This window comes from Mycolicibacter sinensis (assembly GCF_001667375.1).
In the GTDB taxonomy this organism is placed as follows: domain Bacteria; phylum Actinomycetota; class Actinomycetes; order Mycobacteriales; family Mycobacteriaceae; genus Mycobacterium; species Mycobacterium sinense_A.
Map to the genome: position 1 here is coordinate 1 of NZ_LZIN01000073.1, position 114835 is coordinate 114835.

Genomic DNA, 114835 nt, shown 5'->3' on the forward strand with positions numbered 1-114835 from the left:
GGGCGCCAAGGATGTGGCAAAAACAACAACAAACAAAAACCACCAAACACACTATTGAGTTCTCAAACAACACGCCCACTCGGACGCGCAGTCAACCCGCGGCTAAAAGCCGCGCATTGGCAGTGCGGACAAGTGAAACGCCCCCGGAATCGCTATGCGATCTTTGCGGTTCCCGCGGGCTTGTCGCGCTGACCGGGTCTGGCCTGGTCGCTGCGACGTGGACTAAGTTACGCGAGGTGAAACTGGGAGTCAAATCCGCTGCTAGAAGCGGTATCTCGGCCGCTTCAAGATCAGCTTCCCGCGCGCAGAGCGCCCCGCAAAGCCCCCGCTAGACCCGCTGAACGCCGGCCACGTTGCGCTTGCCGCGGCGCAGCACCAGCCAGCGGCCGTGCAGGAAGTCGTCGGGCTGCGGCGCCCATTCCTCGGTGTCGACCCGGACGTTGTTCACCGAGACGCCTCCCTCGCCGATCGTGCGGCGAGCCGCGCCCCGACTCGTCGACAGTCCGGTGGCGACCAGCAGGTCCACGATCCCGTCGGCGGCACCGGGCTCCAGCTGGGCCACCGAGGTCTCCTGCAGGGCTGCGGTCAGGGTCGATTCGTCCAGCCGGGTCAGCTCACCCCGGCCGAACAGCGCCTGGCTGGCCAGCTCGACGGCCTCGGTGGCCGCCTCACCGTGCACCAGGGTGGTGAACTCGCGGGCCAGCCGGCGCTGGGCGGCCCGCTCGTGCGGGCGCTCGGCCGTCGCCTGCTCCAACTCGCCCAGCTCGTCGACCGATAAAAAGGTGAACCAGCGCAGGTAGCGGATCACGTCCGCATCGGCGGTGTTGAAGAAGTACTGGTACCAGGCATACGGGCTGGTCATCTCCGGATCCAGCCACAGGCTGCCGCCCCCGGTGGACTTGCCGAATTTGGTGCCGTCGGCGGCGGTCACCAACGGGACGGTCAGCGCGTGCACCGTCGCGCCCAACTTCTGGCGCACCAGACGGACGCCGGCGATGATGTTGCCCCACTGGTCGGAGCCGCCGATCTGCAGCGCGCAGCCGTGCCGCTGATGCAGCTGCACGTAGTCGTTGGCCTGCAGCAGCATGTAGCTGAACTCGGTGTAGGAGATGCCCTCGGAATCGAGCCGGCGCCGGATGGTGTCGCGGTCCAGCATCACGTTGACCGAGAAGTGCTTGCCGACATCACGCAGGAACTCCAGCGCGGACAACGAGGCGGTCCAGTCCAGGTTGTTGACCACGATCGCACCGGTGGGACTGTCGTCGAAATCGACGAACCGCTCCAACTGCCCGCGGATCCGCTCGGACCACTCGGCCACCGTGTCGGCGGTGCTGAGGGTGCGTTCGCCCGTTTCGCGCGGATCGCCGATCAGACCGGTGGCCCCGCCGGCCAGCACGATCGGCCGGTGCCCGGCGCGCTGGAAGCGGCGCAACGCCAGCAACGGCACCAGGTTTCCGGCGTGCAGGCTGGGCGCGGTCGGGTCGAATCCGGCGTAGACGGTGATCGGCCCGGCCGTCACCTCGGCGCTCAGCGCGCCCAGGTCGGTGGATTGGGCGATCAGCCCGCGCCAGCTCAGCTCGTCGAGAATCGTCGTCGGCATGGGTCGATTTTCCCGGATCAGTCGCTGGCGCCGGGCGCCGGTGCCCGCGGGCTGCGTCGGTAGGCCGATACTTCGGGGCGGCCGGGCACCCAAAACCGCCACGGCCGGTCTGCGGCCTGGCTGACTCCGACTCGGGGTCCGGTCTGGGCGGCCGGCTGCGCACTGAGCATCAGCCGCACCGGACTGCGCGCGTCGAACAGGTCGATTCCGTTGTCTTCCATGGTGATTCCCAGAGCCGAGCACAGGTTTCCCGGGCCGCGGGCCATGCCGGTGCTCGGCACCGCTTCACCGCGACGGGACCGCGCCACCGCACATCCTTGCTCGATGACCGCGGCCCGCAGCAACACCGCGGCGGCCGTCCCGTCCGGGCCGCAGGCCACGTTGGCGCAGACGTGCATGCCGTAGCTGCGGTAGGTGTACAGCCGGCCGGGCGGGCCGAACATCACCGTGTTGCGCCCGGTGGGCCCGCGATAGGAATGCGCCGCCGGGTCCGGCCAGGGCCCGTCCGGCACGCCACCGTAGGCCTCTACCTCGACGATCGTCGCGCGCACCCCGCGGGCGTCGAGGGTGGCGCCGAGCAGCAGGCGGGCGGCCGCGAGCGGATCCACCGCAAGCCGGTCAGCACTCACGCCGGAGATTGTGCCGGATGCTTGACAACACGTCGCGACCGGCAGAATATTCATCACATGATGATTTCATCGCGTGATGAATTATCCGGCCCCCACACCGCCCCGGCCGTCGACATCGAACACCTGCGGGTGGTCCGCGGCAAGCGGCCGGTGCTGCGCGATGTGTCGTTGCGGCTCGCTCCCGGCGCGATCACCGGCCTGCTCGGGCCGTCGGGCTGCGGAAAAACAACCCTGATGCGCTGCATCGTGGGGACCCAGGTCATCACCGGCGGGCGCGTCGAGGTGCTGGGCAGCCCGGCCGGCTCGGCCCCGCTGCGGCACCGGGTCGGCTACATGCCCCAGCAGCCGACCATCTACGACGACCTGCGGGTGATCGACAACGTGCGGTACTTCGCGGCGTTGGCCGGGGCCGACACCCGGGCCGCCGACGAGGCGGTCGACTCGGTCGATCTGCGATCCCACCGCGGTGACTACTGCGGCAACCTGTCCGGCGGTCAGCGCGCCCGGGTCTCGTTGGCCTGCGCGCTGGTGGGCCGGCCGGACCTGCTGGTGCTCGACGAGCCGACGATCGGCCTGGACCCGGTGCTGCGCGCGGAGCTCTGGCAGCAGTTCGCGGCGCTGGCCCAGGGCGGCACCACGCTGCTGGTGTCCAGCCACGTGATGGACGAGGCCGACCACTGCGGCGATCTGCTGCTCATGCGCGAAGGCGCGCTGCTGGCGCGCACCTCACCGAGACGACTGCGAGAGGAGACCGGATGTACGTCGATGGAGGAAGCGTTCCTGTCCGTCATCCGCCGCACCACCGCGCCCCGAACCGGGTGACCGGCACGCTGCAGCTGCGGCCTTTCCTGGCGACCACCCAGCGGATCCTGCGCCAGCTGGCCGGCGATCACCGCAGTGTCGCGATGGTGCTGCTGCTACCCGGCCTGGTGATCACGCTGATGTATTTCATGTTCGCCGAGGTGGCGCACCCGCCGGGAACACCCTCGCCGTTCAACACCGCCTGCCTGATCCTGCTGGGACTGTTCCCGCTGTTCCTGATGTTCGTCATCACCGCGATCACCATGCAGCGCGAACGCGCGTCGGGAACGTTGGAACGCATCTTGACCACACCGCTGCGCCGGCTCGACCTGCTGGCCGCCTACGGGACGGCATTCTCGATCGCGGCGGCCGCCCAAGCCAGCCTGGCGTGCGTGGTCGCGTTCTGGTTGCTGGGCTTCGAGACCCTGGGCAGCCCGGCATGGGTGTTCGTCATCGCGATCGTCAACGCGGTGCTCGGCGTCGGGCTGGGCCTGTTGTGCAGTGCCTTCGCCCGCACCGAATTCCAAGCCGTGCAGTTCATTCCGCTGGTCATGGTGCCGCAGCTGCTGCTGGCCGGGATCATCGTGCCCCGGGCGGCGATGCCCGAGTGGCTGCAGTGGATCAGCAACGCACTGCCGGCCAGCTATGCACTAGAGGCACTTCAGCAGGTGGGCACGCATCCGGAGTTGACCGGGATCGCGGTGCGCGACATCGTCATCGTGCTGGCGTTCGCGATCGCCGCGCTGTGTTTGGCAGCCGTGACGCTGCGGCGGCGGACGGGGTAATGTCCGCCGAGATGAGCAACCGAAAGCCGGGGCGCCCCGCCGGCGCCTCCGGTACCCGGGACCGGATTCTGGCGTCGGCACGGGAGCTGTTCGCCCGCAACGGGTTCGCGAACACCTCGATTCGCTCGGTAGCCGCCGATGCAGGTGTCGACGCCGCGCTGGTGCACCACTACTTCGGCACCAAACAGCAGCTGTTCGCCGCCGCCACCGAGCTGCCCATCGATCCGATGGTCGTGCTGGGGCCGCTGCGGGAAACTCCCGTCGAGCGGCTCGGCCGCACTATGCCGGAGCTGCTGCTGCCACTGTGGGATTCGCAGACCGGCACCGGGCTGATCGCGGCGTTGCGCTCGATGCTGACCGGAACCGAAGTGCCGCTGGCCCGTTCGTTCTTCCGCGACATCGTGGTCGCAGAACTGGCCCACCGCGTCGACGAACCGACCGGGACCGGTGTGCTGCGCGCCGAATTCGCCGCGAGCCAACTGATGGGCATCGTGGTCGCCCGCTACATCATCGGTCTGGAACCGCTGGCCTCACTGCCCGCCGAGCAGATCGTGGCGATCATCGCCCCGACCCTGCAGCGTTATCTCACCGGGGATCTGCCGGCGGAGCCTGGGCGATGAGACGGGCATGCTCGTCGTCGTCGACCGTGGTCGCCTCGTCAGCCAGCAACACCGGGATGTCGTCCTCGATGCGGTAGGCGCGGCGCAGCCGCGGGTTGTACAGCGCCCGGTCACCGGAGCCGCCGGAACGCTGGACCAGCAGCAGCGGGCCGCGGTCGGCCGGGCAGACCAGGATGGCCAACAGGGCGGCGTCGATCACGAGGGGCTCCCGGCCAGTTCGGCGCGCACCGCGGCGGTCAGCCGCTTGAACTGCTGGCTGGCGGCATCGAAGTACCAGGCGTTACGTCCGGCCTTGGGCAGCCCGGCCTCACGCAGCGCGCCCGGCGTCGGGCGGTAGACAGCGCTCAGCGGCAGATCCGGCACGACGTGGATGATGTCGGGCCCGGCCCCGACCGGGATCTCGGCCACCGCCTCACTGAGGTCCGCGGCGGTGATCGTCGCTCCCGGCCGTACCGTCACCGCCGACACGACGAGTTCCGCCGCGCCCGGCGAGCCGGGCGACACCCGGTAGGTCACCGCCAGATCGATGCCGTTGACGGTGCCCAGCGCGTCGGTGATGACCACCGGATAGGCGATCCCGCGAGCGGTATGGATGCTCGAACCGCGCCCGCCGGCCAGCCAGTAGTCGCCGTCGGCGTCGCGGCGGAACAGGTATTCGGTGGAGATCCAGGTGTCGGCCGGCGCGAACACCCCGCGCTTGACCGAGGCCGACGGGTCGATCGGGCCGCGCGGTTTGGCCAGCAGCACTCCGACTTCGTCGGTCTCAGCGACGCGCACGAAACCCCGGTCGTCTTCCAGGATTAAATCGTGTTCGGAGTCGTAGGCGGCCAACTCGACTTCCACCGCGCCGGGCAACGGTCGGCCCTTGCTGCCGACCTTGGCGCCGGAGACGTTGGCCAGCACCGCCTGGCCGTCGGTGGTGGCGAAGAACTCGACCACGTGGGCCGGCGCGAACGCCTCGGTGACCCGGTTCCACAGACCGACCGGCATACCGGAGCCGATGAACAGCCGCACCGGGTGGTTGCCCTGCAGCACGAAGTTGGGGTCGTCGATTACTTCGCGCAGCATCGCCCAGGTGTAGGACACCACGCTGACCCCGTACTGGCGGACCTCGGCGACGAACCGGTCGGGCTTCAGGCCGCGTGACAGCGCGATGCGCGCCCCGCCCACCACCGCGCCGCCGAGGCTGACCAGCAGCCCGGACTCGTGGTGCAGCGGGGTCAGGCAGTACAGCGTGTCGTTCGGGCCCAGCGCGGCCGTCGAGGCGGTGCCGAACGCCGAGAGCGCCCAGCGGTAGTTGGTGATCTGCTTGGCCACCAGCTCGCCGGCCACCGTGCCGATGGCGACGAACGCCAGATCGCGGGCGAATCCCGGGTTGGGCCGGTACCAGCCGGGCAGCTCGACGGCGTCGGGATCGATCTGTTCCATGTCGATGACGCCTTCAGCGTCAGCGGGCAGATCCAGGTCGCGCGTCTCGCCGCCACCGAGCACCAGGAGTTGGCAGTCCAATTCGCGGGCCGCCGCCAACGCCAGGTCGAGATTGCCCGGGTCGGTGATGATCTCGGAGGTGCCGCCCAGGCCTGCGGCCGCGGCCAGGTCCCCGTCCGGTGGCATCAGCACCGCGACCGCACCCAATCGGGACAACGCCGCGATCGCGACCATGGCGCTGGGCCGGGTGTCCATCAGCACGCCGACGTGGACGCCTTGGCGCACACCGACGTCGATCAGCCCGCGAACGACGTTGTCGATACGTTTGTTGACCGCCTCATAGGTGTGCACCCGCCCGTCGAACAGCAGGAACTCGCCGTCCGGGGACTCGGCCGCCTGCTCATCGATGATGCGGCCCAACGAGATTCGGGTGTGGTCATTGATCTGTCCGAGCCGGGCCAACCGGGGCAGGGTGCGCGCGGTCTCGACCGCCATGGTGCGCATCGATTTCTGCGCCGCCACCATGGCGTCGGCGGCACCGCGCGCCAGGGTGAGCGCGACACCGCCGGCCTCCCCCAGCCCGTGCGCGATCCGCGACGTCATCGCGACGCCGCCCTTGGTGTGCTCGGAGGTCTGGTCGGCCATCAGCGCCACGCCGGCGGGCTGTGGACCCTGACCTTCTTGCCACAGCACCCAGTCGGCGACGGTCGGCCAAGTCAGTTCGGCAGCCTTGGATCCCACCACCAGACCGAAATGCCCGGCCCGCAACAGGTATTCGAAGACCTTCGCGTTGGGAGCAGCGCGGCGGATACCGCGGACCGCGACCGGCTGGCCGATGTCGTCGACCTCGCCGACGAACGCCAGTACCGGGCAGGTGATGTCGGTCAGCGTCACCAGTTGCCCGTTGATCGCGAAGCCGCCGGTCATCATCCGGTTGTGCGCGATGAACTGCTTGAGCAGCTCCGAGATGGCCGGACCCGACCAGGCGATCCAGCCCTCGGACTCCAGGAACCGCCGCTGCGCCTCGCGCGGCAGCAGGGCCTCCCGGTCGTGCAGCTGGCGCAGAAAGTCCATCCGGGCCTTGGCGGTCTTGAGCGGGTCCATCATCTGGAAACCGATCCGCGCCTGCCAGCCGGCGATGTCCAGCCGATTGAAGACGTGGTCGGCCATGAAGGCCGCCACCACCGAGGCGATATTCGGCGGCACACCCATCGGCAGCGCGGCCAGGGTGTCCACCGGGGAGCCGAACGCGATGATGCTGGCGATGCTCTTCGAATGCCGGTAGGCGGCGGCCTGGTAGGCGAACATGCCGCCCTGGGAGTAGCCGGCCAGGTGCACGTCACGTCCGGACGTCTCGGCGACGGTGTCGATCGCCTGGCTCAGGCCGACGATATGGTCAGCCAGATTGCGCCGCATGCCGCCCTCGACCTCGTCGGGCGAGCCGAAGTCGATCACCCACGGATCAACCCCGGCCGCGTGCAGAATGCCGACCGCTCCGTCCTCACGGGTGACGTCCCACATGTTCGCCGACATCATCATCGGGTGCACCAGCAGCACCGGCGGGCCCGGCCGCGGCTGTCCGGGCCGATTGTCGGGGGGGAAGTAGCGCCGCAGCTTGTACATCGGTGTGCTCTCGACGATCTGGAACGGCGACGGCACGGTGCCGGTCTCCAGGCCGCCCCAGCGCAGCACCTCCAGGCCGTTTTGCGCGGTGGCCATCAGCCACTCGACCGGCCGGGTGATGGCCGACAGGTTCAGATCCACGCTGCTCCCCTACTTCGCGCCTGATCGTCAATGACGTGCACATTCTGGCACATCAGCGCGGTCGACCCGGCTCGTTCAGCCGCAGGCAGTAGCGTTCTGGCAGTGGCACACCTGCTCGGAGCCGAGGCCCTTCACCTGCAGTACCCCACCGGTGTGGTGCTCGACTCAGTCACCCTCGGGGTGAACGACGGCGCTCGCATCGGCATCGTGGGCCGCAACGGCGACGGCAAGTCCTCTCTGCTGCGGCTGCTTGCCGGTGCCATGACGCCGGACTCCGGCCGGGTCACCCGCCGCACCGGCCTGCGGGTCGGTTTGCTGGACCAGGCCGACACCCTCGACCCCAACCGGACCCTCGGGGTGAGTTTGGTCGGCGATCAGGCCGACCACGAGTGGGCGTCCAACCCGCGGATTCGTGATGTGGTCGACGGCCTGGTCTCCGACATCGCGTGGGACGCACTTGTTGCCGGGCTCTCCGGCGGGCAACGCCGGCGGGTGCAACTGGCCGCGCTGCTGATCGGCGAATGGGATGTGATCGCCCTCGACGAGCCCACCAACCACCTCGATGTGGAGGGCATCACCTGGCTGGCCGGCCACCTGCAGCAGCGCTGGGCCCGCAACACCGGCGGCCTGCTGGTGGTCACTCACGACCGCTGGTTCCTCGACGAGGTGGCCACCACCACGTGGGAGGTGCACGACCGCGTCGTCGAGCCCTTCCAGGGCGGCTACGCGGCCTACGTCCTGCAGCGGGTGGAGCGCGACCGGATGGCCGCGGCCAGCGAAGCCAAGCGGCAGAACGTGTTACGCAAGGAGCTGGCCTGGCTGCGCCGAGGCGCGCCGGCCCGTACCTCCAAGCCCAAGTTCCGCATCGAGGCGGCCAACGCGCTGATCGCCGACGTGCCCCCGCTGCGCGACGATGTCGAGCTGATGAAGCTGGCCACAGCGCGGCTGGGCAAGGACGTCATCGACCTGCTCGACGTTTCGGTCTCATTCGACGGCCAGGAGGTGCTGCGCGACATCGAGTGGCGGATCGGTCCTGGTGAGCGCACCGGGATCGTCGGGGCCAACGGCGCCGGGAAGTCCACGCTGCTCGGGTTGATCGCCGGCACTGTGACGCCCGACTCCGGCCGGGTCAAGCGCGGCAAGACGGTGCGGTTGGGCATGCTCGATCAGCAGTCCGGGGAGTTGGCGTCGCTCAGCGAGGACCGGGTGGCCGACGTGCTGGGCCGGCTGCGTAACGACTATCAGGTCGACGGCCGCGAGATGACGCCGGCGCAGCTGCTGGAGCGGCTCGGGTTCGGCAGCGCGCAGTTGTCGGCGCGGGTGGGTGAGCTCTCCGGCGGGCAGCGTCGCCGGTTGCAGTTGATGCTCACGCTGCTGGCCGAGCCGAATGTGCTGGTGCTCGACGAGCCGACCAACGACGTCGACACCGACATGCTGACCGCCACCGAGGATCTGCTGGACTCCTGGCCGGGCACGCTGATCGTCGTCTCCCACGACCGATACCTGCTGGAGCGGGTCACCGATCAGCAGTACGCGATCCTGGACGGCCGGCTGCGGCATCTGCCCGGTGGTGTCGACGAGTACCTACGGCTGGTCGCCTCGACGCGGCGTCGCGCACCGGTCTCACGGTCCGCGCCCGCCGCCGCTGATTCGGGGGCGTTGTCGGGAGCGGAATTGCGTGCCGCACAGAAGGATCTGACCGCCGTGGAGCGCCGGCTGGCCCGGCTGGCCGAACAGATTGAGGCCAAGCACCACGAATTGGCCGCTTTCGACCAGTCCGATCACGTGGGCTTGGCCGAGCTCACCCGGCAGCTGCGGGCGTTGGAGGATGAGGTGGCCTCCCAGGAGGGCCGGTGGCTGGAGCTCTCGGAGATCATCGAATAGCACTGGCGTCACAGCAGTCCCGGCAGCACCGTGGGGGAAGCAGGTGGATGTTGCCGAATCGGATAGCGCCTGCGCTATCACACGGCACACCGGCGGCCGTGATATCGCCGGCGCCATCGTTTTTCCAACGTCGCACCACCCCGAGGTGACGGTGCTGATGTGGCAGCCGTGACTACCGTCTGGTCAGCGTCGCTCGAAATGCTGGTAGTCCACCGGTGATTTCCAGTTGCCGCCCCAGCGCCAGCCGGCGTCGGTGAAGACGCGCACCGCCGGGTCCCCGGGGTGCAGCAGGCCCGGCTCGATCCGGTGGCGGTCCAAATAGACCTTGGCGTTCTTGGGCTCGAATCCGTGGCGGTCGACCGACGGGTTCAGCAGCGGGTTGATGTCGATGGCGCGGCCGTAGGCGTGCTGCGCCCAGTTCCCCGAGCCCCGAATACGCCGGCAGTTGAACGCCGAGGTGTTGTTGTCCTCCATCGACAATTCATCGTCGCCGCCACGGTAGTTCGCGACCGCCCGCATCTTCTCAATCGGGAAGTCCAGCCGGTACAGCCGCTCGAATATGGCGATAACCTGCGGAACCAATTCCTGGTGCACGATCAACTCGCCGCGGTGCGCCTTCGCGTCGAAGCCGAGGTGGGTCACGGTGACCCGCCGCAGTTGCGCCGGGGTAACCGGGCAGCCGGGGCGCCAGGTGGCGCCGAGCTCGGCGGCCGTGACGGCGGTGACGGTAGCGGGTGCCGGTGACGCTGTGCTGGACGGCGGAGGCGGCGCGGGCGGGCCGGCCGACTCGGCCGGCAACGGCGCACCGGTGCACTGCGGCAACAACCCGCACACCGCGATCGCCGACAGCAGCCGGATGCCTCGGCGGCCGGTGCTCCGCCCGGCCGGAGCGCTCAGCCGTCGAGCCATTTCCGCTGCCGCGCAGTGCGTTCGGTGAGACCGGCCAGCTGGTCGGCGACCCGCGCCGGTGCGGTGCCGCCGCGGGCGTCGCGGGAGGCCACCGAACCTTCGATGGTGAGCACCTCGCGCACCTGCGGGGTCAGGTCGGAACTGATGGCGGCCAGTTCGGCATCGGTCAGTTCGTCGAGGCCGACGCCGCGCTGCTCGGCGGCCTTCACCGCCGCGCCTGCCGCCTCGTGCGCGACCCGGAACGGAACCCCTTGCCGCACCAGCCATTCGGCGATGTCGGTGGCCAGGGTGTAGCCGGCCGGCGCCAGCTCGGCCATCCGCTCGGTGTCGAAGCGCAGGGTGCCGACCAGTCCGGCCATCGCCGGTAGCAGCAGTTCCAGCTGGGCCGCCGAGTCGAACACCGGCTCCTTGTCCTCTTGCAGGTCCCGGTTGTAGGCCAACGGCTGGGCTTTCAGCGTCGCCAACAGGCCGGTGAGGTTGCCGATCAGCCGCCCGGACTTGCCGCGGGCCAGCTCGGCGATGTCGGGATTCTTCTTCTGCGGCATGATCGAGCTGCCGGTCGACCAGGAGTCGTGCAGTACTGCGTAGCCGAATTCCGTTGAGCTCCAGAGGATGATGTCCTCGGCCAGCCGGGACAGGTCGACGGCGATCATCGCGAACACGAACGCGCCCTCGGCGGCGAAGTCGCGTGCGGCGGTGGCGTCGATCGAGTTATCGGCGGCGGCGGTGAAGCCGAGCTCGGCGGCGATAGCGTCCGGGTTCAAACCCAGCGACGAACCGGCCAGCGCCCCCGATCCGTACGGCGAGACCGCGGCGCGGGCATCGAAGTCGATGATGCGGTCCACGTCGCGCAGCAGCGGGTGGGCGTGGGCGAGCAGGTGGTGCGCCAGCAGCACCGGTTGGGCGGACTGCAGGTGCGTCTTGCCCGGCATGATCGCGCTCGGGTGGGCGGCGGCCTGATGCGCCAGCGCGTCGACCACGTCGAGCACCCCGGCGGCCACCCGCCGGACCGCGTCGCGCAGCCACATCCGAAACAGCGTGGCCACCTGGTCGTTTCGTGAGCGCCCGGCGCGCAGCCGGCCGCCCAGCTCGGCGCCGACCCGGTCGATCAGGCCGCGTTCCAGCGCGCCGTGCACGTCCTCGTCGGTGACCAGCGCGCCGAAGCTGCCGTCGGCGACGTCTGCGCCGAGGCTGTCCAGGCCGGCCAGCAGACCGTCGCGTTGCTCGTCGGTGAGCAGCCCGGCCTCGTGCAGCACCTTCGCGTGCGCCTTGGACGCGGCGACGTCGTAGGGGGCCAGCACCCAGTCGAAGTGGGTGGATTTGCTCAGCGCGGCCAGTGCGTCCGACGGCCCTTCGGCGAACCGCCCGCCCCACAGCGATCCCTCGTTGGTGCTCATGCGGTCACCTTTCTCCGGCGAGCGGTCAAAATGTCAGCCCAGGTCGCGGCGGGCGGAGATCTTCGAGCTCAGCCCGTGGATCTCGACGAACCCACGCGCGGCGGTCTGGTCGAAGGTGTCGCCCTCGTCGTAGGTGGCCAGGTTGAAGTCGTACAACGACTCCGCGCTGCGCCGGCCGTTCACCGCGATGTGCCCGCCGTGCAGCACCAGCCGCACCTCACCGGACACGTGCTGCTGGGTATGCGCCACAAACGACTCCAGGGCCGACTTCAGCGGCGAGTACCACAGCCCGTCGTACACCAGCTCGGCCCACTTCTGGTCGGTGTGCCGCTTGAACCGGCCCAGCTCGCGCTCCAAGGTGACGTGCTCGAGCTCGGTGTGCGCCGTGATCAGCACCATGGCACCGGGCGCCTCGTAGATCTCGCGGCTCTTGATGCCCACCAGCCGGTCCTCGACCACGTCCAGGCGTCCCACGCCCTGGGCGCCGGCGCGCCGGTTGAGCTCGACGATGGCCTCCAGCACCGACACCGGCTTGCCGTCGATCGAGACCGGGACCCCGCGCTCGAATCCGACGATCACCTCGTCGGGGGTGTTCCAGTTGACCGTCGGGTCCTCGGTGTAGTCGTAGACGTCCTTGGTCGGGGCGTTCCACAGATGCTCGAGGAACCCGGTCTCTACCGCCCGGCCCCACACGTTCTGGTCGATGGAGAACGGCGAGCGCTTGGTGACGTTGATCGGGATGTCGTTCTCCTCGGCGAACGCGATCGCCTTCTCCCGGGTCCAGGCGTAGTCGCGGACCGGAGCCAGCACCTTGAGATCCGGTGCCAGCGAGGCGAATCCGACCTCGAAACGCACCTGGTCGTTGCCCTTGCCGGTGCAGCCGTGCGCGACGGTGCCGCCGCCGTGTTCACGGGCCGCGGCCACCAGGTGCTTGACGATCAGCGGGCGGCTGATTGCCGAGACCAGCGGGTAGCGGTCCATGTAGAGCGCGTTGGACTGAATGGTGGGCAGGCAGTAGCCCTCGGCGAACTCGTCGCGGGCGTCGACCACGACGGCTTCCACCGCACCGCAGTCCAGCGCCCGCTGGCGCACCAGTTCCATGTCCTCGCCGCCCTGGCCGAGGTCGATGGCGACGGCGACGACCTCGCGGCCGGTCTCCTTGCCGATCCAGCTGATCGCCACCGAGGTGTCCAGGCCGCCGGAATACGCCAGGATGACGCGTTCGGACATCGAGATTCTCCTTGCTTCGTGCTGTATCTACTGCAGGTCTTTGAGTGCCGCGGCGAGCTCGGCGCCGGTCATCGGCTCGCGCGCTGCCACGAAGATGGTGTCATCCCCGGCGATGGTGCCGACGACGTACGGTAGCGCGGCCCGGTCCAGGGCACTGGCCAGGTAGTCCGCCGCGCCGGGCGGGGTGCGCAGCACCGCGAGGTTTCCGGTCGCGTCGGTGGACACCAGCAGCTCCCCCAGCAGCCGGCACAGCCGGTCGGTGCCGCCGGACAGGCGCATCGGGTTGCCGTCCTCGGGGATAACGTACCCGCCGACTCCTCCATCGGGACCGCGCAGCTTCACCGCGCCGAGTTCCTCCAGGTCCCGCGACAGCGTGGCCTGGGTGACCTCGATGCCGTCGGCGGCCAGCAGCGCGGCCAGCTCGGTCTGGCTGCGCACCGCTTCGGCGGACAGCAGCTCCCGGATGCGGGCTTGGCGGCCCACCCGGGTGACGGAGCTGTCCGACCGGCTCATCGTGACCGTTCCAGCAACCACACCAGCAGCGCCTTCTGTGCGTGCAGCCGGTTCTCGGCCTCGTCCCACACCGCGCTGCGCGGCCCGTCGATCACCGCGTCGGTGATCTCGTCGCCGCGATGCGCCGGAAGGCAGTGCAGCACAGTGACTTCCGAATCAGCGAGCGTGACAAGTTCATCGTTGATCTGGTAGGGCCGAAACGGCGCCACCCGGTCCAGCCCATCGTCTTCTTGGCCCATCGAGGTCCAGGTGTCGGTGACCAGCACATCGGCGCCGCGAGCCGCCTGGGCCGCATCGGTGGTGACGGTGACCGAAGCGCCGGTGTCGGCGGCGCGCTGCTCCGCGGCGGCGACGACGGCGGGGTCGGGTGTGAAGCCGTCCGGTGCGGCGACGGTGACGTGCAGTCCGGCGGTGACGCCGCCGAGCATCAGCGAGTGCGCCATGTTGTTGGCCCCGTCACCGAGGTAGGCCAGGTTCAGGCCTTTGAGTGCACCCTTGCGTTCGGCGACGGTCTGGAGGTCGGCCAGCACCTGGCAGGGGTGGAATTCGTCGGAGAGCGCGTTGACGATCGGCACCGTGGCGCTGGTGGCCATTGCGGTCAGGCGGTCCTGGGCGAAGGTGCGCCACACGATGGCGTCGACGTAGCGCGACAACACCCGCCCGGTGTCCTCGAGGGTTTCGTCGCGGCCCAGCTGGGTGGACCGGCCGTCGACGACGACGGCGTGCCCGCCCAGTTGAGCGATGCCGATCTCGAAGGAGAACCGGGTGCGGGTGGAGTTCTTGTCGAAGATCACCGCGACCCCGCGCGGCCCCTCCAGCGGCCGGCGGCTGAACGGCTGCGCTTTCAGTTCGGCTGCCAAAGACAGGATTTCGGCTTGCTCGGCCGGGCTGACGTCGTCGTCGCGCAGGAAGTGCCGGATCATTGCGCGGCCACCTGCGCGGTGTCCAGCACCTGTGGCAGCGCGGTCAGGAAACCGTCGACCTGCTCTTCGGTGACGATCAGCGGCGGGGCCAGCCGCACCACGCCCGGCGCGGCGGCGTTGACCAGGAACCCGGCGTCCCGTGCCGCGGCCTCAACGGCTTTGGCCGCCGGCGCGGTCAGCACCACGCCCTGCAGCAGGCCCTTGCCGCGGACGTGGTCGACCAGCGGATGGTGCAGTTCCTCGATGCCGTGGCTCAGTGACTTGCCGAGCATTCCGGCCCGGGCGATCAGATCCCCGTCGGCCAGCGCCCGCAGCACTCCCAGCGCGGCCGCGGTGCAAATCGGGTTGCCACCGAAGGTGCTGCCGTGGGCGCCCGGGGTCAGCAGGTCGCCGGCCGCGCCGACGGCCAGGCAGGAGCCGATCGGCAGGCCACCGCCGAGGCCCTTGGCCAGCGTGACGATGTCGGGGGTGATGCCGTCGTGCTGGTGGGCGTAGAACGCCCCGGTGCGCCCGACGCCGGTCTGCACCTCATCGAACACCAGCAGTGCCCCGTGGGCGGCGGTGATACCACGGGCCTCGGCCAGGTAACCGGCGGGCGGGACGACGACGCCGCCCTCGCCCATGATCGGTTCCAGGAAGACCGCCGCGGTGGCCGAATCGACGGCGTCGGCAAGCGCTTTGGTGTCCCCGTACGGCACGAAGGTGATCTCGCCGGGCAGCGGCTCGAACGGGGCCCGCTTGTCGGGCTGGCCGGTCAACGCCAGCGATCCCATGGTCCGGCCGTGGAATGCTCCTTGGGCGGCAACGATCTTCGTCTTCCCGGTGAGCCGGGTGATCTTGAAGGCCGCCTCGTTGGCCTCGGCGCCGGAGTTGCAGAAGAAGACGCGAGCGGGCGCCCCCAGGTGGTCGATCAGCGCTTCGGCCAGCGCAATACCCGGTTCGGTGGCATACAGATTCGAGGTGTGCCCCAGGGTGTTCAGCTGGCTGGTGACGGCCTCGATCACCGCCGGGTGCCGGTGGCCGAGCACGTTGACCGCGATGCCGCCGAGCAGGTCGAGGTAGCTCTTACCGGACTCGTCGGTGACCATCGCGCCCTCACCGCTGACCAGCGCCAGCGGCGGCGTGCCGTAGTTGTTCATCATCACCGCGGACCAGCGGTCCTGGAGGGTCATGCGTTCACCACCTTGGTTCCGGTGCCGGCGTGGGTGAACAACTCGACCAGCACGCAGTGTTCGACCCGGCCGTCGATGATGTGGGCGCTGGGCACCCCGCCCCGAACGGCACGCAGGCAGGCTTCGACTTTGGGAATCATCCCGGATTCCAGTTTCGGCAGCAGCTGCTCCAAGGTCGTGGTGTCGATCTCGCTGATCAGCGAATCGGTGTCGGGCCACGCGGTGTAGAGCCCTTCGACGTCGGTGAGCATCAGCAGCTTCTCGGCCCGTAGAGCTTCGGCGAGCGCGGCCGCGGCGGTGTCGGCGTTGATGTTGTGCACTACGCCGTCGGCGTCCGGCGCCAGCGTGGAGACCACCGGAATCCGGCCCGCGGCAATCAGATCCCGTACCGCGGCGGTGTTGACCTGGTCGACGTCGCCGACCAGCCCGATGTCGGTGGCGACCCCGTCGACGGTGACGCTGCGCCGCACCGCGGTGAACAGCGCGGCGTCCTCACCGGTGATGCCGACGGCGTAAGGCCCGTGGGCGTTGATCAGCCCGACGAGTTCCCGGCCCACCTGGCCGAACAGCACCATGCGCGCCACGTCGAGCACTTCCGGTGTGGTGACCCGGAATCCGCCTTTGAAGTCGCCTTCGATGCCGAGCCGCTTGAGCATGGCACTGATCTGCGGGCCGCCGCCGTGCACCACCACCGGCTGGATACCGCAGTTGAGCAGGAAGGCCATGTCGGCCGCGAAGGCGTACTTGAGGGTGTCGTCGGTCATCGCGTTACCGCCGTATTTGATGACGACGATCTTGCCGTGCAGCTGCTGGAGCCAGGGCAGCGCTTCGGCCAGCACCTGGGCCTTGTCGTGTGTGGTCAGTTCGATCATGAGGAATACGCGGAGTTCTCTTCGACGTAGGCGTGCGAAAGGTCGGTGGTGCGCACGCTGGCGTGTGCGGTGCCCTGGTTCAGCTCGACGGTGACGTGGATGTCCGCGCCGGACAGGTCGACGTCACGCGCACCCGGCATCGGCATGCCCTCGCTGAACACCGGGGAACCGTTGAAGGACACCGTGACCCGGTCCGGGTCGATGGTGAACGGCACCATTCCCACCGCGGCCAGCACCCGGCCCCAGTTCGGGTCGGAACCGAACAGCGCGGTCTTGACCAGGCTGTCGCGGGCGATGCACCGGGCGGCCAGCAGCGCCTCGTCGTCGCTGCCGGCCCCGGTGACGGTGATCGTCACCCGCTTGGTGACGCCTTCGGCGTCCGCCTGCATCTGAGCGCACAGGTCGTCGCAGGCGGCCAGCACCGCGGCGTCGAGATCGTCCTGGCTGGGGGTGATCTCGCTGGCGCCCGATGCCAGCAGCAGCACCGTGTCGTTGGTGGAGCAGCTGCCGTCGATGTCGAGGCGGTCGAAGGTCAGGGCGGCGGCCCGGCGCAGCGCGGTGTCGAGTGCGGTCGCGTCGGCCTTGGCGTCGGTGGTGAGCACCACCAGCATGGTGGCCAGCGAGGGGGCCAGCATGCCGGCGCCTTTCGCCATCCCGCCCAGGGTCCAGTTGTTCTTGTGGTGCACCGCAACCTGTTTGATCACCGTGTCGGTGGTCATGATCGCCCGGGCGGCTTCGTCGCCGCCGACCAGTCCCCCGGCCATCTCGTGCACCACCTCGGTGACCCCGGCCAGCAGCTTGTCCATCGGCAGCCGATCGCCGATCAGCCCGGTGGAGCAGACCGCCACCTCGGCGGCCCCGGTGTCGGTGCCCCACTCGCTCAGCGCGGCGGCGACGGCTTCGGCGGTGGTGTGGGTGTCTTGGAAACCACCGGGCCCGGTGCAGGCATTGGCGCCCCCGGAGTTGAGGATCACCGCCCGCAGCCGGCCGCTCTTGAGCGCCTGTTGGCTCCACAGCACCGGCGCCGCCTTGACCTGGTTGCTGGTGAACAGCCCGGCGGCGGTGTAGTCCGGCCCCTCGTTGAACACCAGCGCCAGGTCCGGCGCGCCGGAAGCCTTGATACCGGCGGCGATTCCGGCCGCCCGGAAACCCGCGGGTGCGGTGACACCCTGCTCGCGAAGCAGCCGCGTCTCGGTCACGGCGCCACCCCGACCACGGACAGTCCCTCGGCCTCCGGCCAGCCCAGCGCCAGGTTCATCGCCTGTACCGCGGCGCCGCCGGTGCCCTTGACCAGGTTGTCGATCGCGGAGATCGCGATGAACGTCGAGGCGTCTTCGTCCACGGCGATCGCCAGGTGGGCGGCGTTGCTGCCGATCACCGAGCCGGTCTTGGGCAGCTGGCCCTCCGGGAGCAGATGCACGAACGGCTCGGCCTGGTAGGCCTTTTCGTAGGCGGCGCGCAGCTTCGGCAGCGGGGTGGTGGTTTTGGCCGTGCAGGTGGCCAGGATCCCCCGGGAGGCCGGGATCAGCACCGGGATGAAGGAGACGGTGACGTCGCGGTGGGTGACCGCTCGCAGGCCCTGGCCGATCTCCGGGGTGTGCCGGTGGGCGCCGCCGATGTTGTAGGCGCGCGCCGACCCGATCACCTCCGAGCCGAGCAGATCGACCTTGGCGGCCTTGCCGGCGCCGGAGGTGCCGCTGACCGCGACCACCGTGACGTCGGATTCGACCAGGCCGGCGGCGACGGCCGGGAACAGCGCCAGCAGCGCCGCGGTCGGGTAGCAGCCCGGCACCGCGATGCGCCGGGCGTCCTTGAGCTGCTCGCGTACCCCGGGCAGCTCCGGCAGCCCGTAGGGCCAGGTGCCGGCGTGCGCGGAGCCGTAGAAGCGTTCCCAATCGGTCGGGTCGCCCAGCCGGAAGTCCGCGCCGCAGTCCACCACCAGGGTGTCGTCGTCGAGCTGTTCGGCCAGCATGGCCGAATGTCCGTGCGGCAGGCCGAGAAACACCACGTCGTGGCCGGCCAGGACATCGACCTCGGTCGGCTGGAGCACCCGGTTGGCCAGCGGCATCAGGTTGGGGTGCTGCTCGCCCATGGTGCTGCCGGCGTTGCCGGCGGCGGTCAGCGCCCCGATGGTCATCCGGCCGTCGGCATAGGCGGGGTGCCCCAGCAGCAGTCGCAGGATCTCACCGCCGGCGTACCCGCTGGCACCGGCTACCGCTACCTTGATCGCTTTGGTCACCGCGTGATTCTGCATGATTATGCGCGCAGACGCAAATTCATTACACGGGCTGCGGGAGCGGACGTGGCGCAGGGTTACTGCGAAACGGCTGACTCCGTGGACTGGGAGCCTCGCTGCCCCGCATCGCGGTAGGCCTCCAGTAGCCGCAACCACACTTCGCTGATCGTCGGGAAGCACGGTACGGCATGCCAGAGCCGGCTGATCGGCACCCGGCCGGCGACGGCGATGGTGGCGGAGTGCAGCAATTCGGCGACGCCGGGGCCGACGAATGTGACACCGAGCAGATGTTCGTGATCGGCGTCGACCACCATCCGCGCCCGCCCGGTGTAGCCGTCGGCGTGCAGCTTAGCGCCCATCACCGCCTCGCCGATCTCGACGTCGACAACCCGCACCCGGTGCCCGGACTGCTGCGCCTGCTCGGCGGAGAGCCCGACCGCGGCGGCTTCGGGGTCGGTGAAGAACACCTGCGGGACGGCGTGCTGGTCGGCGGTGGCGGCATGTGCGCCCCAGGGGGCGGTGTCCAATGGCTTTCCGGCCGCCCGGGCGCCGATGGCGTCACCGGCGATGCGTGCCTGGTATTTGCCTTCGTGGGTCAGCAGAGCCCGGTGATTGGCATCGCCGCACGCGTACAGCCAGCCGTCGCTCACCGCGTTCACCCGGCAGGTGTCGTCGACGTCGAGCCAGTCGCCGGGCGTCAGGCCGACGGTCTCCAATCCGATGTCGTCGGTCAGGGGCGCGCGGCCCGTGGCAAACAGCACCTCGTCGACTTCGAACTCGCTGCCGTCGGTCAACTCCAGCCGTACCGGGCCGTCCGCGACCGGGCGACACAGCCGGACGACCGAAACGCCGGTGCGCAGCTCCACTCCCGCGTGGGTGAGCCCGCGAGCCACGTATTCGCCGACGAAGGACTCCATCCGCGGCAGCAGTCCCGAACCGCGAACCAACATCGTCACCGCGGCACCCAAACCCTGCCAGGCGGTGGCCATTTCGGCGCCCACTCCCCCGCCTCCGACGACGGCTAGGCGGCCCGGTACCGAACTGGAGTCGGTGGCTTCACGGTTGGTCCACGGCCGGGCCTCGGCCATGCCGGGCAGATCCGGGAGCGCTGCGCGGGTGCCGGTGCAGATCACCACGGCATGCCGGGCGGTGAACGTTATGACGTTGCCGCCGGGTGTGGTGACCGCCACCCGTCGTGGCCCGGCCAGGCGCCCGTGGCCCCGCACCAGCCTCGCGCCGATTCCGTTGATCCAGTCCGCCTGGCCGGCGTCGTCCCAGTCCCCCACATAGCGATTGCGGCGGCCGAAGACCTCGGTGGCATCGATCGAGGAGCTGACGGCCTGTCGTGCGCCGGCCACCTGGCGGGCATCGCTGAGTGCGAGCACCGGGCGCAGCAGGGCCTTGCTGGGAACGCAGGCCCAATAGGAACATTCGCCGCCGACGAGTTCGCGTTCGACGATGGCCACGGTCAATCCGGCGGCTCGGGCGCGGTCGGCGACGTTCTCGCCGACCGGTCCGGCCCCGAGTACGACGACGCCATAGGTTTCGGATTCGTGCATCGAGTCGACCCCCTCGAGGTTCCCGCTTGGTGGCGGTTGGCGCCTCTCAGCATGCCGGAGCACCGGGGTCCGCGATAGCCCGGCGAGTGTGCGCAGTTGCACGCTACGGCCCGGCGTGTCTTGTGCAAACACGCCCGCTCGTGGAAAAACGCGAGATGGCCTACCGCAGCGTGGCGCCGACGCGCTCGGCCGCGCACGCCACCGCCGCATCGCGAGCCGCACTGGCCTCGTCTTCGGTCAGGGTGCGATCGCTGGCCCGGAAGCGCAGCGCGAACGCCAGCGACTTGCGGCCGTCGGCGACCTGCGGGCCGGTGTAGACGTCGAAGAGGGCGATGTTCTCCAGCAGCTCGCCGGCGCCGTCGCGCACCGCGTCGGCCACCGACTGAGCGGGCACCTTCTCATCGACCACCAGCGCGACGTCCTGGAACACGGCCGGGAACGGCGAGACCCGCGGCGCCGGCAGCGACTGCGCGATCGGAATGGCGTCCAGATTCAGCTCGACCGCGCAGGTGCCCTTGGGCAGTCCGGCGCGTTCGACGACCGCCGGATGCAACTGGCCTGCGTGGCCGATCAGGGTCTCACCGATCAGCACCTCGGCGCAGCGGCCCGGATGCCATGGCAGGTACGCCCCAGACCGCAGGGTGACCTCGACACCGCTGGCGCGGGCGATGATGCGGGCCGCCTCGATGGCGTCGGCGGCCTCGACGGCCCGGCCCGGCCCCCAGGGGCCGCGGGGTTCGGCCAGGCCGGTCAGCGCGACGGCGATGTGTTGCGGCTGGCGAGGGAGGGCGCCGTCGATGCCGGCGATCTCGGCGTCGGTGGGACGACGATCCACCGCGACGACGCCGATGCTGCCGTCCGGGCCCCCCGACTGCACTACTTGAGCGATCGAGAACAGCGCGACGTCGTTGATGCCGCGGGACACGTTGCGCCCCAATGCTTCCAGTAGGCCAGGCAGCAGCGTGCTGGCCAGTTGCGGACGGTCGGCCTCCAGCGGGTTGAGCACCGAGACGGTGGCGCGGCGCGGGTCGTCGTCGGCGAGCCCCCAGGCGTCGAAGACCCCGGCGGGCAGAAACGGAGTGGTGAGCACCTCGACGTAGCCGGCCAGCGCCAGCGACTTGCCGATCGCGCGACGCCGCCGCTGGGTGTCGGTCAGGCCCCGCCCGGCCGGTGCGGCCGGCAGCACCGACGGGATGGACTCCAGCCCTTCCAGGCGCAGCACCTCCTCGACCAGGTCGGCGGGCTGACGCAGATCCGGGCGCCAACTGGGCGGGGTGACCGTCATGACGGCGCCGTCATCCCTTACCGCGCAGCCGATCTGGGTCAGCCGCCGCGCCGTGGTGCCGGCGGGATAGTCCACTCCGGCGGTGCGATCCGGCAGGTCGGCGGCGATCTCGATCGGCGCGGGGTTCCAGTGCTCGACGGGCGGGTCGCCGCGCCAGTCGGTCAAGGTGGGTTCGACGACTCCCCCGGCGATCTCGGCCAGCAACGCCGCGCAGCGATCCAGTACGGCCACCGAGATGGCCGGGTCGACGGAGCGTTCGTAGCGTCGGGCCGCCTCGCTGGGCAGATGCAGACGCCGCGCGGTCCGCGACACCGCAGCGGGATCCCAGATCGCGGCCTCCAGCAGCACGTCGGTGGAGTCGTCGCGCATTTCGGTGCTGCCCGAGCCCATCACGCCGCCGATGGCGGCGGTCGCGACGTCGTCGACGATCAGCACGTCGGCCGGGTCCAGCTTGCGTTCGATGTCGTCGAGGGTGGTGACGGTCTCGCCGGGGCGTGCGAACCGCACGCCGAATCCGCCGGTGATCCGCGCCCGGTCGTGGGCGTGCATCGGGTGGCCGAGTTCGAGCATCACGTAGTTGGTGGCGTCGACGGCCGGGGAGATCGCCCGGATGCCGCAGAGCAACAGCCGGCGCTGCAGCCACCACGGCGACACCGCCGCCGGGTCGATCCCGGTGACCGGACGCAGCGCGAAGCGGCGCACCCCGGTCTCCGGCTGCACGCTCAGCGGCCAGGCCTCGCCTTCGTTGGGCAGCGCCGGAACTGCGGCGGGGTCGGCGAAGTCGAGGTCCAGCGCGCACGCCAGATCGCGCGCCAGGCCCCGCACCGACATGCAGTAGCCGCGGTCCGGCGTGATGGCCAACTCGTACACCACATCGTCGAGGCCGAGCACCTCGGCGGCGTCGGCACCCGGTTCAGCGGTGCCCGCGGGGAGCACCAGGATGCCGGAATGATCAGTGCTCAGCCGTATTTCAGACGCCGAGCAGATCATCCCGTCGGAGGTGCGACCGTAGGTCTTGCGGGTGGCGATGGCGAAGTCACCGGGCAGCACCGCGCCGGGCAGCGCTACGGCCACCAGATCGCCGACCACGAAATTGGTGGCGCCGCAGACGATCTCCCGGGGCTTGCCTTCACCGACGTCGACACGGCAAGCCCGGATCGGCTTCTTGAACTCGGTGAGTTCCTCGATCTCGACAACCCGGCCGATCTTGAACGGCCCGGTGACCGGCCCCAGGGTGTGCACGCCTTCGACCTCGTGACCGACCCGCAGCAGGGCCTGCTCCAGGGCGTCGGCGGACAGATCGAATTCCGGTGCGCCCGCGGTCAGCGCCGCACGTAGCCAGCTGTAGGGAATGCGCATCAGGCGCCCGCCCCGAATGGCAGCGAGAACCGGACGTCGCCCTCGACCATGTCGCGCATGTCGGGAATGCCGTTGCGGAACTGCAGGGTTCGCTCCAGACCCATGCCGAACGCGAAGCCGGAGTACTCGGCCGGGTCGATACCGACGGCGCGCAACACGTTGGGATGCACCATCCCGCAGCCGCCCCATTCGACCCAGCCGGCGCCGCCCTTGCGGCCCTCGAACCAGATGTCGACCTCGGCGGACGGCTCGGTGAACGGGAAGAAGTGCGGCCGGATGCGGGTCTTGGCGGCCGGCCCGAACTCCGATTGCGCGAAGGCGTCCAGGGTGCCGCGCAGGTGCGCCATGGTCAGCCCACGGTCCACCGCCAGCCCCTCGACCTGGTGGAACACCGGGGTGTGGGTGGCGTCAAGCTCGTCGGTGCGGAAGGTGCGCCCGATCGAGACGACGTAGACCGGCAACTCCCGGGCCAGCAGGGCGCGGATCTGCACCGGGGAGGTGTGGGTACGCAGGAGTTGGCGCGAGCCGGCCGGGGCGATGTGGAAGGTGTCCTGGTCACTGCGCGCCGGATGGTCGACGGGAAAGTTCAGCGCGTCGAAGTTGAAATGCTCGGCTTCGACCTCGGGGCCCTCGACCATTTCCCAGCCCATCGCGATGAAGGTGTCGGCGACGTGTTCGGCCAGCATGGTGATGGGGTGGCGGGCGCCGACGGGCCGGCGCGCCGAGGGCAGCGTGACGTCGATGCTCTCGGCGGCCAACACGGCGGCGTCGCGTTCGGCGCGCAGGGCCGCCAGCCGCTCGTCGTAGGCGCGCTGGGCGTCGGTGCGGGCGGCGTTGACGCGCTTGCCGGCGTCGGCGCGGTCGGCCTTGTCCAGTTTGGCCAACGCCTGGCGGGCCAGGGCCAGCGGCGCCCGGTCACCGAGATGCTCGGTTTTGGCGTGCGCCAGTGCGTCCAGGTCGGCCGCCGCGCTGAAGGCGTCCTGCGCTGCCTGCAGCGCCGAATTCAGGGTCGCGTCGGAGACGACGGACGGGCCGACCGGTTGTTCGCCCACGCGACGAGACTCCCCTTACTGGCTGTGACTTGGGTTGAGACGCAAGCGTCGATCTTATCGACACGACGGCGAAAGCCCCGCACGTGGTGTGCGGGGCTTTCGGCCGGTGGTGTTAGCTACCCGTCTTGGGCTCGGCTCCCGCGCCGCCGGCGACGCCCTCGCCGCCGACCGTGGTGGTGGGCGCAGTCGGCTTGGGCGGCGTCACACCCTTCTCGGAACCGGATGAACCGCCGGTGCCGCCGCTTCCGCCCGATCCGCCCTTGATGCTGCCCACACCTTCGCCGCCATGGCCGCCGTCACCGCCGTCTCCGCCGTGGCCGGTGGTGCCGGTAGCGGTGCTGCTGCCACCGTTGCCGCCGTTTCCGCCGGCGCCGACGATGACGCCCTGGCCGTTGGTGGGTGCGGTGCCGCCACCCGCCAGGAGGTCGCCGGCGTCGCCGCCGGCACCGCCGGTGCCGCCGTTGCCCTTTTCGGTGTTGCCGCCGGCGCCGCCGACGCCACCGTTGTGAGCACGCCAGGTCGCGTCGCCGCTGTCACCGCCGGCGCCGCCGTTGCCACCGTCGCCCGTGGTGCCGGTGCCGCCCGCCCCGCCGTTGCCGCCGGTGCCACCGGAGCTGAACACGTTGCCGCCGCCGGTGCCATCAGCGCCGCTGCCGCCGGCACCGCCGTCACCACCGGTCTTTCCGCTGCCACCGGCACCGCCGTTCCCGCCGCTACCGCCGAAGTTCAGGATCTGGCCCTTGCCGGCCAGGTTGCCGTTGACGTCGTTCCAGCCGGCGGCGCCTTGTCCTTCGCCGCCGTTACCGCCGTTGCCGCCCACGCCGCTGGTGCTGGCACCACCGGCGCCGCCATTGCCGCCGCTGCCGCCGGTGATGGTGCCGTTCTCGCCGCCATTGCCGCCGTTGCCGCCTGCGCCGCCGTCGCCGCTGTCGCCGGCATCCTTGGCGCTGTCGGTGGCGGCGCCACCGGCCCCGCCGGCGCCACCGGTACCGGCCCAGATGACCCGGGAGCCGGCGTCCTCCGCGCCAGAGCCACCGGTGCCACCGTCGCCGCCCTTGCCGCCGTCGTAGTCGCCGCCAATGGACGCTCCACCGGCACCGCCGGCGCCACCGGCGCCGGAGACGCCCAGGATGGTGCCGGAGCCGAACTTGCCGGTGAATCCGTCGATGCCCCAGGTGCCGTCGGACTTCCAGCCGGTCGCGGTGCCGCCATTACCACCGGCCCCACCGTCGCCACCTTGGCCCATGCCGCTGACCGCTCCGCCCTTGCCGCCCGCGCCTCCGGCGCCGCCGTATTGGCTGCCGGCCTGGCCGTTGCCGCCGTCACCGCCGTTACCGCCATTGCCCGCCGTCGCGGCGCCGCCATTGCCGCCGGCACCGCCATTGCCGCCCTTGGTCAGGACGTTGGGATCGTTTCCGGCGGGCTTGTAAGCATCGCCGCCGTCACCACCGTTGCCGCCGCTGCCCTCGACGCTGCCACCGGCCCCGCCGTTACCACCGGCCCCGCCATTCCCGCCGAATGCCGGGTTATCGATGGTGGGACCGCCGCTGCCCGGCGCCGGCGGCTCGACGAAGCCGCCGCCGTTTCCACCATTGCCACCGTTGCCATTGGTGCCGCCCGTGCCGCCGTCACCGCCGGCGGCGCCGCTCGGGTGCAGGTGATCAGTGGCGTTGGCGCCGTCACCGCCGTTGCCGCCACGCACACCGCTGGAGTCGGCGACGCCTACGCCCTTCTCCCCCGCAGCCCCCTTTTCGCCGCCTGTGCCGCCGGTGCCTGCTGCGCCCCCGTCGCCGCCCTTGCCCACGGCGCCGGCGTTACCGGCGTTACCGCCCTTACCGCCCGAGCCGAAGCCGTACTGGCCCTTGTTGTCCCAGTTGCCGTTGGCGCCGTTACCACCGTTGCCGCCCGCGCCGCCGGCGCCGCCCTGGCCGCCGTCGCCGCCGGAACCGTTCACGCCCTTGGTGCCGGACGTCGAGGCGCCGCCGTTACCGCCCGCGCCGCCCTTGCCACCGTCGAAGCCGGCCCCGCCGTTACCGCCATTGCCGCCGGCACCGGTGCCACCGTTGTCAAAAGTACCGTCGGCGCCGTTGCTGCCGGTCAGGCCGTGATCGCCCTTGCCGCCCTCGCCGCCCTTGCCGCCGTTGCCGCCGTTGCCCGACTCGGAGGCACCACCGGCGCCACCGGCACCACCTGCGCCACCTGCGCTCTTGGAACCGTCGCCGCCGTCACCGCCGGCGCCGCCATTGCCGCCGTTGCCGGTCGTTCCAGTGCCACCGTCGCCACCGACGCCGCCCTCACCACCGTTGGCGCCGTCGCCGCCGTCGCCGCCGTTACCGCCGTGCGTGTGGGTGGCATCGGCGTCGGCCCCGTTACCACCGGCGCCACCAACGCTGGGGTCGACGGGCTTGCCGCCCTGAGCGCCTTGGGCGCCGTCGGTGGCGTCGGCGCCGCCGGCGGCGCCGCCCTTTCCACCGTTGCCGCCCGCGCCGTCGTTGCCGGCCTGGCCGCCATCACCGCCGGAGCCCAATTGGCCGTCTGCACCTTCATGGCTCCAGTCGCCGTCGGCGCCCTTACCGCCATCGCCGCCCGCGCCGCCAGCACCGCCGGCGCCGCCAGCCCCGCCGTTGCCGCTCTTTCCTGCGACGCTGGCCGTACCGCCACCCTTGGCTCCGGCTAGGCCACCAGCGCCGCCCTTGCCGCCGTCGTAGCCGTGGTTACCGGCCGTTCCGTCGCCGCCGTTGCCGGTTCCGCCGTTCTCGAAGCTGCCGGCTGCACCGTCGCCGCCCCTGGTCCCCTCGCTCCCGGCGCCGCCCGCGCCACCGACACCGCCGTTGCCGCCGTTGCCCGCCTCGGTGCCACCGACTCCACCGGTACCGCCCACACCACCGGTGCCGCCTTCGGCTCCCTCGTAGGCACCGCTGAGCCCACCAGCACCACCAGTGCCGCCCGTGCCGCCGTTGCCGACCTTGCCGCCGTCACCACCGGCACCACCGTTACCGCCGGTTCCGGCCCCGTGGTCCTCGTCGAACCCGGTACCACCGGCACCGCCGGTACCGCCGGTACCGCCATTGCCGGTGTCGCCGGCGTCGGCACCGGTGCCGCCGGCACCGCCGTTGCCGGCTGCGTAGTCGGCGGTGGCATCTGCCCCAGCGCCGCCGGTGCCACCCTGGCCGCCATTTCCAAGGGTTTCGCTGTTATCGACACCGGCCGCACCCTTGCTGCCGAACATCCCGCCGGTGCCGGCCGCGCCGCCCTTGCCTCCGAACCCGGCCTCGCCACCGTTACCGCCGGTGCCGCCGTTGAGGTGGGCCGCATCGCCCGCTGCGCCAGTACCGCCCTGGCCGCCCGCTCCGCCGATACCACCTGCACCGCCGGCACCGGCACCGCCGAGCATGGAGCTGGCGCTACCGCCCTTTCCGCCGTTGCCCCCGACGCCGCCCTTGTCGCCGACACCACCAATGCCGGTACCGCCATCGGCCCACGTGCCGGTGTCACCGGTCGCGCCAGTCACGCCCGCGCCACCGGCGCCGCCCGCACCGCCGATCCCGAACAGCCAGCCCATCGCGTCGCCGCCGTTGCCGCCGTTTGCGCCGATGCCACCGGCACCACCGGCGCCGCCGATGCCCATGATGGTGCCGCCGGCACCGCCGTCGCCGCCGTTTTGGCCGTCCCACCCGGCACCACCGGCGCCGCCGTTACCGAACAACCCGGCGGCACCGCCGTCACCAGGATCGACACCGTCCTCACCGGCGTAGCCGGCCCCGCCGGAACCGAACCAGATGCCGCCGGCATAGCCGTCGGCGTGCTCTGCGGTGCCGTCCGCACCGTCGCCGAGATAGATCTGACCCTCGGGCGCCCAGTCGTTGACCATGTTGACGAGCCAGGAGTTGGCCGGGTTCTCGATCCAGGCGTCGACGGCCGAGTACATCGGCTGATAGAACAGCGTGTTCCACATCGAGGTCAGGTCGAACGCGGCCGTCGTGTCGGCCATCCCCGGGTCGGCCGGGCTGAACCAGGAGCTGATATCCCAAGCGCTGGAGTCCCAGGCACTGCTGTCCCAGCCCACAGTGGAATCTGAGACCGGGTTGAACAGGTCGGTCAGCCAGTCAAAGTCGAGGTCGGCGTGCGCCGTGGGAGCCGCGGCCAGCGGGGCCATGCCGAACGCCAGGAAGGCCGCGACCGTGCTACCTGCACCGATCAGCCGATTGTTGGCCCTGCGCCCGCTGTTCCGACGCTGCTCCCGACCTGACATGATTCCCCGCTTCTGCACTGAAGACGACCTGTGTAGAACGCAACAAATTGTCGCGTGGTTCACGCAGACTATTCCAAGGAACGGAGTTCCTCCACTCGACTGAGTGAATCCAGCCGGGCCACAACGAAGTTAACGCGCGATTACTCAGCGGCCGGAGGCTCGCCGCGGACCGCCTTGAGCCGATACATCACCAGATCAGGCGGGACACCGCTGGACTTGGCCGCCAACACCTGCCGGCGAGCTCGCTTGACGACGACACCCAATCCGTCCAAGTCAGCCGGGTCGATGCGCTCGATCGTCGTCCCGGACACCACGATTCCGCCCTTGACAGCCCGCTCCATGACCCGGGCGGCGATGTTGACATCCACGCCGAGCCAGTCGTCGGCCAGCCGCTGCGGGCGGCCGGTGTGGATTCCGGCCCGCATCCGCGGGGTGAAGCCGTTGACCTCGACGGTTTCGATGGCTTCCTGAGCTTTTAGGACCGCGCTCACCGCGACCAGCGGATCACGGAACACGGCCATGAGCCCGTCGCCCATCCGTTTGACGATGCGGCCGCCGGCGTCCAGCAGCGGCGGTTCCACCGCCTGCGATACCCGCCGCAGCAGGGTAAGGGTTGCGTCGTCCCCGGACCGCAGCGACCACGTCGAGAAACCCACCAGGTCGGTGAAGACCAGCGTGGCCTCGGAGTTGGACGGCGCACGTGATATCCGCTCGTTCAGCGCCTGCCAGACCTGCAGGGCACCCAGGCTGACTTCGCGGGACGCCGCGGAGCGATCGCCCATCAGCCGGTCCGCGGCACGCGCGGCCGCCTGCGGTCCCCCGTCACCCGCGGTGGATAGCGGGTCGCCGAACTCGGGATCACCGGGCAGCGCCCGCCGCACCCGCCGCACCAGATCGATCACCCGGACGTCGTTGGTGGTGCGGTTCAACCAGGCCGCGGCCTCTTCAAGGGAGAAGGAACGGCGGCGACTCGGGGCGGGTTGTTCTTCTATCTCCACCACCTCCTCGAGCTCGTCAGCCTGCCGACCGACCGGCTCGAGGTCCATGCGCCTCAGCGTAGGTGGCGGTTGTGGCCACCGGCAACGGTAGCGGCACGTGGCACACGCCACGCTCGTCGACCAAGTCCGCGACGCGCCCTCGATACCGTAGACAACGCATGTTGTCACAATTATGGTTGTGTCAGGTTCGCCAGACAGGAGACGTGATGACCGTTACTCCGACCACGTCAGCCGAGCGGGTGTCCGAGCCCGCGGAGCAGAGTGCCCCCTTGCCGACCCCGCCCAAACCCGCAGCGGCCGTCGAACCCTTGACCTCCGATTCGCTGACCTGGAAGTACTTCGGGGACATCCGCACCGGCGTGATGGGCATGTGGATCGGTGCCATCGAGAACATGTACCCCGGCTTGGGCGCCGGGGTGCAGGAGCACTCCAGCCTGTGGCGTGAGCCGCTGCAGCGGGTCACCCGGTCGGTGTATCCGATCATGGGCGTGGTCTACGACGGGGCCCGCTCGCAGCACACCGGCGCGGCGATCCGCGACTACCACCGCGACATCAAGGGCACCGACGAGCAGGGCCGGCGCTATCACGCGCTGGACCCCGAGACCTTCTATTGGGCGCACGCGACGTTCTTCATGCTGATCATCAAGCTGGCCGAGTACTTCTGCGGCGGGCTGACCGAGGCCGAGAAGCACCAGCTCTTCGACGAGCACGTGCAGTGGTACCGGATGTACGGCATGAGCATGCGCCCGGTGCCCAAGACCTGGGAGGAGTTCTGCGAGTACTGGGACCGGGTCTGCGAAGAAGAGCTGGAGATGACGCCGGCCGCGCAGGGCATTTTGGACATGCGCATCCCCAAGCCGTGGTTCGTCATGATGCCCACCGGCGTGTGGGACCAGATGTTCAAGCCGATGCTGGGCGCCCAGCGCTGGATCGCCGCCGGGCTGTTCGAGCCGGTGGTGCGGGAGAAGGCCGGTCTGCGCTGGTCGGAGGGCGACGAGGTGCTGTTCCGGCTGATCGGCAAATTCAGCCAGCTCGCGTTCACCTTCGTCCCCGAAGAGATCCGGCTGCACCCGCGCGCCCTGGCCGGCTATCGCCGCGAGCAGGGCAAGATCGCCGCCGACGCCCCGCTGGAAGAGGCACCGTGGCACACCGCGCCGCCCAAGGACCGTCGCGCCAACGGGATGCACTACGTCCCGCCGCGGCGGATGAGCCTTATCGAGCGGGCCGGTTCGCTGGTGCACAGCACCTTCTCACTGGCCGGGGTACGTCCGCCGCGGCCGCGACCACGGCCGAAAGCCGCCTAGGATCTGCGCTGCGCTCGCGCGCTCTGATATAGGCAGATCGCTGCTGCCGCAGCGACATTCAGGCTCTCCGCGCCGCCGGCCATCGGGATCCGTATCCGATGGTCCGCAGCGGCTGCGGCGGCGGCCGGCAAGCCTTGGGCTTCCGGGCCGAACAGCCAGGCGGTGGGCCCCACCAGTACCGGATCGGCGTCGTCGAGGCACAGCTCGCCGTCCAGCGCCGTCGCCAGCACCTGCAGCCCCGCCTCCCCCAACGCCGCCATCACCGCGTCGGTGTCGGCGGCAACCACTACCGGGATGTTGAAGATGCTGCCCGCCGAGGAACGCAGGCACTTGCCGTTGTAGGGGTCGACGCTGTTGCCGGTCAAGACCACCAGCCCGGCTCCGGTGGCGTCGGCGATGCGGATCAGGGTGCCGGCGTTACCCGGCTCGCCGATTCCGACCGCCACGGCCACCAGCTGCGGCCCGTCGGCCAGTACGGCATGCAGGTCCGGCTCCGGAAGCGCACACACCGCAACCAGACCGGCCGGGGTTACGGTGTCGGACAACGCTTTTGCTGCCCGATCGCTCACCAGGTGCACCGGGGCCGACGCAGCGCCCAGCAGCTCGCCATGACGCTGCGCCGCCGACTCGGTGGCGAAGACTTCAACGAGCAGACCGCGACGGCTCGCAGCCTCGATCAGATTGGGACCCTCCGCCAGGAAGCGCTGCTCGCGCTTCCTGGCGACGTGCCGGTGCAGCTTGACCGCCGCGACCACGCGGGCCGAGCGCTCGGTCAGCATCGGCGCAGGGGTCAGGCGGCCTCGCCGGAGGGCGCGTTGACATCCTCGGGCAGCGCGGCTTTGGCGACCTCGACCAGCGCGGTGAACGCGGCCGCGTCGCTGACGGCGATCTCGGCGAGATTCTTGCGGTCCACCTCGACACCGGCGGCCTTGAGGCCCTGGATCAGGCGGTTGTAGGTGACGCCGTTGGCGCGGGCCGCCGCGTTGATCCGGGTGATCCACAGCTTGCGGAAGTCACCTTTGCGGGCACGACGGTCGCGGTAGGCGTAGGTCAGCGAGTGCAGCTGCTGCTCTTTGGCCTTGCGGTACAGGCGCGACCGCTGGCCGCGGTAGCCTTTCGAGGCCTTCAGGATGGTGCGACGCTTCTTCTGGGCATTGACTGCCCGCTTCACGCGTGCCATGGGGTGTTCCTACTCTCGTTGGGGCGTAAGGGATTTGCGTTGCGTAAAGCGGCTGTCAGCCGTTCAGCATCTTGTTGACGCGCTTGGCGTCGGCAGCGGCCACCTCGGTGCGCCCGGCCAGGCGGCGGGTGCGGGTGCTCGACTTGTGCTCGAGCAGGTGGCGACGGTTGGCCTTCTGCCGCACGATCTTGCCGGTGCCGGTGCGACGGAACCGCTTTGCAGCGCCACTGTGGGTTTTCGCCTTGGGCATGTTTCCTCAGTTCTGGTGTGGGGTCGTTATTCGGGTTTGGGCTCGGCCGCGTCCGCCGGGGCTTCCGGGGCGGGGGCGGGGGGCTTTGCGCCCGCGCCCGCATCTTCTGCGGCCTTGGCCCGGGTCTTCGCGCCGCGGTGCGGTGCCAGCACCATCGTCATGTTGCGCCCGTCCTGCTTGGCGGAGGTCTCGACGAAACCGTGCTCGGCCACGTCGGCGCCCAGTCGCTGCAGCAGGCGGTAGCCGAGCTCCGGCCGGGACTGTTCACGGCCGCGGAACATGATCGTCACCTTGACCTTCGCCCCGGCGTCGAGGAAGCGGACCACATGGCCCTTCTTCGTCTCGTAGTCGTGGGGGTCGATCTTGGGACGCAGCTTTTGTTCCTTGACGACGGTCTGCTGCTGGTTCTTGCGAGACTCGCGCTCCTTCTGGGCCGCCTCGTACTTGTACTTGCCGTAGTCCATGATCTTGCAAACCGGCGGTTTGGCGGTCGGGGCTACTTCGACGAGGTCGAGATCGGCATCCGCGGCGACGCGAAGCGCATCTTCGATGCGCACGATGCCTACCTGCTCCCCTCCCGGGCCGATCAATCGAACCTCAGGTACGCGAATGCGCTCGTTGACGCGGATCTCAGTGCTGATGGGACCTCCCTGGGTAGTCTTTCGGTCGCGGCCGCCGCAGTGCTCGTCCGGACGCAGCGGCGGAAGAAACCACCCACCAGCAAAAAAGCCCTGCACGAAGCAGGGCCCGATACCGACCGATCGCGACCCGATAGCATCAGGCCGCCTGCGCGGTGCGCAGAGCAGGCGGTTCGCACCGCCTGCGACCGGACCACTGCGCCTACGGATTGCTCCTCGGCGAGTGGTGGGAGGGAACTCCACTTGCAGTCCTGGCGTACACCGGGACGGTCGCGGCACACAGTCTAGCAGCAGTTCCGCATTCCACTAGCCGCGGTGTTTCGGCCGCGGATCGGCCTCACATCGTTTTCCCGGTTTGACTGCATATTCTCCCGGGCTATGACGCTGACTGGGCCATCCAAGCCGGGCTTGCGCCGGCGCTCGACCTCGCGGTTCCGCTGGGTGCCCGCGACCGCCGCCTGGGCCGTCGGCACCGCCGCCACGCTGTCGCTGCTGGCGAGCATGTCCCCGGTGATCCGCTGGGTTATCCGGGTGCCGCGCGAATTCATCGACAAGTACCTGTTCAACTTCCCCGACACGAGTCTGGCCTGGGCTTTCGTGCTGGGACTGCTGGCCGCGGCGCTCAGCGCACGCAAGCGCATCGCCTGGTGGCTGCTGATCGCCAACCTGCTGGTCGCCGGCGGCTGGAACGTCAGTCGCCTGGTGTCGGGAAGCGCCGACCGACTGCAGGCCGTCAGCGGCGTCGCGGGCCTGGCCCTGCACGCCGCCGCGCTGGTGGTGCTGGTGTTGGCCCGCGGCGAGTTCTGGGCCAAGGTGCGGCGCGGCGCCCTGCTCAAGTCCTCCGCGACGCTGCTGGCCGGCTGGGCGGTGGCGATCCTGCTGTGCTGGGGGCTTATCGAGATGTTCCCCGGGACCGTCGAGCGGCCGTGGCGACTGCCCTACGTGGTGAACCGGGTGGTCGGCTTCGCGCTGCTGGAACCGGATTTCTTCCCCGGCAAGCCCGACTTCGGGCTCAAAGCGCTGTGCGGGCTGCTCGGGGCGCTGGCTCTGATCATCGCGGCCATCGTGCTGTTTCTGTCCCAGCGCGCCGACAACGCGCTGACCGGCCAGGACGAGTCGGCGATCCGCGGCCTGCTCGAGCAGTACGGCCAGAACGACTCGCTGGGCTACTTCGCAACCCGCCGGGACAAGTCGGTGGTGTTCGCCCCCAACGGGCGCGCCGCCATCACCTACCGGGTCGAGGTGGGCGTCTGCCTGGCCAGCGGCGACCCGGTCGGCGACCCGCGGGCGTGGCCGCAGGCCATCACCGCCTGGCTGCACATCTGCCAGGACTACGGCTGGGCGCCCGGCGTGATGGGCGCCAGCTTCGCCGGTGCGCAGGCCTTCCGCGACGCCGGCCTGAGCGCCCTCGAGCTGGGCGACGAGGCGATCCTGCGGACCTCGGAGTTCAAGCTGTCCGGCCCGGACATGCGGGGAGTGCGCCAGGCGGTGACCCGGGCCCGCCGGTCGGGGCTGGCGGTGCGGATGCGCCGGCACGGCGACATCGACGCCGACGAGATGGCCCGGGTGATAGAGCGCGCCGACGCCTGGCGCGACACCGAATCCGAGCGCGGCTTCTCGATGGCGCTGGGCCGCCTCGGCGACCCGGCCGACCTCGACTGCCTGCTGGTCGAGGCGGTGCGCGTCGACCCCCGAGCCGGCTCACAAAGCGGCGAGGTGGTGGCGATGCTGTCGCTGGTGCCGTGGGGGCGCACCGGGGTGTCGCTGGATCTGATGCGCCGCTCACCGCAGTCACCCAACGGCACCATCGAGCTGATGGTCAGCGAACTGGCGCTGCAGGCCGCCACCATCGGCGTCAGCCGTATCTCGCTGAACTTCGCGATGTTCCGCGCCGCCTTCGAGCAAGGCGCGCAGCTGGGCGCCGGTCCGGTGTTGCGGGCGTGGCGGCGGCTGTTGATGTTCTTCTCCCGCTGGTGGCAATTGGAGACGCTCTACCGCTCGAACATGAAGTATCAGCCGGAGTGGGTGCCGCGGTACGCCTGCTACGAGGATGCCCGGCTGATCCCCCGCGTCGGTGTGGCGTCGGTGATCGCCGAAGGGTTTCTGGTGCTGCCGTTCTCCCGGCGCAACGAGCAGCACACCGGACACCACCCGTCGGTGCCCGCAGCGGTGGCCGCCACCGGGCGCCTACACGCCGACGGCAGCGCCCCCGATGCCGATATCACCGCGGGGGCCGAGTCCGCCGCAGCGTTCGCCCGGCTTCCCGAGCAGGTCCGGGTACGAATGGCTAAGTTGAAATCGTTGCAGGACAACGGCGTTGATGCCTACCCGGTGGGCGTACCGCCCAGTCACACCGCCGCCCACGCGTTGCAGTGCGGCACCGACGAGACCGTCTCGGTGGCCGGGCGGGTGCTGCGGATGCGCGACTACGGCGGCGTGCTGTTCGCCCAGTTGCGCGACTGGTCGGGCGAAGTCCAGCTGCTGCTGGACAACTCGGTTCTGGCCGCAGTCGGCGAGGCACGGGCCGCGGACTTCGGCTCGACGGTCGATCTGGGCGACCTGATCGAGGCGACCGGCCGGATGGGCCACAGCCGCACCGGGACGCCTTCACTGCTGGTGTCGCACTGGCGGCTGGTCGGCAAGTGCCTGCGCCCTTTGCCCGACAAGTGGAAGGGACTGACCGACCCCGAGGCCCGGGTGCGGACCCGTTATGTGGACCTGGCGATCAACGCCGAGGCGCGGGAGCTCATCACCGCCCGCAGCAACGTGCTGCGCTCCATCCGGGACACCTTGTTCGCCAAGGGATTCCTGGAGGTCGAAACCCCGATCCTGCAGCCGCTGCACGGCGGAGCCAATGCCCGCCCGTTCGTCACCCACATCAACGCCTACGACCTCGACCTGTACCTGCGGATCGCCCCGGAGCTCTACCTCAAACGGCTCTGTGTGGGCGGGGTGGAGCGAGTGTTCGAGCTGGGCCGGGCGTTTCGCAACGAAGGCGTGGACTTCAGCCACAATCCGGAGTTCACCCTGCTGGAGGCTTATCAGGCCCATGCCGACTACCTCGGCTGGATCGACGGGGCGCGCGAGCTGATCCAGAACGCCGCGGTGGCGGCCAACGGTGCGCCGGTGGTGCTGCGGCCGGGACCCGGCGGCGGGCTGGAAGCGGTCGACATCGCCGGGCAGTGGCCGGTACGTACCGTGCACGACGCGGTCTCAGAGGCGCTCGGCGTGCAGATCGATGCCGCCACCGACCTGGGCACCCTGCGCCGGTTGTGCGACGGCGCCGGCGTCCACTATCTGCGGCAGTGGGATGCCGGCGCGGTGGTGCTCGAACTCTACGAACACCTGGTCGAGGCCCGCACCGAACGGCCCACCTTCTACACCGACTTCCCCACCTCGGTGTCGCCGCTGACCCGGCCGCACCGCAGCAAGCCCGGGGTGGCCGAGCGGTGGGACCTGGTGGCCTGGGGTGTCGAGCTGGGCACCGCCTACAGCGAGCTCACCGACCCGGTGGAACAACGCCGCCGGCTGCACCAGCAGTCGCTGTTGGCCGCCGGCGGCGACGTCGAAGCCATGGAACTCGACGAGGACTTCCTGGAGGCCATGGAGTACGCGATGCCCCCGACCGGCGGGCTGGGGATGGGCGTCGACCGGGTCGTCATGCTCATCACCGGCCACAGCATCCGCGCCACGCTGCCGTTCCCGTTGGCCAAGCCGCGCTGAGCGGGCGCGAGGTCCATCATGGTGGGGTGATCCTGTCCTCCGGTCAGCACATCTCGCTGATGTACGGCTGGGTTCCGGTGACGGTGCAGGCATTGGCCGCCGTGGTGTTGATGCTGGCCCTCGGCCGGAGCGGCCGCCGCTGGCTGCTGCGGCTGGCGCTGAGCGGCGCCCTGGGGTTGGCGACGGCGCTCTGCGCCTACTGGTATGTCAACGCCGAGGGCCTCTCCGGCGACCCGGCACCGGCGACGCTGTGGATCTGGGCGGCACTGGCGGGAGCCGCGGCGGCGGTTCTGATCCTGGGTTGGCGCACTGCGGGCTGGTGGCGCCGCAGCGCGTCCGTCCTTGCGGTGCCGCTGTGCCTGCTCAGCGCCGGCTTGGCGCTCAACGGCTGGGTCGGCTACTTCCCGACCGTGCAGAGCGCGTGGGGACAGCTGACGTCCGGCCCGCTGCCCGACCAGAGCGATCTGGCCGCGGTGAACGCGATGGCTACCGCGGGAAGAACGCCCGAACGGGGTCGTGTGGTGCCGGTGACGATTCCGGCCGACGCCTCGCACTTCAAGCACCGCGGCGAGCTGGTGTACCTGCCGCCGGTGTGGTTCACTCGGACCCCGCCGCCCGCACTTCCCGCGGTGATGATGATCGGCGGCGAATTCAACACACCCGCCGATTGGCTGCGGGCCGGCAATGCGATCAAGTCCGTCGACGACTTCGCGGCAGCGCACGGCGGCAGCGCCCCGGTGCTGGTGTTCGTCGACTCCGGCGGATCGTTCAACACCGACACCGAATGCGTCAACGGACCACGCGGCAACGCCGCCGACCACCTGACCGACGACGTGGTGCCCTACCTGATTTCGCATTTCGGGGTCAGCGCCGATCCGTCGAATTGGGGGGTTGCCGGCTGGTCCATGGGCGGTACCTGCGCAGTCGACCTGACCGCGATGCACCCCGAGAAGTTCCGCACGTTCGTCGACATCGCCGGGGACTTGGGACCGAACTCGGGAACCCGGGCCCAGACCATCGCGCGACTATTCGGCGGCAGCCGCGAGGCGTGGGCGGCGTTCGATCCGACCACGGTGATCGCCAAACACGGCCGTTATGCCGGGGTTTCGGGTTGGTTCGCGGTCAACGGTAGTGCCGGGACGTCGGATGCCGGCGGTCAGCTAGCGGCAGCGCAGTCACTGTGCGCACTGGGGCGGCGCAACGGCATCGACTGCGCAGTCGTGACCGAACCGGGCCGGCATGACTGGCCGTTCGCCGGGCAAGCCTTCGCAACCGCCCTCCCGTGGCTGGCCGGCCGGCTGAACACGCCGGGAGTGCACCCCGTTCCGCTTCCCGCGGAGCCGGTCCACGCCACCGCGGTGGGCCCTACCATGACCTCCGACGTCCACCCTGCGGGAAGGTGATTCTCTGGTGATGCCGGCTATCGCCCGTCTGCGCCGCGCAATCTTCGCCCGGCACGCCAACCCGTGGAGCGCCTGGAGTCGCTGGGCCACCACGCCGCTGATCCTGCTTCCGGTCTGGCGGCGCTCCTGGCGCGATGCGGCCTGGGTGTCGGCCTGGTTCGCGCTGAACCCGGTGATCTTCGGTGAACCGGCCGGCCGATCGGCCTGGTCGACGCGCGCCATGCTCGGCGAAGAAAAGTGGATCACCGACCGGCCCCGAGACGCCGCACTGCTGGTGAACCTGGCCGGTGCCGCCGCGACCGCCACCGCGCTGGTCACCGCCCGACGCCGGCGGCTGCTGCCCACCGTGATCGCGACGGCAGTGGCGATGACGCTGACCATGGGTTACTGGGCCTTGATGGTCCGCTACTTCGACCGCCGCCGGTAACGTGTCGAGCATGGGTGACGATCCAACCGACCCCGGCTTCGATGAGGCCGGCGTGCCGACGTTCGACTCGGTGCGCGAGAAGATCGAGCGGCGCTTTGAGACCTCGATCGGCGCGCAGGAACTGGATTCGGAGAGTCCCGAGGGCCGCAGCGTCGAAAAGCAGTACCAGGACCGGCAGCGCGCGGCCGCCGATCGACTAGAGCAGATCCGCCAGTCAATGCACGAGGGTGAGCACTGACCGGTGCGCAGCTTCACCATCGCCGAACGGCGAAACCGTTTGACGCGCAGACATTTTTTGGCCCCCGAAGCCGCGACCGAGCCGATAACTCAGGTGGCGGCCGCGCTGATCGGCCTGCACGCCACCGACCCGGCCACTCCCTATCTGTCCCTGTGGGCGCGATCGTCGCCGTTCGCCGTCACCGACCTGGACAGTGCGTTGTATGAAAAACGTTCGCTGGTCAAGCATCTGGCGATGCGCCGCACGCTGTGGGTGATCGATCCCGCCGATCTGCCCGCGGTGCAGGCCGCAGCCAGTGACCGGGTGGCCGCCACCGAGCGGCGCCGGCTCATCGCCGATGTCGCCAAAGCCGGTGTGGCGGCCGACGGGGAGCCCTGGCTCAACCGGGCCGGTGCGGCGGTGCTGCGGCACCTCGGAGAACACGGCGCGGCCAGCAGCACCGAGCTGCGCGCGGCCCTGCCGGAACTGGCCGGGACCTACGATCCGGCTCCCGGCAAGTCCTACGGCGGCCAGACGCACCTGGCTCCGCGGGCGCTGACCGTGCTCGCGGTGCAGGGCGACATCGTGCGCGGCCCCAACGACGGAACGTGGACGTCCTCGCGGCCGCGGTGGGTGACCGCGGCGGATTGGCTCGCCGAACCGGGCGCGCCGATGGCCGCCGAGGCGGCGCAGGCGCAACTGATCAGCACCTGGCTGCGGGCGTTCGGTCCGGCCACCGCCGACGACATCAAGTGGTGGTTCGGCACCACCAAGACCGCGGTCCGAAAAGCGTTGAGCGACATCGGCGCCGTCGACGTCGACCTGCACGGCACCCCCGGCTGTGCGCTGCCCGATGACTTGGAGCCCGAACCGGAACCGGCGCCGTGGGGCGCGCTGCTGCCCGGTCTCGACGTCACCACCATGGGCTGGTACCACCGCGACTGGTATCTCGGCGAGCACCGCGGTCAGCTCTTCGACAATAACGGCAACGCCGGCCCCACGGTGTGGTGGAACGGGCGGATCGTGGGCGGCTGGTATCAGAACGCCGCCGCCGAGGTCCAGTTGCAGCTGCTGGAGGACCCCGGCCGCCCGGCGCGCCAGGCCCTGGAAAAACGGGCGCGGGAGCTCACCGAGTGGCTGGACGGCGTGCGGGTACCGCCGCGATTCCCGTCACCGCTGGTGAAAGCCGCCCCGCGCTGATCTGCGCTGTCGAGTGTGCCGGTTGTGTGCGCGATTTCGCCGTTTGAGGGGCCATAACGTGCACAGTCGCCGGCCGTCAGGCACTCGCCTTGCGGCGCCGCTTGGCCGGTTTGGCCGGTGCGCCCAGGATCTCGGCGAGGAACTTGCCGGTGTAGCTCTCCGGGACCGCCACCACGTCCTCGGGTGTGCCGGTGGCCACCACCGTGCCGCCGCCGGCCCCGCCTTCCGGTCCCATGTCGATGATCCAGTCCGCAGTCTTGATCACGTCCAGGTTGTGCTCGATGACGATCACCGTGTTGCCCTTGTCGACCAGGCCGTTGATGACGCCCAGTAGTTTGGCGATGTCCTCGAAGTGCAGGCCGGTGGTGGGCTCGTCGAGGATGTAGACCGTGCGCCCGGTGGAACGCTTCTGCAGCTCCGAGGCCAGCTTCACCCGCTGCGCCTCCCCGCCGGACAGCGTCGGCGCGGGCTGACCGAGCCGCACGTAGCCGAGGCCGACGTCGACCAAGGTGCGCAGGTAGCGGTGGATGCCGGTGATCGGCTCGAAGAACTCCGCCGCCTCCTCGATCGACATGTCGAGCACCTCGGCGATGGTCTTGCCCTTGTAGTGCACCTCGAGGGTCTCCCGGTTGTAACGGGCGCCGTGGCAGACCTCGCAGGGCACATAGACGTCGGGCAGGAAGTTCATCTCGATCTTGATGGTGCCGTCGCCGGTACACGCCTCACAGCGGCCGCCTTTGACGTTGAACGAGAATCGGCCCGGCAGGTAGCCACGCACCTTGGCCTCGGTGGTGGCGGCGAACAGAGTGCGGATCTTGTCGAACACCCCGGTGTAGGTGGCCGGGTTGGACCGCGGGGTGCGCCCGATCGGTGACTGGTCGACCCGCACCAGCTTGTCCAGCTGGTCCAGGCCGGTGATCCGGGTGTGCCGGCCGGGCACCAGTCGGGCGCCGTTGAGCTTGTTGGCCAGTACCGACGCCAAGATATCGTTGACCAGCGTCGACTTGCCGGACCCGGACACCCCGGTCACGGCGGTGAGCACCCCGAGCGGGAACGCCACGTCGACGCCGGTCAGGTTGTGCTCGCGGGCACCGACCACCCCGAGCTGACGTTTGGTATCGACTTTCCGCCGAACCTCCGGTACCGCAATGTTTTTCGCGCCGGACAGGTAGGCGCCGGTGATCGAGTCGGGGTTGGCCAGCAGTTCGGCGTACGGCCCGCTGTGCACGATCCGGCCGCCGTGCTCGCCGGCCGCCGGGCCGATGTCGACGATCCAGTCGGCGTGGGCGATGGTGTCCAGGTCGTGCTCGACCACGATCAGGGTGTTGCCCAGGTCGCGCAACCGCACCAGGGTTTCGATCAGCCGGCGGTTGTCACGCTGGTGCAGCCCGATCGACGGCTCATCGAGCACGTAGAGCACCCCCACCAGACCCGAGCCGATCTGGGTGGCCAGCCGAATGCGTTGCGCCTCACCGCCGGACAGCGTTCCGGCCGCCCGCGACAGGGTCAGGTACTCCAGACCGACGTCGAGCAGAAAGCTCAGCCGCGACTGGATCTCCTTGAGCACCTGGCCGGCGATGGCCTGCTCGCGCGGGCCCAGCGTCAGCGCATTGAGGAAGTCGGAGCACTCCGCGATCGACAGATCGCTCACCTGCGCAATGGATTTGCTGCCGTAGTCTCCGGCGGCCAGTGTCACCGCCAGGATCTCCGGCTTGAGCCGGGTGCCGGCACATTCCGGGCACGGCACGTCGCGCATGAAGCCGGCGTAGCGTTCCTTCATCTGCTCGGACTCGGTCTGCTCCATCTTGCGCTGCAGGAACGCCATCACACCTTCGAAATCGGTGTAGTAGGAGCGGGTCCGGCCGTAGCGATTGCGGTAACGCACGTGGACCTGTTCGTCGGAGCCCTCCAGGATCGCCCGCCGCGCCTTGGCCGGCAGCTTGCGCCACGGGGTGTCGACGTCGAAGCCCATCGCCGCACCCAGGCTGGCCATCATCCGGGTGAAGTACTCGCTGGTGGGCCCCATCGACCACGGCGCCACCGCGCCCTCGGCCAGGGTGCGGTCCGGATCGGGCACTACCAGGTCGGCGTCGACCTCCTTGCGGATGCCCAGCCCGGCGCATTCCGGGCAGGCCCCGTAGGGCGAGTTGAACGAGAACGACCGCGGCTCCAGGTCGTCGACCGCCAGGGGGTGGGCGTTGGGGCAAGCCAGCTTCTCGGAGAACCGCTGCTCCCGGTGCGGGTGGTCGTCGTCGCGGTCGACGAACTCCAGCACCACGATGCCGTCGGCCAGGCCCAGGGCGGTCTCGATCGAATCGGTGAGCCGCTGCTTGGCCGACTCCTTGACCGTCAACCGGTCCACCACGACGTCGACGTCGTGCTTCTCCTGCTTCTTGAGCTTGGGCGGATCGGTCAGCGAATGCACCACACCGTCGACCCGCACCCGGCTGTAGCCCTGGGTGTTGAGCTTCTCGAACAGGTCGGCGAACTCACCCTTGCGGGTGCGCACCACCGGGGCCAGCACCTGAAACCGCAGGCCCTCGTCCATGGCCAGCACCTGGTCGACGATCTGCTGCGGGGTCTGGCGGGCGATGCGCTCAGCACAGACCGGGCAGTGCGGGGTACCGGCCCGCGCATACAGCAGCCGCAGGTAGTCGTAGACCTCGGTGATGGTGCCGACCGTCGAACGCGGGTTGCGGTTGGTGGACTTCTGGTCGATGGACACCGCCGGCGACAGGCCCTCGATGAAGTCGACGTCGGGCTTGTCCATCTGGCCGAGGAACTGCCGGGCGTAGGCCGACAGCGATTCGACGTAACGGCGCTGGCCCTCGGCGAAGATCGTGTCGAAGGCCAGCGAGGACTTACCCGAGCCGGACAGCCCGGTGAAGACGATCAGCGCATCGCGCGGCAGGTCCAGGTCCACACTGCGCAGGTTGTGTTCACGCGCGCCTTTGATGATCAGCCGGTCAGCCACCCGTCCATGCTAGGTGGCGCTACCGACACCCAGTTCAAGGCCAGTACGGTGGCGGTTATGACGCCTTCGATCTCGGTTGACGACAGCTACACCGGGCACGTCGAGCCCGGCACTGCGGCCCGCCGCACCCTGCCCGGAGCCTCGATCATCAAGACGTCGGTGGGCCCGATGGACAACAACGCCTACCTGGTGACCTGCAGCAACACCGGTAAGACGTTGCTGATCGACGCGGCCAACGACGCCGACACCCTGCTGGCGCTGGTGCGCGAGCACGCCCCGCAGGTGGCGCTGATCGTGACCAGCCACCAGCACTTCGACCACTGGCAGGCCCTCGAGGCACTCGCCGAGGCCACCGGGGCGCCCACCGCGGCGCACGCCCTGGACGCCGAGCCGCTGCCGGTGACCCCGGACCGGCTACTGGCCGACGGCGACACCGTGACCGTCGGTGACCTGACCTTCGACGTGATCCACCTGCAGGGCCACACCGAGGGCTCGGTGGCGCTGGCGCTCGACGGCGAGGCCACCGGCGGTGTGACGCACTTGTTCACCGGCGACTGCCTGTTCCCGGGCGGTGTCGGAAAGACTTGGCAGCCCGGGGACTTCGAGCGGCTGCTCGGCGATGTGAGCCGCAAGGTGTTCGACCGGTTCGGCGACGACACCGTCGTCTACCCCGGCCATGGGGACGACACCACGCTGGGCAGCGAGCGGCCGCATCTGGCCGAGTGGCGCGAACGGGGCTGGTGAGCGCCTAAACCCCTTGTCCGCAGGTCAACGGCGCTTATACTGAGGTCTTTCTGGGGGCCGGAGGCTGCGGGAGGGCGGATGGCGGCCACACGGGCGTGCGCGACATGCGGGACCGAGCCGCGGGACGGCGCGCGGTTCTGCGACGGGTGCGGTGCCCCGATTGCGCCGGCCGCCGAGCACGCCGAGTACAAGCAGGTCACGGTGCTGTTCGCCGACGTGGTGCAGTCGATGCAGCTCGCGGCGACGGTCGGCACCGAGCGGCTGCGCGAAATCATGACCGAGCTGGTGACTCGGGCGGCGGCGGTGGTGCAGCGGTTCGGCGGCACCGTCGACAAGTTCACCGGTGACGGCCTCATGGCGATCTTCGGGGCGCCGGTGGCGTTGGAGGACCACGCAGTGCGGGCCTGTCGCGCCGCCCTGGTAATGCAAGAGCAGGCAGGCGGGCTCGCCGAGCAGCTACGCCGCCGCGACGGCGTCGACCTGCAGGTGCGCATCGGGATCAACTCCGGCGAGGTGATCGTCGGCGACATCGGCTCGGGGACACTGGGTTACACCGCGATCGGTGAGCAGGTGGGGATGGCCCAGCGGATGGAGTCCGTGGCGCCGCCGGGCGGGGTGATGCTCAGCGCGGCCACCGCCCAACTGGTGGCCGCGGTGTCGGTGCTGGGCGAACCGGAGCTGGCGCGCATCAAGGGCGTCGAGGACGCCGTGCCGGCACGGCAGCTGCTGAGCATGATCCCGCGCCGCCAGCAGGACAGGTCCGCGGAGTCGGTGCTGGTGGGCCGCGAGTCGCAGGTGGCCACGCTCGAGGCGATGCTGGCCCGGGCCATCACCGGGCACGGGGCGGCGATGTGCGTGGTCGGCTCTGCGGGGATCGGCAAGACACGTCTGGTCGAAGAGATCGTGCGGTGCGCGAAAGACCATGGCGTCGAAGTGTTTTCCGCGTTCTGCGAGGCGCACACCGCCGATGTTGCGTTCCATGTGGTCGCCGGCCTGCTGGGCGCCGCGGCCCGGGTCGGTGGTCTCGATGACGCGAATATGCGGGCAACGGTGCGGGCCCGGGTACCCGACGCCGACCCCGAAGACATGCTGCTGCTGGACGACCTGCTCGGCATCGTCGAACCCGGGGTGGAACTGCCGAAAATCGATCCGGACGCGCGGCGCCGGCGGCTGACGGCGCTGGTCAATACCGCCCAGGTGGCCCGCACCCATCCCGCGGTCTTCGTCATCGAGGACGTGCACTGGATCGACGAGGTCAGTGAATCCATGCTCGCGGACTTCCTGACGGTGATCGCCGACACCTGCTCGCTGGTGCTGATCACCTGCCGCCCCGAGTATCAGGGGACGTTGCAGCAGATACCCGGGGTCGAGACCATGCTCCTGGAGCCGCTGAGCACCCGGGAGACCTACGTGCTGGTGACCGATTTGGTGGGCACCCACCCCTCGGCGTCCGAGGTCGCCGGGATCATAGCCGATCACTCGGCGGGGAACCCGCTGTTCGCCGAGGAGATCACCCGCGAACTCGCCCAGCGCGGCGTGCTGATCGGTGAACGCGGCAGCTATGTGTGCCGCACCGCCGCAGCCCAGATCCATGTGCCGGCCACCCTGCAGGCGACCCTGGCCGCGCGCATCGACCGGCTCAGCGCAACGGCCAAACATGCCCTGGCAGCGGCCGCGGTCATCGGCTCCCGCTTCAGCGGCGAACTGCTGGCCGCGCTGGGGGTCGAGCCGTGCATCGAGGAACTGATCGGCGCCGAACTGATCGAGCCGCTGTCGCCGCCGAACCCGGACGCCGACTACGCGTTTCAGCATCCGCTGATCCGGATGGTCGCCTATGAGGCACAACTGAAGTCCGGTCGCGCCGACGTGCACCGCAGGCTTGCCGCCGCCATCGAATCGCGCGATCCGGCATCGGCTGACGCTAATGCCACCCTGATCGCCGGACATTGGGAAGCCGCCGGGGAGCGACACGTCGCTTACCGATGGCATCTGCGCGCTGCGGCTTGGGCATTGAACCGCGACATCACCGCGGCTCGAATGAGTTGGGAGCGCGCCCAGAAGATCGCCGACACGCTGCCCGCCGATGACCCCGACCGGACCGCCATGCGGATCGCCCCGCGCACGATGTTGTGCGGGATCGCTTGGCGCGCAGGCTTGGACGACATATCGTCCCGGTTCGAGGAGTTGCGCGAACTGTGCGATGCCGCCGGAGACAAGCCGTCATTGGCGATCGCTATGGCAGGTCTGGTGATCGGCTATGTGTATCAGGACCGGATACACGAGGCCTCCGAGCTGGCCTCCGAAACGATGGCGCTGCTGGATTCCATCGACGATCCGTCCCTGACCGTGGGACTGTCGTTTGCGCCCATCTTCGCCAAGACCGAACTGGACGGTTGGGATGACGTGGCGGAGTGGTCACAACGCGTCATCGACCTGGCCGACGGCGATCCCACGATGGGCAATTTCCTCGTCGGCTCTCCGCTGGCGGTCGTGTTGGCCGAGCGCTCCATCGCCCGCTGGCGCCTGGGGCATCCCGGGTGGCGTGACGACCAGGAGCGCGCCCTCGCCATGGCCCGCGACACCGACCCGTTGTCCCTTGTCGTTGCGGTGGCATTCGCTTACCAGGCCGCGATCGCCTACGGCGTCTTGCGCGCCGACGACGCGGCCGTACGCACCATCGAAGAAGCCGTTGGGCACGCCGAACGCTTGGGTGACGACTACACCCTGTCCAAGGCGCGACAGAACTTGGGATTTGTGCTCCTACACCGCCCCACGGCCGCCGAGCGCGATCACGGACAGCAGATCTTGACTCAGGTCGGCCAGGTGGGCGAGTTCCCGATCACCCTGGTTTTCCTGGCCCGCGAACGGGCGCTGCGCGGAGACCGCGAGCACGCCCTGGCGCTCATCCGAACCATCGCCGACCAGCTGGTCCGCGGGGGCCAGCTGCTGGGGTGGGGCTTTCACGCGACCAACGTCTTGGTAGAAACCCTGCTGGACGAGCCCAGCCAAGCCGATCTGGCCGAAGCCGAAGCCGCGATCGAGTTTTTGGCGACCGCCCCTGCCGAAGAGAATCTGGTGATCCGGGATATCTGGCTGCTGCGGCTGCGTGCCCTGCTGGCCAGGGCGCGCGACGACGCAACCGGGTATGCCTGCTACCGCGATCGCTGCCGCGACATGGCCGAAACTCTGGGCTTCGGCGGGCATCTCGCCTGGGCTGAGGCGATGCCGTAAGGGTTAGCCGGTGGTGTGCACGATCAGCACGTCGACCTTGGCGCGCCGCGACACGTTGGCCGGCACCGACCCGAGCAGCCGCCCGGCGATCGTGCTCAACCCGACGTTGCCGACCACCAGCAGGTCGGCCTCGACCGACTCCGCCAACTCCACCAGCGCATCGACCGGAGCGCCGACCACCGCACGCTCCTCCACCTCGTAGGCCCCGGCGGCGATAGCGCGCTCCTTGGCCTCCTTGAGGATGGCGTAGATCGGCGCGTTGCCCGACGCGATGTAGCCCTCGTCCTTGAGGACGTCGGCGGCCCGCGGGTCGTCGGCGTGCGGCAGGTAAGCAGTGGCGATGACGACCTTCGCGCCCTCCCCAGACGCCAGGTGACCGGCGCGGTCGACGGCACGCAGCGAAGAGTCCGAGCCGTCCGTGCCGACCACCACGGTCTTGTAGCCGCTCATCCGTTAGCCCTCTCGGTCAAAAGTTGCCATGTTCTAAGCCATGGCGACATTAACGCGTCAGCGGCCCCGATGGGGGCGATTGGCGTCACATGTCACCTGCGTGCCTGCACACACATCCGCTTTGAGCGGGCCCGAAACCGGTTCCCGCGACTGTCGTGACGTAGCTGACACCGAGTACTGAGCGGTAGCGTGAGAAGTCATTCTCCTCATCCCCGGCGATAGGGCACGCCGTTGAGCCAGGTACTGACCCGAGTCCCGGTGAGCACGACAGCGGCACCGCTCCGCCGGCGGCGCCGGCCCTCCGATGCGGTACTGATCGCGGTGCTGGCCGCGGTCATCAGCGGCATCGGGGCGAGCCGGCCGTCGCTGTGGTTCGACGAGGCGGCCACGATCTCCGCGTCGACGCATCGCTCGCTGCCCGAACTGTGGCACCTGCTGAGCCACATCGATGCGGTGCACGGTCTGTACTACCTGTTCATGCACGGCTGGTTCGCCGTCTTCCCCGCCACCGAATTCTGGGCGCGGGTGCCCAGCTGCCTGGCGGTCGGGGCCGGCGCCGCCGGAGTGGTCGTCTTGGCGCGCCGATTCGCCGACCGGCGGCTGTCGGTGTGCGCAGGCGTGCTGTATGCGGTGCTGCCGCGGGTGACGTGGGCCGGCGTCGAAGCCCGCCCGTACGCGTTCGCGGCGATGGCCGCGGTCTGGCTCACCGTGCTGTGGGTGAGCGCGGCTCGCCGCAACACGGGCGCCCGGTGGGCGGCTTACGGCATGGCGGTGGTGGCGTCGACGCTGTTGAACACCTTCACCGTCCTCCTGGTGGCGGTGCACGCGGTGTTGGTGTGGGCACCCGGATGCGGACGCTCGGCGAGATGGCGCTTTGCCGCCGCGGCCGGGATCGCGATGGCGGTGCTGGCCCCGTTTCTCTGGTTCAGTCAGCGGCAGATCTGGCAGGTCGCGTGGATCGACCCGCTGAGCGGGCACACCGTCATCGAAATCGCGCAGCAGCAGTTCTTCGACAAAAGCGTGCCGTTCGCAATCCTGGCCTGGCTGCTGCTCGCCGGCGCGGCCATCGCAGTGCGGGCCGGGGCCCGCCCGGCACCCGCCGATGAGGTACGCCAGCTGCTGATCCTCTGCGCCGCTTGGCTGATCATCCCCACCGCGGCCACCGTGGTCTATTCGGCGATGGTCGAACCCGTCTACTACCCGCGCTATCTGATCAGCGCGGCACCCGCGATGGCGATTGCGTTGGCCTTGGCGGTCACCACGATCACCGAGTCGCGGCGTGCCGTCATCGCTGTCGTCATCACGCTGGCGGTCGCCGCAGTACCCAATTACGTTGCCAACCAGCGTGATCGGTACACCAAGGAGGGCTGGGACTACAGCGCGGTGGCCGACGTGATCGACGCACATGGCCGGCCCGGGGACTGCCTGCTCATCGACAACACCACCCGCTGGGCGCCCGGCCCGATCCGGGCGCTGCCGGCCGGGCGGCCCGAGACGTTCGCGAAGCTGCAGGACCCGGGCCGGGGGCCGCGCCGGCAGGCCCTGGGCCGGCTCTGGGACGGTCACCTGGGGGTCTGGGCACTGACCGATCAGCTGGCCGACTGCCCGACGATCTGGACGATCACCGATCACGACCGCGCCCTGCCGGCCCACCAGGTCGCCGCGATGCTGCCGATGGGGTCGCGATTCGCCCGCACCCCCGACGGCCGGGTGTTGCACCAGCTGGGCTTCCGCGTCGTCGAACGCTGGCAGTTCACCTACTCCCAGGTCATCAAGTCGACCGGCGGTTCAGCGAGGCTCGACGAAGGAGAGCCGAAGCTGGAACCGCCGCATGAATCGAACGGTTCAGCGAGGCTCGACGAAGGAGAGCCGAAGCGGGAACCGCCGCATCAACCCCGGTAAGCCCCTCAGACGTGGGCGCCGACCAGCGGGTCGGCGCCGCGGGCTGCCCGATAGGCCACCACGCACCCCAGGGCGGCCATCACCGCGAAGACCGCGAACAGCCAGCGGGCCGCCGGAAGGCCGGAGCTCATCGCGGTGTTGACCACCAGGCCGGCGATACCCGCGCCGAACGCCCCGCCGATCAGCGCGACGGTGTTGATCGCCGCCGCGGCGGTGCCGCCCTCAGCGGGGTCGTCGACGCAGCTCATCGCCCACGCCGACAGGTGCGGCCAGCCGGCACCGACCCCGATCCCGACGACCAGCAGCGCCAGCGCCCAGATCGCGCCGACGGCGGTCGGGTTGTAGCTGCTCATCCGGGCGAACGCGACCACCGCCAGGCCACCCGACATCACCAGGGGCCCACTGATCACCAGCCCGATGACGACCCGCACCTTGCTGACCGAGGCGCTGGCGATCTCGCTGATCGTCCAGCCGGTCGACAGGGCGGCCCCCAGGAATCCGGCCATCACCGGCGGCAGGTGCGCCAACCGCTGCCCGAGCAGCGGGATGTACAGGTTGGCCTTGGTGGTGGCCATCAGCAGGCCCAGCGTCAGGTAGATCCACTTCTCCCGGCCCGGGTGGAACGCGCTGGGGGGCAGCACCGCCGCCGACGAGCGCCGGTCCACCACCAGGAACACCCCCAACAGGACAGCGCCGGCGATCAGCAGACTGGCGGCACCGATGAGACTGCGCGGCAGTTGGGCGGTGCTCACCACCAGCGCGGCGCCTCCCAGCAACAGCAGCGAGCGCACCGGGACCTTCATCGCGTCATCCTGCTGGCCGCCGCGGCTGGCCCGCAGCACCACGCTCACCGCCGCGGCCATCACCCCGGACAGCCCTGCCATGATGGCGAACGCCCACCGCCAGATGCCGAACTGGGCGAACAGGCCGCCGGCCGCCGGGCCCACCAGGGTGCCGACACCCCACATCGCCGACACCAGCCCCGACGCGCGGGTCCACAGCCAGCTGGGCAGGACCGCATTGATCAGCGCATACCCGAGTCCGGCCAAGAGACCGCCGCCCATGCCCTGCAGGGTGCGGCCGACCAGGAGGATCTCCATGTGCGGCGCCATGGCGCACACCGTGCCGCCGACGCCGAACGCCAGCAGGCCCAGTAGGTAGGCGAAGCGGGAACCGATGCGAACCAGCACCGGGTTGGCCGCGGCGGCGGCGATCACCGATCCGACCAGATACAGCGTGGTGGCCCAGGCGTAATACCGCTCGCCGCCGATCTCTTTGATCGTGCTCGGCAGCAGGCTGATGGTCAGGAATTCGTTGGTGGCGTAGAGGGCCACGCCCCCGGCCAGCACGGCCGAGGTACCTAAGTAGCGCCTTCCGAGCAGCTCATGCCAGCTGCCAGTGTTTACAGCGGCGTCGGTCGGCACCGCTTCAGTCAGATCCACCACCGGTTGCAGTCAATCACGGATCGCCACAACACGCGAAACCCCGCTTGCTGGCGCGTCACTTGATTCCGGCCGCATCCATACCCCGCAATTCCTTCTTCAGGTCGGCGATCTCATCGCGAATCCGCGCGGCCAGCTCGAATTGCAGGTCGCGGGCGGCGTTCATCATCTGCTCGGTGAGGTCTTTGACCAGGTCAGCCAGCTCGGCGCGAGGCATGTTCTTGGTGTCGCGGCCCTCGAACACACCGGCGCTAACGGCCCGGCCGGGCTCGCCCTGCGCGCGGCGGCCACGCGAGGCGTTGCGCCCCGAACCGGCGACCTCGACGCTCTCGCTGTCGGCCGCCTCCCGATACACCTGGTCGAGGATGTCGGCGATCTTCTTGCGCAGGGGCTGCGGGTCGATGCCGTTGGCCTCGTTGTAGGCGATCTGCTTGGCCCGGCGGCGTTCGGTCTCGTCGATGGCCTCTTTCATCGAGTCGGTGATCTTGTCGGCGTACATGTGCACTTCGCCGGAGACGTTGCGGGCGGCGCGGCCGATGGTTTGGATCAGGCTGCGGGTGGATCGCAGGAAGCCCTCTTTGTCGGCGTCGAGGATCGAGACCAGCGACACCTCCGGCAGGTCCAGACCCTCCCGCAGCAGATTGATACCGATCAGCACGTCGTAGTCGCCGAGCCTCAGCTGGCGCAGCAGTTCCACCCGACGCAGCGTGTCGACCTCGGAGTGCAGGTAGCGCACCCGGATCCCCATCTCCAGGAGATAGTCGGTGAGGTCCTCGGCCATCTTCTTGGTCAGCGTGGTGACCAGCACCCGCTCGTCGGCCTCGGCGCGCTGCCGGATCTCGGCGATCAGGTCGTCGATCTGGCCCTTGGTCGGCTTCACCACCACCCTCGGGTCCACCAGGCCGGTCGGGCGGATCACCTGCTCGACGAACTCGCCTTGCGCCTGGGCCAGCTCGTAGGGCCCGGGGGTGGCCGACATGTACAGCGTCTGGCCGATCCGGTCGGCGAACTCTTCCCAGGTCAGCGGCCGGTTGTCGCAGGCCGAGGGCAGTCGGAAGCCGAACTCCACCAGGTTGCGCTTGCGTGACATGTCGCCCTCATACATGCCGCCGACCTGCGGCACGGTGACGTGCGACTCGTCGATGATGAGCAGGAAGTCCTCCGGGAAGTAGTCCAGCAGGGTGGCCGGGGGTGTGCCGGCGCCACGGCCGTCGATGTGGCGGGAATAGTTCTCGATGCCCGAGCAGAACCCGACCTGGCGCATCATCTCGATGTCGTAGTTGGTGCGCATCCGCAGCCGCTGGGCTTCCAGCAGCTTGCCGTGACGCTCCAACTCGTCGAGCCGGGCGGCCAGCTCCTCCTCGATGGTGGAGATCGCCTGCGTCATCCGTTCCGGGCCGGCCACATAGTGGGTGGCCGGGAAGATCCGCAGCGAATCGACCTTGCGGACCACGTCGCCGGTGAGCGGATGCAGGTAATACAGCGCCTCGATCTCGTCGCCGAAGTACTCGATGCGGACGGCCAGCTCCTCGTAGGACGGGATGATCTCGACGGTGTCGCCGCGCACCCGGAAGGAGCCGCGGGTGAACGCCATGTCGTTTCGGGTGTACTGGACGTCCACCAGCAGCCGCAGCAGGGCGTCGCGCGGCACCTCGACGCCGACCTGCAGCTCGACGGAGCGGTCCAGGTAGGACTGCGGGGTGCCCAGGCCGTAGATGCACGACACCGACGCCACCACCACCACGTCGCGTCGGGACAGCAGGCTCGATGTCGCCGAATGGCGCAGCCGCTCCACGTCGTCGTTGATGGAGCTGTCCTTCTCGATGTAGGTGTCGGTCTGCGCGATGTACGCTTCCGGCTGGTAGTAGTCGTAGTAGGAGACGAAGTACTCGACGGCGTTGTGCGGCAACATCTCTCGCAATTCGTTGGCGAGCTGCGCGGCCAGCGTCTTGTTCGGCGCCATCACCAGGGTGGGCCGCTGCAGCCGTTCGATGAGCCAGGCCGCGGTGGCCGACTTCCCCGTGCCGGTGGCGCCCAGCAGCACCACGTCCTTCTCCCCCGCCTTGATCCGCCGTTCCAGGTCCTCGATGGCGGCCGGCTGGTCGCCGGCCGGCTGATACTCGCTGACGACCTCGAAACGGCCGCCGGTCCGCACGATGCCTTCGACAGCGTCCGCAGGCGGCCGGTACTCCGAATGCGCGACGACAGGGTGTTCCGTTGCGAAAGCCACGAACCCAGGGTAAGCCGGGTGTCTGACAGCGCGAGCGTGCGTACTTCCGGCTCCACGCGGCGCGTCGGGCCGGGGACACGCACGCTCGCGGCAAGAAGGAGGCGGTCAGCGGTGCATCCACCCAAGCACGAGACCTTTGACCTGGTCGCGTACACCAACACCGATCCAAAAGGGGTGGTGCGCGCCGTCGACGTCTATACCGTGCAGCCGTGGGGCCTCTACCTGGCCCGGCCCACCCCGGGCCGGGCCCAGTTCCACTACCTGGAGTCGTGGCTGCTGCCCGCGCTGGGGCTGCGTGCGACCGTCTTCCACTTCAATCCGGGCCACGAACGCGACCTGGACTTCTACCTCGACGTCGGTGAGTACACGCCGGGACCCGCGCTGTGGCGCTCCCGGGACCACTACCTGGACCTGGTGGTGCGTACCGGGCGCGACGTCGCGCTCACCGATGTCGACGAGCTGATGGTCGCCGTGCGAGAGGGCTTGCTCAGCCAGGACGACGCCGAACTGGCGGTGGCCCGGTCCGTCGCCGCCGTCGACGGCCTGGCCAGCAACGCCTATGACCTGCAGCGCTGGCTGGCCGGCCAGGGCATGCCGGTATCCTGGCCGGTCAGCGACGGTATTCCCGGGTCGGCACCGGAAAGTTAGGTAATCTCGTGAACATGAACGCCAACCTGCGAATCGGTGTCGCCACCGCGACCACCGCGGCCCTGCTCGGGTGCGGTCAGCTGATCCCAGCGCCGGCGGCGGCGTCCCAGGAGTTGCACAACGTCACCTACATCGCGCGGGTCGACGCCTGGACCCAAGGCAGTGTCGTCACCTTCATGCTCAACGACACCCAGACCGCCAGCGGCGACATCGACGCCTTCGGCGCGCCGTTCGAGGCCAACGCGGTGTTGTCTGATCCGAGCAAGGCGGGCATGGTGATCCGGCTGCGCTGGCCGTCGTCGGCCAACGTGCACTGCGAGATCCACGTGGATGACATCGTCGCGGTCAAGAGCGACCGCTTCGTCAGCACCTGGAAGGACAGCAGCGATCCGCGCAACGGCGCGATGCTGTGCGGCGCCTTGATCAGCAGCATGGCCTGATCGGCGGTACGGGCCCTACCTGGTCTGCACCCGGAGGTGGACGCCGGTGGGCCGACCCGGGTCGGCGGAGGCGTGAAACCTCTTCTCCGGCAAGGACGGATCGTCGACGCGCGGGTAACCGGCAGCCAACAGGTCCTCGACGAGTTCATCGGCGACCGCAAGGGATTCCACGATGACCTGGACGTCGATGACGTCCAAGGCGTCTGGGACATCCGGCCCCGGCACCGCAGTGGGTCCGACGTGCTCGACGCGCAGCGCGCGGTGCCCGCAGGTGGTGCGCAGCCGGGCGATGATCCGCTGGGCCTGGTCGGGCCAGGTCGGGTCGGCCGGCACCGGCTGCGTCGGGAACGGCGCGGGGCGCCGAGCCGCGAGGTTGTCCGCGAACGGCTGGATGCGGTGCTGCCACAGCTGCAACGCCTGCGCCGCCAGGTCGTCGGGGTCACCGGAGTTGTCCAGCCAGACATCGGCGACCGCGCGCCGCTGCGGCTCGGTGGCCTGGGCGGCCACCCGCGCCCGCGCGTCTTCCTCGGCCATGCCGCGGTACTGGAGGAGTCGGGCTACTCGTGTCTCTACGTCCGCGTGCACCACGATCACCAGCGGGAACATCGGCGCCATCTGCGACTCCACCAGCAGCGGGATGTCCTCGACGATGATCGCGTCCTGACCGGCCGCGGCGATCAGTTCGCTGCGGCGCCGCGCCACCAGCGGGTGCACGATGCCGTTGAGCGTGGCCCGCTTGTCGTCGTCGCTGAAGGCGATCGCGGCCAGCGCCGGACGGTCCAGGGCCCCGTCCGGCAGCAGGATGCCCGGCCCGAAGGCCTCGACCAGTGCGGTCAGGCCTTCGGTGCCGGGTTCCACGACTTCACGGGCGATGACGTCGCCGTCAACGACGATGGCGCCGTAGCGGCTGAAGGTCGCCGAGACCGTCGACTTACCGGCGCCGATACCGCCGGTCAGACCGATCCGCAGCATCGAGCCCCTTCAACCGCGCCCGGGAGCGACTATGCGCTGTTACCGGCGAGCTTCTCCCGCAGCGCGGCGAGCTGCTCGTCGCTGGCCAGCGAACCACCGGCCGGGGCCTCGTCGCGGTGCGAACCGTTGGCACCCGAGCGAGGCTCGGCGTGCTCGGCGGCGGCGAACTTCTCCATCTGCGCGGTGTGCATCTTGTGCCGGCGCTCGGCCTCGGCGTAGCGGGCCTCCCACTCGGTGCGCTGCTTGTCGAAACCTTCGATCCACTCGTTGGTCTCGGCGTCGAAGCCCTCCGGGAAGATGTAGTTGCCCTGCTCGTCGTAGCTGTCGGCCATGCCGTACTTCGAGGGGTCGAACTCCTCGTTGTAGTCCTCGTTGGCCTGCTTGAGGCTCAGCGAGATCCGGCGCCGGTCCAGGTCGATGTCGATGACCTTGACCATCGCGTCGTCGCCGACCGCGACCACCTGGTCGGGCACCTCGACGTGCTGCTCAGCCAGCTCGGAGATGTGCACCAGGCCCTCGATGCCCTCCTCGACGCGGACGAACGCACCGAACGGCACCAGCTTGGTGACCTTGCCCGGCACGATCTGACCGATCGCGTGGGTGCGGGCGAAGTGCCGCCACGGGTCTTCCTGAGTCGCCTTGAGGCTCAGCGAAACCCGCTCGCGGTCCATGTCGACGTCGAGCACCTCGACGGTGACCTCGTCGCCCACCTGAACCACCTCGGAGGGGTGGTCGATGTGCTTCCAGGACAGCTCGGAGACGTGCACCAGGCCGTCCACCCCGCCCAGGTCGACGAACGCGCCGAAGTTGACGATCGAGGACACGACACCCTTGCGGACGGCGCCCTTCTGCAGCTGGTTGAGGAACTCGCTGCGCACCTCGGACTGGGTCTGCTCCAGCCAGGCGCGACGGGACAGCACCACGTTGTTGCGGTTCTTGTCCAGTTCGATGATCTTGGCTTCGATCTCGCGGCCGATGTAGGGCTGCAGGTCGCGGACCCGGCGCATCTCCACCAGCGAGGCCGGCAGGAAGCCGCGCAGCCCGATGTCGAGGATCAGGCCGCCCTTGACGACCTCGATGACGGTGCCCTTGACGGCCTCGTCCTTATCCTTGAGCTCCTCGATCGTGCCCCAGGCGCGCTCGTACTGGGCGCGCTTCTTGGACAGGATCAGCCGACCCTCTTTGTCCTCCTTGGTCAGGACCAGAGCCTCGACCTCGTCACCGACGGACACCACCTCGTGGGGGTCGACGTCGTGCTTGATGGACAGTTCCCGGCTCGGGATGACGCCTTCGGTCTTGTAGCCGATGTCGAGCAGGACCTCGTCCCGGTCAACCTTGACGATCGTCCCTTCCACGATGTCGCCATCGTTGAAGTACTTGATCGTTTTGTCGATGGCGGCGAGAAAATCCTCGGCCGAGCCGATGTCGTTGACGGCTACTTGCGGCGAGGTGACGGTGGGACTTGGCATGTGTTGGGTTGCTCCGGACAAGTTGAGGTAGTAGGGACTGGTGTTGTCACGCATGCTGGGCATGCGGTGGCCCACGACTTCGTCGCGAACTAGTCGAGGACTACCTGTCGAGGCTACTCGACGTGTTGCACGCTGGACAAACCGGTGGTCTACGCTGCGTCGCTATGCCTGCGATGCGGAACCGCCGAAAAGTCGGAGCGCCGCTGATCGTCATCGTCCTGCTCAGCATCCTCACCGCGCTGCTGCTCCTGGTGTTCACCGCGGCCAATCCGGCCGGCACGCTGACCGCGCTGGTGCTGGCCAGCCTGTCGATGCTGGTGGTGCTGTTCTGTTACCGCTGGCTGGACCGCTGGGAGCCCGAGCCCCGTCGGCTGCTGCAACTGGCCTTCCTCTGGGGCGCCTCGATCGCGGTGCTGCTGGCCGTGGGTCTGGAAACCTTCGGGTCCTCGGTGGCCACCGTGCGGCCGCTGGTGTCGAAGACCTTCGACATGGCCGCCATTCAGGCGCCGTTCATCGAAGAGGCCGCCAAGGGCCTGTTTCTGCTGATCATGCTGACCGGCCGGCGGCGCCATGAGCTGAACTCGCTGACCGACTGCATGGTGTACGCGGGCATCACGGCGGTCGGGTTCGCCTGGATGGAGGACATCGTCTACATCGCACCCGCGGAGTCGCCGGCCCAGATGGCCGCGGTGGCCGTCGCGCGGCTGATCTTCGGGCCGTTCGCTCACCCGCTGTTCACCACCATGACGGCGATCGGGGTGTTCTTCGCGCTGCGCCGCCGCACCTTCTGGTCGAAGGCTGTCGTCATCCTGCTGGGCTATCTGGCGGCGGTCCTTATGCACGCCTCGTGGAACGCCTCGCTGGCCATCGGCGGCGCCCAGTTCTTCCTGGCGACTTACCTGTTCTGGATGGTTCCGGTGTTCCTGCTGATGGTATTGCTGGGCATCTTGAGCCGCCGGCACGAACAGCAGCTGGTCGCGTCCAAGCTGCCCGCGATGGTGGTCGGTGGCCTGATCAGCCCGAATGAGGAGACCTGGCTGGGATCGATCCGGGCCCGCAAACAGGCGATCCGTGAGGCGCGGCGGATCGGCGGGCAGCCCGCGGCCCGCAGCGTCAAGAAGTTCGCCGCCCAGGTGGTCGAGCTGGCGTTCGTGCGGGATCGCATCGACCGCGGCTTCGGCGATCCGGAGGTGTTCGCGATGCAGCACGAGGACGCCTACGGGGTGCTGGCCGCCCGAGCGGCGGCACCGGTGCTGCACACGATGGCGGGTTATCGGTCGCCGGCGCTGGTTCGGCGCTAACCCTCACCGAGTGTGCGGTTTCGTACGCGACGCGCCGGTGTGGGCGTATGGAACCGCACACTCACGGCGAACTGCACTGGCCGAGGCTAATGCGCGGCGGCGTCCCAACTGCGCCCGTAGCCGACGGCCACCTCCAGCGGCACGCTGAGCTCATAGGCGCCGCCCATTTTGTCGCGCACCAGCGCCTCCAGCGGCTCGCGTTCACCCTCGGCCACTTCGAAGAGCAGCTCGTCGTGCACCTGCAGCAGCATCCGAGAGCGCAGCCCGGTGGCCTTCAAGGCCTGGTCCACGTTGATCATCGCGACCTTGATGATGTCGGCCGCGCTGCCCTGGATCGGGGCGTTGAGCGCCGCGCGTTCGGCGGACTCGCGGACCTGGCGGTTGCTGCTGTCCAGCTCCGGCAGGTAGCGCCGCCGGCCCAGCACCGTCGAGGTGTAGCCATCCTTGCGGGCCTGCTCGACGACCTGGTGCAGGTAGTCCCGCACCCCGCCGAACCTGTCGAAGTAGGCGTCCATCTGCTCTTTGGCCTCTTCGGTGGAGATCTTGAGCTGCTGAGCCAGCCCGTAGGCGCTCAGTCCGTAGGCCAGGCCGTAGGACATCGCCTTGACCCGGCGCCGCATATCCGGGGTCACCTCGTCGATCGGCACGCCGAACGCCCGCGACCCGACGAACGAGTGCAGGTCCTCGCCGGTGTTGAACGCCTCGATCAGGCCGGCATCGCCGGACAGGTGCGCCATGATGCGCATCTCGATCTGGCTGTAGTCGACGGTCATCAGCTCGCTGTAGCCATCCCCGACCACGAACGCGTCCCGGATCTGCCGGCCGGCGTCGGTGCGGATCGGGATGTTCTGCAGGTTGGGTTCGGTGGACGACAGCCGGCCGGTGGCCGCGATGGTCTGGTTCAGCGTGGTGTGGATACGGCCATCGGAGGCAACCGATTTGAGCAGGCCGTCGACGGTCACCTTGAGCCGGGTGACGTCACGGTGAGTCAGCAGGTGCTCCAGGAACGGGTGGCCGGTCTTGTCGAACAGCGACTGCAGCGCGTCGGCGTCGGTGGTGTAGCCGGTCTTGGTCTTCTTGGTCTTGGGCATGCCCAGCTCGTCGAAGAGCACCACCTGCAGCTGCTTGGGTGAGCCGAGGTTGATCTGCTTGCCGATCACCGCGTAGGCGGCTTCGGCGGCGTCGCGGATCTCGTCACCGAAGCGGCTCTGCAGCTGGCTGAGGTGATCGAGGTCGACACCGATCCCGGCGGTCTCCAGCTCGGCGAGCACCCGCTGCAGCGGCAACTCGATGTCAGCGAGCAGTGCGGCCGAGTCGATGCGGGCCAGCTCGGCATCCAGCGCGTCGGCCAGATCGGTGACGGCGCGGGCCCGCAGCAGCGCGGTCGCCACGGCCTGGTCGTCGACGCCGTCGGTGTCGTCGAGCAGCGAGAGTTGTTGCTGCTCATCGGATTCAGCGCGCAGCTCGCGGCGCAGGTAGCGCACCGACAGGTCGTCGAGGCTGAAGCTGCGTTGCCCGGGCCGGACCAGGTAAGCGGCCAAGGCGGTGTCGGAGGTGACGCCGTCGAGGGCCCAGCCGCGGCCGGCCAGGTCATGCATCGCCAGCTTGGCTTCGTGCAGCGCCTTGGGTTTGTCGGGCTCGGCCAGCCAGGCGGCCAGCGCGGCCTCGTCCTCGGCGGTCAGCGTCGCGGTTTCAAGGTAGCCGCCGTCACCGTCTCCGGCGGCGATCGCCAATGCGGTGGTGTCACTGTCGAAGCTGCGGTGGCTGCCGATGACGGCCAGCCCGGCACGACGTCCGTCGGCGGCATGGTCGGCCAGCCAGGCTCCGACCGTGCCGGGTTCGAGTGCCCCACCGCGCACCTCGAAGCCCTCGTCCACCTCGGGCTCGGCCGTGGCCAGAGTCTCGAACAGCCGGTCGCGCAGTACCCGGAACTCGAGGTCGTCGAAGAGCTGGTGGATCTGCTCGCGATTCCATGGCACCAGCCGCAGCGTGTCCGGGGTCTGGGCCAGCGGCACGTTGCGCACCAGGTCGGTGAGTTCGCGGTTGAGGATCACCGCGGAAAGGTTGGCGCGCAATGCGTCTCCGACCTTGCCCTTGACGGTGTCGACCTGATCGACCAGCCCCTGCAGCGAGCCGTACTCGACGATCCACTTCGAAGCGGTCTTCTCCCCCACCCCCGGGATGCCCGGCAGGTTGTCGCTGGGGTCGCCGCGCAGCGCCGCGAAATCCGGGTACTGGGCCGGGGTCAGGCCGTACTTCTCCACCACCGCCTCGGGCGTGAACCGGGTCAGCTCGCTGACGCCCTTGCGGGGGTAGAGCACGGTCACGTTGTCGTTGACCAGCTGCAGCGCGTCGCGGTCGCCGGTGACCACCAGCACCCGGTAGCCCTCGGCGTCGGCCTGGGTGGCCAGGGTGGCGATCAGGTCGTCGGCCTCATAGCCGGCCTCGGACAGGGTGGTGATGCCCAGCGCGTTGAGGACTTCCTTGGTGATGTCGATCTGGCCGCGGAACTCGTCGGGAGTGCTCGAGCGGGTCGCCTTGTACTCGGGGAAACGCTCGGAGCGGAAGGTCTGCCGCGAGACGTCGAACGCGGCGGCGACGTGGGTGGGGGTTTCGTCGCGCAGCAGGTTGATCAGCATGGCGGTGAACCCGTAGACGGCGTTGGTGGTCAGACCGCTGCGGGTCTTGAAGTTCTCCGCGGGCAGCGCGTAGAAGGCCCGGTAGGCCAGCGAGTTTCCGTCCAGCAACAGCAACGTCGGTGTGGTCTGGGTGTCTTGAGCAGCGTCGGTCGGGGCGGTCTTGGCTGGGCTCACGGCCCTACTCTATGCATCCGCCGCCAGGCCGGGCAGGCGAGGAACTCGTATCGGTGAGTTCGGGTTCCGCCGTGGCGCAATAGCCTGCCGGATCGACGAATCGCTCCGACCAGCGGTCCCACGAGACGTCGACGGCGGACTGAGCTTCGTGCGCGTGCGGCGCCAGCGCGCGCGCCAAGGCGCCGGCACCCGCCAGCAGCGTCTCGTGCCCGCTCAAGGCCTTCTCCGGCCGCGCCCCCACGAGCAGCACCGACGCCATCGTCCGATTGCGGCCCAGGATCCCGGGCAGAGCGCGGTGCACCGTATTGCGGAGATCGAGGTCCTCGACCAGGAGGGGTCGGCCCACATGACCGACTCGCATGGTGGCGTGCAACGGTCCGCCCCCATCCTCGTAAGCGCGACCCAGCACGAGTGTCTCCGACAGCAGGGCGCGTGCACCGTCGGCCAGCTCGACGTGGGTGTGTCGGCGGACGTCGGCCCCGGCGGTAACGACGAACGGCGCAGCTCGCCACACCAGCCGCGCGCCTTCGCCGACGTGGACTGACGTCGACCAGCGCGCCCCGCCGCCCTGCGCGTGGTACGCAACCGTGCCGGCCGGCTCGACGAGTTCGAACCACACATTGGGGCCGACCCAGATGTCGAGGCGCAGATCGTCCCCTGCCAGTAGCATCGCGTAGCTCGCAACGAGCGCCAGCCGCGCGGCCGAGCCGTCGACGTGCAGTGGTCGCGGCCGCAGGTAGGTGCCGGCGCGCAGTTCGGTGAAGCATGCCCGGCCGCGTACCATCTCCACCCGAACCTTCGTCGCGACCGGCTCGGTCACGGATGACTGTGTGTCGGGGCGTCGCCGTGCCGGTGTGGAGCCATCGGACCGGGATCGCGCGGCACGTGACGACCGTGGCGGTGGTCATCGAGAATCTGGCGCACCCACTGGGCCAACTGGCCGATCGCGTCGGCATCCTGCCAGCTCATCGCCAGTACCGGCAACCCAGAGCGAGCGTGCTTCGCATCGGCCACCATCTGCTCGACGTCCACGTCTACGTGCGGGGCGAGGTCCACCTTGTTCACGAGTAGCAGATCGGCCCGTTCGATCCCGGGCCCACCTTTGCGAGCCACGTCGCCACCTCCTGCGACATCGAGACAGAAGATCTGTGCGTCCACCAGAGCTGGGCTGAACGTGGCCGTCAGATTGTCGCCACCACTCTCGACTATCACCAGATCGAGCGGAGCGAATTCGGCTTCGAGGTCCTCGATCGCGAGCAGGTTGGGCGTGATGTCGTCGCGGATCGCGGTGTGAGGACACGCACCGGTCTCCACGGCGCGGATGCGTTCCACCGGCAGCACACCCGCCGAGCGAAGCAGACGGGCGTCCTCATCGGTGTAGATATCGTTGGTTACGACGGCGATCTGCAGTTCGCCGGCGAGCGCCCGACACATCGTCGCGATCAGGGTGCTCTTGCCCGTGCCCACGGGACCGGCGATACCGAGACGCATGCCACGCCGGGACGGTGCGCTGTCGGCCTTTTCGGTGTGCTCAGGCATTGAAAATTCTCCTCGTCTTACCCGCGTGATTCAGCGACCATTGCTCGGCCTCCGGTGCGGTGACAGCAGGCATGTCATCGATGGAACCGACGGCGAGCACCCTCTCGACGAGCGACTCGATCAGCGGCTCGATCGCAAGAACCCATGCGACGGTGTCGATGGGATCAATGGGCGCGAGTTTGAGCGTCGCCGAAGCGACCGTTTGGACGTCGTCGTAGAAGCAGGCGCGGGCCACCGCCGCCTCGTCGATCCCCATGACCGCAGACACGGTGCCCAGGGCCACCGGCCGCATCGGCGCGCGATCGATGGCCAGCAGCGCACCCACCGCGGGATGGGAGGGCCACAGCCGCCGCGCCATCCGCATGAGACCTCGGCCGAGCATCCCCGAGACGCTGCGTAGCGGCTCACTCGGGGTCCGGGCGAGCAGAGCGTCGTGAACGTCCCTGAGGCACGCGATGTCGGATTGCACAGCGCGGTAAGCCAATACGGCCGCGGATGCCTCGACGGTGGCTACCGTGCGGGCACGCGCCAGAATGTAGTCGGGAACGCGCTCGGGCGGCATCCCCGCCAACAGCCCCGCCTCCAGTCCACCGGAGTACACGTGTCCTCCGGTGGGTAAGCGCGCATCGCCGAGTAGGAGCGCTCCGAAAGGTCTGGTCACCAGCTGTCCTAAAACATCGTGTATCGCTGCGCGAGCGGCAGTACGTCGACCGGTTCAGGACGAACCAGTTCGCCGTCGATGGTGATCGCGAACGTCTCCGGGTCGACTTCGAGTTTCGGCAGCGCCGTGTTGTTGGGCATGTCGGCCTTGCCGATCCGGCGGGTCGGGCGCACCGCGGCCAGCCGACGGCTCAATCCGAGCCGGTCGGCCAGTCCGTCATCGAGCGCCGCTGGGGACACGAACGACGTGGCCAGGTGCGCGGCGGAGGCCGGCTGCGCGGGCAACGTCACGCGGGTCAGGATGGGCTGCGAGTTCGATATGGCAGCGTTTGGGTCGCCCAGCGGCGCCGCAACGATGGCACCGGATTTGATGACCGCCCACGGCCGAATCCCGAAGAACGCCGGATCCCACAGGACGAGGTCGGCCATCTTGCCACTCTCGATCGAGCCGATCTCGTGATCAATGCCGTGCGCGACGGCGGGGCAGATCGTGTACTTGGCCACGTAGCGGCGTGCGCGTTCGTTGTCAGCAGGTTCGGACGAACTCAATGAACCGCGCCGGTGTTTCATCACGTGCGCGACCTGCCAGGTGCGGCAGATGAGTTCGCCGATGCGACCCATCGCCAGCGCGTCGGACGACGTGATCGAGATCGCCCCCATGTCCTGCAGGATGTCCTCGGCCGCCATCGTCGACGCTCGGATCCGCGACTCCGCGAACGCCAAGTCCGCGGGCACCCGCGGATTGAGGTGGTGGACGACTAGAAGCATGTCAAGGTGTTCGTCCACAGTGTTGACGGTGTAGGGCAACGTCGGGTTCGTCGACGCCGGAAGCACGTTCGGCTCGCTGGCCACCACGATGATGTCGGGGGCGTGACCACCACCTGCGCCTTCTGAGTGGTACACGTGAATGCCTCGACCGCCGATGGCGTCGAGGGTGCGCTGAACGTAACCGGTCTCGTTGAGGCTGTCGGCGTGCAGCGCGACCTGCAGCCCGAACTCGTCGGCGGCGCGAAGAGCGGAATCAATCGCGGCCGGTGTCGCACCCCAGTCCTCGTGAACCTTATATCCACCCGCACCTGCCAGCGCGTCCTCGCGCAACGCGCCGTAGGAGACGGTGCTGCCCTTGCCGCAGAGAATGACGTTGAGCGGAATGCGGTCGAGCGCGCGATGCATCATCGCAAGCGACCACCCTCCGGCCGTGACAGTGGTGGCTTTCGACCCCTCGGTGGGCCCGGCGCCGCCGCCGATCACCGTCGTGGTGCCCGTCGTCAGCGCCTCGCGCATCTCGATCTCACTGAGGAAGTGCACGTGCGTGTCGACGGCGCCCGCGGTGAGAATTTTGCCCTCGCCCGAGATCACGTCGGTGGCAGGACCGATTTGCATGTCTGGCCGGATATCATCGGTCACGTCGGAATTGCCGGCTTTGCCGACGGCGACGATCCGGCCGTCGCGGATTCCGACGTCGGCCCGGGCAATGCCCCAGTAGTCGAGCACCACGGCGTTGGTGATCACCACGTCGAGTGCGCCTTCTGAGCGCAAATTCATGCCCTGGCACATGGATTCGCGGATGGTCTTGCCGCCGCCGAACGTGGCTTCGTCACCACCGGCCGTTCGGTCCTCAACGATCTCGATCCACAGATCGGTGTCAGCCAACCGGATCTGGTCTCCTGTCGTCGGCCCGTACATCTGGACGTACTCGCGACGATCGAGCCAGCTCACCGCTTGCCTTCGTCAGGCGAGTCGTCGGTAACGGCTTGCTCATCGCTGAGACGAATCTGCACCCACTGGGCACGACCCGGCTTCGGTTCCGAGGCGTCCGGCGTGGCAAGGGGCAATTTCCCGGGCCCTCGCGCGACCTCGCGTTCCGGTAGATCACCCAACTGGAGGCCGGGAACGTACTTGCCGCCGCCGAGGGACACGAGATCGACGGTACGACTGACGCCCGGCTCGAACCGTACTGACGTCCCCGCCGGTATGTCGAGCCGAAAGCCGCGCGCTTGCTCGCGGTCGAACCGTAACGACGGGTTGGCGTCGGACAGGTGCAAGTGCGAGCCAATCTGGATGGGCCGGTCGCCAGCGTTGAGCACCACAAGTGCACGTCGTTCACGGCCGGCGTTGAGCTCCACCGGCTCTGGACGCACGCGGATCTCCCCTGGGATCATTGGAGCGGATCGGTGATCGTCACGAGCTTGCGGCCGTCGGGGAATGTCGCTTCGACCTGGATGTCACCGATCATCTCCGGGACCCCTTCCATGACTTCCTGCCGGCTGAGCACGTGCCTGCCCTCGGTCATAAGGTCGGCGACGCGTGCTCCGTCACGGGCTCGTTCGATCACCCAGCAAGACAGCAGTGCCGTGGCCTCCGGATAGTTCAGCAGGACCCCTCGTTCACGTCTGTCGCGGGCGACCATCCCAGCCACACTGAGCAGCAGTTTCTCAAGGTCCGATGGAACCAGTTGCATGGGCGACCTCGCGTTCTAAGCTATCGATTCCGACCCTAACCCAGCGGCAGCGGTCGGGCGCCTCGTCCGCGCAGCCGATATCGGCCGATATGCCGATAGGCGACTCCCAGGTGACAAAAGACTTCGGGCCGAACAACTGCAACACGTTTCAGTTTCACGCGCACACTCGGTAGGCTGGCCCGGTGCCAGCAGCTACTTCACAGCCCGCCATCGACGGGTGGTTCGCCACCGACGACGCCGGCCTTCCCCACCTGATCGGCGCCAAGTGTCCGCAGTGCGGCACCTACGTGTTCCCGCCGCGGGAGAACAACTGCCCCAACCCGGCCTGCGACGGCGACGTGCTGGAGCCGGTAACGCTGTCGCGCCGCGGCACGATCTGGAGCTACACCGAGAACCGGTATCTGCCGCCGGCACCGTATCCGCCGAGTGACCCGTTCGAGCCGTTCGCGATCGCCGCGGTGGAGCTGGCTGACGAGGGCTTGATCGTGCTGGGCAAGGTGGTCGAGGGGACCCTGGCCGCGGATTTGAAGGTCGGTATGGAGATGGAGCTGACCACGATGCCGCTCTACACCGACGACGACGGCGTGCAGCACACCGTCTACGCCTGGAAGAAGGTGGACTCCCATGCCTGAGCCGCTGTACATCCTCGGTGCGGGCATGCACCCGTGGGGCAAGTGGGGCCGCGACTTCACCGAGTACGGCGTGGTCGCGGCGCGGGCCGCGCTGGCCGAGGCCGGCCTGGACTGGCGGCAGATCCAGCTGGTCGCCGGGGCGGACACCATCCGCAACGGCTACCCGGGCTTCATCGCCGGGTCCACGTTCGCCCAGAAGCTGGGCTGGAACGGGGTTCCGGTGTCGTCTTCATATGCCGCCTGCGCCTCCGGGTCGCAGGCGTTGCAGAGCGCCCGGGCGCACATCCTGGCCGGGTTCTGCGACGTGGCGCTGGTGATCGGCGCCGACACCACCCCCAAGGGCGCATTCGCTCCGGTCGGCGGTGAGCGCAGAGGTGACCCGGACTGGCAGCGGTTCCACCTGATCGGGGCGATGAACCCGGTGTACTTCGCGCTGCTGGCGCGCCGGCGAATGGACCTCTACGGCGCCACCTCCGAGGACTTCGCGAGCGTGAAGGTGAAGAACTCCCGGCATGGGCTTTCCAACCCGAATGCCCGCTACCGCAAGGAGTCCGCGGTCGAGGACGTTCTCGCCAGCCCGGTGGTCTCCGACCCGCTGCGCCAGCTGGACATCTGCGCCACCTCCGACGGCGCCGCGGCGCTGATCGTTGCCAGTGCCGAATTCGCGAAGAGGCACCTGGGCTCGCTGGAGGGTGTGCCGTCGGTGCGCGCGGTGTCCACCGTGACCCCCCAGTACCCGCAGCACCTGCCCGAGTTGCCGGACATCGCAACGGATTCCACCGCGGTGGTGGCCGCGCCGGAGCGGGTGTTCAAGGATCAGATTTTGGACGCTGCCTACGCCGAGGCCGGGATCGGCCCGGAGGATGTCAGCCTGGCCGAGGTCTACGACCTGTCCACCGCGCTCGAGATCGACTGGTACGAGCACCTGGGCCTGTGCGCCAAGGGCGAAGGCGAGCAGCTGCTGCGCAGCGGCGCCACGACGATCGGCGGCAAGGTTCCGGTGAACCCGTCCGGCGGGCTGGCCTGCTTCGGTGAGGCGATCCCGGCGCAGGCGATCGCCCAGGTGTGCGAGCTGACCTGGCAGCTGCGCGGGACCGCCACCGGCCGGCAGGTCGAGGGCGCCACGGTGGGCGTGACGGCGAACCAGGGCCTGTTCGGGCACGGCTCGTCGGTGATCGTCGCGCGGTAGGGTTCCGCGCCCTCACAACAAGTCGTCGGGCCGATCCCAACGGACCCCGAGTCGTCCGAAATCGGCATCGTAGGAGACGATTCCGGCCCGATGTTCGGTGGCGAGAGCTGCCAGGTGAGCGTCGTTCGCCAGGTTGCCGCCCGTACCGACACGAGCGAGCGTTTCGGTGAGGATGTCGGCATGTCGAGGCGTGGGGTTGACGATCGTCGCACTGGATGCCGTTGTCCAATCGGAAACTCGGGACATCGCATCCGCCGGTCGCAACGGGCGGGGAAACAATCCTTCCTTGGTGGAGAGTCGAATGAACGCCAGTAGCGGAACCCAGGCGAAACCGACCGTGTCCCCGCCGGACAGCGCACGGTCAAGCCAGCCCAGCGAGGCCGCATGGTGCTCGGCTGCGGTATTCACTGCGTAGAGCAAGACGTTGGCGTCGACGATCTTCATCGGCAGCTACGCACCGCGCCGCTGACGGCGGATCAGTTCCTCATCCTCCAGATCCGCGGCAATCTGCAGAGCCCGGTCCAGGTTGACCGAAGGAACACCGAGGTCGGCGGTCCGGGTGGTGAATTGCGGTGCGGCACGCCCGGCCAACCCGTCACGGATCGCCTCATTGAGTGCTTGCTTGAACGACAGCTGCCGTTCTGCCATCCGCCGGCGTATCAACTGCTCCACGTCGTCATCCAGGGTCACGGTTGTGCGCATATGACAGCATAGCATCAAATGTGTTGATAGCATGCTGTCAAATGCCTCTGTATGAAACCGTCGTCGTCAAGGTCAGACCGGGAAGCCGTAAAGGACCGCTGGTGGAGACCGACGACGACGGCCGGTTGACCGTCTACGTGCGCGAGCCGGCAGTGGACGGTAAAGCGAACGCGGCGGTGATCCGGGTGCTGGCGGAGCATTTCGGGGTGCCGCGCAGTCGTGTCGAACTGGCTTCAGGAGCGGGTGCACACATCAAACGCTTCCGGATCGAGCTACCACCCGCGCGAGATTGAACTGACGCAGCGGTCCACTCGCACGTGTCCTGCATGGTTGCGATCTCGGCGCAGGGCCAAGGCGTCAGCGTGCCATCGGGGGACCACCCGCGTTAGCGCACGACCACGCTATCGAATCGGCTGACGAATACGCCACGGTGATAAGGGCTGGCCAGCATCCGGCTCGCCTGCCGAAACCAGGTCGACGATGTGGTTGACGACCAAGTCCTTCTCTTTGACCCCGTACTTCTTCGGCATCGAAACACCTAGCCGGAAGCGTCGCCTGATGTCTCCCCCGACGAATCAGATTGCGGCAGCAACTCTTCCAGCGTCGCCCGGACGATCCGCCGAAATGCCCGCTTCGGCCGGTTGGCATCCAGGATGGCCACCTCCAGAGTCCCCGGGCCCAACTCACGCTGTTCGGCACCGTTGCCGGAGTCGGTCTTCTTCAGCGCGTTGACCGCGATGTGCAAGGCGTCGGCCAACTCGGCGTTCTCGGTGTAGGAGTCCTTGAGCGCGGAGATCACCGGCTCGGTGGTGCCACCCATCACCACGAAGTGCGGCTCATCGGTGATCGACCCGTCGTAGGTGATCCGGTACAGCTCAGGGGCTTTGGTCTGCCCTTGGTAGGCCACCCCGGCCACGCACAGCTCGACCTCGTAGGGCTTGGCCTGCTCGGTGAAGATCGTGCCCAGGGTCTGGGCGTAGACGTTGGCCAGCTGGCGTGCGGTGACGTCACGGCGGTCGTAGGCATAGCCGCGGGTGTCGGCGAACTGGATTCCGCCGCGACGCAGGTTCTCGAACTCGTTGATCCGGCCCGCGGCGGCGAACCCGACCCGGTCGTAGAGCTCGCTGATCTTCTGCAGTGAGCGCGAGGGGTTTTCGGCGACGAACAGCACGCCGTCGGCGTAGGCCAGCGCCACCACGCTGCGGCCGCGGGCGATGCCTTTACGCGCGAGCTCGCCGCGTTCACGCATCGCCTGTTCGGGCGAGATGAAATACGGGAAGCTCATTTCTTACCCGCGCCCTTCTTGCTTGCGCCGGTCTTGGGCGCGGACCCCCCACCGCGAGTACGGCTCTCGATGATCTCCCGGGCCAGTTCGGCGATCCGCTCCTCGGGAACGTCGGCGGCACCGTCGGCGCCGATCATCACCGCCGTCGGGTAGATGCCGCGCACCAGATCCGGTCCGCCGGTGGCCGAGTCGTCGTCGGCGGCGTCATACAGCGCCTCGATGGCCACCTGCAGCGCCGAATCCGAGTCGGTCACCTGCCCGTAGAGCTTCTTCATCGACGACTTCGCGAACAGCGATCCGGAGCCCACCGCCTGGTAGCCCTCCTCCTCGATGTTCCAGCCCCCGGCGGCGTCGAACGACACAATGCGCCCGGCGTGCTCGGCGTCGGCCTCGTCGATGTCATAGGCCACCAGTAGCGGCAGCGCCAGCAACCCCTGCATCGCCGCGCCCAGGTTGCCGCGCACCATGATCGCCAGCCGATTCACCTTTCCGGCGAACGTCAGCGGCACCCCTTCGAGTTTCTCGTAATGCTCGAGCTCGACGGCGTAGAGCCGGGCGAACTCGACGGCGATCGCCGCGGTGCCGGCGATGCCGGTCGCGGTGTAATCGTCGGTGATGTAGACCTTCTGGACGTCGCGCCCGGCGATCATGTTGCCCTGAGTGGAGCGCCGGTCCCCGGCCATCACCACACCGCCGGGGTATTTCAGCGCGACGATCGTGGTGCCGTGCGGCAGCTCAGCGCCTGCGGTCGAACTCAAGCCCGCGCTGCCCGCCGGCAACAGATCCGGCGCCTGGCGGCGCAGGAAATCCGAGAACGACGACAGGTCTACCGAGGTCGACGGCAGCCCCGGGAGCGCGGATTGGACAGGAAGACGATCATGAAAGGGCCAGCTCACTGGCCGCCCTTTTGGACGTATGCACGCACGAAGTCCTCCGCGTTCTCCTCCAGCACGTCGTCGATCTCGTCGAGCAGGTCGTCGGCCTCCCCGGTCAGCTTCTCGCGACGCTCCTGGCCGGCGGCCGCGGGACCGGTGGGGTCGTCCTCGTCGCCACCGCCACCGCCACGCTTGGTCTGCTCCTGAGCCATCGCTGCCTCCTGCATCTACATCGGCTTGCGCATCACGCGCACGTCGGTTTCTCCACCCTACCGGTCGACACCGCGTCGCCGGCGGGCTTAGGTGGTGAGTTGTTCGACCAGTTCGGCCGCGCTGTCTACCGAGTCCAGCAGCGCCCCGACGTGCGCCTTGCTGCCGCGCAGCGGCTCCAGGGTGGGAATCCGGACCAGCGACTCCCCGCCCAGGTCGAAGATCACCGAGTCCCAACTGGCCGCGGCGATGTCGGCGCCGAACCGGCGCAGGCACTCCCCGCGGAAGTAGGCACGGGTGTCGGGCGGCGGATTGTCTACCGCGTCGAGCACCTGCTGTTCGGTAATCAGCCGCTGCATGGAACCGCGGGCGACCAGCCGGTTGTAGAGCCCCTTGTCCAGCCGGACGTCGGAGTACTGCAGGTCGATCAGGTGCAGCCGCGGAGCCGACCAGCTCAGGTTCTCCCGCTGCCGGAAACCCTCCAGCAGGCGCAGCTTGGCCGGCCAGTCCAGCAGGTCGGCGCACTCCATCGGATCGCGTTCCAGCTGGTCGAGAACCCGCGCCCAGGTCTCGACGATGTGGGTGGCGCGCGGATCGGGATCGCGGGCGTCGACCAGCTTCGCCGCCCGGTCCAGGTAGATCCGTTGCAGCGCAAGGGCGGTCATCTCCCGGCCGTCGGCCAGCGCGACGGTGGCCCGCAGCGTCGGGTCGCGGCTGATCACGTGCACCGCACGCACCGGGCGTGCCAGAACCAGATCACTCAGGTCGATGCCGTGCTCGGGGCCTTCCTCGATGAGGTCGAGCACCAGCGCGGTGGTACCGACCTTCAGATACGTCGAGGTCTCGGCGAGGTTGGCGTCGCCGATGATGACGTGCAGCCGGCGATACTTGTCGGCGTCGGCGTGCGGTTCGTCGCGGGTGTTGATGATGCCGCGTTTGAGGGTGGTCTCCAGGCCGACCTCGACCTCGATGTAGTCGGCGCGCTGGGAGAGCTGGAAGCCCGGTTCGTCGCCGGCCGGGCCCAGACCGACGCGACCGGACCCGCAGATCACCTGGCGGGACACGAAAAACGGGGTCAGCCCGGCGATGATCGCCGAGAACGGCGTCTGCCGGCTCATCAGATAGTTCTCATGGGTGCCGTAGGAGGCGCCCTTGTTGTCGATGTTGTTCTTGTAGAGCTGCAGCTTGGCGGCCCCGGGCACACTGGCCACGTGGCGGGCGGCGGCCTCCATCACCCGCTCGCCGGCCTTGTCCCAGATCACCGCGTCCATCGGGTCGGTGACCTCGGGCGCGGAGTACTCCGGGTGGGCGTGGTCGACGTAGAGCCGGGCCCCGTTGGTCAGGATCATGTTGGCCGCGCCGACCTCATCGGCGTCGATGATCGGCGGCGGCCCGGATGAACGGCTCAGGTCGAACCCGCGGGCATCCCGCAGCGGGGACTCCACCTCGTAGTCCCAGCGCGTGCGCTTGGCACGCGGGATCCCGGCCGCCGCGGCATAGGCCAGCACCGCCTGAGTGGAGGTCAGGATCGGGTTCGCGGTCGGATCCGACGGCGAAGCAATGCCGTATTCGACTTCCGTCCCGATGATCCGTTGCATGGCCTCAGCCTATGCGAGGCCATCAACGGTGCCGGTTGGTGCGTAGCGTCCGGTGGGCCATCTCCTTGGCCGCGGCAATGACCGCGGCCTCGTCGGGCTCGGCGTTTGTGAGGTAAGCGGCGTTCAACAGTCCGTCGACGGCGTAGTACAACAGTCCTGCCGTAGTGGGCGGATCGGCCACCGATGCGGCCCCGGCCGCCACCGCGGCGCCGATGGCGTCGGCCAGCAGCGTGATGACCTTCGAATCGGCCAGGCGCAGTTGGCGCAACCCGTCGCCGGAGGCTTGTGAGAACACCGCCCGATGCAGGGCCGCATTGGCGATGTCGTAGCGGATCATCTGCTCGATCAGCGCATCGATCGCCGCGGGCCAACCGGGGTCCGGGGGCGTGGCCGTGGTGAGCTGCTCCCGCACGGTGGCCAGGAAAGTCTCCAGGTAGTCGGTCCACAGCCTGGCCAGCAGGTGATCCTTGGAGTCGAAGTACAGGTAGAACGTTCCCTTGGCGACTTGAGCCGCCGCGGTGACTTTTTCCACCGTCAGCTCGGTCGGCTCGTCGGCCAGCAGCAAGCCGCGGGTCACCTCCAGCAACTGACGTTCCCGTTGTTCGGCGGGCAACGTCGTGCGCCGCCTACGAGATCCCTGCTGCGCCAAGGCACCTCTCCTTTCCGCGACATCGGTGCCGCCGGTGCCGAAGCCGTTGACAGTGCCGTGAAGCCACCGCTACGGTAACATGACTGACGGTCAGTCACTGACTTAGCCGGCCGAACGAAGGAGGTTCGCATGGCAACAACACACGTCACTCAGGACATCGCCGTCGACGAGAGTCGCACCAGCGCCCTGAGCCTGATGGCACTCGGCCGGGTGATCCTCGCCGGCATCTCACTGATCGCACCGCGGGGATTCGCCAAAATCCTCGGAGTCACGCCCTCCCCCGAACTCACCTACATGACCCGGATCTATGGCGCACGGGCATTCGCGATGGGCCTGGGCTACCTCACCAGCGCCACCAAGGAACGCCATCGCTGGAGGCGGCTCGCCCTGGTGGTCGACACCACCGACACCGTCAACGGCTTCGGCCACCTGGTGCGCCGCGATCTGCCGCTGCGGGCGGCTTTGAGCATGGTCGCCCTCACCGGCACCTATGCGGCTATCGGCGCGACGAAAGTCGCAACAGAGCAGTTCCGGTAGATCCGAGGGTTACAGGTACTGGCCCAGGTTGGATTCGGTGTCGATGGCCCGGCTCGCGCTGGAGCTCTTGCCGGTGACCAGGGTGCGGATGTAGACGATCCGCTCACCCTTCTTGCCCGAGATCCGTGCCCAGTCATCGGGATTGGTGGTGTTGGGCAGGTCCTCGTTCTCGGCGAACTCGTCGACGATCGAGTCCAGCAGGTGCTGGATGCGCAGGCCGGGCTGGCCGGTCTCCAGCACCGACTTGATCGCGTTCTTCTTCGCCCGGTCGACGACGTTTTGGATCATCGCCCCGGAGTTGAAGTCCTTGAAGTACATGACTTCCTTGTCACCGTTGGCGTAGGTGACCTCCAGGAACCGGTTGTCGTCGATCTCGGCGTACATCCGGTCGACGACCTTCTCGATCATCGCCTTGATGCACGCGGCGCGGTCGCCGCCGAACTCGGCCAGGTCGTCGGCGTGCACCGGCAACCCCACGGTCAGGTACTTGGAGAAGATGTCCTGGGCGGCTTCGGCATCCGGGCGCTCGATCTTGATCTTCACGTCGAGCCGGCCGGGCCGCAGGATCGCCGGGTCGATCATGTCCTCGCGGTTGGAGGCGCCGATCACGATGACGTTCTCCAGCCCCTCCACGCCGTCGATCTCGCTGAGCAACTGGGGAACCACCGTGGTCTCCACGTCCGAGGAGACACCGGTGCCACGGGTGCGGAAGATCGAGTCCATCTCGTCGAAGAACACGATCACCGGGGTGCCTTCGGACGCCTTCTCCCGGGCACGCTGGAAGATCAGCCGGATGTGGCGTTCGGTCTCGCCGACGAACTTGTTGAGCAGCTCGGGGCCCTTGATGTTGAGGAAGTACGACTTGGCCTCGTGGGCGTCGTCGCCGCGCACCTCGGCCATCTTCTTGGCCAGCGAGTTGGCCACCGCCTTGGCGATCAGCGTCTTACCGCAGCCGGGCGGGCCGTAGAGCAGCACACCTTTGGGCGGGCGCAGCGCGTACTCCCGGTACAGCTCCTTGTGCAGGAACGGCAGCTCCACGGCGTCGCGGATCTGCTCGATCTGGCGGCCCAAACCGCCGATGTCGCCGTAGCTGACATCGGGCACTTCCTCGAGCACCAGGTCTTCGACCTCAGCCTTGGGGATGCGCTCGAAGGCGTAGCCGGCCTTGGTGTCGACCAGCAGTGAGTCCCCGGGGCGCAGCTTGCGCGGACGCCAGTCGTCGGACGCCGCATCCGGATTGCTATCGGGCAGATCCGCGGCGACCAACGGCTCGGCCAGCCACACGATGCGCTCCTCGTCGGCGTGGCCCACCACCAGCGCCCGATGCCCGTCGGACAGCACCTCGCGCAGGGTTGAAATCTCCCCGACCGATTCGAAGGCGGTGGCCTCAACCACGGTGAGCGCCTCGTTGAGCCGCACCGTCTGGCCCTTTTGGAGCGTGCTGACGTCAATGTTCGGCGAGATGTTCAGCCGCATCCGGCGCCCGGAGGTGAACACGTCGACAGTCTCGTCCTCGTGGCTGGCCAGCAGCACGCCGTAGCCGCTGGGCGGCTGTCCGAGCCGGTCGACCTCCTCACGCAGGGCCAGCAGCTGCTGACGTGCGTCTTTGAGGGTGTCCATCAGCTTGGAGTTGCGCGCGGTCAGCGAGTCGATGTGCGATTCGAGCTGCCGCACGTCGCGCCCGACACGGGCGGTGTCCTGCGGGGCGTTGTCCAACTGTTCGCGCAGCACTGCGGCCTCGCGGCGCAGCTCCTCCAGCTCGGCCAGGTCGTCGTCGGGCGCGCCCGTCCCCCTGGACGCATCGAAAGCCTCAGAACGCTTTGAGTCTTCCATGTCGTTCATGTTGCGCTCCTTTCCCGAACTGGAAGTTGAAGCGACGGATACCTCAACGCTACCGGCCATTGTGCATTCGCGTGCGCTGTGGCAATCCGACACACCGGGAAACGCTGTTAGCCTTGGTAACGATTACAGCCGTCGAAAGGACCTTTGTGACCGCGAAATACCTAGCCACAGGCATCGCAGCAGCCGCGCTCGTCGGGGCGGCCGCAGCAGGTGTGACCTCGGTTGCAACCGTCGCCCCGCAGGTGCAGTTGACGGTGTTCGGCGCACCGCTGCCGCTGGACCCGCCGGCCGCGGTGCCGGCGCCCGAGCAGCTGACCGACGTTCTCAACACGCTGGCCGACCCGGGTATCCCCGCCGCCGGCAAGTCGTACCTGATCGAGGATGGCCTGGGCCCGGTCGAGAGCAGCATCATGGACCGCAAGATGGCCAAGGCCGCCGCGAACGGCAAGTTCCCGCTGGCGATCAGCGTGGCCAACATCGCCCCGGCCGGCCTCGGCGCGGCCACCGCGGACGTCACCGCCTCCGGGCCGCAGATGGAGCCGCGCACGGTCAACCTGACGTTCGTGGACCAGGGCGGCTGGAAGCTGTCCAAGACCTCGCTGATGACGCTGTCGCAGATGACATCGACGAACTGATCGCAGCTGGCATGTTCCGGCAGCACCGCGCCTTGATCACCGCCGTGGCGGCGGTGCTGGCGCTGTCGGGCTGCACCGGCCACCAGTCGGCGCAGGCGCCGGTAGCGGAGCCCTCGACACCGGGGTCGACGTCGATGGCGGCTGCTGCGCCGGTGTCGGCGATGCCGGCGCCGGAGGCACTGACCGACGTGCTCTACCGGCTATCCGACCCGGCGGTTCCCGGCGCGGAGAAGGTGGGCCTCGTCGAGGGCGCCAAGCCCACCGACGCCGGGACCATCGACAAGTTCGCCACCGCACTCAAAGACGGCGGGTATCTACCGCTGAACCTCGAGGCCGCCGGGCTGACCTGGTCGGACCGCCACCCTGGCAACGTGACCGCCGACGTCACTGTCAACACCGCCAACCCCGACACCGGCGCGTTCACGTTCCCGATGGAGTTCGCGCCGCACGTCGCCGACTGGCAGCTATCCCAGGAGACCGCCAAGACCTTGCTGGCGTTCGGCAAAGCGCATGCCGACTCATCTGCGCCTCCCGCGCCCTAGCCATGTGGATCGGCTGGCTGGAGTTCGACCTGCTGCTCGGTGACGTGCATTCGCTCAAGCAGAAGCGGTCGGTAGTGCGGCCGATCGTCGCGGAACTACGTCGCAAGTTCAATGTCTCGGCGGCCGAGGCGGATTCGACCGATCTGCACCGGCGCGCCGGGATCGGTCTGTCCGCGGTGTCCGGCGAGCGAGCCCATCTGGTGGAGGTGCTGGACGCCGCCGAGCGCCTGGTGGCCGCCCGCCCGGAGATCGAGCTGCTGTCGGTGCACCGCGGGCTGCGCCGCAGCGACGACTGAGAGTGCCACGCAAGCGGTTTGGAGTCCGAGGAGGCGATCAGGCTATGCCGGGCTGGCGTGACACCCTGAGCGAACAGGCGCAGTGCGACCTTGACGGGCTCACCGCCGCTGCAGTCGAATTCGCCCTGGCGGGCATCAAGGCAGGCGGTGAGTTCCGGCCGTTCGCCTTGGCGGTGTCCGTCGACGGCGAACAACAGGCGATCGCTCCCGACTTCCCCGGATCGCCCGATCTGACCGTCGTCGAACAACTGGCGGCGCACTGGAGAGCCGTCACCGAGGTCAAGGACACCCTGCGGGCCGCCGTCGTGGCGCTGAACGTCACCTTGACCGAGCGGCGCTGCGACGGAATAGAGTTCAGCGTCGAGCACCGCGACGGCGCGGCGCTAGGACTGATCTTTCCCTACGCGATCGGCGCCGACGGTGCCGTGGACGTGGAACCGCCGTCGGAACATGCGATGAGCCCACGGCTGTGGGGTCCCGAGGTCTGACCGCTCACACCGGGCGTTTTCGCCCCAGCCGGGTAGGGGTCACCGTGCCCGGCGCCAGCCGGCGGGCGGCGACCAGGAATGCGGTGTGGCCGCGCATCGCGTGTTGCGGTCGCACCGCCAGGCCGACGACGTTCCAGCCGCGCTGCAGCGTCTCCCAGGCACGCGGCTCGGTCCAGCACTGCTGACCGCGCAGCGCCTCGACCACCTCGGAGAGTTGGGTCACGGTGGCGACGTAGATCACCAGCACGCCACCGGGAATCAGCACCCGCGACACGGTGTCGAGCACCTCCCACGGCGCCAGCATGTCCAGCACCACTCGGTCGATCGATCCGGCCGCCATGTCGCAGTCGGCGACATCGCCCATCACCAGTTGCCAGTTATCCGGCAGGTGCCCGACGAAGGTCTCGACGTTGCGGCGGGCATGCTCGGCGTGGTCGTCGCGCAGCTCGTAGGAGATCACCCGGCCCTGCGGCCCGACGGCCCGCAACAGCGACAGCGTCAACGCACCCGAGCCGGCGCCGGCCTCCAGCACCCGGGCCCCGGGGAAGATGTCGCCCTCGTGGATGATCTGCGCGGAATCCTTCGGGTAGATCACCTGCGCCCCGCGCGGCATCGACATCACGTAGTCGACCAGCAGCGGCCGCAGCACCAGGAACGGATCGCCGTTGGCGGACTTGACCACGCTGCCGTCCGGCAGCCCGATCACCTCGTCGTGCGGGATGGCGCCGCGGTGGGTGTGGAAGTCGCCGCCGGGAACCAGCACCGTGGTGTAGCGGCGGCCTTTGGCGTCGGTGAACTGGGCCCGGTCACCCGCTTGGAAGATCCCCGATTCGGACACAGCCGCTAACACTAAAGCGTGCGTGACGAACGGGTTGTCGGTGCGTGCCCGTAAGGTGCCTGATTATGAGCAGTCCGGCGTTGTCCCCGTCGCGTGCGGCTGACTTCAAACAGTGCCCGCTGCTGTACCGTTTCCGGGCGATCGACCGGCTGCCCGAGGCCCCCTCGGCGGCGCAGTTGCGCGGCTCGGTGGTGCACGGTGCCCTGGAGCGGCTCTACGCGCTACCGGCGCCGCAGCGCGGACCGGAGGCGGCGGCGGAGTTGGTGGCCCCGTCCTGGGAGCAGCTGATCAGCGCCGAGCCGGGCCTGGGCGAGGGGCTGGATACCGAGAAGCTGCTGGCCGAGGCCCGCAAACTACTGTCGGGCTACTACCGGCTGGAGGATCCGCGCCGGTTCGATCCGCAGAGCTGCGAGCAGCGCGTCGAGGTCGAGCTGGCCGACGGAACCATGTTGCGGGGCTTCGTCGACCGCATCGACGTCGCGCCCGCCGGAAGCCTGCGGGTCGTCGACTACAAGACCGGCAGAGCCCCATCAGTCACCGGCCGGCCGTCCGCGGCTGCCGAATCCAAGGCGCTGTTCCAAATGAAGTTCTACGCGGTGGCGGTGCTGCGATCACGCGGAGTGCTGCCCGCGCAGCTGCGGCTGATCTACCTGGCCGACGGCCAGATCCTGGACTACTCCCCCGACCACGCCGAGCTGCTGCGCTTCGAGAAGACCTTGATCGCGATCTGGCGGGCCATTCAGACCGCCGGAGCCACAGGCGATTTCCGGCCCAATCGGTCGCGGTTGTGTGACTGGTGCGCGCACCGCGCGCTATGTCCGGCGTTCGGCGGGGCCCCGCCGTCCTACCCCGGCTGGCCGGCCGACGACGCCGCATGACCGGCAGCTACTACCGTCGGGCACCGGGCACCGACGCGGGAGACGTGTTCGAGTCCACGCAACTCACCGGCAGCGTCTGGGGACCAGATCTGCAGCACGGCTCACCCCCGCTGGCGCTGCTCACTCGCGAAATCGAATATCTGATCGCGGGCTCCGGCCAGCGGATCGCCCGGCTGGCCCTGGACATTCTGGGCGCGATCCCGGTGGCTCCGGTGCGAGTACATGCGTGGGTGCAGCGCTCGGGCAGGCGGATCCGGCTGCTGGAGGCCGAGATGCGGTCCTGCGACGACGACCGTCCGGTGGCTCGGCTGAGCGCGTGGGCGCTGGCGACCACCGACACCACCACGGTGGCCGCCGACCGGCACCCGCCGCTGCCCCAGGGACCGTCGCTGCCGCCGCCGGCGTGGTTCGCCCAGAGCACCGGCTATGCCCGGTCCGTTCAGTGGCGCGCCCAGCCGGACTCCCCCGACGGTGCCGCGGTGGCCTGGCTGAGTCCCCGGGTACATCTGGTCGACGCCGAGCCGACCACCGCCCTGCAGCGGCTGGCCATGGTGGTCGACTCGGCCAACGGCATCGGCGCCGCCCTGGACACCGAGGAATACATGTTCATGAACACCGACACCGTGGTGCATCTGCACCGGCTGCCGGCCGGAGAAGAATTCGGATTGCGGGCCCGCGCCTCGATCGGGCCGGACGGCGTGGGCGCGACCACCGCGGAGCTGTTCGACCGCAGCGGATTCATCGGGACGTCAGCGCAATCCCTGCTGGTGCAGCGACGCTGAACGCCTCAGCTCACACGACCGCGGTGAACGCGGCGATCGCGATACCGCCCACGACCGCGAGACCGTCCTCCAGTAGTGCGATCGGCAGGGCGCGGCCGGGGGATGCGCCCAGGCGGGTGCGGGCCTCATAGCCGCCCAGCGTGCCCAGGACCGCACCGATGACACCCGCCCCGAGCGCCGTCCAGGTGTAGCCCCAGGCCGTGCCGATGACGGCGCCCGCAAAGGCGCCCGAGACAATGCGGGCGGCGAACGACGGCGCTACCGTGCGGGCCGGTGTCTTGGGAAGTTTGTCGGTGACCAGTTCACCGACTGCCAGCACGGTCAGGATGGCGACGCTCACCGGATGACTCAGCCATTGAACCCAGGTGCCGTCCATGTTGATCCAGTGCAGCGCGGCCGCCCAGGCGACGACCGCCGGCGCGGTCAGCGCACGCAGGCCGGCGACGACGCCGATCAACAGTGCGAGCAGCAGCACGAGGAAATGCGTCACTTCGGGCCTCCTAGGATCCCCCGGACGCTAACACGCCGGCACCGCTCAGAATCGGCAGAAGCGAATGTCCGACGCCAGAATGGACTTGGCTCCGATGGCGGCCAGTTCGTCCATGATCGCGTTGACCTGGCGGCGCGGGACCAGCGCGCGCACCGCCACCCAGTCCGGCTCGGCCAGCGGGGCGATGGTCGGAGACTCCAGTCCCGGGGTGATCGCGGCAGCCTGCTCCAGAGCCGCACGCGGACAGTTGTAATCCAGCATCAGGTACTGCTGGCCGAAGACCACGCCACGCACCCGGCCCGCCAGCTGATCACGTGCTGCGGCCGTCTGTTGGCTGCGGCCGTTCGGCTTGGCGGCCTCGATGAGCACCGCCTCCGAATCGCAGAGCGTCTCACCGAACGCCACCAGGTCATGCTGGCGCAGGGTGCGGCCCGAGCCGACCACGTCGGCGATCGCGTCGGCCACCCCGAGCTGAATCGAGATCTCCACCGCGCCGTCCAGACGGATGACGGTCGCGTCGATCCCCCTGGCCGCCAAGTCTTTCCGAACCAGGTTGGGATAGGCGGTGGCGATGCGCTTGCCGGCCAGATCCGCCACTGCCCAGTCCCGCCCGGCCGGGGCGGCGTAGCGGAACCGCGACGAACCGAATCCCAGCGCCAGCCGTTCGCGCACCGGCGCAGTGGATTCCAGCGCCAGGTCCCGGCCGGTGACGCCCAGGTCCAACTCCCCCGACCCGACATAGATGGCGATGTCCTTGGGCCGCAGGAAGAAGAACTCGACTTTGTTGCCCGGATCGATGACCGTCAGATCCTTGGCGTCGCTGCGGCTGCGGTAGCCGGCCTCGGCCAGCATCGCCGCGGCGGATTCACTGAGCGCCCCCTTGTTGGGGACCGCGACACGCAACATGCTCACAGCTTCCGGTAGATGTCGGACAGCGTCAGCCCGCGCGAGATCATCAGCACCTGGGTCCAATACAGCAGCTGGCTGATCTCCTCCGCCAAGGCGTCGTCGGACTCGTGCTCGGCGGCCATCCATACTTCGCCGGCCTCTTCCAGAATCTTCTTTCCGACGGTGTGCACCCCGGCGTCCAGCGCGGCCACGGTGGCGCTGCCGGCCGGCCGGGTGGCGGCGCGCTCACCGAGTTCGGCGAACAGCTCCTCGAAGGTCTTCACGAGCAGGGATTGTTTCATGCGCCATCAGCGGCAGTCACGGCGGTTTCCGGCGACGGCCCGCTGCGGTCCGGCCAGATCGGCGTGGATTTCGGCCAGGTGCGCCGGCTCGAGACCGGCCAGGGTGGTCACCTGACGACGCCGCGGCCCGGGCGGCACCGGGATCGCATTGGGCGCCACCAGCACCGCGCAGCCGGCCGCCTCGGCCGCCGCGGCGCCGGTTGGCGAGTCCTCCACTGCCAGACACCAGCGCGGATCCAGCTCCAGCAGCCCGGCGGCCCGCAGGTAGGGATCCGGTGCCGGCTTGCCGTGCGGCACCTCGTCGCCGCAGACCACGGCCGCAAAGTAGTGCCGGCCGATGGTGTTCACCGCCCGCTCGGCCAACACCCGCGGGGTGTTGGTCACCAGGGCCATCGGCACCGCCGCCGCGGTCAGTCCGTCGAGCAGCTCGCGGGCGCCCTCGCACCAGGGCAATCCGGCGTCGAAGAGCCCGGCGGTGTAGTCGTGTAGCCAACGCGCCGAGCCGGCCATCGCCGCCAGGTCCAGCGGCAGTCCCAGGTCGTCGTAGACGATGCGCATGGTGTTCTCCGCGCAACCACCGACGGTGGACGCCCGGACCTCCGGGGTCAGCACCCCGCCGAGGCGGTCATAGAGCGCATCCATCGCGACGTCCCACAGCTTCTCGGAGTCGACCAGGGTGCCGTCCATGTCCCAGAGCACCGCGCGCAGAGCTCAGTCCTCCGGGTTGTAGCCGAGGTTGGCGCCGAGCCAGCGCTCGGCTTCGGTCAGGGTCCAACCCTTGCGCTTCGCATAGTCGGCGACCTGGTCCTGGGCCAACCGGCCGATCACGAAATACTGCGACTGCGGGTGCGAGAAATACAGGCCGCTGACGGCGGCGCCGGGCCACATCGCCATCGAGTCGGTCAGCTCGATGCGGGTCCGCTCGTGGACGTCCATCAACTTCCAGATCGTCGCCTTCTCGGTGTGCTCCGGGCAGGCCGGATAGCCCGGGGCGGGGCGGATGCCCTGGTACTTCTCGGCGATGAGCGCCTCGTTGTCCAAGGCCTCGTCCGGCTGGAACCCCCAGAACTCCTTGCGAACCCGCTGGTGCATCCGTTCGGCGAAGGCCTCGGCCAGCCGGTCGGCGACCGACTCCAGCAGGATCGCGCTGTAGTCGTCGAGGTCTGCCTTGAACTCCGCGATCTTCTCGCCGCTGCCGAGCCCCGCGGTGACAGCGAAGGCGCCGATGTAGTCCGCCAGACCCGTTTCCTTGGGTGCGATGAAGTCACCCAGCGACCGGTTCGGGATGCCGGCCCGGTGCGCACCCTGCTGACGCAGGTTGTGGAACATGGTCAGCACCTCGGTACGGGACTCGTCGGTGTAGACCTCGACGTCGTCGCCGACCGCGTTGGCCGGGAAGAAGCCGATCACCGCGTTGGCCGTCAGCCACTTCTCCTCGATCGCCCGGTCGAGCATCTGCTGGGCGTCGTCGTACAGCTTGCGGGCAGCCTCACCCGACGCCGGGTTGTTGAGGATGTCGGGGAAGCGGCCCTTCATCTCCCAGGCGTTGAAGAACGGCTGCCAGTCGATGAACTCCCGCAGTTCGGCAAGGTCGTAGTCGAGGAACTCGCGCACGCCGAGTCCCTGGACGGGTACCGGTGGCGTGTAGCCCTCCCACTCGATCGGCGTCCGGTTCGCCCGGGCCTTCTCCAGCGGCACCATCGGCCGCTCGTTCTTCTGGGCGTGCCGTTCCCGCAGCGACGCGTAGTCGGCCGCGGTCTGCTCCAGCAGCGCCGGCCGCTGCTTGTCGTCGAGCAACGCGGCAGCGACCGGCACCGAGCGGGACGCGTCTTTGACCCAGATCACCGGACCGCTGCGCCGTGGCGCGATCTTCACCGCCGTGTGGGCGCTCGAGGTGGTCGCGCCGCCGATCAGCAGCGGGATCTCCAGACCTTCGCGTTCCATCTCGACGGCGAAGCCGGCCATCTCCTCCAGCGACGGGGTGATCAGGCCGGAGAGCCCGACCATGTCGGCGTCGTACTCGTTGACCGCGGCCAAGATCTTGTCGGCGGGCACCATCACACCGAGGTCGATGACGGTGTAGTTGTTGCACTGCAGCACGACCCCGACGATGTTCTTACCGATGTCGTGGACGTCGCCCTTCACGGTCGCCATCACGATCGTGCCGTTGGTGTGGTCAGCGTCGCCGGGCTGCTTTTCCGCCTCGATGTACGGCAGCAGGTAGGCCACGGCCTTCTTCATCACCCGGGCCGACTTCACCACCTGGGGCAGGAACATCTTGCCCGCGCCGAAGAGGTCGCCGACGACGTTCATGCCGTCCATCAGCGGGCCCTCGATCACCTCGATCGGGCGGCCGCCCGCGGCGGCGATCTCGGCCCGCAGTTCCTCGGTGTCTTCATCGACGTGGGCATCGATGCCCTTGACCAGGGCGTGCGTGATCCGCTCACGGACCGGGAGGCTGCGCCACTCGGCTGCTGCGGGATCTTCGGCCTTCCCGGAGGAGTTGAACCGTTCGGCGATCTCCAGCAGCCGCTCGGCGGCATCCTCGCGACGGTTCAGCACGACGTCTTCGATGCGCTCCCGCAGTTCGGGGTCGATCGAGTCGTAGGGCACCAGCGCCCCGGCGTTGACGATGCCCATGTCCAGACCGGCCTTGATGGCGTGGAACAAAAACACCGCGTGGATCGCCTCGCGGACCGGGTTGTTGCCCCGGAACGAGAACGACACGTTCGAGATGCCGCCGGAGATGTGCACCCCGGGCAGGTTCTCCTTGATCCAGGCGCAGGCCTCGATGAAGTCGATGCCGTAGGTCGCGTGTTCCTCGATGCCGGTCGCCAGCGCGAAGCAGTTCGGGTCGAAGATGATGTCCTCGGCGGGGAAGCCGACCTGCTCGGTCAGGATCCGGTAGGCGCGCCCGCAGATCTCCTTGCGGCGCTCCAGGTTGTCGGCCTGGCCCTGCTCGTCGAAAGCCATCACGACGACGGCGGCGCCGTACTTGCGGCACAGCCGTGCCTCGCGGATGAACTTCTCCTCGCCCTCCTTCATGGAGATCGAGTTGACGATCGGCTTGCCCTGCACGTTCTTCAGGCCCGCCTCGATGACCTCCCATTTGGAGGAGTCGATCATCACCGGGACGCGGCTGATGTCCGGTTCGGCCGCAACCAGTTTGGTGAACCGGTCCATCGCGGCGACGCCGTCGATCATGCCCTCGTCCATGTTGATGTCGATGACCTGCGAACCGACCTCGACCTGCTGCAGAGCGACTGACAACGCGGTGTCGTAGTCCTCGGCCTTGATCAGGTTGCGGAACCGGGCGGAGCCGGTGATGTTGGTGCGCTCACCGATATTCACGAACAGCGAGTCGTCGGTAATGTTGAGCGGTTCCAGGCCCGCGAGCCGGGTGGCCAGCTCGATCTTGGGCAGCTGGCGCGGCGGCTTGCCCTCGACGACCTTGGCGATCTCGGCGATGTGCTCCGGCGCCGTGCCGCAGCAGCCCCCGACGAGGTTGACCAGGCCGGCCTCGGCGAAGTCGGCGATGTAGCCGGCCTGACGCTCCGGGGATTCGTCGTACTCGCCAAAGGCATTGGGCAGGCCGGCGTTCGGGTAGCAGGAGATGTGGGTGTCGGCGATCCGCGCCATCTCGGCGATGTAGGGCCGCATCTCCGGCGCGCCCAGGGCGCAGTTGAGGCCCACCGCGATCGGATTCGCGTGCCGGATCGAGTTCCAGAACGCCTCGGTGACCTGACCCGACAAGGTGCGCCCGGACGCATCGGTGATGGTGCCGGAGATGATGACCGGCCAGCGGCGCCCGCGGTCCTCGAACAGTGTCTCGACGGCGAACACCGCAGCCTTGGCGTTCAGCGAGTCGAAGATCGTCTCGATGAGAAGGATGTCGGCGCCACCGTCGACCAGGCCGTTGGCGGCTTCGAGGTAGGCGGCGACCAACTGGTCGTAGGAGACGTTGCGGGCGCCCGGGTCGTTGACGTCCGGCGAGATCGACGCCGTCCGCGTCGTCGGTCCAAGCGTGCCGGCCACGTAGCGCGGCTTGTCCGGCGTGCTGTATTCGTCGGCCGCCTTGCGGGCCAGGGCGGCACCGGCGTAGTTCAGCTCGTAGCTGAAGTCGGCCATGTCGTAGTCGGAGAGCGAGATCGCGTTCGCGTTGAACGTATTGGTCTCCAGGATGTCGGCGCCCGCCTCGAGGTACTCGCGGTGAATGCCCTCGATGATCTGCGGCTGCGTCAGGGTGAGCAGGTCGTTGTTGCCCTGCAGCGGGGACGGCCACTCGGCGAACCGCTCACCGCGGTAACCGGCCTCGTCCGGACGGTCCCGCTGAATCGCCGTGCCCATCGCGCCGTCGATCACCAGGATCCGCGCGCCCAGCGCAGCCGTCAGCTCGTCGGTGGCGTCGGGCCGGATGTTGGGCGCGAAGGTTTCGGGCTCGGAGGCGGTCATGCAGGGTCCTTCCGTGACGGAAGGCGTCCTTAACTCTGTCGAGCGTGGCGGCCACCGGCAGAGACCGGCGAACCGTTGCAACGCCTCTCGACGCAGAAGAGTCTACGTGCTCACCCGGCGCCGGGACGAAGGCCCCGATGAACAAGGCGACTCAGCCGGTGGGAGTAGAGCCCGTGATCAGTGCGCACGCCGTAGGCTGACTTTGTGACCCGACCGGATGACGGCACTGCGTTTCCCGAGCTGCGCGACACCATTGTGGTGGCCGCATTCGAGGGCTGGAACGACGCCGGCGACGCCGCCAGCGACGCGGTGCAGCACCTGAACGACATCTGGGAGGCCCGCCTGCTCGTCGATATCGACGACGAGGCGTACTACGACTATCAGGTCAACAGGCCCGTGATCCGCCAGCTCGACGGCGTCACCCGCGAGCTGGTGTGGCCGTCGATGCGCGTTTCGCACTGCCGGCCGCCGGGCAGCGACCGCGACATCGTACTGATGCACGGCGTGGAACCGAACATGCGCTGGCGGACGTTCTGCGCCGAGCTGCTGGCGATCATCGAGCAACTCGACGTCGACACCGTGGTGATCCTGGGCGCGTTGCTGGCCGACACCCCGCACACCCGCCCGGTGCCGGTGTCGGGGGCGGCGTACTCGGCGGAGTCGGCCACCCGCTTCGGGTTGACCGAGACCCGCTACGAGGGCCCGACCGGTATCACCGGGGTGTTCCAGGACGCCTGCGTGGCGGCCGGGATTCCGGCGGTGACGTTCTGGGCTGCGGTGCCGCACTACGTCTCGCAGCCGCCCAATCCCAAGGCGACCGTCGCGCTGCTGCGCCGCGTGGAGGACGCACTGGACGTCGAGGTGCCGCTCGGCGATCTGCCGGCCCAAGCCGAGGAGTGGGAGCTGGCGGTCACCGAGATGGCCAGCGAGGACGACGAGATCGCCGACTACGTGGCCTCGCTGGAGGAACGTGGCGACGCCGAGGTCGACATGACCGAAGCGCTGAACAAGATCGACGGCGACGCGCTGGCCGCCGAGTTCGAGCGCTATCTGCGCCGGCGCCGGCGCTGACTTATTTCTCGAGGGCCTCGTTGTGGGCGCTGGTGGAGCGCCCCAGCGCCGCGACCTCGGCGTCCATCCGCGGCACGATGGTGGCGGCCCCTTTGATGAACGGGGCTTCCACGGCCCGCAATGTCAGCACCGGCTTGAGCCAGCGGAACAGGCCCACCCAGCGCGGGCAGTAGACGCGGCGGCGGCGGCTCTCGATGCCCTCGATGAAGGCATCGACACATTCGTCGACCGAGGTGGTCTTGTTCAGCGGCCACGGCAGTTTGGCCAGCATGTCGCCGAAGGCCCCCAGATCGGCTTTGACATCGCGAACCATGGGGGTGTCGATCCAGCCCATATGCGCCGATCCGACCTCCACGCCCTGGTAGGCGACCTCCTGGCGCAGCGCACTGGCGAAGTGCTCGACCGCGGCCTTGGCCGCGTCGTAGGACGCCATCCCGGCCAGCGGGGTGAACGCCGCCAGCGAGGACACGACCAGCACATAACCGCGACGCTCGATCACCGCCGGCAGGGTGGCCCGCACCGTATTGAACACCCCGACCACGTCGACGTCGATCACCCGTTTGAACGTCTCGGGATCCACATTCAGCACCGAGCCGTAGCTGGCGATGCCGGCGTTGGCCACCACGGTGTCGATGCGGCCGAAGCGCTCGACGGCCGCATCGGCGGCGGCCTGCATGGTGTCCAGGTCGCGCACGTCGGCGGCGACGGCCAGCACCCGGTCACCGCCGAGTTCGTCGGCCAGCGCGGTGAGCGCTGCCTGGTCCAGGTCGGTCAGCACCAGCTTGGCGCCCTTGGCGTGCAGTTTCTTTGCTGCCTCGGCGCCGATACCGTGCGCGCCGCCGGTGATGAAGATGACTTGGGAGTGAATCGAAACCATGCGGCCAAACTACCCGCGGCACGGCTCGGGGCTACAGCGCCTAGAGGGATATGCCCAGCAGGGCGTCGACCGCGGTGGCCACCAGGGCGGGCGCGGCGGTGTCGTGGCCGCCGTACTCCAGCGCGTCGGTAGCCCAACCATCCACTGCGGCAAGCGCTTTGACGGTGTCCAGGTCATCGGCCAAGTAGCGGCGCAGTCGCCCGACGACATCGCCGGCGTCCGGGCCGGCGGGCAGGGCGGTCGCCGCACGCCAGCGCTCCAGCCGCGCTACGGCGTCGTGCAGCATTGCTTCGTCCCAGAACCGGTCACTGCGGTAGTGGCCGGCCAGCAGGCCCAGCCGGATCGCCGCCGGCTCGGTACCCTGGGCGCGCAGCTTGGACACCAGCACCAGGTTGCCGCGGCTCTTGGACATCTTGTGCCCGTCCCAGCCGATCATGCCGGCGTGCACGTAGTGCCGGGCGAATCGGCGCTCCCCGGTGAGGGATTCGCCGTGGGCGGCGGAGAACTCGTGGTGCGGGAAGATCAGGTCCGATCCGCCGCCCTGGATGTCGAGGCCGGTTCCGATGCGACTCAGGGCGATCGCGGTGCACTCGACGTGCCAGCCGGGGCGTCCGGCGCCGAACGGCGCGGGCCAGCTGGGTTCACCCGGCCGGGCGGCGCGCCACAGCAGGGCGTCCAGCGGGTCGGTCTTGCCGTCGCGGTCCGGGTCCCCGCCGCGCTCGCCGAACAACTCCAGCATGGTGGCGCGGTCCAGGCCGGACGCGTAGCCGAACTGATCGGTGGCGTCGGCGCGGAAGTAGACGTCCGGGTGCTCGCCCTCGACGATGTAGGCCGATCCGGCGGCCAGCATCTTTTCGACCACTTCTACTACTTCGTCTACGGCCTCGGTGACCGCGACGTAGTGCTGCGGCGGCAGCACCCGCAGCGCGGCCATGTCCGCCGCGAAGAGCTCCACCTGGCTGGCCGCCAGACTCTGCCAGTCCACACCGTCGCGGTCGGCGCGTTCGAGCAGCGGATCGTCGACGTCGGTGATGTTCTGCACGTAGTTCACCTGATGGCCCGCATCCAGCCAGAGCCGATGAATCAGGTCGAACACCAGGTAGGTGGCGGCGTGACCGAGATGGGTGGCGTCGTACGGGGTGATGCCGCAGACGTACATGGTGGCCGTCGGGCCCGGCGACACCGGGCGGATCTGCCGGTCGGCGGTGTCATACAGGCGCAGCGCCGGGCCGTGCCCGGGCAGGGCCGGAACAGCCGGCGCGGACCACGATTGCATGCCCTCGACTGTAAAGCCGCGCTCTACAGGACTGTCCGCCGCATCGCGTCCAGCAGGACCGGCGCCACCTCGGGCCGGCACATCAGCAGGTCGGGCAGGTAGGGGTCGGGGCGGTTGTAGCGCAGCGGCGACCCGTCGAGCCGGGTGGCGTGCAGGCCGGCCGCCTGCACCACGCCGGCTGGGGCCGCCGAGTCCCACTCCCACTGCCCGCCGGCGTGCAGGTAGGCGTCCACGTCACCGCGCACCACGGCCATCGCCTTGGCGCCCGCCGAACCCATCAGCACCGGCTCGACCGGCAGCACCGCCCGGATGAGGCGCACCACCGCGGGCATCCGGGTGGCGCTGACCGCGACCCGGATGGGGATCGGGGTGCCGGCCGGCTCGGCGCCCGAGGTGACCGTGTCGGTGCGGAAGACGACGTTGCCGCGCGCCGGCAGGGACACCGCGGCGTCGGTGATGGCGCCCGGGCCGGCGCCGTCGCGCTGCCACAGCGCGATGTGCACCGCCCAGTCGTCGCGTCCGGGGGTGGTGAACTCGCGGGTGCCGTCGAGCGGGTCGATGATCCAGACCCGGTCGGCGTGCAGCCGGGCCAGATCGTCGGGGGATTCCTCGCTGAGCACGGCGTCGTCCGGGCGGGCGTCCCGCAGCCGGTCGAGGATCAAGCGGTTGGCGCGCGCGTCACCGGCATCGCCGAGGCGCCACGGGTGGCCGAATCCCACCTCGTCGCGGACCTCCAGCAACAGCTTTCCGGCCTCGACTGCCAGTTCGGCGGCCAGCGCCGCGTCGGTCAGCGTCACGTGGGAAGTATCCCCGACCACGCCGGGGCGGCCGCCGCCGAGCCGGTCAGAACGCCGGCCACGGGATTGGCCGATCCGTGTTCGGGCCGGGCATCACCGGACGCTCCAGCAGGTCTGTCACCCGGCCACGCAGCGCGGCGATCTCGGCGAGGGTCAGATGCGGCTCCAGGGCCGCCGCCAGCGGGCCGTCCAACGCCTCGGCCAGCGCGGAGACCGCCTGCAGCGTCTCGTCGTCGACCGGTTTGCCGGCCCAGCCCCACAGCACGGTGCGCAACTTGTCGTTGGTGTGCAGGCACACCCCGTGGTCCACGCCGTAGACCATGCCGTCGGTGCCGCACAAGATGTGCCCGCCCTTGCGGTCGGCGTTGTTGATCACCACGTCGAAGACCGCGATGCGGCGCAGCCTGGTGTCGTCGGCGTGCACCAGCACGACCGGGTCGCCGGCGTAGTCGTAGGCCCGCAGCACCGACAGGTAGCCGGCCGGAATCTTGCCGACCGGGATCAGGTCGACCATGCCCGGCGTGGGTTCCGGATCGGGTTGGTCCACCCACAGCTGCGCCATTCCCGGGCCGGCCGGGCCATCGCGAATAATGGTGTAGGGCACCAGGTTCCAACCCAGCTCCACCGAGATCAGGTGTGCGGCGAGCTCACGACCGGCCAGGGTGCCGTCCGGGAAATCCCACAGCGGCTGCTCGCCGGTGATCGGCTTGTACACGCAGTGGACGCGGTGCTGCCCCAGTGCCGCCTCGCACAGGAAGGTGGCGTTGCTGGCCGAGCGGATGCGGCCCAGGATCTCCAACTCCCCGGAGCGCAACGCCTCCCGATCCTCAGAGCTCGGCGTCATCGGGCTCATCGTCGGGCCCGAAGGCGCCCCGCCGATAGCCGTTGGTGCGGACGCAGATGTGACCGGCCGGATCCAGCGGTTCGTCGCACAGCGGGCAGGGCGGGCGGCCCGCCGAGATGACCCGGTTGGAGCGGGTGGCGAATTGGCGCGCCGACTCCGGCGTCAGGAACACCCGCACCGCATCCGGGCCCTCCTCGGTGTCGTCGAGCACCACCGAGGCATCGAATTCGGTATCGCTGACCGCGAGCAGTTCGACCACCACGGTCTGCGCCTCGGAGTCCCAGCCCAGCCCCATGGTGCCGACCCGGAATTCAGCGTCCACGGGAGTCACCAGCGGGTTCAGGTCGTCGATCTCGTTGGGCTCGGGCGGTACGGGCGTACCGAAACGGCGATTGACCTCCAGCAACAGCGCACCGATCCGCTCGGCGAGCACCGCGACCTGCTGCTTTTCCAGCACCACCGAGACCACCCGCTCGTCGTGCACCGCCTGCAGGTAGAACGTGCGATTCCCGGGTTGGCCGACGGTCCCGGCCACGAAGCGGTCGGGAGTGCGGAAGACGTGGATTGCTCGGGACATGGCATCTCCAAAATACCGGCAGTCGGCAACCACACCGGGATCTGCGTGGACTAGGTGGTGGACCCGCCGACGACGGCGTCGCTCGACGAGCCGTCGGCGGGCGGCGAATCCTTGACGGCGGCGGCCAGCGAGGGCCCGGTGTGGTTGAGGTGGATAACGAACGGGCGCAACGGCGTGTAGCGGATCACGCTCGCCGAGGCCGGGTCGGCGATGATGCGCTGAAAACCGTCCAGGTGGACGCCGAGTGCGTCGGCGACGACGGCCTTGATGACGTCACCGTGGGTACAGGCCAGCCACAGCACGTCGCCGCCGTGCTGCTCGGCCAGCTGCCGATCATGGTCGCGGACCGCGGCGACCGCCCGGGCCTGCACCTGCGCCAAGCCCTCGCCGTCGGGGAACACCGCCGCGCTGGGCTGGGCCTGCACCACTCGCCACAACGGCTCGCCGGTCAGCTCGCTCATCTTGCGTCCGGTCCAGGCTCCGTAGTCGACTTCGGCGAGCCGGTCGTCGATCACCGGTTCCAGCTCGAGCGCGGCGGCTAGCGGTTCCAGGGTGCTGCGGCAGCGCAGCAGCGGTGAGCGCACCAGCGCTGTGATCGGCAGCCCGGCGAGCCGGTCGACGAGCCGTGCGGCCTGCTCGCGACCCTCCTCGTCGAGGTCGACGCCTTCGGAACGCCCGGCCAGCACGCCGGCGGTGTTGGCGGTGGAGCGGCCGTGCCGCAGCAGAATGACGGTCATGGCTGGGCCGCCAGCACGCCGGTGGCCAGCAGGACCAGGATCGTCGTTCCGGCCAGGACGCGATACCCGACGAACCAGTACATGCTGTGGGCGACCAGGAACCGCAGGAACCAGGCCACCGCCGCCCAGCCCACCGCGAAGGCGATCAGGGTGGCCACCAACAGTTGCGGCCCGCTGGCGCTCATCCCGGCGCCGGCGGGGTGAAACGCGTCGGGCAGCGAGAACAACCCGGAGGCGAACACCGCCGGAATGGCCAGCAGGAACCCGAAGCGGGCGGCCAGCTCCCGGTCCAGGCCGGCGAACAGGCCGGCGCTGATGGTCGCGCCGGACCGCGACACCCCGGGCACCAGCGCCAGGGTTTGCGCCGAGCCCACCAGGACGGCGTCACGCCAGGTCAGCTCCTTGGCGTGGCGAGTCTGCCGCCCGAAGTACTCGGCGGCGGCGATCACCGCCGAGAACACCACCAGCGCGGTGGCCACCACCCACAGGTTGCGGACCCCGGAGCGGATCTGGTCGGTGAACACCAGCCCCAGCACGCAGATCGGGATGGTGCCGATGATGACGTACCAGCCCATCCGGTAATCGGTTCGGCGGTCGGCGGCGAGCGGGGTCTTGGTCAGCGCCGACGCCACCCCGGACAGCCAGGCCGTGGCGATGCGCGCGATGTCCTTGGCGAAATAGACCAGCACGGCCACTTCGGTACCGAGCTGGGTCACCGCGGTGAACGAGGCTCCGGCGTCACCGGCGAAGAACAGCCGCGAGACCAGCGCCAGGTGTCCTGAGGACGAGACCGGCAGAAATTCGGTGAGCCCCTGGACTACCGCCAGGACGACGACCTGGGGCCATGACATCGCCGGCTCGAGTACCGACACGACCTCAGACACGTCAAAGACCGTACCGGCCGGGGCTCAGCGGGTCAGGTCGGCTACCACGTCACGGACCGCGGCGGTCAGGCTGCGCTCGTCGGCGAGGTCGATGTCGAACATCTTCCGGCTCGCGGTGGCCACCACGTCCTCGTCGTGCGGGACCGGGCACTGCAGCTGGGGCCGGTAGATGTCGACCACCAGTGATTGCTGCTCGACGCGGAAGGAGAAGCTGCGGCCGTCGCCGACCTCACCGAACCCGCTCGCGAACGCGCCGGTCCAGATCTCCTCGATGAAGAATTCTGAACATGCCAGTTGCCAGTCTTCGGCCACAGTCATGGCCGCGAGATTACACGTAAGCGAACTTATTGTGGCCGGGACATGCTGATCGGGCGTCAGCGCCATCCTTAGAATCGGGTTCGACCCCCGACCGCGACGAGTCAGAAGAGCTGCCCGTGCTGAAGCACTCCCCCCGCCGGCCTTTGCCGGGCCTGCTGTTCTCGCTGCTGCTTGCGCTCACCGCATGCTCGTCCAATCCCGTCACCGCGCCGCCGCCGACCATCCCGGCGGCACAACCCGCCGTCTCCCCCGCGGTGGCGGGGCGCCCGGCCGGCACGGTGCGGCCGCTGAGCGCCCCGGCCACCGGCGCGGTGTTCGACGCCGCCACCGGGCTGCTGGTGGTGCTGTGCCCCGGAGCCCACCCGCAAGCGCCCGCCACCGTCCATCTGGTCGGGGCACCCGGTCAGCCCGCCCTGGCGCTGCCGGGCCCGGCCACCGCGGTGACCGGCGACGGCGCCGGTGTCGCCTATCTGTCCGGCCGGGGCGGCTACTTCACCGTCGACCTGACCACCCGACGCATCGAACGAGTCGCCGTCGACGATGCCGCCGAAGCCGACTTCACCGCGATCGCGCGGCGCAGCGACGGCACCATGGTGCTGGGCACCGCCGACGGCGCGGTCCACACCCTGGCCCCCGGCGGCACCCGCACCGCCGAGCGGGCGAAGATCTTCGCCCGGGTCGACGAGCTTGTGACCCAAGGCGACACCGCCGTCGTGCTGGATCGTGGCCAAACGTCGGTGACCACCATCGGCGCCGACGGCAAGCCGCAGTACGCGCTGCGCGCCGGCCAGGGCGCGACGACGCTGGCGGCCGCGGCAGACGGGCCGGTGCTGGTGGCCGACACCCGCGGCGGCCAGCTGCTGGTCTACGGCGCCGACCCGCTGATCCTGCGGCAGGCCTACCCGGTGCCGCAGGCCCCCTACGGGGTGGCGGGCTCCGGGGGGTTCGCGTGGGTGTCGCAGACCGAAACAAACACCGTGGTCGGTTACGATCTGACCACCGGAATCCCCGTGGAGAAGGTTCGGTACCCGACCGTGCAGCAGCCCGACACCCTGGCCTTCGACGACAGGTCGGACACCTTGTACGTGGTGTCGGGCGCCGGAGCCGGGGTGCAGGTTATCGAGCATGCGGCGAGGCAACGTTGACCGCGCTGCGCTCGCATCGGCTGCCGCCGGGTTGGGACGGCGAACTGTCCGATGAATACGAATGGATTCCGCTGCGGCTGCCACCGGAGATCACCCGCATAGGTGCCTCGACCCGGTTGTCGATCGAGGCCGAATATCGAGGTTGGGAGCTGACCCGAGTGCGGTTGTACACCGATGGAAGCAGACGGGTGTTGTTGCGCCGCAAAAAGTCCCAGTTAAACGCGGTCAACGGCAACCGTTGCGTCGACCAGCCGGGGTTGTAGGCGGATGGGTTGGTACGGCGCACTGCGCCGCGCGCTGTTCCTGGTGCCCCCGGAACGCATTCACACCATCACGTTCGCCGCGTTGCGCGGTGCCACGGCGCCGTCGCCGGCCCGTCGGGTGCTGCGGCGCCGGCTGGCGCCCCGTGACCCGGTGCTGGCCAGCACGGTGTTCGGGGTGCACTTCCCTGGCCCGCTCGGGCTGGCGGCCGGGTTCGACAAGGACGGTGTCGGCCTGAAGACTTGGGGCGCACTGGGTTTCGGTTATGCCGAGGTGGGCACCGTGACGGCGGCGCCGCAACCCGGTAATCCTGCGCCGCGGCTGTTCCGACTCCCCGAGGACCGCGCCCTGCTCAACCGGATGGGGTTCAACAACCACGGGGCCGGCGCGCTGGCCGCCCGGCTGGCCCGGCAACACGCCGACGTGCCGATCGGGGTCAACATCGGCAAGACCAAGATCACCCCTGCGGAGGAGGCGGTCGCCGACTACCGCGCCAGCGCCCGGCTGCTCGCGCCGCTGGCCGCCTATCTGGTGGTCAACGTCAGCTCACCGAACACCCCGGGGCTGCGGGATCTGCAGGCAGTAGAAGCGCTGCGGCCCATCCTGGCCGCAGTGGGCGCCGAGACCAGCCGGCCGGTGCTGGTGAAGATCGCACCGGACCTGGCCGACGACGACCTCGACGCCGTCGCCGACCTCTGCGTGGAGCTGGGGCTGGCCGGCATCGTGGCCACCAACACCACCGTTTCCCGCGACGGGCTGGCCACCCCGGGCGTGGCCGACCTCGGGCCGGGCGGTATCTCCGGTCCGCCGGTGGCCCGCCGGGCCCTCGAGGTGTTGCGGCGGCTGTACGCCCGCGTCGGTGACCGATTGACCCTGATCAGCGTTGGCGGGATCGAGACCGCCGACGACGCCTGGGAGCGGATCACCGCCGGCGCCTCGCTGCTGCAGGGCTACACCGGCTTCATCTACGGCGGTGGCCTGTGGGCTCGCAACATCCACGACGGCCTGGCCCAGCGGTTACGTGACGGCGGGTTCGCGTCGTTGGCTGAGGCCGTCGGAAGCGCGGCCAAGTAACCGCGAGCGGGGATTCGCTACTTCTGTTCGTAGGTGCCGACGATCACCGCACGGGCGATCGCCTGCATGAATAGGTTGAACCCCAGGTAGGCGGGGCTGGCGTCCTCGGCCAGCTCCAGCTTCTCCACCTTCACCGCGTGCACCGCGATGTAATACCGGTGCGGGCCATGGCCGGCCGGCGGCGCGGCACCCACGTAGCGGCGCATCCCCGCGTCGTTGACCAGGGTCAGCGCATCACCGGGGAGCAGGCTGCCGTCGCCGACACCCTCCGGCAGCTCAGTGCAGGTGGCCGGCAGGTTGGCGACCGCCCAGTGCCAGAACCCGGATGCCGTCGGCGCGTCGGGGTCATAGACGGTGACCGCGAAGCTGCGGGTCTCCTCCGGGAAGCCCGACCAGCTCAGCTGCGGGCTGGCGTCCTGGCCTCCGGCGCCCATGATTCCGCTGACCTGCGCGGTGGCCAGCGGTTGGCCGTCGGTGACCGACGTGGAGGTGAGCGTGAACGTCGGCAGCTTGGGCAGGGCGGCGTAGGGGTCGGGGGCTGTGGTCATAACTGGTCCTCTCGTTTCAATCAACAGTGTGTCAGGAAGTGTTCGAGTACCCGGGTGCCGAACTTCAGCGCGTCGACCGGAACGCGTTCGTCGACACCGTGGAACAGCGCGGAGAAGTCGAGATCCGGCGGCAGGCGTAGCGGGGCGAAACCGAAGCACCGAATACCCAACTGGGCGAACGCTTTTGCGTCCGTTCCGCCGGAGAGCATGTAGGGCACGGTACGGGCGTCGGGGTCGCAGAACAGCAGCGCGGCGTTCATCGCCTCCACCAGGTCGCCATCGAAGGTGGTCTCGACCGGCGGCAGGTTGGCGATCCATTCCCGGGTCACGGCCGGACCGATCAGTTCGTCGACTTCGGCTTCGAACGCCGCCTGGCGCCCGGGCAGCACCCGGCAGTCCAGCACCGCCTCCGCCGTCGCGGGGATGACGTTGGCCTTGTAGCCGGCCTGCAGCATGGTCGGGGTGGCGGTGTCACGCAGGGTGGCGTTGACGATGCGGGCGATCGGCCCGAGTTTCTCGATCATCCCTTCCAGGTCCGGCGAGTCGACGTCGATGGCGTGGCCGGTTTCGTCGCTGACCGCGGCCAAGAACTGCTCGACGGACTCGGTGAGCACCAGCGGGAACCGGTGTCGGCCCAGCCGCGCCACCGCCTCGGCCACGGTGGTGACGGCGTTGTCGTCATTAACCATCGAGCCGTGCCCGGCGCGGCCATGGGCCCGCAGCCGCATCCAGCACAACCCCTTCTCGGCGGTCTCGATCAGATACAGCCGGCGCTCCCCGCCGTCGCGGCGCGGCACGGTCAGCGAGAAACCGCCGACCTCACCGATCGCTTCGGTGACGCCGGCGAACAGGTCCGGCCGGTTTTCCACCAGCCAGTGCGCGCCGTACTTGCCGCCGGCCTCTTCGTCGGCGAGGAAGGCGAACACCAGATCCCGCGGCGGCACGATGCCGGCGCGGGCCAACTTCCTGGCCACCGCGATCATCATCCCGACCATGTCTTTCATGTCGACCGCGCCGCGGCCCCACACGTAGCCGTCGGTGATCGCACCGGAGAACGGGTGCACGCTCCACTCGCTGGGCTCGGCGGGCACCACGTCGAGGTGGCCGTGGATCAGCAGCGCGCCGCGGCTCGGGTCGCTGCCCGCCAGGCGGATGAAGACGTTGCCACGGCCGGGCGCGCCAGACTCGACGTACTCGGTCTGGTAACCAGCCTCCTCGAGCTGCGCGGCGACCCACCGGGCGCACTCCGCCTCGCCCTTGGTCGTCTCGGGCTCACCGGTGTTGGTGGTGTCGAAACGGATGAGGGTGCTGACCAGTTCGACGACCTCGTCGACTGCGTCACCGGCAGGATCGGGGCTGACCGTCACAGTTACCTTTCCTACCACTTCCGCGAGCGGGCCCTCCGACGACAGTTGCGCGGGCTGGGTTTGGGTCCGGCGATCGGCATCCGTTAGCCTTAGCTGCCCGGCTGGTCCGGGTCGGTCCGAGTGGCGGAATGGCAGACGCGCTAGCTTGAGGTGCTAGTGCCCTATTAATGGGCGTGGGGGTTCAAGTCCCCCCTCGGACACAATTAGGTCAGCTAAAGAAATTGGCAAGGCCTCGACCTCCGCGAGGTCACCAAAGCCGACGTATACATCGGCGAGGTGCTCGCCGCGCACCTGACCCGCGAGCGTGGAGATGCCGTCAGCTTCGATTATGTGGCCGAAGAACCTGGCGAAGGCCGTGTACGAAATCGATCGGTTTCCTGGTCGATGCTGCGGTCCGGCAAGTATCCGGTCATCACCGCCGGAGGGGCCGTTCCACCCTTTTTCGCCGGACTCTTGCCCGAGGGTGTTCGACTCGGCGTCGTCACCTCATCAACAAAAACATCGGCAGATGACCATCTGACCTTGCTGCTCGCGATCGGCGCTGACACCCTCGGCAACATTCGGGTATTGCCGGCCGGCGTACCTCCCCTGCTGCCACCGCCGCTATTCGAGCCGGAGCGAGACAACGACTTTCACGTAGTCTTTGCGAAGCTGACGGGTTCTATCGAGGCCGACCCCGTTGGTTGGGCAGGAGTCCAACCCAAAGTCGGTGCTGGCGTGATCTCGACTGCGTCGTAGGCTCGATGGGGAGATGACTCAACCAGGCGCCTGGACCCATACGGCGGCTCGCACGTTCCGCGACCGCCACGACGCCGGCCGGTTTCTGGCCGAACAGCTGGCCGAATTCCGCCGCGCCGATAATCTGCTGGTGCTGGCCCTGCCCCGCGGTGGCGTGCCGGTCGGATGGGAGGTCGCGGCCGCCTTGCAGGCACCGCTAGATGTGTTCCTGGTCCGCAAACTCGGTGTGCCGCGGTGGCCGGAACTGGCGATGGGCGCGTTGGCCAGCGGTGGGCTGGTGGTGCTGAACGATCACGTGGTCGCCGACCTCGGCATCAGCAGCGAGGCGCTGCAGTCGGTGGTCGACCGCGAGTCAGCCGAGTTGCAGCGGCGGGAACGCGCCTACCGCGGTGATCGGCCGCCCGCCCACCTGCACGGCAGGGTGGTGATCGTGGTCGACGACGGGATCGCGACCGGCGCGAGTGTGCTCGCAGCGGTACGAGCGGTCCAGGCAGCCGAACCGGCCCGGACCGTCGTCGCGGTACCGGTGGGCCCACTCTCGGCGTGCCGCAAGATCGCCCAGGAGGCCGACGAGGTCGTATGCGCGACGATGCCCGCCGCGTTCGACGCGGTCGGGCAGAGCTACATCGACTTTCGTCAGGTCACCGACGACGAAGTCCGCGACCTGCTGGCCACGCCGACCACCGTGGCCGGCTAGCTAGTCGGCCGGATGCGGCACGGGCTCGTCGGTGTTGTCCTCGACCGCCACGCCGTCGTAGTCCTCGATGGCCTCGGGGTCAACGGTTTCCGCCGCCTCGGTCGTGCCGTCGTCGATGTCGTTGTCGGCGTCGATGAAAGCCTCGGAGTCGTCGGGGCCTTCAGCCGCGTCCGGGACCTCATCCGGCGCCGCCGCCGGGCTGTTTTGGCGCCGTTCCCGCAACGCGTCCACGATCAGTAACAGCACGCCCAGCAAGCTCGCCCCGATACAGACCCATGCCACCAGCGCATTACTGGTGACCACAGCGAATACCAACGCAGCAAGTCCTATTGCCGCCAATACCAGCGCGATGATCAGCATCGACTCACCTCCCACCCGACGAGCAGATTACCCGATTCCGCCGTGCCGGTTCGGTTCCGCCGGTCAGTTGGTGCCGCGGTTGAAATGGTTGAACCCGCCGCCGTCGCTGGTCGCGCTGGTGTCGACCGGTGCCGCCGATCCGCGTTGGCCCAACTCCTCGAGCTGGGATTCCAGGTAGGTCTTGAGTCGGGTGCGGTATTCCCGCTCGAAGGTACGCAGCTGCTCCAACCGGCCTTCCAGCACGGTGCGCTGCTGGTTGATCGTGCCCATGATCTCGGAGTGCTTGCGCTCGGCGTCGGCCTGCAGTGCGTCGGCCTTCTCCTGGGCCTGGCGCAGCTGGGTCTCCGAGCGCGTCTGAGCGTCGGCCAGCATGGCGTCGGCCCGCTGCCGGGCCTCGGCAACCGTCGTCTCCGCGGTTTGCCGGGCTTCGCTGACGATCTGGTCGGCGTTGGCACGGGCGTCGGCCATCAGCTTCTCGGACTCGGCCCGGGCGGTGCCGGTCAGCCGGTCGGCGGTGTCCTGGGCCAGGCTCAGCACCCGCGCCGCCTTGAGGGCCTGCTCTTCGGTGGCCGGCTCCGGTGCGGCCGGCTGTGGCGGAGGCGGCGCCGCCGGCTCCGGGGACGGCTCGTAGACCGGGATCGCGGTGGTGGCCTGCGCACCTCCACCGGCGCGGGCGGCAGCCAGCTCCTGGTCGAGCTCGCTGACCCGCTGCCGCAGGTCGGCGTTCTCCTCGATGAGCCGCGTCAGCTCGGTCTCCACCAGGTCGAGAAAGGCGTCGACCTCGTCCTCGTTGTAGCCGCGTTTCCCGATCGGCGGTTTGCTGAACGCGACGTTGTGTACGTCTGCCGGTGTTAGTGGCATCGTCTGCCCCCTTGGTCAGGTAGGTAGCACCGATCGGGCAAGGTTAGGTCGACCGGGAATACGCTAGCCGTGTTGTAACTGCCGCCCATCCTGTCACATCAGACGCTGTGCTCGGCAATGAGAAGCATATTAAGAGTGAATTTCAAATTGCTGCCACAGAAATCACGTTCGGGCAAACATCGCTGGTGGCTCATCGCTATCCCGCCGATGAACCGCGCCGCGAACACGAGTCGCCCCGCGGGGTACCGGGCCGAGCGCCGTGGTCGTATTATTCACAACACCTACCCGTAAATATTGACGGCAGGTGGCCGCCAGCCGGCGCAGGCGATGACCGATCGGAAGGAAACCCGAGGATGACAATCAATGACGTGGTCGTGGCGACCAGCGCGGCGGATTCGGCGGCGGTCGACGAGGTGCGGTCGCGCTATGCCGAGCTGCTCGGGCGCCAGGCCGCACTCGGGGCAGCGGTGTTCGCCGCGGTCGGGACGGCCGGCCCGGGCTTCGACGACGCCCACCGCGCGGTCCAGGCCTTCATCGAGCAAGGGGTGCACCCGCAACTGCGGGCCGCGGTGGAGCTGATCTACCCGGCTTCGGCCGGCGTCGAACGGTCCCGGCTACTCGTCGAGGGCCTGCTCGGCGAGACCCAGTTGATCGAGCAGGCCACGGCGCGCATCGTCCGCGACACCGACCGGGTGCAGATCGCCGCGCATGTCGAGGCGCTGCGGGTGCTGCTGGAGGCCCTGCTGGGCAAGGTCGCTGACCTGCTGCTGCCCGCGCTCGCCGAGGCCAGCGGAGTCTCACTGGCCGATCTGACCGCCCAGCTGCCAGCGGTCCCCTCCGAGCTGGCCCAGCCCGGCCAGGCCGGCGGCGGCCACGGCCACGGCCACGGCCACGGTCACGGCCATGGCGGGTGCGGCTGCGGCGAAGAGGACGAGGAGATGCCCGAGCTCGACGTGCGCGAGATTCCGCACGCGATCCGGCACGCGACGGTGTTCGGGGCCTTCGACGCGGTCCCGGTCGGCGGCTCGATGCTGCTGGTGGCGCCGCACGACCCGATTCCGCTGCTGCACCAGCTCGCCGAGCGCAGCGGCGGCAGGATCGCGGTCGCTTACGAGGAGCGCGGCCCGGAGGCGTGGCGGCTGCGGCTCACCCGGGTCTGAGGCCCGGCCAGGGCTGTTATGCGGCGTGCTGCAGCGCCAGTTCCATCCCGACGAACGCGATCAGCAGCAGCACCATGATCGACAGGTCGATGCGCACTGCGCCGATGGTCAATTGCGGGATCAGGCGCCGCAGCAGCTTCACCGGTGGATCGGTGATGCTCATGATCAGCTCCAAGATCACCACGGTGGCGCCGCGCGGGTGCCAGTCCCGGCTGAACGAGCGGATGAATTCGATGACGATCCGGGCGATCAGCAACAGCCAGAAAACGAACAGCGCGATACCGAGAATCGTGAAGAACAGCGCCAACGGAATGCGACCTTACTGACGAGGGTGTGCCCGCATCAGCATCGCGCTGACCGGCCCGACTGTCGTCCCAGCCTACCGATAGGCGTAGAAGCCGGTTTCGGCGATCCGCCGACGCTCCTCGGGCGACACGTCCACGTCGGCCGGCGAGAGCAAAAACACCTTCGTCGCGACCTTGTCGAACGAGCCGCGCAGGGCGAAGGCGAGGCCCGCCGCGAAGTCGACCAGCCGCTTGGCGTCGGCGTTATCCATCGACACCAGGTCCATGATCACCGGGGTGCCGTCGCGGAACCGCTCGCCGATGGTGCGGGCCTCGCTGTAGTCCTTGGGGCGCAACGTGGTGATCTTCGACAGCGGGCTGCTCTCGTCGAACATCATCGCCATCCGGCGCGGGTCCATCGCCAGCGCACCGCGGGTCGAACCGCGCAGCGAGGCGAAACGCGAGCGTTCGAAGTCGCGGGGCCGGTCGAAATCGCGGCCCCGATACCGCGGCTCGTCCTCGTAGCCGCCCCGGTACCCGCCCGGCGCCTCGTCGTAGTCGCGGTCGTCGAACCGATCGTCGTAGCGGCCCTCGGAACGACCCGCGACGCGGTCAAAGACGTCCGCCCGGGGTGAGTAGTCGCGCGACGAGGCGCGGTCATCGCCGTCGTCGTAGTAGTCGTCGTCGTAGTCCTCCATTGGAGCCATCCCGAAGTAGGCCTTGACCTTGTGGAGTGTGCTCATCCTTGGACCCTTCTCTGATGACTGTGATGAAGGTGTGACTGAAGTGACTAATAACGGTGACGGTAACGGCCGAGGACGCCTTGGCGTGGCAACGACACGCGGACAGGCGCAACCCGTTTCATTCCAGCCACACCAGCGAGGCGAGCCGGCCGGTGCGTCCGTCCCGGCGGTGGCTGAACAGGTTCGCATCCGCCGCCGTGCAGCGCGGGTCGACGTCGATCGCTTCGACACCCAATCCCTTTAATTGCCGGGCGATTCCGGCTCGCAGGTCCAGTCCGGGCGTGCCGGCCGAGGTGCGCGTGCGACTGCCCGGCAGGGCCGCCTCGACCTCGTCAGCCATCGCGGCGGGCACCTCGTAGTGGGGCCCGCTGACCGCCGGGCCCAGCAGCACCGAGATGTCGCCGGCCTGCGCACCCGCCGCGAGCATGCCCTCCAACGCCCGAGCCACCACGCCGTGCTGCGCGCCGACCCGGCCGGCGTGCACCGCAGCGACCACCCCCGCGCGCGCATCGGCCATCAGCACCGGGACGCAGTCGGCGGTCACCACCACCATCGCCAGCCGGGGCACGGTAGTGATCAGCGCGTCGGTCGCCTCCAGGGCGGTGTCGCGGGGGCCGTCGACGAATTCCACGTGATCGCCGTGCACCTGGTTCATCCACACCAGGCGATCGGGACCCAGGCCGGTGGCCTTAGCCAACCGGGATCGGTTGGCCGCCACCGCTTTCGGGTCGTCGCCGACGTGATCGCCCAGGTTGAAGCTGTCGAACGGAGGCTTCGACACCCCACCGGCTCGGGTGGTCGCCACCCGCCGGACGCGAAAGCTCACGCCATCAACCCGCGATGGTCGCAAGAGCGCGGAGCCGGGCGAAGTGGGCCATCGCCATGGACTCAGTGGCGCATGAACGGCGGGACGTCGACGTCGTCATCGTCGCAGCCGTCGTCACCGTTGCGGCCGCCGCCGACGCTGACCGTCGCACCGTTGGTGGGGGCGGGCACGCTCACCGCGTCGACCGGGTCGAACAGCGACGAGGTGACCTTGCCGGCCTGCCCGGGGGCCACCGCGTGCCGGGCCTGACCGGGGGCGCCGGTCACCGGCTTGCGGCCTGAGCCGGCCGAGTCGAAGCCGGCCGCGATCACCGTGACCCGGACCTCGTCGCCGAGCGAGTCGTCGATCACGGTGCCGAAGATGATGTTGGCCTCGGGGTGTGCGGCGTCCTGCACCAGCGAGGCCGCCTCGTTGATCTCGAACAACCCCAGGTCGCTGCCGCCGGCGACCGACATCAGCACGCCCTGGGCGCCCTCCATCGAGGCCTCCAGCAGCGGGGAGTTGATCGCGATCTCGGCGGCCTTGAGCGCACGCCCATCGCCGCGCGACGACCCGATGCCCATCAGCGCGGTGCCCGCACCGCTCATAATGCCTTTGACGTCGGCGAAGTCGACGTTGATCAGCCCCGGGGTGGTGATCAGGTCGGTAATGCCCTGGACCCCGTTGAGCAGCACCTCGTCGGCGCTGCGGAAGGCGTCCATCAGCGAGACCTGCGCGTCGCCCATCTGCAGCAACCGGTCGTTGGGGATCACGATCAGGGTGTCGCAACTCTCCCGCAGCGCGGCGATGCCCAATTCCGCTTGGTTGCCGCGCCGCTTGCCCTCGAAGGAGAACGGCCGGGTGACCACTCCGACGGTCAGTGCCCCCAATTTGCGCGCGATGGTGGCGACCACCGGTGCGCCGCCGGTGCCGGTGCCGCCGCCCTCGCCGGCGGTGACGAACACCATGTCGGCACCGCGCAGCAGTTCCTCGATCTCGTCCTTGGCGTCTTCGGCGGCCCGGCGGCCCACTTCGGGGTCCGCGCCGGCACCGAGGCCGCGGGTGGAGTCCCGGCCGACGTCGAGCTTGACGTCGGCGTCGCTCATCAACAATGCCTGGGCGTCGGTGTTGATCGCGATGAACTCAACGCCCTTGAGGCCCTGCTCGATCATCCGGTTGACGGCGTTGACGCCGCCACCACCGATACCCACGACTTTGATGACTGCCAGATAGTTGTGCGGTGGGGTCATCGTTCGTCTTCCTCCCTGGTGGGATTGGATTCCTCTTGGGCCTATCTGCGGAACTTCCGGAGCTGCCGTGGTGTTATTGACCCTGGCCAAACCCTCAACCTCAACCACAGGCTTAGAGTTATGTCAAGTTGTTCCGTGTAACCGCCACAGTAGGGCCGCCGCGCCCGTCAACAGCGCCGACGCGCCGAGACACGCCGGGCGAGTTTTCCTGGCCGGCCCCGCCTCTCGCCGCGCCGAACGTGAAGGCAGCTTCCGTTCCAGACCCCGAGCGTGAAGCTAGCTTCACGTTGGGCGAGGGGCCGCGCGATGCGGACTAGCGCACGGTCGGCAGGTCCGGACTCGACACGTCGTAGGTGTGCCCGGGCTGGGTGAGCAACGCCGCGAGTTTCTGGGCCTTCTCCGCGGTGCGATCGGTGCTGCCCCAGACCACTACCCTGCCGTCGGTCAGGGTCAGGGTGATCGAGGCGACCGACGGGGCGGCTACCCGGCTGACCTGCCCGGCGACCTCCGGGGCCAGCGCGGTCATCACCTGCAGCGCGGCCCGGCTGGCCGGGTCCGTCGGCCCGGGGTTGTCGACGTCGAAGATCGGCAGCATCGCCGTTGGCGCCGCCGTCGCGAAGTCGACCCCGTCCCGGTCGAACAGGTGCGGACCGTCCGGAAAGTCCTTGTACACCACCGCGACCCGCTCGATCACCGAGATACCCAGCGCCGATGGGTACTGCCGCTGTACCCGGGCGCTGGCCACCCGCCGGATGGTGGCGACCCGCTCGGCGACACCGCCGGTGTCGACCTGCAGCAGCGGCGTGCCCAACTGCACCTTGGCGACGTCGAGCACCTCTTCGCGCGTCACCGCCGCGATCCCGGTCACCTCGATGTCGCGCACCGACATCACCGGCGTGAAGTACAGGACCAGCCCGAGCCCGACGACGACAACCACGGTGAGGAAGGTGGCCAGCGCCATCTTCAGGCCCCGCACCGTGCCGCGCGGAACACCTTTGGCCGGCTCGCCGGAACCGGTGCGCAGCCGCCGCTTGGCTTCCCGGCGGGCCTGTTCGATCGCCTCGGCGCGGGCCTGCGCCGCGCGCCGCTCGGCCCGTTCCCGCCGCGCCCGCCGCCGCGGACCCTCGACTTCGGCCGGTTCCTCGGATTGCTCACCGGGTGCTTCGGTGACGTCGGGATCTCCGGCGTCTTCGGTGCCTTCGGTCCCTTCGGTGATAGTGATGTCTTCCGTGTTCTCGCCCGCGCCGACCTCCACCGGGTCATCCGCTGGTACATCCGGGGTTTCAGGTGGCTCGCTCACAGCACGCCCGGGCGGCCGGGAAAGGTCCGGGCGGCCCGCGCCCGCAGCGCGGTCACGATCTCCGGGCCCAGCAGGGTCACATCGCCGGCGCCCATGGTGACGATCACGTCACCGGGACCGGCAGCCGCGGCCACCGCTTCGGGCACCGCGGCGAAATCCGGTAGGTAATGCACCGGCACACTCACGTGCTCGGCGACGCTGGCCCCGCTCACGCCGGGCAACGGCTGCTCGCGCGCACCGTAGACGTCGAGCACGAAAACCTCGTCAGCGCCGTCCAGCGAGTGACCGAACTCGGCGGCGAAAGCCTTTGTCCGCGAGTACAAATGCGGCTGGAACACCACCAGGCTACGGCCCATCCCGCGTTCGGACAGCAGGGCGCGCACGGCGGTCAGGGTCGCGGCGACCTCGGTGGGATGGTGCGCATAGTCGTCGAAGACCTGCACCGAATCGCCGTTGCCGGCCGAGCCCACCAGCTCGAACCTGCGCCGTACCCCGTCGAACCCGGCCAGGCCGTCGAGCACCGCATCCAGCGGCGCGCCGACCTCGATCGCGGCCAGCAGCGCCCCCAACGCGTTGAGGGCCATGTGCCGCCCGGGCACTGCCAGCCGCATCGCCGCGCGGCGCGTCGATCCGGCCAGCGCGATCTCGGCGACCGCACCGGTGCCCTGCTGCTCCCAACTCAGCAGGGACCCGGCCAGCTCTGGCCGTCCGGGGCCCTCGGAGCCATAGCGCAGCACTCGGATGCCCTGTGCCGCAGTGCGATCAGCCAGCTCAGCGGCACCGGGATCGTCCACGCACACCACCACTGCCCCACCCGGCGTGATGCGCTCCACGAACGAGTCGAACACCTGGGTGTAGGCCTCGGCGCTGCCGAAGAAGTCGAGATGATCGGCTTCGATGTTGGTCACCACCGCGACGTTGGGGGTGTACTCCAGCAGCGAGCCGTCGCTCTCGTCGGCCTCGGCGACGAAGAACGGTCCGCTGCCGTGGTGGGCGTTGGTGCCCGCTTCGGCACCGGCAGAACCCAATTCGCCCCCGACCGCGAACGACGGGTCCAGCCCGCAGTGCTGCAGCGCGACCACCAGCATCGAGGTGGTAGTGGTCTTGCCGTGAGTGCCGGTGATCATCAGCGTGGTGCGCCCGGCCATCAGCTTGGCCAGCACCGCGGGCCGCAGCACCACCGGGATGCCGCGGCGGCGGGCCTCGACGAGTTCGGGGTTGGTCTTGGGGATCGCCGCGTGGGTGGTGACCACCGTGGTGACGCCGCCCGGCAACAGATCCAGGGCCGAGGCGTCGTGGCCGATCCGGACCTGTGCGCCGCGGGCCCGCAGCGCATGCGTGCCGCGGGACTCCTTGGCATCCGATCCGGACACCATGCCGCCGCGGTCCAGCAGGATGCGGGCGACGCCGGACATGCCCGCTCCCCCGATACCGACCATGTGCACCCGGCTCAGCTCCGGCGGCAGTTGTTCGGCACTCATCCCGGCCTCCCCGACCGCGCGGCAACCGCGACCTCCAGCGCGACGGACGCCACCCGCCGCGCCGCCTCGGGGTGCCCGGCCAGGGCGGCCGCACTCGTCATCGCCGCCAGCCGCGCCTCGTCGACGAGCAGCCCGGCGACCGTTCCGGCCACGAAATCCGGGGTCAGCGCGGCGTCGTCGACCAGCAGCCCGCCGCCGGCGTCGACCACCGGCAGCGCGTTGAGCCGCTGCTCTCCGTTGCCGATCGGCAGCGGCACATACACCGCCGGCAACCCGACCGCCGACACCTCGGCGACCGTCATCGCCCCCGACCGGCAGATCGCCAGGTCGGCGGCCGCGTACGCCAGGTCCATCCGGTCCAGATAGGGCACCGCGACATAGGGCGGATCGCCCGGACCGGGCTCGGGCAGGTCCAGGGTGTTTTTCGGCCCGTGCGCATGCAGCACCGAAACCCCGGCTGCGGCAAGGTGTTTGGCTGCTGCGGCTACGGCCTGGTTGATCGATCGGGCACCCTGGGAGCCGCCGAACACCAGCAGCACCCGGGCGTCATCGGCGAAGCCGAAGTGGGCGCGGGCCGCCGAGCGCAGCGCCGCCCGGTCCAGTGTGGTGATCGCTGCCCGGACCGGCACCCCGACCACCTCCGGGCGCGCCAGCCCGCAATCGGCGACGGCCGAGAGCACCCGCTGTGCGCTGCGGGCCCCGACCCGGTTGGCCAGTCCGGCGCGCGCGTTGGCTTCGTGGATGACCACCGGGACCCGGCCGCGGGCGGCCAGGTACGCCGGCAGCGCCACATAACCGCCGAATCCGATCACCACGTCGGCCTGCACGGCGCGCAGCACCGCCCCGGTCTCCCGGACCGCCCGCAGCACCCGCAGCGGCAACCGGGCCAGATCGGCGTTGATCTTGCGGGGTAACGGCACCGGGGTGATCAGCTCCAGGTCGTAACCGCGCGCGGGCACCAGTCTGTTCTCCAGGCCGCGGGTGGTGCCCAAGGCGGTGATCCGGATGCGCGCGTCCAGTGCGCTCAGCGCGTCGGCGACGGCCATCGCGGGCTCGACGTGGCCGGCGGTACCCCCGCCGGCCAGGACCACCGAGATCGGCGCACCGCGGTCCGGCTTGCTGACCGAGTCGTTCACGCCGCTAATGCTGACCTTCCAATGTGCGTGCGCGCCCGCCGGTCGGACGCCTCCATTTTGCCCTGCGCGAACCGCACCCCGACTCGCCGCCCGGTTAGGCGTCTGCTGGGGCCGCCCGGTGGCGCGCCGGGGCCCGGCCGGTTGCGGCCTCGACCGCAGCCGGTCGCGCAGCGCCTCGATCCGGGTCGGGGTGTAGGGCTCCGGTAGCGGCAGCCGCAGGATCCGGTTCATCCGGTCGTCGGCGCCGGCGCGCAGCGCGGCAACGGCCTCCGGTTCGTGCCGGGCCGCGTTGGCCATGATGCCGATCATGAACAACGTTGTGGCCGTGGATGTTCCACCAGCTGAGATCAGCGGCAACTGGATGCCGGTGACCGGCAGCAGACCGATCACGTAGCCGACGTTGATGAACGACTGGCCGATCACCCACATCGTGGTGGTGGCGGTCAGCAGCCGCAGGAACGGGTCGGCGGAGCGCCTGGCGATGCGCATGCCGGTGTAGGCGAACAACCCGAACAGTGCCAGCAACCCGAACCCGCCGATGAAGCCGAGCTCCTCACCGATAATGGCGAAGATGAAGTCGTTGTGCGCGTTGGGCAGATAGTTCCACTTGGCAGTGCCCTGGCCCAGCCCGTCACCGAAGATCCCGCCGTTGGCCAGCGCGAACTTCGCCTGCCGGGCCTGGTAGCCGGCGCCTTGCAGGTCGGCGTCGGGGTCCAGCCAGGACCGCACCCGGTCGGAGCGGTAGCCCTCGGTCACCGCCATGATCGCGGCGGCGGCGACGATGGCGGCCAGTGAGGTGGTGAAGACCCGCAACGGCAGGCCGGCGTACCACAGCAGCGCCAGCAGGATGATGCCCAGCGAGACCGTCTGGCCCAGGTCGGGTTGGATGACGATCAGCACCAGGGCGACCCCCGCCGCCGGCACCAGCGGGACCAGCATCTCGCTCAGCGTCGCGCGCTCCATGCGCCGGGCCGCCAGCAGGTGTGCACCCCAGATGGCGAAGGCGATCTTGGCCAGCTCCGAGGGCTGCATGGAGAAGCCGGAGATGACGAACCAGCCCCGCGAACCGTTGGACAGGGTGCCGATGCCGGGAATCAGCACCAGCACCAGCAGCACGATGGTGAAGGCGTAGCCGGCAAAAGCCATGCGGCGCATGAACCGTACCGGCATCCGCAGCGCCACGTAGCAGCCGAACAGCCCGATCACCGTCCACAGCACCTGCTTGCCGAAGATTCGCCACGCCGAACCGTCGACACCGTAGGACTCCACTCCCGATGCGGACAGCACCATGATCAATCCGAGCGTGGTCAGCAGGGCGGCGACCGCGACGATCAGGTGAAACGAGGTCATGGGCCGGCCCAGCCAGGCGCCGAAGCGCGTGCGTGGCTCGGTCTTGACCGGCTTTTCGGCGGTGGTCTCTGCGGTGGCGTCCGCCCCGTCGGCGGCGGCAGCGCGCGGCCGCCGCCATGCCAGCAGGCCGATCACACCGACCCTGCCGCGGATCGCGCGGCGGCCGCGAACGCGTCGCCCCGGGCGGCGTACCCGGAGAACTGGTCGAACGATGCCCCCGCCGGGGCCAGCAGCACCGTGTCGCCGGGCCGAGCCAGGCTGCGGGCGACATTCACCACCGCCGTCATCACCCGGGCACTCAGCGACTCATCAGACCCATCAGCTACTTGCACAACACGAGTAACTGGAGACACGGCAGTATCACCCATATCAATATCCTCGCCCGTCACAACGTGGACAACGGGGACATCCGGTGCGTGTCGTGATAACGCGTTGGCAACCTCGCCGCGATCGCGGCCGATCAGCACCGCCCCGGCCAGGTGGCCGGCGATCCTGGCGACGGTCGCGTCGACCGAGGCGCCCTTGAGCAGTCCGCCGGCCACCCAGACCACCCGCGGATAGGCCAGCACCGACGCCTCGGCCGCGTGCGGGTTGGTGGCCTTGGAGGCGTCGACGTAGCTGATGCCGTCGGCGACGACGACCAGTTCGGCACGATGCCGACCGACCTGGAACGCGGCCAGCGCCTCGGCGATCGCCGTCGGCGGCACCTCCACGCTGCGGGCCAATGCGGCCGCGGCCAGCGCATCCAAGATCCCGACCGGTCCGGGCACCGGTATCGACGCCACCGACGCAAGGACCAGCTCTCCGGCGCCGGCCGGGCCGAAGGCCCTGTCGACCAACATGCCGTCGACGACCCCGAGCTCGCCGGCTTTCGGCTCACCGAGCCGGAAGCCCGCCTTGACCGCGGCCGGGGCCGAACCCAACAGCGCGGCCGCGCGGGCGTCGTCCATGCCGACCACCGCGACCCGGCCGGCGAGCGCGCGGGCCTTGTCGGCGGTGTAGGCGGCCATGCTGCCGTGCCAGTCCAAGTGGTCTTCGGCGATGTTGAGCACCACGCCGGCCTCCGGGCGCAGCGACGGCGCCCAGTGCAACTGGAAACTGGACAGTTCGACGGCCAGCAGTTCGGCCGGCTCCCCCAGCACATCCAGCACGGGGCTGCCGATGTTGCCGCACAACTGGGCGCGCCGGCCCGCCGCGCACAGCATGGCGTGCAGCATCGACGTCGTGGTGGTCTTGCCGTTGGTGCCGGTGACCACCAGCCAGCGCCGCGGCGGCCCGTAGTGGCCGGCCGCGTCCAGGCGCCACGCCAATTCGACGTCGCCCCAGATGGGTACGCCCGCGCCGGCTGCCGCAGCCAGCACCGGGGTGCTCGGCGCAAACCCGGGGCTGGTGACCACCAGGGTGTAGTCGGCGACGCGCGCCGCGGCCTGCGCCGGGCTGGCCGTGCTGACCTCGGCGTACCGGCGCAGCGCGGCCGGGTCGTCGTCGCAGAGCGTGACCTCCAGCCCCAGCGGCGCCAGCGCGCCCAGCACCGCCCGGCCGGTCACCCCGGCGCCGGCGACGAGCACCCGCGCGCCGGGCTCCAGCTCGGTCAGCACCTCAACCGCCGACCGCGGTGAACCACTCGCCGTAGAACATGGAGACGCCCAGGCCGCAGGCGATGGCCGTCAGCAGCCAGAATCGAATGATCACGGTGGTCTCGGCCCAGCCGGCCAACTCGAAGTGGTGATGGAACGGGGCCATCCGGAACACCCGGCGCCCGGTGCTGCGGAACGCCAGGATCTGCACCACGACCGAGATGATCTCGGCGACGAAGAGCCCGCCGAGCACCACCGCAAGGATCTCGGTGCGGGTGGTGATCGACAGGCCGGCGATCACCCCGCCCAGTGCCAGCGACCCGGTGTCGCCCATGAAGATCTTGGCCGGTGCGGCGTTCCACCACAGGAAACCGATGCAGGCGCCCGCGGTCGCGGCGGCGATCAAGGCCAGGTCCAGCGGATCGCGGACGTTGTAGCAGCCCAGTCCGGGCGCGCTGGCGCAGGCATTGCGGTGCTGCATCACGGTGATCAGCACGTAGGCGGCGCTGACCATCGCCATCGACCCGGCGGCAAGTCCGTCCAGACCGTCGGTGAAGTTGACCGCGTTGGACCAGGCGCTGACGATCACGACGACGAACAGCACGAACACCACCGCAGGCAGGGTGACCGTGGCGATCTCGCGCACATAGGACAGCTGCTGAGAGCCCGGGGTCAGCCCGGCCTCGTTACGGAACCCCAGCACCAGCAGACCGAACAGCGTCGCCGCGGTCACCTGCCCGACGGCCTTGGCGGTCTTGTTCAGGCCCAGGTTGCGCGCCCGACGGATCTTGATCAGGTCGTCGATGAAGCCGACCGCGCCCAGCGCGGTGGCCAGCCCCAGTACCAGCAGACCGGACGCGGTGGGCCCGGTGCCGTAGAAGACCAGGCCGGCCAGCTGAGCGGTCAGATAGCCCGCCCAGATCCCGGCCACAATCGCCACGCCGCCCATCGACGGGGTGCCGCGTTTGCTGTGATGGCTGGCCGGGCCGTCTTCGCGGATCTCCTGACCGAACCCCTGCTTGGTGAACAGCCGGATCAGCACCGGGGTCAGCAGGATCGCGACCAGCAGCGCGACGCCGGCGGCAACCAGGATCATGATCATCAGCGGTCTCCCGCGTCGTCGCTGATCAGAGCGTCGGCCAGCGCGGTCAACCCGGCGGAGTTCGAGGCCTTGACCAACACCACATCGCCGGGGCGCAGTTCGGCGCGCAACAGGGCGTGGGCGGCGTCGACGTCGGGTACCGCGGTGGCCTCGGCACCCCAGGATCCCTCCATGACCGCGCCGTGATGCATCGCGCCCATCGATCTCCCTACTCCGACGACAACAAGACGAGACACATCTAAGCGCACCGCGAGCCGTCCGATGCGGTCATGCTCGGATATCGCGTCCTCGCCCAGCTCAGCCATCTCCCCGAGCACCGCCCAGCTGCGCCGGGGCTGGGCCCCCGGTTTTTCCCCGCGGGCGATCCAGGCCAGCGCCTGCAGCGCCGCCCGCATGGAGTCGGGGTTGGCGTTGTAAGCGTCGTCGATCACCATCACCCCGTCGGCGCGGGTGCTGACCTGCATCCGGTGCCCCGAGATCGCTCCGACACCGGCCAGCGCATCCGCCACCTGCTGGGGCGTGGCGCCGCATTCCAGCGCGACCGCGGCAGCGCACAGCGCATTGGAGACCTGGTGGTCCCCGGACACCCCGAGCCGTACCTCGGATGCGCCCACGCCGGCGTGCAGGGTGAAGTGGGGGCGGGCCAGCTCGTCGAGCGCCACCGGCCCGGCCCACACATCGGCGGGGGCTGCGCGGCTGACCCGCACCACCCGTGCCGCGGTCTTGCCGGCCATCGCGGCCACCGCCGAATCGTCGACGTTGAGGATCACCACGCCGGACTTCGGAACCGCTTGCACCAGTTCGGCTTTGGTCTCGGCGATCGCCTCGCGGGAGCCGAACTCGCCCAGGTGCGCGGTCCCGACGTTGAGCACCACCGCCACCTGCGGCGGGGCGATGGCGGCCAGCGCCGCGATGTTGCCGCGATGCCGTGCCGAGAGCTCCAGCACCAGGAAGTCGGTGTTCTCATCGGCTCGCAGCACCGTCCAGGGGTGGCCCAGCTCGTTGTTGAACGACCCCGGCGGCGCCACCACCTCCCCCAGCGGAGCCAGCACGGCGGCCAGCAGGTCCTTGGTGGAGGTCTTGCCCGACGACCCGGTGACGCCGACGATCCTCAGGCCGCGGGCCACCAGGGTCGCGGCCACCGCGGCGGCCAGCTTCGCCAGCGCGGCCAGTACCGCGGCGCCGGACCCGGCGGCGTCGTCGTGTTCCAGGGCGCCGGATCGGCTGTCGGAGGCGGCGGGATCGACCACGATGGCCGGCACTCCGACCGGGCGGGCCGCGAGCACCGCCACCGCACCGGCTGCCACCGCCGCGGCCGCGTGGTCGTGGCCATCGGCCCGCGCACCGGGCAGCGCCAGGAACAACGAGCCCGCGGTGATCTTCCGCGAGTCGAACTCCACGCTCCCGGTGACGCTGGTACGTGCGGCCTGCTCCGGTGAGATATCACTGAGCCGGCCGCCGACGATCTCGGCGAGCTCGGCGATACTCAGCGCGATCATCGGTGCTGCTCGCGCGCTTCCAGCGCCTGGGCCAGCTCGACGCGGTCATCGAAGGGCTGCGTGACCCCGCCGGCGGTCTGCCCGGTTTCGTGGCCTTTGCCGGCCACGAGCACCACGTCGCCCGGCCGTGCCCAGCGCACCGCGTGCGCGATCGCGGTCCGGCGGTCCCCGATCTCGACCACCTCCGCGGTTCCCTCGGCGGCCCCGGCCAGGATGGCCCGCCGGATGTCGGCCGGGTCCTCGCCGCGCGGATTGTCGTCGGTGACCACGACCAGGTCGGCCGCCTGGGCGGCGGTCCGGCCCATCGGGCCGCGCTTGCCGTGGTCGCGGTCGCCGCCGGCGCCGAACACCACGGCCAGTCGCCCGGTCGTCTCGCGCAGATCGGAGCGCAGGGTCGCCAGCGCCGCCGCCAGCGCGCCCGGCTTGTGCGCGTAGTCGACCAGCGCCAGGAAGCCCTGGCCACGGTCGACCGGCTCCATCCGGCCCGGCACCCGCGCGTCACGCAGCCCTGGCGCGGCCTGCCCCGGTGACACCCCGACCGCGTCGAGAACCGCCAGCGCCACAAGACAGTTGGCGATGTTGTAGTCGCCGGGCAGTCCGATGCCGACCGGATGGCGCACCCCGGCGGGATCGACCGCCGTGAACTGCCTGCCGACCGGTCCCGCGCTGGGCTGCTCGACGCCCCAGTCCGCCGGGCGCCCGGTCGCGCTGACCGTGACCGGCGCCGTGGCCCGCGCTGCCATCGCTTCACCGGCCTCGTCGTCCACACAAACCACCGACCGGGCGGCATGCAACGGCGACGCCGGATCGAACAGTCGCGCCTTGGCTTCGAAGTAGTCCGCCATGCTCGAGTGGAAGTCCAGGTGGTCGCGGGACAGGTTTGTGAAAGCGCCCAGCGCAAAGCGGGTGCCGTCGACCCGGCCCAGCGTCAGCGCGTGGCTGGACACCTCCATCACCACGGTGTCCACCCCGCGCTCGGCCATCACCGCCAGCAGCGCCTGCAGGGACGGGGCCTCCGGGGTGGTCAGCACACTGGGCAGGTCGGCACCATCGATGCGGACGCCGACGGTGCCGATCAGCCCGGCGGTGCGGCCGGCAGCACGCAGTCCGGCCTCGACCAGGTAGGCGGTGGTGGTCTTGCCGGACGTGCCGGTGATCCCGATGACCGTGAGCCGCTCGCAGGGATGCCGGTAGACCTCTGCCGCTAGCTCGCCAAGCACGCGGCGGGGATCCGGATGAACGAGCACCGTGATACCGGTTGCACTGTCGGCGATTTCGGCGGCCCCTGCGCCGTCGGAGAGCACCGCGACCGCGCCGCGAGCAACCGCCTCGGCCACGAACCGCGCACCGTGGGTCGTGGCGCCGGGCAGCGCCGCGAACAGGTCACCGGGCTGGACGTCCTGGGCGCGCAGCGTCAGCCCGGTAACGTCCAACTCAGGCACCGCGCCCCCGGTGGCCGCAACCGCTCCGATCCGGGCCGCCAGCGCTTGCAGCGACGTGCCCGCACCGACGTCAGGGCGCAATGCGGCGCACACCGCCATCACCTCCATCCGCTGCGGCCGGTCCGTGAAAGGATCGGACCTGAGACTACCCAGGCGGGCAGGGACAGCCGCTACATCGCCTGCAGAACCAGTGGCGGGCCGGGGTCGGGCGACAGCGGGACGTTGTGGCGCTGCAACAGCCAGGCGGCGATGTTGTGGAACAGCGGCGCACCAGAGGT

The 114835-nt window shown here is 69.3% G+C and carries 105 protein-coding genes, 1 tRNA gene and 2 pseudogenes (1 of these 108 cut by a window edge); 34 read left to right on the forward strand and 74 right to left on the reverse strand.

Going from position 1 to position 114835, the window contains the following annotated elements:
* Positions 1-328: 328 nt before the first annotated feature.
* Both tyrS and A5771_RS14290 read right to left on the reverse strand, forming a co-directional pair.
* The gene (gene tyrS / locus A5771_RS14285; protein WP_064855874.1) at positions 329-1600 is read right to left on the reverse strand and encodes a tyrosine--tRNA ligase; all 1272 of its coding nucleotides are present in this window, start codon (positions 1598-1600) and stop codon (positions 329-331) included.
* A 17-nt stretch (positions 1601-1617) separates the two neighbouring features.
* A complete protein-coding gene (locus A5771_RS14290; RefSeq protein ID WP_109401141.1) occupies positions 1618-2229 on the reverse strand; it encodes a DNA-3-methyladenine glycosylase in 612 nt (203 codons plus the stop codon).
* Positions 2230-2286: 57 nt separating this feature from the next.
* Between A5771_RS14290 and A5771_RS14295 the strand changes: the two genes are divergently transcribed.
* Genes A5771_RS14295 through A5771_RS14305 form a run of 3 tightly spaced genes read left to right on the forward strand, consistent with a single transcriptional unit; the run spans position 2287 to position 4435 of the window.
* Entirely contained in the window at positions 2287-3051 is a 765-nt protein-coding gene (locus tag A5771_RS14295) for an ABC transporter ATP-binding protein (protein ID WP_064855875.1), read from the forward strand.
* A complete protein-coding gene (locus tag A5771_RS14300; protein WP_064855876.1) occupies positions 2985-3815 on the forward strand; it encodes an ABC transporter permease in 831 nt (276 codons plus the stop codon). Before A5771_RS14295 ends, A5771_RS14300 begins: the two co-directional genes overlap by 67 nt.
* Positions 3815-4435: a TetR family transcriptional regulator gene (locus A5771_RS14305; protein ID WP_064855877.1), complete on the forward strand. Its 621-nt coding sequence runs from the start codon at positions 3815-3817 to the stop codon at positions 4433-4435. Before A5771_RS14300 ends, A5771_RS14305 begins: the two co-directional genes overlap by 1 nt.
* On the opposite strand, the gene A5771_RS14310 is transcribed toward A5771_RS14305, so the two are convergent.
* Both A5771_RS14310 and A5771_RS14315 read right to left on the reverse strand, forming a co-directional pair.
* A complete protein-coding gene (locus A5771_RS14310) occupies positions 4401-4634 on the reverse strand; it encodes a Trm112 family protein (protein WP_064855878.1) in 234 nt (77 codons plus the stop codon). The genes A5771_RS14305 and A5771_RS14310 overlap by 35 nt on opposite strands.
* Entirely contained in the window at positions 4631-7627 is a 2997-nt protein-coding gene (locus tag A5771_RS14315; RefSeq protein ID WP_064855879.1) for an acyl-CoA synthetase, read from the reverse strand. The genes A5771_RS14310 and A5771_RS14315 overlap by 4 nt, the downstream gene beginning before the upstream one ends.
* A 102-nt stretch (positions 7628-7729) precedes the next feature.
* On the opposite strand from A5771_RS14315, the gene A5771_RS14320 reads away from it, so the two are divergent.
* Complete coding sequence (locus tag A5771_RS14320) at positions 7730-9511, forward strand: ABC-F family ATP-binding cassette domain-containing protein (RefSeq protein ID WP_064855880.1); 1782 nt, start codon at positions 7730-7732, stop codon at positions 9509-9511.
* Positions 9512-9694: 183 nt separating this feature from the next.
* On the opposite strand, the gene A5771_RS14325 is transcribed toward A5771_RS14320, so the two are convergent.
* From A5771_RS14325 to A5771_RS14390, 14 genes are all read right to left on the reverse strand, one after another.
* Positions 9695-10420, reverse strand: coding sequence for a M15 family metallopeptidase (locus A5771_RS14325; RefSeq protein ID WP_082947230.1), 726 nt, complete (start codon positions 10418-10420; stop codon positions 9695-9697).
* The gene (gene argH, locus A5771_RS14330) at positions 10405-11817 is read right to left on the reverse strand and encodes an argininosuccinate lyase (protein WP_064855881.1); all 1413 of its coding nucleotides are present in this window, start codon (positions 11815-11817) and stop codon (positions 10405-10407) included. The genes A5771_RS14325 and argH overlap by 16 nt, the downstream gene beginning before the upstream one ends.
* A gap of 33 nt (positions 11818-11850) precedes the next feature.
* Complete coding sequence (locus A5771_RS14335) at positions 11851-13047, reverse strand: argininosuccinate synthase (protein ID WP_064855882.1); 1197 nt, start codon at positions 13045-13047, stop codon at positions 11851-11853.
* A 27-nt stretch (positions 13048-13074) separates the two neighbouring features.
* Positions 13075-13560 carry an arginine repressor gene (locus A5771_RS14340; RefSeq protein WP_064855883.1) on the reverse strand — a complete coding sequence of 162 codons (486 nt, stop codon included), beginning with the start codon at positions 13558-13560 and terminating at the stop codon, positions 13075-13077.
* Positions 13557-14483, reverse strand: coding sequence for an ornithine carbamoyltransferase (gene argF / locus A5771_RS14345; RefSeq protein WP_064855884.1), 927 nt, complete (start codon positions 14481-14483; stop codon positions 13557-13559). Before argF ends, A5771_RS14340 begins: the two co-directional genes overlap by 4 nt.
* Positions 14480-15655: an acetylornithine transaminase gene (locus tag A5771_RS14350; protein ID WP_064855885.1), complete on the reverse strand. Its 1176-nt coding sequence runs from the start codon at positions 15653-15655 to the stop codon at positions 14480-14482. Before A5771_RS14350 ends, argF begins: the two co-directional genes overlap by 4 nt.
* A complete protein-coding gene (gene argB, locus A5771_RS14355) occupies positions 15652-16527 on the reverse strand; it encodes an acetylglutamate kinase (RefSeq protein ID WP_064855886.1) in 876 nt (291 codons plus the stop codon). Before argB ends, A5771_RS14350 begins: the two co-directional genes overlap by 4 nt.
* Positions 16524-17726 (reverse strand): bifunctional glutamate N-acetyltransferase/amino-acid acetyltransferase ArgJ, encoded by a 1203-nt coding sequence (gene argJ / locus A5771_RS14360; protein ID WP_064855887.1) that lies wholly within the window; start codon positions 17724-17726, stop codon positions 16524-16526. The genes argB and argJ overlap by 4 nt, the downstream gene beginning before the upstream one ends.
* Positions 17723-18781: an N-acetyl-gamma-glutamyl-phosphate reductase gene (gene argC, locus A5771_RS14365; protein WP_064855888.1), complete on the reverse strand. Its 1059-nt coding sequence runs from the start codon at positions 18779-18781 to the stop codon at positions 17723-17725. Before argC ends, argJ begins: the two co-directional genes overlap by 4 nt.
* Before the next feature lie 59 nt (positions 18782-18840).
* Entirely contained in the window at positions 18841-20322 is a 1482-nt protein-coding gene (locus A5771_RS14370) for a dihydrolipoyl dehydrogenase family protein (RefSeq protein ID WP_064855889.1), read from the reverse strand.
* Positions 20323-20482: 160 nt separating this feature from the next.
* Positions 20483-22966 (reverse strand): phenylalanine--tRNA ligase subunit beta, encoded by a 2484-nt coding sequence (pheT, locus tag A5771_RS14375; protein ID WP_064855890.1) that lies wholly within the window; start codon positions 22964-22966, stop codon positions 20483-20485.
* On the reverse strand, positions 22966-24018 hold the full coding sequence (gene pheS, locus A5771_RS14380; RefSeq protein ID WP_064855891.1) for a phenylalanine--tRNA ligase subunit alpha: 1053 nt from the start codon (positions 24016-24018) through the stop codon (positions 22966-22968). The genes pheT and pheS overlap by 1 nt, the downstream gene beginning before the upstream one ends.
* Before the next feature lie 112 nt (positions 24019-24130).
* Entirely contained in the window at positions 24131-28270 is a 4140-nt protein-coding gene (locus tag A5771_RS24450) for a PGRS repeat-containing protein (RefSeq protein WP_064855892.1), read from the reverse strand.
* A gap of 140 nt (positions 28271-28410) precedes the next feature.
* Positions 28411-29316: an adenylate/guanylate cyclase domain-containing protein gene (locus A5771_RS14390; protein ID WP_082947231.1), complete on the reverse strand. Its 906-nt coding sequence runs from the start codon at positions 29314-29316 to the stop codon at positions 28411-28413.
* A 158-nt stretch (positions 29317-29474) separates the two neighbouring features.
* Between A5771_RS14390 and A5771_RS14395 the strand changes: the two genes are divergently transcribed.
* A complete protein-coding gene (locus A5771_RS14395) occupies positions 29475-30572 on the forward strand; it encodes an oxygenase MpaB family protein (RefSeq protein WP_109401142.1) in 1098 nt (365 codons plus the stop codon).
* On the opposite strand, the gene A5771_RS14400 is transcribed toward A5771_RS14395, so the two are convergent.
* From A5771_RS14400 to infC, 4 genes are read right to left on the reverse strand one after another with little or no spacing between them, the layout of a single operon-like run.
* Positions 30569-31351: a TrmH family RNA methyltransferase gene (locus A5771_RS14400; RefSeq protein WP_064855893.1), complete on the reverse strand. Its 783-nt coding sequence runs from the start codon at positions 31349-31351 to the stop codon at positions 30569-30571. The two genes, A5771_RS14395 and A5771_RS14400, sit on opposite strands and share 4 nt — an antisense overlap.
* A gap of 11 nt (positions 31352-31362) precedes the next feature.
* Positions 31363-31752 (reverse strand): 50S ribosomal protein L20, encoded by a 390-nt coding sequence (gene rplT, locus A5771_RS14405; protein WP_013828758.1) that lies wholly within the window; start codon positions 31750-31752, stop codon positions 31363-31365.
* A 55-nt stretch (positions 31753-31807) separates the two neighbouring features.
* A complete protein-coding gene (gene rpmI / locus A5771_RS14410) occupies positions 31808-32002 on the reverse strand; it encodes a 50S ribosomal protein L35 (RefSeq protein ID WP_064855894.1) in 195 nt (64 codons plus the stop codon).
* A 26-nt stretch (positions 32003-32028) separates the two neighbouring features.
* Positions 32029-32700 (reverse strand): translation initiation factor IF-3, encoded by a 672-nt coding sequence (gene infC / locus A5771_RS14415; RefSeq protein ID WP_082947242.1) that lies wholly within the window; start codon positions 32698-32700, stop codon positions 32029-32031.
* 318 nt (positions 32701-33018) lie between these two features.
* Between infC and lysX the strand changes: the two genes are divergently transcribed.
* From lysX to A5771_RS14440, 5 genes are read left to right on the forward strand one after another with little or no spacing between them, the layout of a single operon-like run.
* Positions 33019-36363 (forward strand): bifunctional lysylphosphatidylglycerol synthetase/lysine--tRNA ligase LysX, encoded by a 3345-nt coding sequence (lysX, locus tag A5771_RS14420; RefSeq protein ID WP_064855896.1) that lies wholly within the window; start codon positions 33019-33021, stop codon positions 36361-36363.
* Between the two features lie 59 nt (positions 36364-36422).
* Positions 36423-37766 (forward strand): alpha/beta hydrolase, encoded by a 1344-nt coding sequence (locus tag A5771_RS14425; RefSeq protein WP_064855979.1) that lies wholly within the window; start codon positions 36423-36425, stop codon positions 37764-37766.
* 10 nt (positions 37767-37776) lie between these two features.
* Complete coding sequence (locus A5771_RS14430) at positions 37777-38193, forward strand: DUF6653 family protein (RefSeq protein ID WP_082947232.1); 417 nt, start codon at positions 37777-37779, stop codon at positions 38191-38193.
* Between the two features lie 10 nt (positions 38194-38203).
* Positions 38204-38431: a hypothetical protein gene (locus A5771_RS14435; RefSeq protein WP_064855897.1), complete on the forward strand. Its 228-nt coding sequence runs from the start codon at positions 38204-38206 to the stop codon at positions 38429-38431.
* Positions 38432-38434: 3 nt separating this feature from the next.
* Complete coding sequence (locus tag A5771_RS14440; RefSeq protein WP_064855898.1) at positions 38435-39610, forward strand: winged helix DNA-binding domain-containing protein; 1176 nt, start codon at positions 38435-38437, stop codon at positions 39608-39610.
* Between the two features lie 76 nt (positions 39611-39686).
* On the opposite strand, the gene uvrA is transcribed toward A5771_RS14440, so the two are convergent.
* A complete protein-coding gene (gene uvrA, locus A5771_RS14445; protein WP_064855899.1) occupies positions 39687-42584 on the reverse strand; it encodes an excinuclease ABC subunit UvrA in 2898 nt (965 codons plus the stop codon).
* A gap of 57 nt (positions 42585-42641) precedes the next feature.
* On the opposite strand from uvrA, the gene A5771_RS14450 reads away from it, so the two are divergent.
* Both A5771_RS14450 and A5771_RS14455 read left to right on the forward strand, forming a co-directional pair.
* Positions 42642-43328, forward strand: coding sequence for an MBL fold metallo-hydrolase (locus tag A5771_RS14450; protein ID WP_064855900.1), 687 nt, complete (start codon positions 42642-42644; stop codon positions 43326-43328).
* Positions 43329-43406: 78 nt separating this feature from the next.
* Positions 43407-46559 carry an ATP-binding protein gene (locus A5771_RS14455; RefSeq protein ID WP_064855901.1) on the forward strand — a complete coding sequence of 1051 codons (3153 nt, stop codon included), beginning with the start codon at positions 43407-43409 and terminating at the stop codon, positions 46557-46559.
* Between the two features lie 3 nt (positions 46560-46562).
* On the opposite strand, the gene A5771_RS14460 is transcribed toward A5771_RS14455, so the two are convergent.
* The gene (locus A5771_RS14460; protein WP_064855902.1) at positions 46563-47009 is read right to left on the reverse strand and encodes a universal stress protein; all 447 of its coding nucleotides are present in this window, start codon (positions 47007-47009) and stop codon (positions 46563-46565) included.
* 258 nt (positions 47010-47267) lie between these two features.
* On the opposite strand from A5771_RS14460, the gene A5771_RS14465 reads away from it, so the two are divergent.
* A complete protein-coding gene (locus tag A5771_RS14465) occupies positions 47268-48911 on the forward strand; it encodes a glycosyltransferase family 39 protein (RefSeq protein ID WP_234783053.1) in 1644 nt (547 codons plus the stop codon).
* Between the two features lie 5 nt (positions 48912-48916).
* Here A5771_RS14465 and A5771_RS14470 read toward each other — a convergent pair whose 3' ends face one another.
* Entirely contained in the window at positions 48917-50356 is a 1440-nt protein-coding gene (locus A5771_RS14470; RefSeq protein WP_082947234.1) for an MFS transporter, read from the reverse strand.
* Positions 50357-50411: 55 nt separating this feature from the next.
* Positions 50412-52583 carry an excinuclease ABC subunit UvrB gene (uvrB, locus tag A5771_RS14475; protein ID WP_064855903.1) on the reverse strand — a complete coding sequence of 724 codons (2172 nt, stop codon included), beginning with the start codon at positions 52581-52583 and terminating at the stop codon, positions 50412-50414.
* Positions 52584-52694: 111 nt separating this feature from the next.
* Between uvrB and A5771_RS14480 the strand changes: the two genes are divergently transcribed.
* A complete protein-coding gene (locus A5771_RS14480; protein WP_064855904.1) occupies positions 52695-53231 on the forward strand; it encodes a DUF402 domain-containing protein in 537 nt (178 codons plus the stop codon).
* A gap of 14 nt (positions 53232-53245) precedes the next feature.
* On the forward strand, positions 53246-53671 hold the full coding sequence (locus tag A5771_RS14485) for a hypothetical protein (RefSeq protein WP_064855981.1): 426 nt from the start codon (positions 53246-53248) through the stop codon (positions 53669-53671).
* 24 nt (positions 53672-53695) lie between these two features.
* Here A5771_RS14485 and coaE read toward each other — a convergent pair.
* Both coaE and rpsA read right to left on the reverse strand, forming a co-directional pair.
* Positions 53696-54643 (reverse strand): annotated as a pseudogene (coaE, locus tag A5771_RS14490) (dephospho-CoA kinase); the annotation flags it as partial.
* Between the two features lie 29 nt (positions 54644-54672).
* On the reverse strand, positions 54673-56112 hold the full coding sequence (rpsA, locus tag A5771_RS14495; RefSeq protein WP_064855982.1) for a 30S ribosomal protein S1: 1440 nt from the start codon (positions 56110-56112) through the stop codon (positions 54673-54675).
* A 173-nt stretch (positions 56113-56285) separates the two neighbouring features.
* Between rpsA and A5771_RS14500 the strand changes: the two genes are divergently transcribed.
* Complete coding sequence (locus A5771_RS14500; protein WP_064855905.1) at positions 56286-57413, forward strand: PrsW family intramembrane metalloprotease; 1128 nt, start codon at positions 56286-56288, stop codon at positions 57411-57413.
* Between the two features lie 86 nt (positions 57414-57499).
* Here the strand turns inward: A5771_RS14500 and polA are convergent, their stop codons facing one another.
* The 7 genes and pseudogenes from polA to A5771_RS14535 form a co-directional block, all read right to left on the reverse strand.
* Positions 57500-60226, reverse strand: a complete 2727-nt coding sequence (gene polA / locus A5771_RS14505) for a DNA polymerase I (RefSeq protein WP_064855906.1) — start codon at positions 60224-60226, stop codon at positions 57500-57502.
* Between the two features lie 4 nt (positions 60227-60230).
* A complete protein-coding gene (locus A5771_RS14510) occupies positions 60231-61046 on the reverse strand; it encodes an urease accessory protein UreD (RefSeq protein ID WP_064855907.1) in 816 nt (271 codons plus the stop codon).
* Entirely contained in the window at positions 61043-61765 is a 723-nt protein-coding gene (gene ureG, locus A5771_RS14515; protein WP_064855908.1) for an urease accessory protein UreG, read from the reverse strand. The genes A5771_RS14510 and ureG overlap by 4 nt, the downstream gene beginning before the upstream one ends.
* On the reverse strand, positions 61758-62366 hold the full coding sequence (locus A5771_RS14520) for an urease accessory protein UreF (RefSeq protein WP_234783055.1): 609 nt from the start codon (positions 62364-62366) through the stop codon (positions 61758-61760). The genes ureG and A5771_RS14520 overlap by 8 nt, the downstream gene beginning before the upstream one ends.
* A 68-nt stretch (positions 62367-62434) precedes the next feature.
* On the reverse strand, positions 62435-64144 hold the full coding sequence (locus A5771_RS14525) for an urease subunit alpha (protein WP_064855910.1): 1710 nt from the start codon (positions 64142-64144) through the stop codon (positions 62435-62437).
* A gap of 158 nt (positions 64145-64302) precedes the next feature.
* A pseudogene (locus A5771_RS24055) lies at positions 64303-64587 on the reverse strand (urease subunit beta); the annotation flags it as partial.
* Positions 64584-64886 carry an urease subunit gamma gene (locus tag A5771_RS14535; protein WP_064855912.1) on the reverse strand — a complete coding sequence of 101 codons (303 nt, stop codon included), beginning with the start codon at positions 64884-64886 and terminating at the stop codon, positions 64584-64586. The pseudogene A5771_RS24055 and the gene A5771_RS14535, both read right to left, overlap by 4 nt.
* A 182-nt stretch (positions 64887-65068) precedes the next feature.
* Here A5771_RS14535 and A5771_RS14540 point away from each other — a divergent pair, with 182 nt between their 5' ends.
* Both A5771_RS14540 and A5771_RS14545 read left to right on the forward strand, forming a co-directional pair.
* Positions 65069-65518, forward strand: a complete 450-nt coding sequence (locus A5771_RS14540) for a Zn-ribbon domain-containing OB-fold protein (protein ID WP_064855913.1) — start codon at positions 65069-65071, stop codon at positions 65516-65518.
* A complete protein-coding gene (locus tag A5771_RS14545; protein ID WP_064855914.1) occupies positions 65511-66707 on the forward strand; it encodes a lipid-transfer protein in 1197 nt (398 codons plus the stop codon). The genes A5771_RS14540 and A5771_RS14545 overlap by 8 nt, the downstream gene beginning before the upstream one ends.
* 12 nt (positions 66708-66719) lie before the next feature.
* Here A5771_RS14545 and A5771_RS14550 read toward each other — a convergent pair whose 3' ends face one another.
* Together A5771_RS14550 and A5771_RS14555 are read right to left on the reverse strand one after the other, a co-directional pair.
* Positions 66720-67151 (reverse strand): type II toxin-antitoxin system VapC family toxin, encoded by a 432-nt coding sequence (locus A5771_RS14550; RefSeq protein WP_064855915.1) that lies wholly within the window; start codon positions 67149-67151, stop codon positions 66720-66722.
* A 6-nt stretch (positions 67152-67157) separates the two neighbouring features.
* The gene (locus A5771_RS14555; RefSeq protein WP_064855916.1) at positions 67158-67409 is read right to left on the reverse strand and encodes a hypothetical protein; all 252 of its coding nucleotides are present in this window, start codon (positions 67407-67409) and stop codon (positions 67158-67160) included.
* Between the two features lie 47 nt (positions 67410-67456).
* On the opposite strand from A5771_RS14555, the gene A5771_RS14560 reads away from it, so the two are divergent.
* The gene (locus A5771_RS14560) at positions 67457-67702 is read left to right on the forward strand and encodes a DUF167 domain-containing protein (RefSeq protein ID WP_109401148.1); all 246 of its coding nucleotides are present in this window, start codon (positions 67457-67459) and stop codon (positions 67700-67702) included.
* Positions 67703-67810: 108 nt separating this feature from the next.
* Here the strand turns inward: A5771_RS14560 and A5771_RS24360 are convergent, their stop codons facing one another.
* From A5771_RS24360 to A5771_RS14585, 6 genes are all read right to left on the reverse strand, one after another.
* The gene (locus A5771_RS24360; RefSeq protein WP_267887470.1) at positions 67811-67939 is read right to left on the reverse strand and encodes a hypothetical protein; all 129 of its coding nucleotides are present in this window, start codon (positions 67937-67939) and stop codon (positions 67811-67813) included.
* Positions 67940-67947: 8 nt separating this feature from the next.
* Positions 67948-68694 carry a proteasome subunit alpha gene (gene prcA / locus A5771_RS14565; RefSeq protein WP_064855918.1) on the reverse strand — a complete coding sequence of 249 codons (747 nt, stop codon included), beginning with the start codon at positions 68692-68694 and terminating at the stop codon, positions 67948-67950.
* Complete coding sequence (gene prcB, locus A5771_RS14570) at positions 68691-69590, reverse strand: proteasome subunit beta (RefSeq protein ID WP_064855919.1); 900 nt, start codon at positions 69588-69590, stop codon at positions 68691-68693. The genes prcA and prcB overlap by 4 nt, the downstream gene beginning before the upstream one ends.
* Positions 69587-69781, reverse strand: coding sequence for a ubiquitin-like protein Pup (locus tag A5771_RS14575; RefSeq protein WP_064855983.1), 195 nt, complete (start codon positions 69779-69781; stop codon positions 69587-69589). The genes prcB and A5771_RS14575 overlap by 4 nt, the downstream gene beginning before the upstream one ends.
* Positions 69782-69868: 87 nt before the next feature.
* Positions 69869-71377 carry a depupylase/deamidase Dop gene (dop, locus tag A5771_RS14580; protein WP_064855920.1) on the reverse strand — a complete coding sequence of 503 codons (1509 nt, stop codon included), beginning with the start codon at positions 71375-71377 and terminating at the stop codon, positions 69869-69871.
* A 22-nt stretch (positions 71378-71399) separates the two neighbouring features.
* Positions 71400-72026, reverse strand: a complete 627-nt coding sequence (locus A5771_RS14585) for a TetR/AcrR family transcriptional regulator (protein ID WP_082947236.1) — start codon at positions 72024-72026, stop codon at positions 71400-71402.
* Between the two features lie 129 nt (positions 72027-72155).
* Between A5771_RS14585 and A5771_RS14590 the strand changes: the two genes are divergently transcribed.
* Positions 72156-72563, forward strand: coding sequence for a hypothetical protein (locus A5771_RS14590; RefSeq protein ID WP_064855921.1), 408 nt, complete (start codon positions 72156-72158; stop codon positions 72561-72563).
* A gap of 9 nt (positions 72564-72572) precedes the next feature.
* Here the strand turns inward: A5771_RS14590 and arc are convergent, their stop codons facing one another.
* Complete coding sequence (gene arc / locus A5771_RS14595; RefSeq protein ID WP_064855985.1) at positions 72573-74396, reverse strand: proteasome ATPase; 1824 nt, start codon at positions 74394-74396, stop codon at positions 72573-72575.
* Positions 74397-74551: 155 nt separating this feature from the next.
* Between arc and A5771_RS14600 the strand changes: the two genes are divergently transcribed.
* Genes A5771_RS14600 through A5771_RS14615 form a run of 4 tightly spaced genes read left to right on the forward strand, consistent with a single transcriptional unit; the run spans position 74552 to position 76366 of the window.
* Entirely contained in the window at positions 74552-75040 is a 489-nt protein-coding gene (locus tag A5771_RS14600) for a hypothetical protein (protein ID WP_064855922.1), read from the forward strand.
* Between the two features lie 11 nt (positions 75041-75051).
* Positions 75052-75582 carry a hypothetical protein gene (locus A5771_RS14605; protein WP_064855923.1) on the forward strand — a complete coding sequence of 177 codons (531 nt, stop codon included), beginning with the start codon at positions 75052-75054 and terminating at the stop codon, positions 75580-75582.
* A gap of 2 nt (positions 75583-75584) precedes the next feature.
* Complete coding sequence (locus A5771_RS14610; protein WP_064855924.1) at positions 75585-75878, forward strand: DUF503 domain-containing protein; 294 nt, start codon at positions 75585-75587, stop codon at positions 75876-75878.
* Between the two features lie 44 nt (positions 75879-75922).
* Positions 75923-76366 (forward strand): hypothetical protein, encoded by a 444-nt coding sequence (locus A5771_RS14615; protein ID WP_064855925.1) that lies wholly within the window; start codon positions 75923-75925, stop codon positions 76364-76366.
* A 4-nt stretch (positions 76367-76370) separates the two neighbouring features.
* On the opposite strand, the gene A5771_RS14620 is transcribed toward A5771_RS14615, so the two are convergent.
* Positions 76371-77204 carry a tRNA (adenine-N1)-methyltransferase gene (locus A5771_RS14620; RefSeq protein WP_064855926.1) on the reverse strand — a complete coding sequence of 278 codons (834 nt, stop codon included), beginning with the start codon at positions 77202-77204 and terminating at the stop codon, positions 76371-76373.
* 65 nt (positions 77205-77269) lie between these two features.
* On the opposite strand from A5771_RS14620, the gene A5771_RS14625 reads away from it, so the two are divergent.
* On the forward strand, positions 77270-78082 hold the full coding sequence (locus A5771_RS14625; RefSeq protein ID WP_064855927.1) for a RecB family exonuclease: 813 nt from the start codon (positions 77270-77272) through the stop codon (positions 78080-78082).
* Entirely contained in the window at positions 78079-78864 is a 786-nt protein-coding gene (locus A5771_RS14630) for a thioesterase family protein (RefSeq protein ID WP_064855928.1), read from the forward strand. The genes A5771_RS14625 and A5771_RS14630 overlap by 4 nt, the downstream gene beginning before the upstream one ends.
* Positions 78865-78874: 10 nt before the next feature.
* Here the strand turns inward: A5771_RS14630 and A5771_RS14635 are convergent, their stop codons facing one another.
* From A5771_RS14635 to metH, 5 genes are read right to left on the reverse strand one after another with little or no spacing between them, the layout of a single operon-like run.
* Positions 78875-79354 carry a glycine zipper 2TM domain-containing protein gene (locus A5771_RS14635; protein ID WP_064855929.1) on the reverse strand — a complete coding sequence of 160 codons (480 nt, stop codon included), beginning with the start codon at positions 79352-79354 and terminating at the stop codon, positions 78875-78877.
* 45 nt (positions 79355-79399) lie between these two features.
* The gene (hisG, locus tag A5771_RS14640; RefSeq protein WP_064855930.1) at positions 79400-80260 is read right to left on the reverse strand and encodes an ATP phosphoribosyltransferase; all 861 of its coding nucleotides are present in this window, start codon (positions 80258-80260) and stop codon (positions 79400-79402) included.
* A 2-nt stretch (positions 80261-80262) separates the two neighbouring features.
* Positions 80263-80544 carry a phosphoribosyl-ATP diphosphatase gene (locus A5771_RS14645; RefSeq protein ID WP_064855931.1) on the reverse strand — a complete coding sequence of 94 codons (282 nt, stop codon included), beginning with the start codon at positions 80542-80544 and terminating at the stop codon, positions 80263-80265.
* A gap of 6 nt (positions 80545-80550) precedes the next feature.
* Positions 80551-81252, reverse strand: coding sequence for an HAD family hydrolase (locus tag A5771_RS14650; RefSeq protein ID WP_064855932.1), 702 nt, complete (start codon positions 81250-81252; stop codon positions 80551-80553).
* Positions 81253-81255: 3 nt separating this feature from the next.
* Positions 81256-84996 carry a methionine synthase gene (gene metH, locus A5771_RS14655; protein ID WP_064855933.1) on the reverse strand — a complete coding sequence of 1247 codons (3741 nt, stop codon included), beginning with the start codon at positions 84994-84996 and terminating at the stop codon, positions 81256-81258.
* A gap of 204 nt (positions 84997-85200) precedes the next feature.
* On the opposite strand from metH, the gene A5771_RS14660 reads away from it, so the two are divergent.
* Positions 85201-86067 carry a PAC2 family protein gene (locus A5771_RS14660; protein WP_064855934.1) on the forward strand — a complete coding sequence of 289 codons (867 nt, stop codon included), beginning with the start codon at positions 85201-85203 and terminating at the stop codon, positions 86065-86067.
* 1 nt (position 86068) lies between these two features.
* Here the strand turns inward: A5771_RS14660 and A5771_RS14665 are convergent, their stop codons facing one another.
* From A5771_RS14665 to A5771_RS14700, 8 genes are read right to left on the reverse strand one after another with little or no spacing between them, the layout of a single operon-like run.
* Positions 86069-86944 (reverse strand): SDR family oxidoreductase, encoded by an 876-nt coding sequence (locus A5771_RS14665; RefSeq protein ID WP_064855935.1) that lies wholly within the window; start codon positions 86942-86944, stop codon positions 86069-86071.
* 40 nt (positions 86945-86984) lie between these two features.
* Complete coding sequence (gene mshC / locus A5771_RS14670) at positions 86985-88220, reverse strand: cysteine--1-D-myo-inosityl 2-amino-2-deoxy-alpha-D-glucopyranoside ligase (RefSeq protein ID WP_064855936.1); 1236 nt, start codon at positions 88218-88220, stop codon at positions 86985-86987.
* Between the two features lie 23 nt (positions 88221-88243).
* Positions 88244-89017 (reverse strand): 3'(2'),5'-bisphosphate nucleotidase CysQ, encoded by a 774-nt coding sequence (locus tag A5771_RS14675; RefSeq protein ID WP_082947237.1) that lies wholly within the window; start codon positions 89015-89017, stop codon positions 88244-88246.
* A 46-nt stretch (positions 89018-89063) separates the two neighbouring features.
* Entirely contained in the window at positions 89064-89861 is a 798-nt protein-coding gene (locus tag A5771_RS14680) for an SCO1664 family protein (protein WP_064855938.1), read from the reverse strand.
* The gene (locus A5771_RS14685; protein WP_064855939.1) at positions 89845-90438 is read right to left on the reverse strand and encodes a DUF3090 domain-containing protein; all 594 of its coding nucleotides are present in this window, start codon (positions 90436-90438) and stop codon (positions 89845-89847) included. Before A5771_RS14685 ends, A5771_RS14680 begins: the two co-directional genes overlap by 17 nt.
* A 50-nt stretch (positions 90439-90488) precedes the next feature.
* Positions 90489-91175, reverse strand: coding sequence for a histidine phosphatase family protein (locus tag A5771_RS14690; protein ID WP_064855940.1), 687 nt, complete (start codon positions 91173-91175; stop codon positions 90489-90491).
* Positions 91172-92026 (reverse strand): undecaprenyl-diphosphate phosphatase, encoded by an 855-nt coding sequence (locus tag A5771_RS14695; protein ID WP_064855986.1) that lies wholly within the window; start codon positions 92024-92026, stop codon positions 91172-91174. Before A5771_RS14695 ends, A5771_RS14690 begins: the two co-directional genes overlap by 4 nt.
* Positions 92027-92083: 57 nt before the next feature.
* Positions 92084-92377 (reverse strand): hypothetical protein, encoded by a 294-nt coding sequence (locus A5771_RS14700; protein ID WP_064855941.1) that lies wholly within the window; start codon positions 92375-92377, stop codon positions 92084-92086.
* A gap of 119 nt (positions 92378-92496) precedes the next feature.
* Between A5771_RS14700 and A5771_RS14705 the strand changes: the two genes are divergently transcribed.
* From A5771_RS14705 to A5771_RS14715, 3 genes are read left to right on the forward strand one after another with little or no spacing between them, the layout of a single operon-like run.
* Positions 92497-93522: a YncE family protein gene (locus A5771_RS14705; RefSeq protein ID WP_064855987.1), complete on the forward strand. Its 1026-nt coding sequence runs from the start codon at positions 92497-92499 to the stop codon at positions 93520-93522.
* Entirely contained in the window at positions 93519-93785 is a 267-nt protein-coding gene (locus tag A5771_RS14710; protein WP_064855942.1) for a DUF5703 family protein, read from the forward strand. The genes A5771_RS14705 and A5771_RS14710 overlap by 4 nt, the downstream gene beginning before the upstream one ends.
* A 4-nt stretch (positions 93786-93789) precedes the next feature.
* Complete coding sequence (locus tag A5771_RS14715) at positions 93790-94857, forward strand: quinone-dependent dihydroorotate dehydrogenase (protein WP_064855943.1); 1068 nt, start codon at positions 93790-93792, stop codon at positions 94855-94857.
* Positions 94858-94874: 17 nt separating this feature from the next.
* On the opposite strand, the gene A5771_RS14720 is transcribed toward A5771_RS14715, so the two are convergent.
* Positions 94875-95405, reverse strand: a complete 531-nt coding sequence (locus tag A5771_RS14720) for a YbhB/YbcL family Raf kinase inhibitor-like protein (protein WP_064855944.1) — start codon at positions 95403-95405, stop codon at positions 94875-94877.
* 20 nt (positions 95406-95425) lie between these two features.
* Positions 95426-96772, reverse strand: a complete 1347-nt coding sequence (locus A5771_RS14725; protein ID WP_064855945.1) for a M20/M25/M40 family metallo-hydrolase — start codon at positions 96770-96772, stop codon at positions 95426-95428.
* Positions 96773-96886: 114 nt separating this feature from the next.
* Between A5771_RS14725 and A5771_RS14730 the strand changes: the two genes are divergently transcribed.
* From A5771_RS14730 to A5771_RS14740, 3 genes are all read left to right on the forward strand, one after another.
* A tRNA-Leu gene (locus tag A5771_RS14730) sits at positions 96887-96972 on the forward strand.
* Between the two features lie 67 nt (positions 96973-97039).
* Positions 97040-97510 (forward strand): HipA N-terminal domain-containing protein, encoded by a 471-nt coding sequence (locus A5771_RS14735; RefSeq protein WP_267887471.1) that lies wholly within the window; start codon positions 97040-97042, stop codon positions 97508-97510.
* A 13-nt stretch (positions 97511-97523) separates the two neighbouring features.
* A complete protein-coding gene (locus tag A5771_RS14740) occupies positions 97524-98207 on the forward strand; it encodes a phosphoribosyltransferase (RefSeq protein WP_064855946.1) in 684 nt (227 codons plus the stop codon).
* On the opposite strand, the gene A5771_RS24545 is transcribed toward A5771_RS14740, so the two are convergent.
* Both A5771_RS24545 and wag31 read right to left on the reverse strand, forming a co-directional pair.
* On the reverse strand, positions 98208-98567 hold the full coding sequence (locus A5771_RS24545; RefSeq protein ID WP_064855988.1) for a hypothetical protein: 360 nt from the start codon (positions 98565-98567) through the stop codon (positions 98208-98210). It abuts the gene before it with no gap.
* Between the two features lie 63 nt (positions 98568-98630).
* Positions 98631-99428, reverse strand: a complete 798-nt coding sequence (wag31, locus tag A5771_RS14750; protein WP_064855947.1) for a DivIVA-like cell division protein Wag31 — start codon at positions 99426-99428, stop codon at positions 98631-98633.
* 353 nt (positions 99429-99781) lie between these two features.
* Between wag31 and A5771_RS14755 the strand changes: the two genes are divergently transcribed.
* Positions 99782-100588 (forward strand): DUF2249 domain-containing protein, encoded by an 807-nt coding sequence (locus tag A5771_RS14755; protein WP_064855948.1) that lies wholly within the window; start codon positions 99782-99784, stop codon positions 100586-100588.
* A gap of 16 nt (positions 100589-100604) precedes the next feature.
* On the opposite strand, the gene A5771_RS14760 is transcribed toward A5771_RS14755, so the two are convergent.
* The 12 genes from A5771_RS14760 to A5771_RS14815 all read right to left on the reverse strand — a co-directional run.
* On the reverse strand, positions 100605-100895 hold the full coding sequence (locus A5771_RS14760) for a YggT family protein (protein WP_019735026.1): 291 nt from the start codon (positions 100893-100895) through the stop codon (positions 100605-100607).
* Between the two features lie 72 nt (positions 100896-100967).
* Complete coding sequence (locus A5771_RS14765) at positions 100968-101615, reverse strand: cell division protein SepF (protein WP_064855949.1); 648 nt, start codon at positions 101613-101615, stop codon at positions 100968-100970.
* A gap of 118 nt (positions 101616-101733) precedes the next feature.
* Positions 101734-102441, reverse strand: coding sequence for a peptidoglycan editing factor PgeF (gene pgeF, locus A5771_RS14770; RefSeq protein ID WP_064855950.1), 708 nt, complete (start codon positions 102439-102441; stop codon positions 101734-101736).
* 62 nt (positions 102442-102503) lie between these two features.
* Positions 102504-103670: a cell division protein FtsZ gene (gene ftsZ, locus A5771_RS14775; protein WP_064855951.1), complete on the reverse strand. Its 1167-nt coding sequence runs from the start codon at positions 103668-103670 to the stop codon at positions 102504-102506.
* 313 nt (positions 103671-103983) lie between these two features.
* The gene (locus A5771_RS14780; protein WP_082947238.1) at positions 103984-104970 is read right to left on the reverse strand and encodes a cell division protein FtsQ/DivIB; all 987 of its coding nucleotides are present in this window, start codon (positions 104968-104970) and stop codon (positions 103984-103986) included.
* Positions 104967-106451, reverse strand: a complete 1485-nt coding sequence (murC, locus tag A5771_RS14785; RefSeq protein WP_064855952.1) for a UDP-N-acetylmuramate--L-alanine ligase — start codon at positions 106449-106451, stop codon at positions 104967-104969. Before murC ends, A5771_RS14780 begins: the two co-directional genes overlap by 4 nt.
* Entirely contained in the window at positions 106448-109072 is a 2625-nt protein-coding gene (ftsW, locus tag A5771_RS24655) for a putative lipid II flippase FtsW (RefSeq protein ID WP_428844411.1), read from the reverse strand. Before ftsW ends, murC begins: the two co-directional genes overlap by 4 nt.
* Entirely contained in the window at positions 109069-110523 is a 1455-nt protein-coding gene (gene murD / locus A5771_RS14795; RefSeq protein ID WP_082947244.1) for a UDP-N-acetylmuramoyl-L-alanine--D-glutamate ligase, read from the reverse strand. Before murD ends, ftsW begins: the two co-directional genes overlap by 4 nt.
* Positions 110524-110536: 13 nt before the next feature.
* Positions 110537-111616, reverse strand: a complete 1080-nt coding sequence (gene mraY / locus A5771_RS14800; RefSeq protein ID WP_064855954.1) for a phospho-N-acetylmuramoyl-pentapeptide-transferase — start codon at positions 111614-111616, stop codon at positions 110537-110539.
* Positions 111616-113115, reverse strand: coding sequence for a UDP-N-acetylmuramoyl-tripeptide--D-alanyl-D-alanine ligase (locus A5771_RS14805; RefSeq protein ID WP_064855955.1), 1500 nt, complete (start codon positions 113113-113115; stop codon positions 111616-111618). The genes mraY and A5771_RS14805 overlap by 1 nt, the downstream gene beginning before the upstream one ends.
* The gene (locus A5771_RS14810) at positions 113112-114656 is read right to left on the reverse strand and encodes a UDP-N-acetylmuramoyl-L-alanyl-D-glutamate--2,6-diaminopimelate ligase (protein ID WP_064855990.1); all 1545 of its coding nucleotides are present in this window, start codon (positions 114654-114656) and stop codon (positions 113112-113114) included. Before A5771_RS14810 ends, A5771_RS14805 begins: the two co-directional genes overlap by 4 nt.
* Positions 114657-114727: 71 nt before the next feature.
* Positions 114728-114835, reverse strand: the end of a protein-coding gene (locus A5771_RS14815) for a peptidoglycan D,D-transpeptidase FtsI family protein (RefSeq protein ID WP_064855956.1). The gene runs 1884 nt beyond the window's last position; only the last 108 of its 1992 coding nucleotides appear in the window; the start codon falls outside the window, past its right edge; it ends in the stop codon at positions 114728-114730.

Coding starts and splice junctions, on each gene's coding strand:
- A5771_RS14390 (WP_082947231.1), bottom strand. CDS start 29,316: ATGGACCTCGAGCCGGTCGGTCGGCAGGCTGACGAGCTCGAGGAGGTG.
- A5771_RS14590 (WP_064855921.1), top strand. CDS start 72,156: ATGGCAACAACACACGTCACTCAGGACATCGCCGTCGACGAGAGTCGC.
- A5771_RS14720 (WP_064855944.1), bottom strand. CDS start 95,405: ATGACCACAGCCCCCGACCCCTACGCCGCCCTGCCCAAGCTGCCGACG.
- A5771_RS14425 (WP_064855979.1), top strand. CDS start 36,423: ATGTACGGCTGGGTTCCGGTGACGGTGCAGGCATTGGCCGCCGTGGTG.
- A5771_RS14550 (WP_064855915.1), bottom strand. CDS start 67,151: ATGAAGATCGTCGACGCCAACGTCTTGCTCTACGCAGTGAATACCGCA.
- A5771_RS14370 (WP_064855889.1), bottom strand. CDS start 20,322: ATGCACGAATCCGAAACCTATGGCGTCGTCGTACTCGGGGCCGGACCG.
- A5771_RS14400 (WP_064855893.1), bottom strand. CDS start 31,351: ATGCTGACCGAGCGCTCGGCCCGCGTGGTCGCGGCGGTCAAGCTGCAC.
- tyrS (WP_064855874.1), bottom strand. CDS start 1,600: ATGCCGACGACGATTCTCGACGAGCTGAGCTGGCGCGGGCTGATCGCC.
- A5771_RS14455 (WP_064855901.1), top strand. CDS start 43,407: ATGGCGGCCACACGGGCGTGCGCGACATGCGGGACCGAGCCGCGGGAC.
- A5771_RS14340 (WP_064855883.1), bottom strand. CDS start 13,560: ATGAGCCGGTCGGACAGCTCCGTCACCCGGGTGGGCCGCCAAGCCCGC.
- A5771_RS14335 (WP_064855882.1), bottom strand. CDS start 13,047: ATGTCCGAACGCGTCATCCTGGCGTATTCCGGCGGCCTGGACACCTCG.
- A5771_RS24360 (WP_267887470.1), bottom strand. CDS start 67,939: ATGCCGAAGAAGTACGGGGTCAAAGAGAAGGACTTGGTCGTCAACCAC.
- mshC (WP_064855936.1), bottom strand. CDS start 88,220: ATGCAATCGTGGTCCGCGCCGGCTGTTCCGGCCCTGCCCGGGCACGGC.
- A5771_RS14555 (WP_064855916.1), bottom strand. CDS start 67,409: ATGCGCACAACCGTGACCCTGGATGACGACGTGGAGCAGTTGATACGC.
- lysX (WP_064855896.1), top strand. CDS start 33,019: ATGACGCTGACTGGGCCATCCAAGCCGGGCTTGCGCCGGCGCTCGACC.
- A5771_RS14810 (WP_064855990.1), bottom strand. CDS start 114,656: ATGGCGGTGTGCGCCGCATTGCGCCCTGACGTCGGTGCGGGCACGTCG.
- A5771_RS14665 (WP_064855935.1), bottom strand. CDS start 86,944: ATGGTTTCGATTCACTCCCAAGTCATCTTCATCACCGGCGGCGCGCAC.
- rplT (WP_013828758.1), bottom strand. CDS start 31,752: ATGGCACGCGTGAAGCGGGCAGTCAATGCCCAGAAGAAGCGTCGCACC.
- ftsZ (WP_064855951.1), bottom strand. CDS start 103,670: ATGACCCCACCGCACAACTATCTGGCAGTCATCAAAGTCGTGGGTATC.
- argH (WP_064855881.1), bottom strand. CDS start 11,817: ATGAGCACCAACGAGGGATCGCTGTGGGGCGGGCGGTTCGCCGAAGGG.
- A5771_RS14755 (WP_064855948.1), top strand. CDS start 99,782: ATGACAATCAATGACGTGGTCGTGGCGACCAGCGCGGCGGATTCGGCG.
- A5771_RS14535 (WP_064855912.1), bottom strand. CDS start 64,886: ATGCAACTGGTTCCATCGGACCTTGAGAAACTGCTGCTCAGTGTGGCT.
- dop (WP_064855920.1), bottom strand. CDS start 71,377: ATGCAACGGATCATCGGGACGGAAGTCGAATACGGCATTGCTTCGCCG.
- A5771_RS14395 (WP_109401142.1), top strand. CDS start 29,475: ATGACCGTTACTCCGACCACGTCAGCCGAGCGGGTGTCCGAGCCCGCG.
- prcA (WP_064855918.1), bottom strand. CDS start 68,694: ATGAGCTTCCCGTATTTCATCTCGCCCGAACAGGCGATGCGTGAACGC.
- A5771_RS14685 (WP_064855939.1), bottom strand. CDS start 90,438: ATGTCCCGAGCAATCCACGTCTTCCGCACTCCCGACCGCTTCGTGGCC.
- A5771_RS14295 (WP_064855875.1), top strand. CDS start 2,287: ATGATGATTTCATCGCGTGATGAATTATCCGGCCCCCACACCGCCCCG.
- A5771_RS14545 (WP_064855914.1), top strand. CDS start 65,511: ATGCCTGAGCCGCTGTACATCCTCGGTGCGGGCATGCACCCGTGGGGC.
- A5771_RS14575 (WP_064855983.1), bottom strand. CDS start 69,781: ATGGCTCAGGAGCAGACCAAGCGTGGCGGTGGCGGTGGCGACGAGGAC.
- A5771_RS14630 (WP_064855928.1), top strand. CDS start 78,079: ATGACCGGCAGCTACTACCGTCGGGCACCGGGCACCGACGCGGGAGAC.
- A5771_RS14695 (WP_064855986.1), bottom strand. CDS start 92,026: ATGTCATGGCCCCAGGTCGTCGTCCTGGCGGTAGTCCAGGGGCTCACC.
- A5771_RS14715 (WP_064855943.1), top strand. CDS start 93,790: ATGGGTTGGTACGGCGCACTGCGCCGCGCGCTGTTCCTGGTGCCCCCG.
- rpsA (WP_064855982.1), bottom strand. CDS start 56,112: ATGCCAAGTCCCACCGTCACCTCGCCGCAAGTAGCCGTCAACGACATC.
- rpmI (WP_064855894.1), bottom strand. CDS start 32,002: ATGCCCAAGGCGAAAACCCACAGTGGCGCTGCAAAGCGGTTCCGTCGC.
- arc (WP_064855985.1), bottom strand. CDS start 74,396: ATGGAAGACTCAAAGCGTTCTGAGGCTTTCGATGCGTCCAGGGGGACG.
- A5771_RS14430 (WP_082947232.1), top strand. CDS start 37,777: ATGCCGGCTATCGCCCGTCTGCGCCGCGCAATCTTCGCCCGGCACGCC.
- mraY (WP_064855954.1), bottom strand. CDS start 111,616: ATGATCATGATCCTGGTTGCCGCCGGCGTCGCGCTGCTGGTCGCGATC.
- A5771_RS14805 (WP_064855955.1), bottom strand. CDS start 113,115: ATGATCGCGCTGAGTATCGCCGAGCTCGCCGAGATCGTCGGCGGCCGG.
- A5771_RS14450 (WP_064855900.1), top strand. CDS start 42,642: ATGACGCCTTCGATCTCGGTTGACGACAGCTACACCGGGCACGTCGAG.
- argB (WP_064855886.1), bottom strand. CDS start 16,527: ATGATCGAACTGACCACACACGACAAGGCCCAGGTGCTGGCCGAAGCG.
- A5771_RS14690 (WP_064855940.1), bottom strand. CDS start 91,175: ATGACCGTCATTCTGCTGCGGCACGGCCGCTCCACCGCCAACACCGCC.
- argC (WP_064855888.1), bottom strand. CDS start 18,781: ATGCAGAATCACGCGGTGACCAAAGCGATCAAGGTAGCGGTAGCCGGT.
- A5771_RS14500 (WP_064855905.1), top strand. CDS start 56,286: ATGCGGAACCGCCGAAAAGTCGGAGCGCCGCTGATCGTCATCGTCCTG.
- A5771_RS24450 (WP_064855892.1), bottom strand. CDS start 28,270: ATGTCAGGTCGGGAGCAGCGTCGGAACAGCGGGCGCAGGGCCAACAAT.
- metH (WP_064855933.1), bottom strand. CDS start 84,996: ATGACCGCCTCCGAGCCCGAAACCTTCGCGCCCAACATCCGGCCCGAC.
- A5771_RS14435 (WP_064855897.1), top strand. CDS start 38,204: ATGGGTGACGATCCAACCGACCCCGGCTTCGATGAGGCCGGCGTGCCG.
- A5771_RS14350 (WP_064855885.1), bottom strand. CDS start 15,655: ATGACCCTCCAGGACCGCTGGTCCGCGGTGATGATGAACAACTACGGC.
- A5771_RS14325 (WP_082947230.1), bottom strand. CDS start 10,420: ATGGCTCGACGGCTGAGCGCTCCGGCCGGGCGGAGCACCGGCCGCCGA.
- A5771_RS14615 (WP_064855925.1), top strand. CDS start 75,923: ATGCCGGGCTGGCGTGACACCCTGAGCGAACAGGCGCAGTGCGACCTT.
- pheT (WP_064855890.1), bottom strand. CDS start 22,966: ATGCGCATTCCCTACAGCTGGCTACGTGCGGCGCTGACCGCGGGCGCA.
- ureG (WP_064855908.1), bottom strand. CDS start 61,765: ATGCCTGAGCACACCGAAAAGGCCGACAGCGCACCGTCCCGGCGTGGC.
- A5771_RS14300 (WP_064855876.1), top strand. CDS start 2,985: ATGTACGTCGATGGAGGAAGCGTTCCTGTCCGTCATCCGCCGCACCAC.
- A5771_RS14625 (WP_064855927.1), top strand. CDS start 77,270: ATGAGCAGTCCGGCGTTGTCCCCGTCGCGTGCGGCTGACTTCAAACAG.
- A5771_RS14740 (WP_064855946.1), top strand. CDS start 97,524: ATGACTCAACCAGGCGCCTGGACCCATACGGCGGCTCGCACGTTCCGC.
- A5771_RS14460 (WP_064855902.1), bottom strand. CDS start 47,009: ATGAGCGGCTACAAGACCGTGGTGGTCGGCACGGACGGCTCGGACTCT.
- murC (WP_064855952.1), bottom strand. CDS start 106,451: ATGAGTGCCGAACAACTGCCGCCGGAGCTGAGCCGGGTGCACATGGTC.
- A5771_RS14485 (WP_064855981.1), top strand. CDS start 53,246: ATGAACGCCAACCTGCGAATCGGTGTCGCCACCGCGACCACCGCGGCC.
- hisG (WP_064855930.1), bottom strand. CDS start 80,260: ATGTTGCGTGTCGCGGTCCCCAACAAGGGGGCGCTCAGTGAATCCGCC.
- A5771_RS14610 (WP_064855924.1), top strand. CDS start 75,585: ATGTGGATCGGCTGGCTGGAGTTCGACCTGCTGCTCGGTGACGTGCAT.
- wag31 (WP_064855947.1), bottom strand. CDS start 99,428: ATGCCACTAACACCGGCAGACGTACACAACGTCGCGTTCAGCAAACCG.
- A5771_RS14700 (WP_064855941.1), bottom strand. CDS start 92,377: ATGACTGTGGCCGAAGACTGGCAACTGGCATGTTCAGAATTCTTCATC.
- A5771_RS14605 (WP_064855923.1), top strand. CDS start 75,052: ATGTTCCGGCAGCACCGCGCCTTGATCACCGCCGTGGCGGCGGTGCTG.
- argF (WP_064855884.1), bottom strand. CDS start 14,483: ATGATCCGGCACTTCCTGCGCGACGACGACGTCAGCCCGGCCGAGCAA.
- A5771_RS14305 (WP_064855877.1), top strand. CDS start 3,815: ATGTCCGCCGAGATGAGCAACCGAAAGCCGGGGCGCCCCGCCGGCGCC.
- A5771_RS14765 (WP_064855949.1), bottom strand. CDS start 101,615: ATGAGCACACTCCACAAGGTCAAGGCCTACTTCGGGATGGCTCCAATG.
- A5771_RS14645 (WP_064855931.1), bottom strand. CDS start 80,544: ATGAAACAATCCCTGCTCGTGAAGACCTTCGAGGAGCTGTTCGCCGAA.
- A5771_RS14680 (WP_064855938.1), bottom strand. CDS start 89,861: ATGACGCCGAGCTCTGAGGATCGGGAGGCGTTGCGCTCCGGGGAGTTG.
- A5771_RS24545 (WP_064855988.1), bottom strand. CDS start 98,567: ATGCTGATCATCGCGCTGGTATTGGCGGCAATAGGACTTGCTGCGTTG.